Consider the following 115,343-nt stretch of genomic DNA (forward strand, 5'->3'; position numbering starts at 1 on the left):
AATGTGTTGAGCTGACCAGTACTAATCGGTCGAGGGCTTGACCTTAAAGCTTTTCTTAAATCGCTGTTCAGTTTTGAAGGAACAATTATGATGTAACAACAAACAATGTAGGGGCCGATTTATCGCGTCCACAAAGGAAACGTTGGTTGTTAGATTACACTGTTTTGCAATGTGCAGATGAATGTAAATTGAAAATAAGTTTTTCTGGTGGCTTTGCCGCAGAGGGTACACCCGTTCCCATACCGAACACGGAAGTTAAGCTCTGCAGGGCTGATGGTACTTGGGTTTATCCCTGGGAGAGTAGGTCGTCGCCAGAATTAATTTTTAAAAGCTAGTAAATACTAAGTTTACTAGCTTTTTTAGTGCGTTGTTATAAATGGCAGAAATACCTCAATATTTTAATAATTTAGAAGGAATTTTAAGTTATAATGAAGAACAAATAATACATAAACTAGCAATAATTTTAAATTTTTCTCCGAGCCTATTGACCTTACAGTTGTGGTTTATAGGCCGTTAGGGTATGTAGGGAAACCTATGTGCCTCCCGGTGTGGAAAGGAGAGTGATGGTGATTAATTAAGCCAAACTTGCTTTCACATAGCGGAGTTTGGTTTTTTGTTTTTAAACTACATATATTAACAACCGAGAGGGTAAAAAAATTATTGGAGGGTTTGTCATGAAAAAGATTTTTGCTTTATTTATTGCTATTATGATGGCAGTAATGCTAGTGGGTTGTGGTGGCCAAGCTGCCGAAAACAATGAAGAAAACGCACAACAGCAAAGTGAGCAACAAGAACCTGCAAAGAAAGACGTTATTTTAGCTACCACCACCAGTACCCAGGACAGCGGTTTGTTGGATGTTTTAGAGCCAATGTTTGAAGAACAAACCGGTTATAACTTGAAAATTGTGGCTGTAGGTACCGGTAAAGCACTATCAATGGGTCAAGAAGGGGAAGCAGACGTACTGTTAACTCACGCTCCTGAATCCGAGCAACCACTGGTAGATGCTGAAGAAGTTCTCAACTATCAATTGGTAATGCATAACGATTTTGTAGTGGTTGGTTCACCAGATGATCCAGCGGGCATTAAAGGTATCGCTAAGGCCACCGAGGCATTTGCCAAGATATCTGAAGCCCAAAGTGTATTTGTGTCTCGCGGTGATGATTCCGGTACTGATAAAAAGGAAAAGGGTATTTGGAAGGAAGCAGGAATTGAACCAGCAGGTGAATGGTATCAAGAAACCGGCAGTGGTATGGGTGACACATTAGTGGTTGCTAACCAAAAACAAGCCTATACTTTAACTGACCGTGCCACCTACTTGGCTCACCAGGATGACATGGATTTAGAAATTCTGGTGGAGGGCGCCGGTGAATTACTCAACATCTATCACGTGATGGAAGTTAACCCAGAAAAGTCAGATAAAATTAATAATGAGGGTGCTAAAGCCTTTGTAGAATTCATGGTTAGTGAAGAAACTCAAAATGTAATTAAAGAATTTGGTGTGGAGGAATATGGTCAGCCATTATTCTTCCCAGACGCTGGCAAAACAATGGAAGATATTGCAGCTTAGCAGACACAAACGGTTGGTTAAAATACCAACCGTTTATTTTTTTAACTACATTAAAGAGCGATAAAAGTTTATAATGACAGTAAGACTTTCCAGTTGGAGGTGTTTTTGTGATTTCAAAACAAGATGTCAGCCAGTTGGTGTTAGATGGTAATCACCAGCAGCTGATTATTTTGGCTAAATTAGATACTAAGCGCATTTTACGTTATTTGATGCGTTTAACCTATGCCACAGATGAACTATTGCGTTATCGGGCGATAGAGGCCTTAGGATTAGTGGCGGGGGTAATTGCGCAAAATGACCCGGATACCATTCTAGATTTAATCCGTAGGCTTATTTGGTCAATGAATGATGAATCCGGTGCTCAAAGTTGGAGTGCCCCTGAAACCATCGCTGAAATCATATATAATCAGCCGGATATGTATCATCAATTTGCTTCGGTGATGATAAGGGCATCAATTGATGAGGAGATTTTTCAACAGGGAATGCTTTGGGCTGTAGGTAGATTATCTGCCAAGGTGGACTATATTAGAAAGATATTGCCGGAAATGACTTCTTTTTTAGATCACCATAAAGCTAATTTAAGAGGTTATGCTGCTTGGGCGTTGGGGCAGGCAGGTGCCAGTGAAGCATTGGATAAATTGAGAAGGTTGGAAAGTGATAATCATACTGTCAGAATTTATATTGAAGGTCAGATGTATCAAAAAACGGTGGGCCAACTGGCCAGTGAAAGCATAGCAAAGATTAGCTAACCTGCCTTTATTTACATCGCAAACTCTTCTTCATTTTGGTTTATAATTAGATAGTTAATAAGTATAAGTAGGATTTAAGGAGGCATTATGAGGAAGAGTTTTACCAAAAGGAATATGATAAAAACATTAATCCTTACCACAGTGATTATGTTTTTTGCTATTCTGGCCGTAAGTTTGGACAAGCCTAATGAAAAACTAAATAACAATGATGTTTCAATTAGCCAGTTGAATAATGAAAGACAAGAATTACTTAATGAAAAAAGGCATGATCGGTCAGATCAGACGGTGATTTCTATTATTGAAGAAAAATCAAAAGAACAGTCTCAAAAAGAAAGTAAACAAAAAGAAGTAGCCTTAAATGAGGCATCAATTGCACAAGCTGAAAGAACTGTGACCACTAATGCTGCCAGTCGTGGGACAAGCAGAAAGAATGAAGAGATGTACTGGCTGGCTAGAATAATTGAAGCCGAGGCAGAAGGGGAATCATATATTGGAAAAGTAGCAGTTGGCAATGTAATTTTAAACCGCGTTAATTCCAGCCAATTCCCCAATACAATATACGGTGTAATTTTTGACAAGCAACAAGGCTACACACAATTTTCCCCTGTATTGGATGGTCGAATCTATAATACGCCAAGCAACGAAAGCATAAGCGCGGCCCAGGCTGCTTTAGGTGGCCAACGGCCAGTGGGAGATGCTTTGTATTTCCTTAATCCCAGTAAATCACAAAGTTTTTGGATTACCAAAAACAGACAATACATGGCCACCATTGGTGACCATCAATTCTACTATTAAATGCTAACTGGCCAACTTAAAAGGGGGTTGTTGCAAAACTTTGCAACAACCCCCTTTTTAACTTATTCGAAAATCACTGGTCATGTTATTTAGTTCTCCGGCCATTCTGTTTAGTTCATCTGCCAATGACGACAATTGTTGCATCGAAGATGTTTGCTCCTGAGATATCGATGTGACATTCTGTACAGCGGAAGATATTTCTTCAGCGGAACCAGCTACTGCTTGTACCTGATTAGCCAACACCTGTACCTTACCGATGATTTCACGGAAGTTACTACCTACTTCATCTATAACCTGCTTACTGTTAATTATTTCATGTGAACTATTTTTCATTATGTCAACTGCTTGTTCGCTTTCCTGCTTAATATTGTTAATCATCTGGTAGATTTGTTGCGCTGCTTTGGCCGAACTTTCAGCCAGCTTTCGCACTTCTTCTGCAACCACTGCAAAGCCCTTGCCCTGCTCGCCCGCCCTAGCAGCCTCAATGGTGGCATTTAAAGCGAGCAAATTGGTTTGTTCGGCGATTTCTGTAATCATATCAACTATCAGAGATATTTCTCTCGTGCGTTTATTTAGGTTACTTATGGCCTCAGCCACCTGACTGGACACTACATTGATACTGTCCATATGTTGTTGCACTTTATCTAAACCTTGGCTACCTTCAGAAGCTAATTTTGCAGTATCGTCTGCAGCGTTAGATACTGCCTTGGCATCTTGGGCCACATTTTCACTGGTGACAGCGATTTGATTCATTGTGGTGGCAATCACTTCGGTACCGGCACTTAACTGTTGTGAAGTATCTGCGACGATTTCGGAAGACTTCACAACACCTTTAGCGGTTGTGCTTATTCCTGCTACCATCTGTAACAGATTATCTTTCATTCGATTAAAATTATCCGTTAGAGTTCCAACTTCATCCTTGGTGGTTACCCTAATACTTTCTCCGGTTAAATCTCCTTGGGACAGTTTGCCCACTTGTTGCTCTAGCATTAAAATGGGCTTGGTAATTTTGTTGGCTTGCACTAATGTAATAAACAAACCGAAAAATATTGAGCAAATGGTGGCTATAGTCACCGTTTTACGCATCCCATCAACCTTTTGATTGTTATTTTGCAATTGCTTTGCCATAGCGTTGTCCTGCATATTCGCCAATTCCGTTGCAATGGTAATGATGCTGTTTATTGTTCCCTTCTTATTTAATGTAAAGTCTACCACTGCGTCTGGACCTGCTGCCATTACAGCTAACCCTTGATTAACATAGTCATTATATTGTTCTAGAGCTTGTTTTAGTTCGTTAACTTTTTGTTTGCCTTGATTATCACTAACCATTGATTGTAGCGATTTAAGGTTGCCTTCAGCATTTGCCAAAGCTTCTTGGTAACGGGTTTGATACTCCGGGTTACTGGTAAATAGATAGGAACGCATGTAGAGAGCACTATACTCAAAGTTTTTTACCAATTGGTTGGATACACTTTTAATTTTTTCTTGATTGTTTAACAGGTCGTTATATGATTGGTTAACATTTTGTATTTGTTGCATACAAAAGATACCTAGAGCCATCAAAAGAAATAAAATACTGGCACTGGATAACATTAACTTGGTTTTAAACTTCATCAACCTCACCTCAAATTAAAAGTATGTGTATGTTTTCACTAACCATATATATATCATAATAAGAAAATAATTGCCGCACTATTTTGTCACATTTAGCCGCAATTAAAAATATTTTTGTACCTTGACTTTATTGCACAATAATATGAAAGGGGCTGCTGCAAAACAAACTAATCAGTTTGTTTTTAGCAACAGCCCCTTTTTTCTACCGTTATTGAGTCTTAATTAGTCCTCCGCAATGGAAGGTTTAATGTCTATATCATTTTTTATCAGTTGTACACCCGGCATGGGTTTTCCGTCATCCCCTAGAATGATCAAATAAAAACCCTTTTCTTGGTAGTTTTTAATAAAATCTCGGTAGGAGTTTTTGTAAACACCACTGTACACCATAGTAGCCTGTTGACTAAAATATTTTCTACCATAGTTAAATTGGACAAAGGTGTCTGGCAAATGTTTTTGTGTCCTTTCAATATCCGCTTGATCTTTGACTTTATCTAATAATTCAGCTAATGTAGAGCGGCTTTCAACTTTAAGGGTAATCATCTTTTTAACCCTTTTGATTGACACTGCTAATTCAGTGTCCACACCGGTGACATCGGTTTGTTCGCCAAAAAAATGTGGGTGCTCTGAATTAAGTGGTGTTAAGGTTGGCTTGATCAACTCCATGATGGCTGCAGTTCGTAAAAGACTATCCAAATCTATATGGTCTAACATTAGAATGGCGTAGTCTTCACCGTTGATATTAGAAGTGCCGATGCCTATCTTAATAACATATTCTTTCATATGTTTCAACCTCCTCTGATTATAAACCTAATGATTGTGCACACCCTCTGATAGTATAACAAAAAACTACAAATAATTAAAAATAAACCGGAGGTTTACTCCGGTTATTTTTAATACAAACATTCTAATTATGTGATGATGATTTAAAGAAGGTACTAATTATTGCTATAATACCTGCTGGCAAAATCCATCCCAGCCCCTGTTCCTGCAATGGTAAATAGGTGAGCACCTTTTCCAAACCAAATACCGGAACATTAAAAGAGATAATTAAGTTTACTAGAGCGATTACCACCGTAGTTCCTACTGTACCAACATAAACAGCTCTACTACCGCCAAAAAGATTATGAAAGATGGACAGTAGAACTAACACAATAACCACTGGATAAACCGTTACCAAAAGTGGTACAGATACTTCTAAAATCTTTGCTAATCCCATATTGGCTAAAATAGCACTGACTAATGCTGTTAAAATACAAACAGTATTATAACTAACCTTATTATTGGTGAGTCTGCTAAAAAAGCTACCGCTAGTGGCTACTAATCCAATGGCTGTGGTTAAACAGGCCAATGTCATGCCAATAGCAATAATTACTTTCCCGGTGGAGCCAAGCAGTGCTTCGGTAACATATGATAGCATTTGACCGGGGTTATCTCCGGTAAAATTGGTCCCTGAGGTGGCGCCAATATATGCTAGCCCGATATAAACTGATCCTAGCCCAATGGCAGCAATAATGCCGGCGACAATAGTGACTTTAGTAATTTCATTATTGTCGGAAACTCCTTTAGCACGCACAGCATTGGCAATAACTAGCCCAAAAATAACAGCAGCTAGGGCGTCCATGGTATTGTAGCCTTCCAAGAAACCTTGGGTAAAGGGAGTGGTATAGCTTCCAGCACCTATGCTGCCTGTGGGAGCAATGACACCTTTAACGATAATAATAGCTAAAAACAAAATTAAAAATGGTGTTAACAATTTACCCACGTTATCTACAATTCTGGAAGGACGAAGCACAAAGGCCAAAGTAATGGCAAAAAATACAATGGTCACAATGGCTAAAGCCAGGGTAACATTTGTGGTGCTGGACAAAAATGGAGCAATTGCCACTTCAAAGGTGGTGGCTGCAGTCCGGGGAATGGCTAATAATGGGCCAATGGATAATACTACAATAGTAGTAATTATTTTGCCAAACAGAGGATGAACCCTCGCCCCCAAAAGTTCTAAGTCCCCACCGGCCTTGGCCACAGCAGCAACACCCAGCAACGGTAAACCTACACCGGTAACAATAAATCCCAATACCGCCCACCACAATTCATAACCGGCCTGTTGGCCCAGCTGAGGTGGGAATATTAGGTTACCAGCCCCTAGAAACATAGCCAAAAGGGCTAAACCAGTTATTATGATGTCCTTTCTTGAGAGCTTCATAATTGACGTCTCCTTTATATTAATTTGTCAATAAATATACAAAAACCTCGTCTCTGTGACGAGGCTATTTTACCTAATGATAATACTTTATAATGGTAACACTACTTAACATAAAGAGTCAACAATAATTATGTTTAAATAAATACACAAAATGTTTAAAAAATTAAAAAATGTCTAATGTATTACACACACTCAATCTGGTTACTGGGGGATAATATGTCGAAAATTAATATAAATATAAACAAGATGCAGAAATATGGCGCTGGCATAATAAAAAGAATGTTTGGCATTGCAGTGGGCAGCGTATTATTGGCGGTGTCATTAAATGCCTTAATTATACCCTATGGGCTGCTGTCAGGGGGTGTTGGTGGACTGGCCCTTATTGGGACGTATGCTTTCGAAATACCATATTATATTGGTGTTTTTGTTTTAAATATTCCTATTTTTATTTGGGGGCTAAAGGAGTTGGAGCGGGAGTTTATTATTTATAGTTTGGTTGGGACAGTGGTATTAATTATCACCCAACCGCTGTTAAAACCCTATGTCCCCTCACCAGAGCTTGATTTGTTCCTAGCTTCAATTTTCTCCGGTGTCACCTATGGTGCTGGTATTGGTATTGTAATAAAGTTTGGTTCCTCCACCGGTGGGTCTGATATTCTGTCCATAATTATGAAAAAGAGAAAAAATATCTCAGTAGGTGCCTTTAATTTTTATTTCAATATCATTGTATTGGCACTGTCACTATTTTTCTTTGAGTTGAAAATAATGCTGTACACTGTTATTAGCATGTGGGTGGCTGGCAAAATGATGGATGTTGTAATAGAAGGTTTTAATCGCCACAAAAATGTAACGATTATTTCAACCCAAAATCAGATTATTGCCGAGAGAATTATTAACGAACTAAAAAGGGGGGTTACGCTGCTAGAAGGTTATGGTGGATTCACTAAAAAACAAACGGATGTAATAAATTGTGTGGTTAACCACTATGAAATTGCTAAACTAAAACAAATCATTATTGAAACCGATCCCCATGCCTTTATGTTTATCACTGAAACCATAGAAGTGGCCGGTGAAGGATTCAACCAAAACTAACATTAGATTAATGATATGTTGTGGCTGGCAAGTAGGAAAAATCATAAAAATGTCGAAAGTAGTTCTAAAGTTTATTGAAAGTAGTTTAGTTTTCTGTGGGGGTAATACATATGGCTGGATACCAAACCAATGAACAACTTCTGGAACAACAATTGCAAAAACTACAATATAAAATAGCTGATCTAGAAACGATACTATATAATGAACGTAAAATACTAAAAAATGAAATTGAACGACGCAAAGAGAGAGAATTAGATTTAAAAAGAGACAGACAATTATTATACTCAATATTAGACGGATTACCAGCTTATGTTTATTTAATTGCGGCGGATTATTCTTTTTACTTTGTGAATCGTAAATTTTATGATATTTTTGGAGACCCTAGGGGTAAGAAGTGTTATCAAGTAATGGGCAATAAAGAGAGTGCCTGTGCAGTTTGTGAAACTATGGAGGTATTTAAAACAAACCAACCGTTAAACTGGGAATGGCAACACAGTGAAGAACAGGTTTATGAAATTAATGCTTACCCCTTTTCAGATGGCAGTGGTACCCCCTTGGTACTAACCTTGGCGGTGGACATTACTGAACGAAAAAGACAAGAAGAGAGATTGCGCTTATCGGAGGAACAACTAACTAAGATTATTAATGCTGCTCCAGTGTTAATATCCCGTCAACGTTTGTCCGATGACGTAATTGAAAGTGTAAATGAGTGTTTTGTTGAAACAACCGGTTATACCAGTGAAGAGGTGATGGGAAAAACGCCAACTGAATTGAACATGATTGATAGAGATCAAAGTGAATTAATTAAGCAACTGATTAACGAAAAGGGAAGTATCCGCAACTTAACAGTGCACATTCGCACTAAATCAGGAGAAATTAGAGAAGGTTTGCTATCATCGGAAGTACTTAATTTTAATGGTGAGCTACAACTTTTAAGCATTAATAATGATATAACTGAATTAAAGCGGATGGAGCAGGAAATGGCTAAGCTAGATCGATTGAACTTGGTGGCGGGAATGGCCGCCGGCATTGGCCATGAAATTAGAAATCCCATGACAACGGTGCGGGGTTTATTACAAATATTAAAAAACCGAGACACCAAGTGCAACCAAGAACAACAAAATTTTGACGTGATGATATCAGAATTGGATCGAGCCAATGAGATTATATCGGAGTATCTTTCTTTAGCCCGAAAGAAGCCCAGCGATTTAAAACTGCAGAATCTCAACAATATTATAAAAGCATTGTTTCCATTAATTGAAGCCAATGCTATTGTTACTGGCAAATGTGCAACGCTGAATTTGGGGGAAGTACCGGACTTATTACTGGATGGTAGTGAGATGCGTCAACTAATTATAAACTTAGCCAAAAATGGTTTAGAAGCCATGGAACCAGGCCAGAAACTCACCATTAGTACTTATAGAGAAGATGATGAGGTTACATTGGCTGTGCAAGATGAAGGGTCAGGAATTAAACCTGAATACCTGGAAAAGTTGGGAACCCCCTTTTTTACAACTAAAGATAACGGTACCGGCTTGGGTTTAGCGACCTGTTACAGCATTGCCGCCAGACACAATGCCACCCATAGTATAAAAACAGACTGTAATGGCACGATATTTTATATTCATTTTAAAATTTAGTAATAACACACAGGTAAAAACCGAGCATCATTAGCTCGGCTTTTATCAGTGTGTTATTGTTTTTTAAAGTTTTCTTCTAAAGCATCAAAATCATAGGTGGAACTGGGCTTGCCTTCTGCAATCCCTTGGTTTATGTCCCGTAGTCGCTCTATTGTGTCAGGGTCAGTGGTAATGTAAAGGGAATTAAGGTTAGGATTTTCGTTCCTTACTTTATCATCAACCATTTTCTTAACTTCGCTTTCATTAACATTCATATTACTATTTAAGTCCAGTCCAATATAAGCCGTACTTCCAGCAACCACCACCTGACTTTTCACTACTCCCGGTACATCATCCACAATGCTGGCAATTTTAATGGCCTGATCGTTCGAAGCAGGCTGGCTTTGATATTTATTGTTTTCTGGGTCTTCGTTTTGGTTGCGATTATCGATATCATCGGCCACCGGTTCTGGTGTTACCGGTTGTTGGGGCGCTGGCTTTTCTGCGGCAGTGCAACCACCAAATATTAAAGACACCAAAAAAATAAAACTTAACAGAATATAAGCTGATTTCTTAGCATACATCGGTACCTTCCTCCTTTTGCTTTAGCCTTATTTTGATGTATTATTGATAAAATAATACATTGTTAAATTGATAATTTTTGTAGGTTTGTTGTGCACTATATACACCGCTTAAACTGCTTGTGTTTTTGTTCTAGATAGGATATAATACAACAAGTGGCTCGAACAATGCTTGGATATACGGTAAAACTTTCTCTATTGCCAATGGCTGGGGGGTTATAAACTGTTATTTCCCTAGCACGGGCAATTATATAGGGGAGGTTTTTTTATTATGTATCAAGACAAAACTTTAACTTGCAAGGACTGTGGTGCTGAATTTGTATTTTCAGCTTCTGAACAAGAATTCTACGCTGAGAAGGGTTTTGCTAACGAGCCAGGTCGTTGTCCAGAATGCCGTGCTGCTCGTAAGGCCCAAAGAAATGGTAACGGTGGCTATGCCCGTAGAGAGCGTCAAATGTACGATGCGGTTTGTGCAGAGTGTGGCAAAGAAACTCAAGTTCCTTTCCAACCGCGGGGCGACAGACCAGTTTACTGCCGCGACTGCTACAGACCACGCAACAACTGGTAAGTTTTAAATTTTAGAAATTAGGGGGCTGTTGCCAAAACAAACCTTACGTTTGTTTTGTGCAACAGCCCCCTTTAAATCATCATATGGCCTTCTCACCTTGTTCGCCGGTTACTTCTTCATCCTCAGATACCCTCAAGTCTGTAAAGATTCGTGATGCACGTTGCTGTCGTACTTATAGCCGCCAAAGTCAATGAAGTTGGCCACTCTAGCCTTGGACGGTAACGTTACTCCCCTTAATACTTCATCCTTAAATGTGTTTAACCCGGTGCGGTCAACGATATAACCCACATGTTCTTTAGTTAGTGAACGATCGATATACTTATCGATGTACTGGTAAAGGTTGCCGCATACTTTTAATACTGTGTCCCGGTCTACCCATTCCAGAAAACTGCGGGCAATGCGGGGGTTTTTCTTGCCGGTTCTACCCATGATAACGATGCGATAATAGGTTTCGCCCCTGGTCCAGGCGGCGGTGGGGCATTTTAATGTGCATTCACCGCAACCAATACATCTTAATGGGTCCCGCTTAACTTTGTAATTTTCAAAGGTGAGGGCTCCGGTGGATACCTTTTTGCAGTTCTTTACACAGGCCTGGCAACCGATACAGCGGGAAGCGTCATAAATTGGTTCCACCTGTCCAATAATGCCAATGTCCTGCATGTGAGCCTTAATACAATCGTTGGGGCAGCCAGTGATGGCTATTTTTACATGTGGGTCGTGGGGATAAATAATTTTTTCCACATCAAAGGCCAGGGCAGTGGTGTCGAAGTTGGCATTAGGACAAACTCGATTGCCAATACAAGCTGAAACGTTACGGGTGCCGGCAGCGGGGTAACCTTTAGCGGGGTCGGCAATGGCTACACCCCGGTCAACTTCTAATTCTTTGATAATTGGCGCAATCATGGCATTTATTTGTGCCATCTTGTCAAAGGGAATGGCGGGGATTTCAAAGCCTTGTCTGGTGGTAATGTGCACAGTGCCATTGCCAAACTTAGTGGCGATTTCTTGGATTAATGGCAAAAATTTAACCGGCAGGTGCCCACCGGGAACCCTGACGCGCAGGCAGGTTAGATGACGATCTCTGGTAATTCGCCAAGCATTTTTAATTACCTTTTTTGTATTAATAGACATTTATTCACCTCCGGTTAATCTAAAAGTTTTTTAGACTTAGTGTAGTTAAACACTGGGCCCTCTAGACAGACATAGGTGTCATCTATTTTACAGTGGCCACATTTACCCAGGCCACAGCACATTTTACGTTCAAAGGACACCCAAATATTTTTTTCAGCAATGCCCCGTTTTAAAAATTCTAAAGCGGCAAATTTCATCATTACCGGCGGTCCCACAATCACCACCCGGGTATTTTCAATATACGCTAGGTCAATTTCCGGGATCAAGTTGGTAATTAACCCAACTCGACCTGACCAGCCGCTGTTTTCATCAGCATTATCCACCGTTACTTGGACATTAAACTGTTGTTTCCAATTGGCGATTGCATCGGTAAATAGCACATCATCAGGACTTTTAAAACCAGCCAATACATTAAAGTTCTTCAGCAGTTCTGGATTTCTATAAAAATGACTAATCATGCTTTTAACCGGCGCTAAGCCAGTGCCGCCGGCAGCAATAATTAAGTGTTTACCTTCAAAGGATGGTACGGGAAAATGATTGCCATAGGGGCCACGGATAAATAAATGATCAGTTTGATCCAACTGGTGAATAACTTTAGTCACCTTGCCCACACGGCGAATGGTCATCTCGATGTAACCTGGTCCAAAATCACTGACGGAAATGGGGCATTCTCCCACTCCGGGAATAGAAACTTCCACGAACTGTCCCCACTTGGGGTCAATATTGCATGCTAGACGATAAGTCCAGTCTGTCTCCGTTTGTTTAGTGATGTTAATTATCGGTGCCTTAAATGGCAAATATGGATTTTTAGTCATTATTGTTCACCTCCTGAACAGCCAGTGCCAGTTTATTAACACAGCGGGAGAAGGATATATATTCAGGACAAACGTCGTCGCAGCGGCCACAGCCTACGCACATGTGCACACCAAAGCGCTTTTTGTAATCATTAACCTTGTGCATCACTTTAAAACGCATGCGTTGGCTTTTTTCTCGGCGGAAACTGTGACCACCGGCCACATCGGTAAAACCGTCAACTTGGCAACTGGCCCATACTCGGCGCCTTTCGCCACAGTTGGGGTTATCTTGATAAAAAATATCCTGCATGGTAAAGCAACTACAGGTGGGGCAGGAGGTATTGCAACGGCCACAGGAAATACAGCGGGCGCCGTATTCCTGCCAAATTTCATGTTCTGCAACGATATCTAAATCTAGATTCTCTGGTAAATTCACTAAAATATTATTTTTTTCAACAAACTGCGGTTGCACTTCCATTGCCGTTCCTAAAGTCGAAAATAAGCCATCAATGTCTTCCTTTACGTTGCAAAGGTAAAAACCCTTTTCTACCCTAATGGAGGCACTGTAATTTTCGGTGTGGTTGGTGCCCATTGAGACACAAAAGCAATTATCAAAACTATTAATGCAATCCATCAAAATAAATTTAACTTTACTGCGCAATTGCTGATAGTAATAGTCCGGCTCTGAACCGTTTTTTAACATAATGTTGTCTAAACGATCCACTGCGTGGATGTCACAGGAACGCAAAAAGATGATGATATCCCTGGGATCTACCTTTGGTTCACTGTACTCGTCGGCGGTGAAATAGAAAAGAGTCTGATTGATTGGATAAAATATTTCTTTAGCAGAAAAATATGATTTGTGGCCAAAGACAATGTCTTCGATGGTGTTTGGTTCACCGTACCCAACAATATCAGAATTAGAAAAACGTCCTTTGCCTTTTAACAGTACTGGAGCGTAAACCCTATATTTTTGTTTTAACTCTGTTAAAAGTGCATTAAATTCCTTTGCTGAAAACCTGTAGCCCACCAGCATCCCTCGCTTTCAATAATATAATAGTAAATTAACACAGAATCAGCAATTTGCTTATGATGTATATCACATTGCTATAAATTAATGGAAATATTTATAGTTGGTTAGTCATTTTAAAATTACATGTTTTTTATAGAAATAAGGCCGATTTTAATATAAATTTTAGAAGTATATTGTATTATGACAAAGGCTTTGTGACATAGTGTCACTATCAAATAAAATTAAAATTATTTATAGATTTAAGGAAATTACCATTTTATTATAGTTGCTTCATATATATATTAAGATTATATTTAGTAGATGTAATAGGACTAGTAATTTTGTGAAGTAAGACAAAGTAACAATTTTAAAATTAAATAACTATCATAGCAGGAATTTTTTGGTTATAATGGAATACACAAAATAGCAAGAAAATTTATTCACTTATACCAATTGTGATATAAATCATGGATTGCTTTGGTGGCAAATTATATACTTGTGTTGGTGTCATTAATTATCTTAATCAAATGAAGGCTTAAAATTAAAAATTACTAGGAAAGGGGGATTTAACATGCCAGAAGGTGGAGCGATACTACTATTTCTCATGGTGGCTGTGGGGTTTACAGTGGTTACTCTTGTTCTTTCATCTTCAGTTTCACCACGACTTAAAAACAAGGTTAAAGAAGAGCCCTACGAATGTGGACCGCCAACCATAGGGCCAACATGGGTACGCTTTAAGGTACAATATTTTATTTATGCACTATTATTTGTAATTTTTGATGTGGAAACAGTATTTTTGTATCCCTGGGCGGTGGCATTCAATAAACTGGGATTGTTTGCCTTTATCGAAATGATTATCTTTATATGCATTCTGGTAGTTGGTTTGTGGTATGCCTGGAAGGAGGGTGCGTTGGAATGGAAATAAAACCGCAGCAATGTAGACATCCAATTGAAGACATGACCAACGACGTCGTTCTGCAGCAACAAGTGAAGCGTACCATTGCTTTGGCGCCACTGGAAAGTCTGTTAAATTTAGCCAGGGCCCATTCCCTTTGGCCAATGACCTTTGGTTTAGCCTGTTGTGCCATTGAAATGATGGCAGCCGCTGGTCCTAGATTTGATTTGGCTCGTTTTGGTTACGAGGTGTTTAGAGCATCGCCTCGGCATGCCGATGTGATGATTGTGGCCGGTACCATTACTAATAAAATGGCTCCTTATATCAGACGTATTTATGACCAAATGCCAGAACCTAAATGGGTAGTGGCCATGGGAAGTTGTGCCATATCCGGTGGCCCCTTTGTGGATTCCTATAGCGTGGTTGCCGGTGCCGATAAGATTGTACCGGTGGATGTATATGTACCCGGTTGCGCGCCGCGCCCAGATGCATTAATTCAGGGTCTGTTGATGCTTAAACATAAGATCCGGGACCCAAAGGTGGTGGATAAAGAGCCATGGAAAGCAATCAAGTAATTGATAAAGTAATCGCGAAATACCCACTGGTTGAGTTCGTTGACGATCATTTGCTGGTACCCATTGAAAACCTGACAGCGGTAATGAAAGAGTTAAGGGATGAATTTGGCTTTAATTTACTAACCAATGAAACTGCCGTTGACTATGTAGAGCACTTTGAAGTGATTTACAACCTCTGTCGCGTCCCGGAAGGTACAATGCTTAATGTAAAAACTAAAGTTGATCATGAGCAACCAGAGTTGCCCACGATGGTAGATATTTGGGCAGCGGCCAATTGGCAAGAACGGGAAATTTATGACTTGCTGGGAATTCGGTTTATTGGCCACCCAGATTTACGGCGCATTCTATTGGAAGATGATTTTCAAGGTTACCCACTGCGCAAAGATTTTAAATGGGTTGGCGGCCGGGATTAAAAGGGGGTGTAGTGATGATAAAAACTGAAGAATTTACTCTGAACATGGGCCCCCAGCATCCATCAACCCACGGTGTATTTCGTTTGATTACACACTTGGATGGTGAAACCGTTGTCAAGGCGGAACCGGTTATTGGTTATTTGCACCGGGGAATCGAAAAGTTAGCTGAGGCCAGAACCTATAGCCAATTTATCCCTTATACCGATCGTTTGGATTACCTATCTTCAATGTTGAACAACCTCGGCTATGTGCAAGCGGTGGAAAAACTGATGGGTGTAGAGGTGCCGGAAAGGGCGGAATATATTCGGGTAATTGTCTCGGAAATGTCCCGTTTATGTAGCCATTTGATTGCCACCGGAACGTTAATTATGGACTTGGGTGGTGTAACGGGTTTCTTTTACCCTTACAGAGAACGGGAAAAATTAATGGATATGCTAGAAATGATTAGTGGTTCCAGATTGACCTTTAGTTATATGCGTATTGGTGGTGTGGCCGGTGATATTCCAGCCGAAGTTTTGCCGATGATTAAAAAATTTACTGAGGAATTTCCGGCCTGTGTGGATGAGTACGAAGGACTTATAAATGGCAACGAAATATTTCAAGCCCGCATGAAAGGTATCTCTGTACTTGCTAGAGAGAAAGCACTGCAATACGGGGTCACTGGTCCAATTTTAAGAGCAGCGGGAGTGAACTATGATTTGCGCAAAGTACGCCCATATGGTATTTATGACCAGTTTGATTTTGAGGTGCCGTTGGGTGAAAACAGCGACTGTTTTGATCGATTTAACGTACGGGTGCAAGAAATGCGCCAGTCCAATCGCATTATTGAACAAGCGTTGGAACAGCTAATGGAACTACCTGAAGGACCGGTCATTGGCAAGGTGTCTAAAGTGATCAAACCGCCAAAGGGTGAAGTCTATCATGAGATTGAAGGCTCTAAGGGTGTTTTGGGATACCATGTCATCAGCGATGGCACCGTAAACCCCTATCGGGTGCATGTGCGTAGACCTTCTTTTATTAATCTAGCATTAATTGATGAGATGTGCCGTGGCTGGAAGGTGGCCGACGTAATAGCCATTTTGGGTAGCATTGATATTGTGTTGGGCGAAGTTGATTGTTAGAGCCAAATGACAATTAAGAAATTATGTCTGGGGGAATTGGCATGGAAAACTTGTTTGTAGATATAGCCGGTTCGCTTAGGGCCACACTGGAAAATGTTGGACTGTCTTCTTTTTTGACTGATACTGCGATGGTATTAATTAAAGTAGTGGCTATATTGGTGTTTATTTTACTAAATGCCATCTGGCTGATCTACATGGAACGAAAGGTCTGCGGCTATATCCAGTGCCGTCCTGGTCCGAATCGTGTTGGTCCGAAAGGTTTGTTTCAGAGCCTAGCAGATGCGCTGAAACTGTTTGGTAAAGAAATAATTACGCCAAGTGAAGTGGATAAAACACTGTATATCTTGGCACCCATCTTGATATTTGCACCGCCATTATTAATTTTTGCGGTGATCCCCTTTGGGGAGGGTATGGCGGCCATTGATATGAATATTGGAGTGTTTTACGCCCTGGCTGTGACTTCCCTTGCTACCGTTATTTTTTGGATGGCCGGTTGGTCTTCTAACAACAAATACTCGCTTTTGGGTGGTATGCGGGTGGTTGCCCAGATGGTTAGTTATGAACTGCCCCTGGTGTTGTCCCTACTGGGTGTGGTGATGATCACCGGTACCTTAAATATGAGTGAAATTGTGCGCAGCCAACAGCATATTTGGTTTATTTTCACCCAACCGCTGGCATTTTTAATTTATTTTATTGCTGCCCTGTCTGAGAGTAACCGCGCCCCCTTTGACTTGATAGAAGGGGAGCAAGAAATTATTGCCGGTCCCTTTACTGAGTATTCTGGTATGGCCTTTGCCATGTTCTACTTGACCGAATATGCCAATGTGCTACTGATTTCCTTTATGTGTGCCATCTTGTTTTTAGGGGGTTGGTTGGCACCCTTCGGTTGGACATTTATCCCCGGTTGGCTTTGGCTGTTTATCAAAGTTTACCTAATGATCTTTATCATTATGTGGATCCGCTGGACCTTTCCCCGTATCCGAGTTGACCAATTAATGGGCTTTGGTTGGAAAGTGCTGTTGCCGCTGTCCCTGGCCAACATCTTTGTTACCGGTTTGGGAATAAAGATCTTTGAAATGATGGGATGGTGATAAAATGTACGGTTCCGGTTTAATTAAAGGTTTATCAATTACTTTAAAAGAGTTTTTTACCAAAAAGGTAACTGTGGAGTATCCCGATGAAATCTACCCTTTGCCAGACCGTTTTCACGGTAGATTTACCTTTGATAAAGATGCTTGTATCAGTTGCGGTATGTGCGTACGGTCTTGCCCTAACAGGGTAATTACCTTGGAAACCGAAACAGTGGCCAAGAAAAAACGTATTTTAAAGTACGAAATGGATATTAAGTATTGTATGTTCTGTGGTATGTGTGTGGAAGCATGTCCTAAGGGTGCCCTGGGGTATGCAAAGGACTTTGAATTATGTCAGTATAAGTGGGGAAAATTGCCGATGGTATTTGTGGAGGAGCAACCGTTACCTCCGGAAGAACGAGCTAGACTGGAAGAAGCGGCTAAAAAAGAAGCTGAAGCCAAAAAGGCTGCTTTGGAAGCTGCTAAGGCCAAGGCTGCTGCCGCCAAAGATTCCTCGGGCAAGGAGGGATAATATGGAAAACTTAACGGCCATTGCTTTTTGGCTGCTGGCTTTAGTGGTACTGGGAACAGCGGTTATGGTGGTAATGTCTAAAAACATGGTGCACAGTGTGTTGTGGTTGACCGTTGTGTTTATTGGTCAGGCCGGCATATTTATTTTATTGGATGCTATGTTTTTGGCGGCCATTCAAATATTGGTTTATGCGGGTGCCGTCTGTATTATGGTGGTGTTCGGAGTTATGTTTACCCAAAGGGATGATATTAAAAAATCAAACCTGTTTAACAAACGATTATTGGCGGGCGGTTCAGTGGTAGGTCTGTTGCTGGTGACAGCATCAACCTTGGCCCTTAAAAGTAATGGCGTTGTTCCTTTGGCAAAGGGTTCAGTGCCAGAGGATACAGTGGCCAAAATTGGTGAGCTAATGCTATCTAAATATGTGGTGCCCTTTGAAGCGGTGGCGATACTGCTTTTAGTGGCACTGATTGGGGCAGTGTTCCTGTCCATGGAGGTGAAGACCGATGCTAACAACGATTAGCCCGATGCACTTTGTATTGCTGTCCGGGGCTTTGTTTGCCATTGGTTTATTTGGAGCGATAACTAAGAAAAACGCCATTTCGGTGTTGATTTGTATTGAGCTAATGCTAAATGCAGCCAACATCAACTTGGTGGCATTCAATAAGTTTTTTACCCCCGAGCTGTTAACCGGGCAGATGTTTGCAATCTTTGTCATTGCCATTGCAGCGGCTGAGGTGGGATTGGGATTGGCGATTATCATCGCAATTTTCCGCAACAAGCTGTCGGTGAACCTAGATGACTTTAACCTGATGAAGTGGTAGGAGTTCTATGAAGGTAGGTGTTTATAAATGGTAGAGTTTGCAATGCATCATACTTGGTTGGTACCTCTACTACCTGCCCTTGCCTTTTTAATCATTGTGTTTATTACTAGACCTTTGCAGCGATTGAGTTCAGCCGTAGCCATCGGTTTTATGCTCAGTTCATTTGTTATTGCCGCATCGGCTGCTTATGGGGTTTTTACTAATCCGCAATTTCAATATCAACCGCTGGTATACACAATGCGCTGGTTTGGCATGGAAGGGTTTAACGTTGATGTGGGAGTATTATTAGACCCGTCATCGGCGATGATGATTTTTATGGTGTCGCTAGTGGCGTCGCTAATTCAGATTTATTCCTTAGGATACATGAGGGGTGACCCTGGTTACTCAGTATTCTTTGCTTATTTGTCCCTATTTGCGGCATCGATGTTTGGTTTGGTGATCTCCAGCAGTTTACTGCAAATGTTTGTATTCTGGGAACTGGTGGGACTTTGCTCATATCTTTTAATTGGCTTCTATACCCACAGAGTGTCAGCCCGGGAGGCAGCTAAAAAGGCTTTTATCACCACCCGTATCGGGGATTTTGGTATGATGTTGGGGATGCTGTTATTGCAGATTATTTTTGGCACTTTAAATATTCATGAGTTGTCTGAAATAATTCCCAACTTTGAGAATTATACCACTGCCGGCATGATGACTTTAATTGCGGTACTGCTGTTCATCGGCCCCATTGGCAAATCAGGTCAATTCCCGTTGCACGTTTGGTTGCCTGACGCTATGGAAGGACCGACACCGGTATCGGCATTAATTCACGCTGCCACCATGGTTGTGGCCGGTGTTTACTTGGTTGGTAGATCAATGTTCCTCTTTGTTGAGGTACAGTCTGCCATGCAATTAATCGCCGTTGTGGGTGCTTTTACCGCCCTATTTGCCGCCACCATTGCCATTACCCAGCGGGAAATCAAACGCATTTTGGCGTACTCCACCGTTAGTCAGTTGGGTTACATGATGCTGGCGTTGGGTGTGGGTAGCTTGACGGCATCATTTTTCCATCTGTGGACCCACGCCTTTTTTAAAGCGCTAATGTTTCTCGGTGCTGGTTCGGTGTTGCATGCATTGCATGACCGGGCAGATGTTTGGAAAATGGGTGGCTTAATTAAGAAGATGCCCATCACCGGTTGGACCTTTGTTATTGGTGGCTTGGCCATTGCTGGTATTCCACCCTTTGCCGGTTTTTGGTCTAAGGACGAAATTTTATTAACTACCTATTTAGAAGGTCATTATATTTTGTTTCTAATGGCAGCCTTTACAGCATTTTTGACCGCATTTTACATTTGGCGCATGATATTCTTGGCCTTCTTTGGTGAAGAGAACCCAGAAAACCATCCCCATGAGTCGCCTTGGACAATGACTATGCCGTTAGTGGTGCTGGCCGTTATGGCCACCGTTGGCGGTTTAATTGGCACACCAATGGCCCCCCACTGGCAAGAATGGATTTTCTTTGGCCATCCACACCATGTGGAAACCAATATAGTGGTGATGGCAGTTTCTGTGGCACTGGCGGTGGCAGGTATTGGCTTAGCATATCAACTATACTATAAAGATCGCAATAAAGAGACCGTTAAAGCGATGGCAGTAAGGTACAAACCAATATATACGCTGCTTTATCACAAATACTATATTGATGAAATTTACCTCTGGTTTAACCACAAGATTGTTGACGGCAGTGCCAAGTTAATTTACCTATTTGATATTTATGTGGTGGATGGCATAGTCAATGGTTTAGCTGCCATTACCAGAGGTGTGCCCAGCGTTACACGGTATGCACAAACAGGTAAACTGCAGACTTATGTGTTGGTATTTTTCTTGGCCGTGCTGGTAATTACTGTGCTGTTGGCCTTTAATGACCCTGCCGCAACCACACTGGTGCTGGGAGGTGTAAAATAGATGAATTTTCCATTGCTTACGGCCTGCCTGTTGGCGCCACTGTTGGCAGCTTTAATCATCATATTTTTGCCTAAGGAAGAAAGCAAGTTACACAAATCGGTGGCTGCAATTGGTACCTTTATCTCGCTAGCCATTAGCTTGTATGTTTATTTTGCCTATGATATGGCCCAAGGCGGAGTACAGTTTGTGCATCGTATAGACTGGATTAAAGATTTAGGCGTAACTTTTTACATGGGTGTGGACGGTTTATCGCTACCCATGCTGTTGTTAACCAACTTGATTGGTTTTACCGCCATCTTTGCCTCTTGGAACATTAATGATCGCACTAAAGAATTCTTTGTGCTGTTGTTGGTGTTGATAGCGGGGGTTATGGGCACCTTTATCACCCAGGACCTGTTCATTTTCCTGTTGTTCTATGAAGTGGTGGTAATCCCCATTTACATTATGGTAATAATTTGGGGTAGTTCTAAACGGGTAACCAAAGAGTATGCCGGTATGAAACTGACCATTTACCTACTGATTGGGTCGGCATTTTTATTGACAGCGGTAATTGCTACCTTTACTAAGGCATTAGAACTAACCGGTACACCGGATATGAGCTTTGAGGCCTTAGCCCAAGTGGCATTCCCCGAACAGTTTCAAATTTGGATGTTCTTGTTAATGCTAATTGGCTTTGGTTCACTGCTATCAATGTTTCCGTTCCACAGTTGGTCTCCTGACGGTTATGCCGGGGCGCCAACGGCAGTGTCAATGATCCACGCCGGCGTATTGAAAAAGATTGGTGGTTACGGTTTAATCAGATTTGCCATTTACGTCATGCCTGCCGGCGCTGCTTACTGGTCACCATTGATTGCGGTGCTGGGTGTAGCCGGTGTTGCTTACGCCGCCATGGGTGCTTTGGCGCAAAAGGACTTAAAATATGTTGTTGGTTATTCATCGGTGAGCCATATGGGTTATGTGCTATTGGGTGTTGCTGCCCTAAGCGTCACTGGGGTAAACGGTGCGGTGGCTAACATGTTTGCCCACGGTGTCATGGCCGCTCTATTCTTCGCAATGATTGGCTTTATTTACGAAAAAACCCATACCCGTCATATTCCGGATTTGGGTGGTTTGGCCCGTCAAGTGCCTAAATTAGCTGCCGGTTTTATGCTAGCAGCCATGGCCTCGCTGGGTCTGCCAGGTTTAGTAAGCTTTATACCTGAGTTTACCATCTTTATTGGTTCCTTTGAACGTTTTGGTTTATTGGCAGTGGTGGCCATTGCCGGTATTATTATAACAGCACTGTATGTACTGCGGGCCGGTGCCAACACTTTGTTTGGCCCACCCCGTGAAGAGTATAATCACTTAAAGGATCTTAAAGGTCCAGAAATGGTGCCGTTGTTGGTATTGGGAGCAGTATTAGTAATTGGTGGTTTCATGCCATCACTGTTGTTTGATGTTGTTAACAGTGGTGTGACACCGATTCTGGCTCACATCAACGAATACCTACCCACTGCTGTACAGATTGGGGGGATAAACTAATGCCGTTTGATGTAAGCTTATTAACGATAGAAATAACACTGTCAGTGTTGGGATTAACCATCTTGGTGCTAGGTTTAATTGTTCCTCCTAATGCCAAGCGGGGTTTGGGAGCCATTACCACCATCGGGCTGTTGGGCACACTGGCTGTTGCGGTGGCGCTATGGGATATGCAAGGTTCATTGTTTGATGGCATGTTTATAGTGGATCAATATGCCACATTCTTTAAAATAATCTGTTTGACCGGTGCTCTATTGGTTACCATGGGTTGCACTAAATATGTAGAAAATATGGGCGCCAACGGTGAGTATTACTCAATTTTAGTATTTTCGATATTGGGTATGTGTGTGATGGCATCGGCGGGGGACTTCCTTACCCTTTACGTTGGCTTAGAATTAATGACCTTAGCTTTCATTGTATTGGTGGCTTTGAACAAACGGGATGCCAAATCTGCTGAGGCGGGAATAAAGTATATCATCCTGGCGGCAATTTCAGCAGCGGCGTTGTTGTATGGTTTATCGCTGGTTTACGGTTTAACTGGCACCATCATGATTGCTGAGATAGCACAACTTGTGGTGGCCGGTTCCCTTAGCCCATTGTTGATTTTTGGTTTGGTACTGCTAATAGCAGGGTTAGGTTTTAAGGTATCAGCGGTACCGTTCCATATGTGGTCACCGGATGTTTACGAAGGTGCACCCACACCGGTGACGGCTTTCTTGGCGGTGGGTTCTAAGGCGGCTTCCTTTGCCATCGTGATTAGACTGTTTGTTGCTGGATTTATTGGCACCGCTGGCACTTGGGTTATGGCCATAGCTATTTTGGCTGCCATCACTATGGTTGTTGGTAACCTGTTGGCGATTCCACAAACCAATATTAAAAGAATGTTGGCTTATTCCAGTATCTCTCAGGCGGGCTATATGTTAGTGGGCTTAGTGGCATTAACCGAAGCCGGGGTAAAAGGGATTATGTTTTACGCCTTTCTATATGTATTTGCCACGTTAGGTGCCTTTGTGGTGGTGGCCACTGTATATAACAAAGTTAAAAGCGATGAAATCGCCGATTATGCCGGCTTAGCCCGACGGGCACCGCTATTGGCTGCAGTGCTGACCATTAGCATGCTTTCCATGGCTGGAATTCCACCACTGGCTGGTTTTGTAGGTAAGTTTTATTTATTTACCACCATTGTTGGTGATTATTTTTGGCTGGCATTACTGGGTTTAATTATATCGATGATTTCAGTTTACTACTATCTGCGGGTGTGCTTGGTAATGTACCGGGATGAACCAAAGGATAACGCTCCGATAGAATATAGCGGCAGTGTAACGGTGGTATTGCTGGCAACGCTAGTAACCACTATAGTCCTGGGTGTTTACCCAGGCCCCATTTCCGAAGTGGTAAACACTGCAGCAGCTTCATTCTTTATACACTAGAAAATGAAAAACAAGGTGCTGATTTAGCACCTTGTTTTTGTTTGAGTAACGTTATAAGTGTTTTATATAGATACTTTTAAATTATGAATTACACTCATGACTGCATGCAAATGCTTTTTGTAGGGGTTCGATTTATCGATCCCGTAAAACGTAACATTTGCGCATGGTGGCAAAGTTGCACTCTAAAGACAAAGGTTGCTATGGTGGGCGCGATAACTGTTGTTTAAAGTTAAAACGCAAATACCTCCTGTAGTTCTTCTGAAGTGAAATCCCAAGTGGTGTTGTGAGGTGGGATTTCCTCGGTAAAGAATTCAGGTAGTTGATCATCCTTTTCAGTGATGCCAGCTTTTCTATTAAATTCCCGCTCAATTTTGAGGATACTTTTACCCATTTCAGTTAGGTCGTCCTCGGTTAAACTAAGATCACACTGAGCATTAACTAAATCTGCAATTGCATCATTGGCTTCGGGCTTATCCAGCGTGCTGAAGGCGACAAATAGGCAAAAACCTAAACTGTCCAGATTTACCGTGGCAATTTGTAGCGCTCTGGAAAGTTCTATATTGCCATCCTTGGCCAGTGGGCTAATATGTCCGCCCACTTTTAAAATATTACTGGCCACAGCGTAACCGGCGGTATGATCTGCACCCATTGGAGTGGTGGCATAAGTAACGCCAACACCTTTTACCGCCCGCGGGTCGTAGGCAGGGATTGCCTGTTTTTTAACCACTGCTACCCGAGTAACTCCATAGGCCTGGCCGGTAAAGGCGGCACCATTGCCAATTATTCTTCCCACTGGAGTACCATTTTTAATTTCTTCCAACAGCCGAAGCATTCCCTGTCCATCGCCAAAGGGAATGACACCTGCTTCCATGGCTGTGGAGATAGCCACTGCCGTTTCTATGGTATCTATACCAATATCATCACAAATGCGATCAGCTTGGGCGATAATATCTAAGTCGTCAACAAGGCAAACGGCACCAAAACCCCAAATGGTTTCGTATTCAAAGCCAGCAGTGATAAAATTACCATCTTTATCATTATAAACCTGTGAACAACTGATAACACAACCAGCATGACAATTATGGGTGGGTTTACCCTTACGGTTTACAATGGTGTCATACATCGATTCGCCGCTAATTTTAGTGGCACCCTCAAAACGGCCCATGCGGAAATTTTTAGTGGGTAAACCACCGGCTTCGTTTAAAATATTAACTAAGATGTTGGTGCCATAGGTCGGTAACCCTTGACCAGTTACTGGGTGTTCCTTTAGGGCTTTGACTAAGGCTTTAGCAGAGGCTTTAAACTTGTCTGGATGGGCAATGCTTACTCCAGCGGCCCCGCTATCATCAACAGTGATGTATTTTATTTTTTTGGAGGCCATCACTGCACCCATGCCACCGCGACCGTGACTGCGAATGTTGCCGTGATAATCCTTTACAGAAATATTGGCGGAGCACATTCTATATTCACCGGCTTGGCCAATCGCCATGACGCCGATTTTATTGCCGTGTCTTTGAGAAAGTTTGTCAATCACTTCGTAGTTGCCAAGACCAATAAACTCTGTTTCCTCTTGAATTTTAATACCATTATTATCTATATGTAGATTGTAATATTTGTCTTCTTTAGGTAGCCCTTCAATAATCACAGCCTTAATGCCCAATTTGCCAAATTTTTGGGCACATGAACCGCCGGCATTACTTTCTTTAATGCCACCGGTCAGCGGACTTTTGGCGCCAACAGACATGCGACCGGAGTTTGGGGCATTAGTTCCAGATAAAAGGCCTGGGGCAATCACTAATTTATTTTTTGCCCCCAACGCGTGACAACCTGGGTCCACTTCTTTGGCCACAATGGTAGAAATTAAAGCTCTACCACCTAAATGTTGCCACTCCTTTGGCACATCTTCACGTTTTACACTGAGATTCGTCATATTTACCCGGTATATTTTCATTTAACGCAATCCCCTTTGTTTCTAATTAAAGGTATTATTGCCAATGTAAAAAAAAATATGTTAAACACAGCGTTTATTATTGTGATCTAATTCATGTTTTATTAGTGTTATTTACGATATGCTATTATTGAGTTGAATTTATTAAAAAGGAGAGATTAGCCACCATGGGTAAACGGCCGAAAATAAGAATTACTGTGATTAATAAAATTGGTCCAGGGGTTTGTCATCGTGGTCATAAAATTGGAGATACGTTTGATTTTGATAGCGAAAGGGGAAAAATATGTCCAATGGCCATGCATGTATTATTTCCCGTTGTGGATATTTTAAGGTATGGTGGCAGTTTTCCTTGGGAAGAAGATGAGAATACCGGGGTGTTTTGCTGTCCCGATGTTAAAGTGATTAACGTTTTCAAAGTGGAGAAAATCACTGAGTAGTATTCTAAAAAAATACTTAAAGTGAACCTGTACCCATTAATTTAATAATGGGTACAGGTCTTTGTCTTCCGCCAGTATTCTTTTCTTTATGGTTTCAAAAATTTTATTGGAATCAGCTATAAATTGTTCTGGCTTTGCTTTAATATTGCTGGCAACCATATAAGTGGTTTTGTACTTAGTAAAAACCTCTGCGATGGTACCCATTTCCGACATGAACCTTTTGCTAATCAGTTGTATATTTTTGTTAGAATGCTGTGTTAAAGCGGGATATAAGTACTGGTCTTCTGATTTTAAGTGGATCAACAGTTTACCTGCCAACATTCCTATTTGGATAGCAATATCAAAACTTTTTTGCTCAACTGTTTGCGGTTGCAGCATCCTTTCTATTTTTTGAACAACCTCAATGATTTCTTTGTGTTGTCTTTTTAAACTGTCTATGTTCATAAAATAACCTCCCCTGTAAAGTTGTTAGTGAATATATAATAACAGGGGTTTTATTCCAGGGAAATGACACAAATCATATTGGTGACAAAATAAATTTTAAACATATCTAATTATTTGCATTATTAAATATATTTGTCGGCAGCTAGACACTACTAGTTTGTTATGTTAACATTAAATGTAGTTAATCAATAAACGCAATTTATACTTAGGCAATTTAAATATGGAGGGTTTAAAGTATGCAACGTATATGGGCACAAGATACCTCAAATTTAAACAAACATGAATTGATTAAGTTAAAAAAAGATGGTCTAGATATTTTAGACGATTTGAACAACTACTCACAACAGGGATTTAAAGCGATTAACGAAGAAGATCTGGATTTAATGAAATGGGCCGGTTTATATAGTCATAAGTCAGCGGATGGGCATTTTATGATGCGGGTGAAAATTCCTGGTGGTATTATGAGTTCCACTCAAGCCCGCACCTTAGCGGGCATTTCTCAAGATTTTGGTCGCGGGTTGGTTGATATCACCACCCGTCAAGCCATTCAGTTCCACTGGTTGACAGTGGAGAATACGCCGGAGATATACAAACGATTGACTGATGTAGGTCTCAGTTCGGTAGAAGCCTGCGGTGATTGTCCCAGGACTGTGGTGGGTAACCCGCTTCACGGTATAGACCCCAATGAGGTGCTGGATGCATCTCAATTGGTGCAACAAGTATATAACTTTTTTCAAAACAATCGTGAGTTTTCAAATTTGCCCCGTAAATATAAAATATCAATATCCGGTAACCAATTTAATGTTAACCATGCCGAAATCAATGACATTGCCTTTACACCGGCAGTTAAAGAGATAGCGGGTAACAAAGTTAAGGGATTTCATGTGAAGGTTGGTGGCGGGTTGTCCACCAAGCCGCACTTGGCACAGATATTAGACATTTTTGTCAGACCTGAAGAGGTGCTAAAGGTTGCGGTGGCCTCCACCACTATTTTTCGCGATCATGGTTATCGGGGACTGCGCAGCCATAACCGTTTGAAATTTTTAGTGGCCGATTGGGGTCCGGAAAAATTTAAAGAAGAGCTGCTAAAACTTGCCGGCCCCCTTGCCAATCGTGGGGAGGACCTCAGTAAGGGATGGAATGCTGGTTATTTTTATGGGGTACATCAACAAAAACAGCCGGGTCTGTGTTATGTTGGTTTATCGGTTCCACTGGGGCGGATGGATGCTGCCGAATTGGATGAACTGGCTAGATTGGCTGAAAAGTACGGTGATGGCTCCATCCGCACCTGCAACAGTCAAAACATAATTATAGCCAATGTGCCAAAGGCCCAGGTACCATCACTATTGGCTGAAAAACTGCTACAACGGTTAACTCCCTTTGCTAAGACATTTTTAGCCCATGCGGTTTCTTGCCCAGGTAATCAGTTCTGTAATAAAGCAGTGGTGGAAACCAAGGAGAGGTTGCGTTCTATAGCGGAGTATTTGGATCAACATATTGAAATTGACATTCCCATTAGAATTAACGCCAGTGGTTGCCCTAATTCCTGTGGCCAGCATCAAATAGCAGATATCGGCTTACAGGGTTCAGTGACTAAAATTGATGGTAAAAGAACCGACGCTTTTGAAATTCTCATCGGTGGTTGGTTAGGGAATACCCCTGGCTTTGCTACCAAGTTAATCGGTCGGATACCCGACGATAATATTGCCCCAGCCATAGCCCATTTGGTTAATTTTTATCTAAATAGCCGGGCAGAGGGCGAAGAATTTAATCAGTTTGTAAGGCGAGTGGGTATGGAAGCATTCCAAGAAAAACTAAACCAATTTCTTGGCACTGATAAATTGCAACAAATGGCATAACAATATTCAAGTGCAGGCGTTTTGCCTGCACTTGAATTATTTTATCCTTACTCTGATGCCTTTAAAATAGCCTCCCTGGCGTACCTGGTTGCTTCATTGGCATACTGAATGGATTGGCCAATCACTTTAGCACCCTCTTGGGGATTATGAAAACCCATGCTGTTGGCTGTACTGATCCAATCAAAATGCCAAAAGGCTTCGCGGTATCTATCCTGGGACTGTTTCAGCAATTCTTGGTCCACCCCCGGTGTCTTGAGAGCTTGGGAGATGGTATCAACCGCGGTAATCATTGCTTCGGCACCCACATCCATTAACTCATCGTGTTGGTCCTGGATGTTATAGACCCTTTCCCTGAGGTAATCTTCACCCTGGGTATGGCACTGGGTACATGATTCTTTTATAGTAATCAGCGGACTTACCCACCAGTGGGAGGTGATTTTGCTGTCCCCTTCTTTAACATAGGGCATATGACAGTCTGCACAGGATACGCCGGCCGAGTGGTGAGTACTGCCCAAGAAAAATTCATAGTCTGGGTGCCGCGCTTTAACTAAACCGGTTTGAACGATTGGATGCTCCCATTCAGAATAATTGAGTTTTTGATAATATTGATAGGCTTCATCTGCCTTGAAACCTTCATCCCAAGGGAAGGTGGTTTCCTTGGTGCCATCCTTGAAATAGTAGGTTACATGGCATTGGGCACAAACTAAGGTGCGCAGTTCCTGCCTGTTGGCTTCAGTAATGTCTTTGCCCTGTCTTTCCCAGGCGTTAATTAAAGCTGGCTGAACAACCTTCAATTCGTTAGTTTCTGGGTCGTGACAGTTGGCACAGCCGATGGGATTGTCAACATTTTTCGCCATTTCATCAAAGGGAGTGGTGTAGAATGCATCCCCGTATTGCTCAATTAAGCCTGGCACTTCCGGAGCTTTACAGGTTAAGCAGGCACCACCGGTTTTACGTCTGGATGCCGGTACGCTGGTGATGTCATCCAATGCGTATGGGTGGCCCCGGGGTTCCCAGAACTCCTCGGAGTAGCCCATACCAGCGTATAGCGTTTTAAGATAGGGAAATCTGTCCAGTTTTGATTCCTTGGTGTTACCACCCCATTTGGTTTGGGTATCACTTTGCAGCCCCTTTTGGTAACTTTCCCAATGCCGGGGGTAGTACTTACCCCAAACTTCATTGTCCACTGGGGTTTGTTGAATTTCTTCGGGGTTTGGTTTTAGGGCTATTTCATGCAGATCGCGATTATTGATGGTGAACACAGTATAAAGAACCCCGAGCACCAGTATGGCTACCACAACGCTTAAAGCAATTAATATGGTTTTATTTTTCAATTGGGCTGCCCTCCTTTCTGTAACCCTTGGCGATTATGTGGTAAATCACGGTGACAATCAAAACAATTTTTGTTGCGATCTGCCAACGGGTACCCCACCGTTGACATCACATCTTGATGGCAACTTAAGCAGTTATCGTTGACCACTTTGGCTCCGTGACCGCTGATGCGAATCCGGTCCGGTACATGTCCAATTAGCATATAGATGCCATCTCTAGTTCCAGTGAATGCCTTATAAAAGGCGCCGCTAACAACATTATGGGGGATGTGGCAGCCGCCACAGGTGGCCCATTCACTGTGGGAAGACTGGATGTAGGTGTCCACCCAAGGTTTCATCAGGTGACAACTGCCACAGAATTTTGGTCCGTCCAATTGATGTGAAATAAAGGGGATCTTAATGGCAAATATCGCTAACACTGCCAGTGTGGATAATATCAGCAGTGTTTTTAGAATTTTTCTTTTCATACCAGCACCTACTCTGTCAGGTTTAACTAAACAGTTTTTATAATTTCCTGTTCTTTGCTTAATATGCATTGATTTCTGATCTAGATCATTTATTATTAATTATGTTAGGTGTATTTTATAAATAAAAGGGAGGAGTGAAGATCATGTTTATGATTACCATTGATAACACCAACTGTGACGGCTGCGGAGCCTGTGTAGATCCATGTCCAGCAAGTTTGTTAGAATTGGTGGGTGAAAAGGCTGAAATCACTGGCGAACCAACTGACTGTATGGGTTGCGAAACCTGTGTGGCAATTTGTCCCAACGGCTGTTATACTGTTCAGGAACTATAAATAACCACCGTGTAAATATTAAAAGATGGAGGTAACCAAGTTACCTCCATCTTTTAATATTTTATCGAATTTTGAATTCTGAATGATGAATTTTGAATTATTAGTTTTCACCATTGTTATGAACAGAGTTTATGTTGGACTTGGTTTTCAACTCAAAACCAAAATTCAAAATTGCATTTATGGTTGTATTGTGGCTTCCCTTAGTTTGTCAGGCTGCAAAATTTTTAATTTGCGGCTTTTGAGGCTAATGATGTTTTCTTTACGAAACTCACTCAGTACCCGGGATGCGGTTTCTTGGGTGAGCCCACTCATAAAGGCCAGTGTTTGTACCGTAATGGGCAGGCTGATTTCACGGCCAGCGGCTCCGTTTTGGTACTCATCCGCTGCTAACCTATTTATAATGGAGGCCATTCTCTGTCGGGCACGTTTTAAGGCTAAATCTCTAATGGTTTTTCTGGATTTAGTTAACTGACCTTCCAGTACCGACAACAGTCGTAATGCTACCTGGGGCTTAGTTTGAATTAGTTCTTGATAGTATGTTAACGGAATACTACAGTATATTCCATCTTCATAGCCCTCAGCACTGACATCACATGTGCTGGCCTGGGCCAAGGATACGTTGCCAAAAACTCCACCAGGCTCAATGATATCGACAATTTGTTCCTTGCCATCAATACTTTCGTAATACAATTTAATTAGGCCGTGCATGACTATATAGAGGCCATTACATTCTTCGCCTTCAGAGTAGATCAATTGGCCGGCTTTGACATGATGTTTTTTGACGTTGGCCTGAAAATTCTGCAAATCTTCACCCTTTAAATCACACACAATGGTGAATTTACGCACCGGGCAACCTGCGCATTCCCATATAGGGGGGTGGTTCTCTTTCAGAAAAATCCCTCCCGCATCCAATTAATTATAGTAAAGATATTTGACTTTCAAATGATGAAGTCCTTCATTTTTATAAAATGTTAATAGTGGGAATAAAAAAATTGTTAATGTTGGATAATACTCACTGAAATTAAATAAGCTGCGGAGGGATATGTATGGGTAGAGAAGTGCCGCACCGCGTAGATGGACGCATAAGTATCCACGACTCGGTACAGGAAATGTATGAAAAAAGATTAGTGCCCGATGGTATGAGTAATGTTTTTGACCGTTATGATCCCCAGGAAAAAATTCGTTGTAACTTTTGTGTTGAGGGGGTGAGTTGTCAACTTTGCAGTAACGGACCCTGCAGAATTTCGCAAAAATCTGGGGCTGAACTGGGTACCTGCGGCATCAGTCCCGATGCCATGGCGATGCGGGATATGCTGTTAAGAAACGTAATGGGTACATCCACCTATGCCCACCATGCCTTTATGGCCTTTAGCACGCTAAAGTCCACCGCCCAAGGCAAAACACCCTTTAAAATTACCGATCAGGAAAAGCTGTATCAGATGTGCAAAGACTTGGGTGTTGATGCTTCCGGTACTGTGGAGCAGGCCGCTGAACGGCTGGCTGATTTCTTCATTGCAGAGATGTCTAATGATTACCGGGAACCAAGCAAAGTAATTCAAGTGTATGCACCCAAGAAAAGGCAAAAGGTGTGGCAAGACTTGGCAATTTACCCTGCGGGGGTGTTGCATGAAATTAAAGATGCCACTGCCAGCTGTTTAACCAACGTAGATGGCGACTACATATCGCTGGCCCGCAAAGCGATGCGCTTGGGCATTGCTGCGGTTTATGGTGCACAACTGCCGTTAGAAATGTGTCAGGATATTCTCTTTGGTACACCAAGCCCCCACGAAGTGGATATGGACTTAGGGGTAATGGATCCGGATTATGTAAATATTGTTTTCAACGGTCACGAGCCCTGGGTGGGGGTGGCCACAATTTATGAAGCCAAAAAACCCGAATGGCAGGAAAAGGCCAAGCAGGCTGGGGCCAAAGGCATCAGAGTGGTGGGCAGTATTGAAACCGGACAGGAACTGCTGCAAAGATTCCAAATGGATGAAGTGTTTGTTGGGCACATTGGTAACTGGCTGTCCATAGAACCACTTTTGGCCACCGGTACAGTGGACGTATTTGCTATGGATGAAAACTGTTCACCGCCGAATTTACATCCCTATGGGGAAAAATACAAAGTGACTTTGGTGTCGGTCAATGACCTGGTGAGAATACCAAAGGTTGACAAAAACTTAGATTACAAGCCACCGGAGGCAGTTAACATTGCCGGACAACTTTTGGACTGGGGCATTGCCAACTTCCGGGTGAGAAAAGAACAGGTAAAACCATATGTACCCCAAAAGAAAACCAAAGCGATAGCCGGTTTTTCCACTGAAGCTGTGGTTAAAGCACTGGGTGGAAAGTTAGACCCCCTGGTTGATGCTATTAAAGCTGGCAAGATTAAAGGGGCAGTGGCCATTGTTAACTGCAGTACCTTAAAGAACGGTCCTCAGGATTATGTAACGGTTAACCTGGCCAAAGAACTGGTTAAGCGGGATATTTTGGTGTTGGCCGGTGGTTGTGGTAACCACGGTTTAGAGGTGGCCGGCATGGCTAACATGGATGCGCTACAGTATGCCGGGACTGGCTTGAAAGAAATTTGCCAAGCTCTAGGTATACCACCGGTTCTGAGTTTTGGTACCTGTACCGATACTGGAAGAATTGCAACGGTAGTAACGGCTCTGGCAGATTATTTGGATGTGGATACATCTGATTTGCCGGTGGCAGTCAGTGCTCCAGAGTACATGGAGCAAAAGGCTACCATTGATGGTATATTTGCCATGGCTTATGGACTATACACTCACCTTTCCCCGGTGCCCCCTGTAACCGGTGGGCCGGAACTGGCTAAACTGCTGACCGAAGATGTGGAAAACATGGTGGGCGGTAAAATAGCACTGGGAGATGACCCCTTTAAAGCAGCCCAGGATATTGAAGCACATATTAATAAAAAACGGGCCGCCCTGGGCATTTAGTAAAATAACCCGTCTGCTTTATCGGCAGGCGGGTTGTTTATTTCGTATTAACAATAGATAATTTATCCTGCCCCACAGATAATGGGGCAATAATTGTTTGATGAATAGTTTTTTAGTTTACTATTGGTAAATTGAATAGTACAATTGGCAGGTAAGGGGAGAATAGGTGGAATTCAGAACAAATTTGAGAGGATTGTTAATATGGGTAAAACATTGGTGTTGGCCGAAAAACCTTCAGTGGCTAGGGATTTGGCCAGAGTGCTAAAATGCAAACAAAAGGGTAACGGTTATTTGGAAGGGGATAAGTATATTGTTACTTGGGCGTTAGGTCATTTAGTAACTTTGGCTGAGCCTGAGGTTTACCATGATAAATATAAAACTTGGAATTTAACGGATTTGCCCATACTGCCACAACAGCTTAAATTGGTGGTAATCAAGCAAACTGGTAAGCAATTCAACGCCGTTAAAAGCCAAATGCTGCGTAAAGAAGTATCACAAATTGTCATTGCCACCGATGCCGGTCGAGAGGGCGAGTTGGTGGCCCGGTGGATTATTGAAAAGGCGAAAGTAAAAAAACCAACTAAACGGTTGTGGATTTCCTCGGTTACCGATAAAGCAATTATTGATGGTTTTAAAAATTTGCGGGATGGCAAATTATATGAAAATCTTTACGCCTCTGCGGTGGCCAGGGCAGAAGCAGATTGGCTGGTGGGAATTAATGCCACCAGAGCGTTAACCACTAAGTTTAATGCCCAATTATCATGTGGTCGGGTGCAAACGCCTACATTGGCCATGATAGCTAAAAGAGAGTTGGAAATACAGAACTTTAAACCGCGACCATACTACGGATTGACAGCAGCGGCCAATGGATTGAAGTTAGTTTGGCAGGACCATAAAACCAAGGATATTAAAACCTTTGATGAAAATAAATGTGTCAATATCCTTAACACCATTGCCAATAAAAATGCAGAAATTGTAGAGGTGACTAAAACTTACAAAAAAGCGCTATCGCCTCAACTTTATGATTTAACTGAATTACAGAGGGACGCTAACAAAATTTTTAGCTACTCGGCAAAGGAAACGTTGGCCATTATGCAAAGGTTGTACGAGCAGCACAAGGTGTTAACCTATCCGCGAACCGATTCGCGGTACATCACCACAGATATTGTTGATACCCTCAAGGAACGCCTTAAAGCCTGTGCATCACCATATGACAAGATGGCTGCCAAAGTATTGAGAAACCCCATTAAGGCTAATAAAAACTTTGTGGACAACAGTAAAGTTACTGACCACCATGCCATTATTCCCACCGAGCAACCGGTTTACTTAGAGGCGTTGAGCCATAAAGAGCGGAATATATATGATCTGGTGGTGAAACGGTTTCTAGCTGTTTTGTATCCGCCCTTTGAATACCAACAAACCACCATTAAAGCTTTAATTGGCAATGAAACCTTTATTGCTAAAGGTAAGGTAGTTATTGCCCAAGGATGGAAAGAAGTCTATCAAAATACGGTGGATGAAGAAACCGATGAGGGTTTTGCCGAACAAATACTGCCGGATCTAACTAAAGGAGATATATTAAAGGTAACGTCGGTTATTCAAACTAAGGGAGAAACTAAGCCACCAGCACCCTTTAACGAGGGCAGTTTACTGTCAGCGATGGAGAATCCAGTGAAATATATGGCTGGGGAGAATAAAGAGTTAATTAAGACCATTGGCAAAACCGGTGGATTGGGTACAGTGGCCACCCGGGCTGATATTATTGAGAAATTGTTCAACAACTTTTTAATTGAGCAGCGGGGCAAAGATATTTATATTACCGCCAAGGGCAAACAATTGTTGGAATTGGTACCAGAAGATTTGAAATCTCCGGCATTAACTGCTTCTTGGGAACAAAAGCTAGAGGCTATTGCCAAAGGTCAACTGAATAAAAATGCCTTTGTTGGCGAAATGAAAAACTATGCCCAAGTTGTAGTTGATCAAATAAAAAACAGTGACAAAAGATTTAAACACGACAATATTACCGGCAGTAGATGTCCTCAGTGCGGCAAATTTTTGCTGGAGGTTAAAGGGAAGCGGGGCAAAATGTTGGTGTGCCAAGATCGGGAATGTGGCTATCGCAAAGGTTTAAGCAAGGTAACCAATGCCCGTTGTCCCAACTGCCATAAAAAAATGGAGTTGCACGGCGAGGGAGAGGGGCAAATTTTTGTTTGCCAGTGCGGGTATCGAGAAAAGCTGTCTGCTTTTAATGAACGCCGGAAAAACGAAAAGAATGGAAAAGTATCTAAAAAGGATATTTCTCAATACCTCAAGCAACAAAACAAAAAAGACGATTTTGCCAACCCGGCGTTGGCAGAAGCCTTGGCTAAGCTAAAGTTGAAATAGAGGTGTGGTTGTGGATCGAAAGACAAGGGTGAAGTTTGCTAAAGCCCAAAGAACTTCCCTGGCAATACTAAAAAAAATAATGGCCATCACAGTTGGTAGCGTCCTCATTGCGGTATCCTTTAATGCCTTAATTATACCCTACGGCATCCTTGCTGGGGGAACCAGTGGCTTGGCGCTGGTGGGTGACTATCTGCTGAATATTCCTATTAACTTAGGCATTTTAGCATTAAATGTTCCCATTTTTTTATGGGGCTTAAGGGAATTAAATCGGCAGTTTACATTATATAGCCTAATTGGTATGTTGGTGGTGGTGGTGGCACTGCCCCTGTCCAAGCCTTATATTCCAGTACCGGAGCTAGATATCTTTTTAGCTTCGGTGTTTTCTGGCATAATTAATGGTTTTGGGGTGGGCATTGTGATCAAAGCCGGTGCCTCCACCGGTGGTACCGACATTATTGCGGTTATTATAAAAAGGAAAAAGAATATTTCAGTGGGGGCCACCGCCTTTTACTTTAACATCTTCGTTCTAGCTCTATCGATATTTTTCTTTGATTTAAAAGTAATTTTATATACCGTTATTAATATGTGGGTTTCGGGGAGAGCCACCAACCTTGTGTTAGAAGGAATAAACCATAATAAGTCAGTGATGATTATTTCAAATAAAAACGATTTGATTGCTGACCGAATTTTAACAGAACTGCACCGGGGAGTAACATACTTAGATGGCTACGGTGCCTATTCGGGTCAAAAGAGACAGGTGATAAACTGTGTGGTAAACCATTTTGAAATTGCTAAACTAAAGGAAATTGTGGCAGAAACAGACAAGCGAGCCTTTATGTTTGTGACAGAAACTGTGGAGGTAACTGGTAAAGGGTTTGATTTAAAAAGAAACAAAGCTTAATTAGTCGGCTCGGGAGAGTTATTTCACGAGCCGATGTTTTATGCTGTGCATAATTCTGTGGAAAAGTTGAAATTTTGTGGATAACTAAGAAAACAATAGTTTTAAAAAGATATTTAAATATATATTAATTACACAGTTTATATTTTAATTTGACAAAATTTAAGGATAGATATCACTGTATGTCGAATTTATTCTTAAATATTGTTGTTAGAATATTTTATCTACTTATGTAGAATATTGTCAAATTAAATAATATATGTTAAACTATATTTACCTCAAGGTTAATATTTTAAGATATTTATTATCCCGCTTCCCGCCTTAATATTTTAAGGCGGATTTTTTTTATCTATTTTTGCTATTTATAGGACGTTGACATGATTAAGTTGTCAAAGGTGCTATAGCAGTTGTAAAATGTACGTGGATTATATTATAAGGAGAAATTTTATGGCTACTATAAAAAATCCCTGGAAAGGTGGCAAATTGACACCGGTACAAATTATGGTGCTCAGTTATTTGTTCTTTCTGCTGTTGGGCACAGTACTTTTAAGTTTGCCCGTTTCTTTACAACCAGGAGTAAAGTTGCCTCCCATAGACGCGTTATTTACCGCTGCCAGTGCCATCAGTGTTACCGGCTTGACTGTGGTTTCCACCCCTGAGACCTTCAGCAACTTTGGCTTAGCGATATTGCTGGTGTGGTTGCAGTTTGGTGGTATTGGTATTATGACTTTAGGCACACTGATGTATTTAGTGCTGGGTCGGCAGATTAGCTTGCGCAATCGCATGCTAATTAGAGCGGACCAAAACCAAACCACCATGGCTGGTATGGTAATATTGATGAAGTTCATTTTAAAGTTGGCGCTGGCGTTGGAGTCCATTGCAGCGATTATTTTAACTGCCCATTTTTATTTTAGCTATGATTATAATTTTCTTAGGGCAATAAAATATGGGGTGTTTCATGCCATCTCCAGCTTTACCAATGCTGGCTTTGATTTGTTTGGCAACAGTTTACGGGGACTTCCCCAAGACTATTTAATACATACTGTGATTGGACTAATGATTATTTGTGGTGCCATTGGTTTTCCGGTGTTGCTGGAAGTACGCAGTTGGATGATCACCGGGCGTCGGCGCTTTTCATTATTTACTAAGGTGACCAGCGTTACCTTTTTTGCTTTAGTGTTGCTGGGTTTTTTTGCGGTATTTTTTGGCGAGAGCAATGCTGCAATGGCAGGCTTACCTTGGCAGCAAAAAATTTCAGTGGCATTATTTCAATCCATATCTACCCGCAGTGGCGGTTTATCTACCTACGATATTACAGAATTCCGCACCGCCACAATATTATTTTTTTGTATGCTGATGTTTATTGGTGGCTCCCCCAGTAGTTGTGGCGGTGGCATTCGCACCACCACCTTTGCTGTAATTCTAATGAGTTTATATTCTTTTTCCTGGAAAGGTCGAGACAACGTTCAGGCCTTTGGCCGAGAACTCTACCATCACGACATTCAACGGGCTTTTTCGGTTTTTACTTTAGCGATAATCATAGTTTTTTTTGCCACCGTGGCTATTTTAGAGTTGGAGCAGAATTTTTCTGCCACCCAAGTGCTATTTGAGGTATGTTCGGCCTTTGGTACCACCGGGTTATCTTTGGAAATCACTTCAGAGTTAACCGATTTTAGTAAATTAATTATTATTGCATTAATGTTTATTGGACGTATCGGTTTGGTGGCGCTGTTATTACTGCCCCAAAGGCCAAAGAGAAAACAAAAATACCATTATGTTAAAGAAAAAATTATTATTGGCTAAGTTAGACATGAAATTACTAACAAAAGCCAATATAAATATAAATATTTTAAAGGGGTAGATGAATATCTTGAAACTAGCCGACAAAATGTATACCTTGGGTACCGAAACAGCCTTTGAAGTATTGGCAGAGGTGGAAAAGCTAAAGGCCCAGGGTAGAGATATTATTAACTTTGCCATTGGGGAACCGGACTTTAATACACCCGAAAATATTAAAGCTGTTGGCATCGAAGCGATTAGTAACAATTATACCCATTACTCTCCCTCTGCGGGATTAATGGCTGTACGCCAAACCTTTGCAGATTATATTAGCAAAACTAGGGGCATAGAGGTTAAACCAACAGAGGTGGTGGTGACACCGGGAGCGAAGCCAATTATTTTTTTTGGATTAATGGCCACCATTAATCCCGGTGATGAAGTGATTTACCCTAACCCCGGTTTTCCAATTTATGAATCAGTAATTAAGTATGTTGGTGGAGTGCCAGTTCCGTTGGCCCTTAGGGAGGAGCGGGAATTCTCCTTTGTACCAGAGGAATTAGAGCAAAAAATCACTGATAAGACAAAGATGATTATTATAAACTCCCCCCATAATCCCACCGGTGGCATTTTTAGCACTGCTGATTTAAAACTTATTGCCGATATTGCGGTGGCCAAGAATTTGTGGCTGATGTCTGATGAAGTATACTCGCGCATCATTTATGACCATCAGTTTGAGAGCATTGTGTCGTTACCGGGCATGAAGGAAAGAACCATTTTGATAGAAGGCCTGTCTAAAACCTATGCCATGACCGGCTGGCGCATTGGTTACGGTGTGGCGCCGGAGTTAGTTGCCAATGCCATTGCTCGGTTGAGCACCAACAGTGTCTCTTGCACTGCCACCTTTACTCAGCTGGCCGCCCAAGAGGCGATAACTGGTCAGCAAGAAGCCACAGCACAAATGGTGCAGGAGTTCAGGGAAAGAAGAGACCTCATATTGAACGGCTTAAATGATATTGAAGGTATAAGTTGCTTAAAACCCAAAGGAGCTTTTTACGTGTATCCCAATGTTACCGCTGCTTGCCAAAGGTTAGGCTTTAGTACAGGCAAAGAACTGCAGCAGTATCTTTTATACCAAGCAAATGTAGCAGTGCTACCCCAAACTTCCTTTGGACAACGCAATGAAGGCGAAACCCATGAATATATCCGCCTGTCCTTTGCCACCTCAAAGGAAAATATTCTAGCTGGTTTAGCTAGAATTAAACAGGCTATAGAAATTTAAGTGGTTGCTTGTAAGGGGCTGTTGCAAAACTTTGCAACAGCCCCTTATGTATCGTTAATAACGAAATCCAGGTGTCTTTTGCCTTTGTTTTTTAGATAAAAGGTTAATTGAAAAACCCAGCACCTGCTGCAGTTAGCGAACGACATATAGTGGCGCAGCGAACCGAAGTTAGCGAAGGAGGTTGTCGGAGGCAGGGTGGCGCATAGGACGTGCGCCACCGGCTGTCTTATTTGTTTTTTGCAACGCCCCTTGTGCTGTTATTCCGGTTATTGTTCATCTAAAACAATTACCCAGGTGCGGTAGGGGCCATGGACACCAATGCTTAGGTCCATTTCGATATCTGAAGTGCGGCTGGGGCCGGTAATAAAATTAATGGTCGCAGGCAAGTGACCTTGGCCCCTTAAATCAACCAAATGTTTAATTACGCTGGTCATGGTGGGCACTATTTGTGAACGTTTGCAGATGCCAATATGGGTTGGCGGTAATAAACTGACACTTCTGCCTGTTCTAGCACCACTCAGCACTGCCATGGAGCCGGTATAGGCGATGCCAAAATTAATCCAAGTAATGCCTACATCTGCCCGGGCGGCGACATCAATCAGCTCTTTGCTACTGTGGCCATCATTCCAAAGTTGCACATTAACCCCCAGGGTTTCGGGTTGCAGTAACTCTTTTAAATCCCCGTGGTCCCAACAGATAACATTTTTTGCTTCTAATTCTGTCAACCAAGTTTTTACTTGTTGTTGTACCTCTGCTGCTGATTGGGCTATTACCACTCTACCGCTTAGCCCTTCTAAGTTTTTCTTAAATAGTTCTAGAGAGTGTTTTCTAATTTCTTCGTCTTCTTGCCAAAAATCCGGTGGCCCCACTATATCCCGCTGCGGGGCATGTTTAAGTGGTTCGGATCTGCCCAATGCCCGAGCCACAGTGTTAATAAAATCTTGTTCTGGAATGCCTAACTGTTCCATAGTTGTACCCCCTAATGATGCTGTTGTTGCCACTGTTCACGGAAGGTTTTTTCCGCTGCTTTGGGGAAATATCTGGAGTTGGTCCAAGCAGACAGAGGTGGCGGTCCTTTAATGATATAACCATTATTTACCAAAGGACTTTGTGCCTTTTGGGCCATCTTGATGGCTAAGCGATAAGTCTTGGGATTTTGAAAAGTGGTGCGCCATAATTTGAAAACAGTTCTTTCTGCTGCTGGCGTGTATTTATGGGTTACATAACGATGTCGCAATTTTAGTAATAGATCATGTAGCGGTATTTTAACAGCACATACGGTACTGCAAGCGGCACATAAAGTGGAAGCATAAGCTAGACCTCCGTATCTTTCCATATCATTGGTTAAAAAGGCAGATATTACTGAACCGATGGGACCGCCGTAAACACTGCCGTAACTATGGCCTCCCACCTGTCGGTACACTGGACAAACATTAAAGCAAGCACCACAGCGAATGCAATGTAGTGACTGACGGAACTCTGTGTCAGCCAATATTCTGCTACGGCCGTTGTCTAAGATCACTAGGTAAAAATAATCTGGCCCATCTAAATCTTCTGGTTTTTTAGGTCCGTTGGTAATGCTAATGTAACTGGTTAACTTTTGCCCGGTGGCACTGCGGGGCAACAGCGTCAATAGTACTTCTAAATCGGCAAAGGAGGGTACCAGCCTTTCCATGCCCATTACCGCTATATGTACCTTGGGCAATGAGTTGGTCAATCTGGCGTTACCTTCGTTGGTGACTAAAGAAATGGCTCCCGTGTCGGCAATGGCGAAATTACAACCGGTGATACCGATGTCCGCTTGCAAGAATTTTTCCCGTAACACTTTGCGGGAAAAGGCTGTTAAACTGGGCGTATCGTTAGGTATTTTTTCTCTGGCCACATTGGAGAAAAGCTCGGCAATTTGATCACGGCTTTTATGGATTGAAGGCACCACAATATGGGACGGTGGTTCATCGGCCAACTGTAAAATGTATTCTGCCAAATCGGTCTCCACTACGTCTAAACCTTCTTTAATTAAAGCCTTATTTAAATGAATTTCCTCGGTGACCATGGATTTAGATTTAACAATATGCTTACCGCCATGCTTTTTAATAATTTCTAAAATGATTTGTCGGGCATCCTTTGCCTCTGGGGCGAAATATACCGTACCGCCGTTATTTCTGACGTTGGCTGCCAGTTGAGACAAATAGTAGTCAAGATTTTCCACTGCGTGTTCCCGAATGCGTTTGCCCTGTTCTCGCCACTGATCCCAGTTGCCTAAGGCGTCCGTTGCTTCTTCTTTTCGGGTTTCTAAAGTATCCACAGCTTTGCGCACCGCTTGGCGCATAAAATCGTCCTTTAGTGCTTCCCGGGCCCGTTCTCTGAAGGTTTTGCCTTGGTGGATTTTGTTCATAATCTCATCCCTTCATCTAGGAGTTGAGTTATATGTAGCGCTCTAATTTTGGAACCCTCTTTTTTTAACCGACCTTCAATGTTCATTAAACAGCCCATATCCACTGCGGTAACCACATCAGCCCCAGTTTCTTTGATATGAAACACCTTTTCATCCACCATCGCTTCAGAAACCTCTGGTTGTTTTACTGAAAAAGTACCGCCAAAGCCACAACAGTTTTCAGCATGGGTTAGCGGAATCAGTTCAATATCCTTAATGTTGGACAAAAGCTGGTGAACATAAGGGCTTACTCCCAGTAACCGGGTGGCATGACAGGAGGCGTGGTATGTGACTTTATAGGGAAATCTAGCACCCAGATCGGTTATTTTGACCACTTGATGCATAAACTGTGTAAATTCATATGCTTTACTCACCAATTCTCTGGCCAACAGCAAGTATTCTGGGTCGTGTTCAAAAATTATTGGGTAATATTCTTTAATGGCAGTGATGCAGGAACCGGAAGGGGCCACCACATGTTCACTGTCCTTAAAGGCCCGGAGTAGAGTTTTAGCCACCTCTCGGGTGTCATCCCAATAACCGGTGTTTAACGCCGGTTGACCACAACATACCTGCTCTGTTGGAAAGTCACATTCCACCCCGCATTTTTCCAGGATGTTAACCATGGCGTTGCCCACTTGGGGATAGAAATTGTCACAAATACATGTAATAAAAATGGATGCTTTCATACCATTGCCTCCCAAATAAATTAAACTGTTTCCTATTATGTACAAACTGGTATAAAAAATACATATTTTTAGGCGGTTTAGGACAATTTAAACAGTGACTAAAGCTTTAATGGGATGGAGGTTAAACAAATGATTAATATTAAAGATAATATTTACTGGCTAGGTATTAGGGACTGGGAGACCAGGACGTTTCATGGCACTGAGTACTCCACTCACCGGGGTACTTCCTTTAATTCATATTTAATTAAGGATGAAAAGGTTGTTTTGGTGGATACCGTTTTTACCCCGTTTCACAAACAGTTTATAGATCTGTTGGAAGAAAAAGTGGGGCTTGATAAAATTGATTTACTGGTTGTCAATCATACTGAACCAGATCATTCTGGTGCCATGCCCTATTTGCTTGACAAGAGACCAGACCTACCAATATATTGCAGTAAAAATGGGGCCATGATTATTAAAAAGCACTATCACAAAGATTGGAATTTTCAAGTGGTCAAAACCGGTGACACGGTGGATTTGGGCAAAAACAAACTGATATTTGTGGAAATGCCAATGCTACACTGGCCCGATTCAATGGCCACCTATGTGTCTGGAGCCAACGTGCTATTATCAAACGATGCCTTTGGCCAACATTACGCCGCTCCCCAATTGTATAATGACCTGGTGGATCAATGTGAGTTATCCCAAGAGTCGCTGAAGTATTATGCCAACATTTTGGCTCCCTTTAATAAGTTGGTAAAGGCCAAAATTAAAGAGATTGTTAATTTAAACCTGCCGATAGAAATGATTGCCCCCAGCCATGGAGTGATTTGGCGAGACAATCCGATGCAAATTGTGGAGAAGTACAATGAATGGGCTGATAATTATCATGAGGGTATCGTTACCATACTGTATGACACCATGTATGGTGCCACCAAGAAAATGGCTTTGGCCATCGCTGATGGCTTAGAGAGCAACGGGGTAACTACAAAGGTGTTCAATGTGGGCAAATGGGATAAAAATGATGTCATTGCCGAGGTCTACAAATCCAAGGGGATTATTGTTGGCAGTTCCACCATTAACAGAGGGATATTGAGTGCAGTGGCAGCAATTTTGGAGATAATTGAAGGTTTGAAGTTACAGGGTAAAATTGGTGCTAGCTTTGGTGCTTCTGGTTGGAGTGCCGAATCACCTAAAATAATCGAGGAAAGGTTGCGGTCAGCAGGCATAGAAATTGTCAGTGAATCCATAGGGGTGCAATATAATCCTGCCCCGGAGGACTTGCAGAAATGTGTTGCCTATGGGGCAGCCTTTGCAGAAAGGGTTAAGAATTAGTACAAAAATTGTGACGGGCAGGATATTAACTGCCCGTCACAATTTTATCAATTGTAGCCGTTAAGTTTTTGCTTTAAACGCGGGTGCAAGATGTTGTTTTCTAAATGAATATGTTCAAATAAGTCCGATTCCAATTCCTGCATGATTTTGTAGGTGCGTTCGTAGGTGCCGCAGGCATCCTGCGGTAGTTGAAAATTGTTGGTAATGCTTCTCAATTCTTTTAAGATATCCCCGGCCCCTTCATGCTCATTCTCCAACTCTTCAATGCTATCCACCGCCGCTTGCAGATTTTTTATGTTGCCGTCCTTTTCATATTCCTGTATTTTTGGAAAAACTTCTTGTTCTTCTTTAATTAAATGCTGTTCTAAATCTAGTTTTAACAGGTTAAAAAGCTTATGCACCCGGGCCAGTTCTTTATGATTGGTACCGTGTGCCCTTAGGACGGTGGTGGTCAAGGCGCTTAGGGCAGGCAGGTTATTGTGCAAGTAGGCATGATGTTTATTGACAATGTAGTCCACCAGCTCACTAAAGGGAGCAGTTCGCCAGTCTATTTGCGTATCATGAATTTTTTGACTTTCTTGATAGGCTTTATTAAGTTCCGTTAGCAATTCTGATTCATTTATATTTTGCTCATTGATGGCTTGGCCCAGGGGTCTGTCCCCGCCGCAGCAGAAATCCACATGGTATTTTTTAAAGATAGCACTGGCTTTGGGAAACTGAGCCACAATATCACCAATTTTATTTGCTGCTGAAAAAGTTTGCATAGTTCATTCCTCCCTTAGGTTAGATGTATTTCTTTAACAAATAGCCTTAACAATTTATTGTTTTAATATTAAGGTTGTTTGCATTATAAAATATAAATATGGTTAAATAAATGATCTGAATCAAAAAACCAAGACATCGGTGTGGCCGATGTCTTGGTTAAAGGCAGCGAATAAGTTCTTGATTAGTGATAATGCCGTCAATTTTTATATCATCTTCGGTGGCAGGAATGTTATCCACAACCTGAAAATGATAGGCTAAAGCTATTTTATTTATGGGCTGTTTTAGTTCCGTTAAAAAGCGATCGTAAAAGCCACCACCATAGCCGAGGCGGTCACCGGCTCTATTAAAAGCCAAACCGGGCATTAAAATTAAATCTATTTCCTCGGGGTTTATTTGTTGACAGCCTGTCACCGGTTCCAGAATTTTAAAATAGCCCACATCTAGGTCGTGAAAGCCGTTAATGCGCAACACTTGCATACCGGTTTTTTTAGAGGCTATTTTAGGTACGCAAATGGTTTTGTTGTTGTCTAGGGCAAATTTTATTAAGCGATGGGTATCCACCTCACTGCCAAAACTAACAAAGGTAAAAATAGTGTGGGCATGCTGATAATAATCACTGCTTACCAGTGTGTTAAAAATCTGTTTATCCCAGGCAGCTTTGGTGTCGAGATCTATGGCATCCCTCTGTTCTATAATAGATTGTCGCAGTTTCTTTTTTGCTGCAAAAACCATGGTTAACACCTCCCTGTGCTATTATATACTAATTATTATTTGTTATAGCGTTATATAATAAATAAGCCGCCCTACATATAGTAGAGCGGCATTACTTTTCCACGGGTGATGCAATAGGTTATTGATTCTAAACTGGCAGAAAGATCAACGTTTTGTATATTCACATCCGGTGGTAAATTTAAAGAAGTGGGGGCAAAGTTTAATATGCCTTTAATGTTATTAGCCACAACCATATCTGCGGCCTGTTGGCCATATTGGGGCGGTACAGCGATAATGGCTATTTGAACATCGTAGCGCTCAATAATTTCAGGCATTTGTTCCACAGCCATTACTTCAAGGTCGACTATTTTTTTACCAATCTTGGTTAAGTCGTTATCAAATACCGCTACGATATTAAATCCTCTTTCTTTAAACTCACCATAGGTGACCAGTGCTGAGCCCACCTTACCGGCACCAATAAGTATCACATTCCAAGGGTGAGTCAGGCCTAAGATGTTGGAGATGTAATGCACCAAATCTTGAACTTTGTAGCCAACCCCACGGGTACCAAATTCGCCAAAACTGGAAAGATCTTTGCGCACTTGGGCTGGTTTTACACCTACACCCTGGGCAATATCCCCAGAAGAGACACTATCAATTCCTTTTTTCTCTAATCTCTTCAAATATTTAGAATAGGCTGATAATCTTGCAATGGTAACCTCAGGTATTTTTAGTCCTACCATTCTTTACACCTAGCCTTTTTAGAATTATCTTTATAGATATATCTATTATCAAAATATTGAGGTTTCACTGCAAGGGTTTTAATAAAAAGTGACTATTTTGGGTCAATATTTAGCCAATTTAATGCAACCTTGCAAATCCTCTTACAAAGGCTATTATACCCAAAATACCCAACCAAGCAAAGTAACATAGATTTAAAATTGAGTTTTAACGGCCTGAATTATTGAGAACATGCTAAAAAATAAATAAAAAGGAAATAATTAATATTATCAAGAAAAAGAATAATAGAAAAATAGGAATTAACCAAAACCAATCGAAGCCGCGACTCATAATTGATCCCCCCAATTAGTTTTATTTATTAAAATAAGTTTTTTGTTATAAGGTATGACTACTTATGGCTGGATGTTACATATTTTACCAATTGATTAGTGTTTAAAAATAATTGGCATTCTGCAAAGCAATATTTTAGTTTATAAGGGGAGATTCTTCTTTTTCTTTTTCTTGATCATCTTCGTTCCAGTTGATTAAACCAATACCAATAATATTGTCTACGAAAATGCCAGTGTTGTTTTCTTCGCTACCGAGGACAATCAAGTAGTGGTCTTTGTCATTACCTATTAATTGGTTGTTGGCCACTGGATATACCACTGGCACTGACATGGTATTTATATGAATAACACCATTGGTGAGTATTTTGTTAAAGTGCTCCGATGAAATGGTGATTAAATCCACAATGTTTAAAATAGTTTTGATGGTATATATTGCGCCAGCCAGCTCAATAAATAACACCTTTAATTCTGCCATCTATATCCCTCCATATTCTACTTTATGCAATAGTTTCCATTATGTCACTGACAACGGTAAAGAAAACTTTCAATAAAATAAGTTAATAAGTGTAAAGGAGTGAACAGCATGATTATAAATACCGATGATCAAGGCAGCCAGTTGCCAATTAACAGGGTGCACCGACACTTCAAAGGTAAGTACTACTATGTATTTGCTTTGGCCAAACATACCGAAACGGAGGAGTTAATGGTGGTTTACCAAGCTTTGTATGGAAGTCATCAAATTTTTGTTAGACCCTATAATATGTTTATTGAAGAGGTGCCCGAAGGAAAAGAAAACCCCACTGGACAAAGGTATCGTTTTGAACCTTGTCAGTTGTAATGTTTAATACCAGTTGTTAATTTTTACCTTTGATGTTATAATTGATTTGAAATTAATACTGAGAAACAGGTATTTTAGCATGTAACAAGCTAAAGTTTAAAAGGGAAGCCGGTGTAAGTCCGGCGCGGTCCCGCCACTGTAATGGTGAGGTCTACCACATTAACCACTGGGGTAATACTCTGGGAAGGTGCGGTATACCAATGAACCTAAGCCAGGAGACCTGCCTTGTTTCTACTGCCAAGACCTACGCGGATAGGGAGGAGTGGTACTTATTATGGACTGTCGCCATGATGGTGTAGATATAAAATCCTCTGCTTAGGCTAGAGGATTTTAATTTTTAATTAACAAGAGCTCAAATTTTGATGGTTATTTTTACATAAGTTAAGGAAGTGAATAATAATGATAAAAAATCGGTTGTTAACCTTAGCGCTGGTACTAACCTTGGTGCTAAACATATTTATAGCGTTGCCTGCAGAGGCGGAAACATTAGATGATGCGTTACAATCACTGGTCAATTACTATCAGCAAAACAAACCGCAACCGGATTATTGGGAAGAGGTTGTGGGGTTAAAGCAGGCTGAGCAGGCTGGTAAAGTTGGTAACTTTGATTTTACCAGCTGGTCAGTTGCCATTAATAAAAATACTGATGCGGTAGAGTATGCCTCAGCTATATTGGCGTTGGTGGCCATTGATGCAGATCCGGAAGCCTATGTAGATCAGATTGGTACAGAAATTAACCTTGTACAATGCTTAATTGACAAACAGCAGGCCAATGGTAGTTTCGGTGGCTCTGTCAACAACACTATTTTTGCCATAACTGCCTTGGATCAGGTTAACACTGACAACTATGAATATGATAAAGTAAAGGCTATTAATTATCTAATTGGTCAACAAAAAGCCGATGGTGGTTTTGCTCTATCTGGCAATGTCGGCGATTCTGATGTGACCGGCATGGCGTTGGTGGCTTTGTCCACTGACCAACATGCTGCTGATGATGCCATAGCAAAGGCCATCAACTTTTTGCGTATGGCACAAAATGATTCGGGAGGTTTTGCCTCCTTTGGTTTGGAAAATGCCGAAAGTACAGCCAGTGTGATCCGCGGATTGCTGGCTTGCAACCAAGATATCACAAGCTGGACTAAAAATGATAATAACATCATTAACGCGCTCTTTGCTTTTAGGCTAGCCAATGGTTCCTTCAGTCATTTACACGATGGTAGCAGCAGTGATATGGCTACTCGGCAAGTATTGATGGCGGTGGCTGCCCTAGCTAATCATGGCTATGGTAATTTTCAGTTGGCTGGCCGTGATGACGGTGGTGAACAGGTTGGCACTTCCCAAGTGGAGGTGAGGGTAGAAGGTAAAAACCATACATTAAAGCAAGGTAGCGTTACAGTAAACGGTACTGCATTGGATGCCTTAAAACAGCTGGTAGGGGAGAATAACGTTAAACTCAATCAATGGGGGATGATAGACAATATCCTGGATGAAAGCGGTCAAACATCGGTAATATCGGGCGTTGATACTGCTTGGAAATATTACGTCATTAGGGATGACCAGATAGAAACCACCGCCTTCTCCGTTGGCCCTGATAGCTATAATTTGCAAAGTGGCGATCAAGTTATCTTTTATATCGGTGCCTATGACAATACCACCTGGGTAGATAAGACCTATTTTCCGCTGGTAAAGTTTACAAGGGATGGACAGACGTTAACAGTATCGGTACAAGGTCAGTATTTTGATTGGAACATTAATGATTTGGCAACGGTGCCTGTGGAGGGGGCCACAGTAATATTAAATGACCAGCCGTACACTGCTGAAAAGGGTCAAGTAAAAGTCCCTCTAGCGAACGAAAGGTCTGTTCTTTACCAAGTATATAAAGAACATGCTGCCGGTTATCCTGAGCTTGTCAGAACCTATGGCCAAGTCACCATAACCAGCGATGGTGGTGACATTATTGAAAACAACACCATCTCAGTATATATACAGGTACTGGGTAAAAGTAAAGAAACACTGTTTTCAGGCACTGTAAAAATGCCCAAAGAAAAAGCAAACCCTATCCAGGCTTTAAAAGAAACGGGCCTTTCCTATGATACCAGGTATGGTGGCGCCTATGTTTACAAAATTGAAGGTTTGGCTGAAGACCGTTCCAGTACTGCCGGCTGGAAATTTCAAGTTAACGGGTTGATTCCTAGTGTTTCAGCAATTGATCAGGTGTTGCGTGATGGGGACGACGTGGTATGGTTTTGGGCAGTTGATGCCAATGATGGAGAATTGGTACCAGTAATAGAGTTTCCCGCAGCTCCGGAATTAACTGAAGAACGCAAACAAGACATTGAGCGATCACGGGAAGTGGTTAGAAATGCACTAAAGAATATTGCAGAACAAATAAATTCTGCGCCGCCAGAACATGAACTTTATCACATAGTAGAGCTGGATAACAGTCAAGCGGTTGTCATTAAAACAGACAGTCTAATGTCCGACAAAGAATGGGAACAGTGGCGCGCAATATTATCAGCTAACCAAGTGGTTGTTGAACAACAAGTTAAAGCTGGTGTTGAAGCCACAATAAGTGATAATGCGGAAGAGGTTAGCTTATATATTGGTAATGGTGCGCTGGCCAAAGACACGGCAATTTCTATAAAGGAAAAAAACACCACTGATAATGTTGAACCCTCAACCCACAGCTTAGTCAGTTCGGTGTATAGTTTTACACCAAACGACACCACCTTTGGTAAACCTGTCATTATAAAAATAAAGCTAGCCGATGGCGTGCAGGCACCGGAGGACCTGGTTTTAGCCTGGTACAATGTAAAAACCCAAAGTTGGGTACCAGTGCCCACAGTGGTCAATGTCACCGCTGGGGAGGTAAGCGGATTGATTAACCACTTCACTGATTTTGCGGTGCTGCAACGGAATAAGCAACCATCAACATTTAGCGATGTGAACAGCGACTCCTTTGGCTGGGCAGAGAAACCCATTCAATATTTGTCTATCAAAGGAGTAGTATCCGGTGGCGGTGACAATTTATTTCACCCCGAACAGGTGGTGACCAGGGCTGAGTTTGTATCTATGCTGGCCCGGGCATTGCAATTGCAAACTGATACCGTGACCACTAAATTCTCCGATGTTGATCCAAACCATTGGTGTGCTGCAGAGATTAGTGCTGCGGTGGAGGCTGGTTTAATCAGTGGATACCATGACGGCACCTTTAGACCAGATAATCCTGTCACCAGAGAACAACTGGCAGTGTTTCTTAATCGGGTTTTGGGTTTAAAACCACTGAACCAGCAACTGGATTTTGCTGACCAGGCGGATATCGCCCCCTGGGCTTGGGATTCCGTTTGGGTAGCGGCAAACAACCAGTTGGTTATGGGATACGCAGATGGCACCTTTAAGCCCAAAGATACTGCCAACCGAGCGGAAACAGCAGTGTTTATTTACCGCCTACTAAAACTAAAACCATTGGCCTCCTAGGAGGATAGAGATGAGAAATTTTAAACTACTATTACTGTCAATGCTTGTACTGTTGCTACTGGTAGGTTGTAGCAGTACAACAACGGAAGAAATAATTACAGAAAAGCCAACGGCTAACCCCCCAGTGGTGGTTACCCAAAAGCAATCGCAACCCCAAGCTGCTAGTGAAGAGAAGCCAGCCACTGCTGAAAAGGCGGCCTCATCAGAGGCCGCTGACAAAGCAACTGCTGATTCCCAACCACAACCCAGCGAACAAAAGCCAGCGGCCACAGTTAAACCATCAACCACTCCCACAGCTACCCTTTGGGTTACCAGAGATTTTGGCGCCCAAACCATTGCCGCCAGCCAAGTGGCGGTGGGCGATGGTGGTACAGTAATGGATATCTTAAAGGGTCATACCAAACTAGAAACCCAGTACGGTGGTGGCTTTGTCAGTGCCATTAACGGTTTGGCATCGGGCTATACCGGGCCTGACAAAATTAAGCGGGATTGGTTTTACTACATGAATGGCATTATGACTTCGGTGGGGGCAGCGGATTACCTGCCCACCCCTGGGGAGGTTATCTGGTGGGATTACCATGACTGGGGAAACACCCTTTTTACACCGGCAGTGATCGGTGCTTATCCCCAACCCTTTGTGGGCGGCTACCAAGGCAAGTATGCTGGTACGTTGATATTAACCACTGCGGGATGTGAACAACAGGGACAACAGTTGGCCCAGTACCTGCGCAGTATCGGGGTAAAAAATGTTGAGCAAAAACCCTATAACGAACAATTGCTACTGGCGGATAACAAAATCACCGTGGTGGTTGGATTGTGGCAGCAATTGGCTGCGGATAGTTATTGGCAGGGACTGCAACAGCAACGCAAAAAAACTGGTTTGTTTGCAGAACTAACTGCGGATTATTTTGCTGCTCTCAATATCCAGGGGCAACAGCATCAGCGGTATCAAAACAACACCGGTGCCATAGTGGCCACTGGCAGTGGCATGGGTGATGCCACCCCCCTTTGGCTGGTAACCGGTGTAGATGATGCTGGACTAGCAGGTGCCATTAATGTGTTGACCAACAACCCAGGAACAATTAAGCAGTGCTTAGGGGCGCTGGTGGTGGACGGTAAAGTTGTGCCCTTGCCGGTGGCTAGGTAAGGGTGGCTAAGCATGGATGAGCAGAATAACCATTTATTTCTCCAAACATTACACCCGGCAGCGGTGTTGGCGTACACAGGCTCGATATTTTTACTGGCATTGATGCTAAACCACCCACTGTATTTTGCACTGTTGCTGTTTATTTTGTGGTGGCAGGTGCAGTTGCTAGATGGCTGGGCAGCTTATAAAGTGGTGCTGTTATTTTCACTGACTATGTTTGTCATGGTGGCGTTAATTAACCTACTGTTTAATAAATCTGGCAGTACAGTGTTTTTTGATGGTCCCACCATACCCATTGTGGGTCACATTGCTTTCACGGTGGAAGCGGCAGTTTACAGCATACTGATGAGTATGCGCCTGTTGTTGATAATGACAGTGTTTTATTTATACAACCGCATGGTTAATCCAGACCGGGCCTTTGCCTTCTTTGCCCGTTTTGCCCCTCGGTCTGCGATGTTAATTTCTTTATCCACTCGGTTAATTCCCTATTTGGCAGGCCAGTTAAAACATATTAAGGAAGTGCAACAAACCCGTGGAGTGGTATTCAAGAACAATGGCATTGTGGCCAAGGTTAAGAGCCATTACCCCCTTTTAAAGGTGTTATTGTTGTCGGCGTTGGACAACGCCTTTAACCTTGCCGAAGCCATTCATAGCAGAGGATACGGCTGTGGATCTCGGACCTGTTATAACAGTGAAAAGTACCTCCCCCGGGATGTGCTGGTGCTGGTGACCAGTGTTGCTTGTCTTTTGGCTGGGATGTTATTGTTGGTTAAGGGCTGGGCGGAATTGCAAATTTACCCGGTTATTGGGCTGTTGATTGTTGCTCCAGAACAGGTGTTTTTAATGGCCATCATTAGTTTATTACTGCTGACACCTAGCCTATTGAATTGGGGGTGGCAACACTGGCCTTATTTGAAGTGGCGAATTTAACCTATTATTATGGCGACACCAAGCAACCTATTTTGAACGATATTAACTTACAGATACAACCGGGTGAATTTGTTCTGTTGTTGGGTAAGTCTGGCAGCGGCAAAACCACCCTGCTACGGGCGCTGGCCGGCCTGGTGCCAGAATTTTACGGCGGGTTCATTGGCGGCAACGTATGCTATGGTGGCAAAAATCTTCAGCAGTGGGAAAAGGCTAAGTTGGCAGGAGAAGTGGGTTTTATTTTTCAAGATCCCGAACAACAACTGGTGATGTACAACGTAGAGCGAGAAGTGGTGTTTGGCCTGGAAAACATTGGGGTGCCAGCTGCCCATATAAAACGGCGGGTAATGGAAGTAATGCAATTCTTAAATATCGCTCACCTGAGAAACCGAAATACTAATGAACTTTCCGGCGGCCAGAAACAGTTGGTGGTACTGGCCTCAATTTTGGCCATGCAGCCTAAAGTACTGCTGTTGGATGAACCCACCTCGCAGCTGGACCCAATGGCGGCGGAAGATTTCTTTAATCACCTAAAAAGAATAAATCAGGATTTGGGCATCACAGTGATAATGGCCGAACAACGATTGGAAAGGTGCCTACATTTGGCTGATCGGGTGGTGGTGATTGATCAGGGGAAGTTGACTAACAATGCTCCTCCCAAAGATACCTTAAAGCAACTGAAAGACACTTGCCTTTTGCCAGCCATGAACAGGTTTTTTAATTTGGTCGGCAGTGATGATATGCCGCTGACCATTAACGAAGGGAGAAAACAACTGCAGGCACTGTGCCCGGTTAACAATGGCAGTTGTCTAACCGATCAAGCAATTACCGGCATAAGCACAACCCCATTGCTGACCATTAAAGACATTAGTTATGGGTACAACCAGCAAAGCCAGTTAGCTATTAGAAATCTCAACCTGACGGTGACTGCAGGAGAGTTTGTGGCCGTTGTCGGCGCCAATGGCAGTGGCAAAAGCACACTTTTAAAAAGCATTTGCGGTTTGTTGTATCCGTTACAGGGTAATATTGGTCTTAATGGTGAGGTTGGTTATTTATCCCAAAACCCCAACGACTATTTGTTCAACGACACTGTTTATGATGAAGTGGCCTTTGCTTTTAAGGTGCGGGGTGTTAGGCCCACCCAAGCAGTGGACCAAATGTTAGAGCGACTGGGGTTAAGTGCCGTTAAGGATGTAAATCCTAGGGATTTAAGCAGTGGTCAACGGCAACGGGTAGCTTTGGCCGCAGTAATGGTGCTAGAGCCAAAACTATTGCTTTTAGATGAGCCCACCCGGGGCTTAGATATCATCACAAAAAGGCACCTGGCTGATTATTTGTGTAGTTTGACGAAGCAGGGGACTGCTGTGATCATGGTCACCCATGATATTGAATTCATTGCAGAATACGCCAGCCGAGTGGTGGTGATGTTTGCCGGAGAAATTATTGCAGACGGTAACAAACGGCAGGTACTGGATAATTCCTTATATTATGCACCGCAGCTAAACAAATTATTTTCTAATCTGTGCGGCGGTGTAATTACGTTACAAGATGCAATTGATGTTTTTAAAGGGTGGCAGAACGGGGTGGGCCAAACATGGATTTAAACTGGCCGCTGCTGACGCTAGCCATGGCGGTGTTAGTTTTAGTTAGCTTCTTCTGGCGCCTTGAAAAAAGCAGGCCCTCGGCTAAAGAAATTGCGGTATTGGCCACGCTGGCGGCACTGGCAGCGTTAGGTCGAGTCCCCTTTGCGGCCATTCCCAATGTGCAACCCACCACCTTTTTAGTACTGATATCAGGCTATGTATTTGGTTCTAGGGCAGGTTTTACAGTGGGTGTGCTGGCGGCCCTAACCTCCAACTTTTTCTTAGGGTTAGGGCCTTGGGCACCTTGGCAGATGTTGGCTTGGGGTTTGGCTGGCTTGACCGCCGGTTGGTGGGGGCGTTTGCAGAGTAGCGCCAATATTGGTTTTTTAGTAATCTTTGCTGTTGCTTGGGGCTACCTTTATGGTGCCATCATGAACCTGTGGCACTGGCTAACCTTTATTTATCCCCTTAACTGGCAGACCTTTGCCGCCACCTATGCAACCGCCATTTGGTTTGACACGTTACACGGGTTGGGTAATGGAGTATTTATGTGGTTAATGGGGAAGGAATTTATTAAAATATTACAGCGCTATAAAAAGCGGATGGTAGTAAAAACAATAGTAAGGAGAGGAGAAAGATAGGTATGAAACAGGCCACTAACAGAATAGCGGTTGCGCTAATTTGTCTGCTATTAATGCTAGTTTTTAGTGTTAATGGTGCTTTAGCCGCCACCGTCAGTAAGGTTGATTTAACAAAGGTAGAGACCGAAAAGGCCATCAGCGGCAGCGTTACCTATTTGCAAAAGCAATTGCAGAATAGTGCTTATCGGGGTCTATTGTCCTGGCCGTTGTTGGGGCTATATGCCGCTGGGCAACCAGAAACTAACCAACAGGAATTAATTACCGGATTATCAAACACTGATTATCAACGCGGCATTATTGGGGCACTGGCCAGCCAAAGGGACCCCAATAATTATGATGGTAAGCAATTGGTGACCGCTGTTAAAGCTTCACAAATGGCCAACGGTAAGTTTGCCGATACCATAACCGGTGAAGGGGAGCAATTGATTAACGCCCATGTATGGGCCATTATTTCTCTTTATACCGCTGGTGAAGCTATTCCCAACCCAGAAAAGGCTTTGGCGTGGTTAACGGCCCAGCAAAATTTTGATGGTGGTTTTAGTATTGACACTACGTTGACGGAATCTGACATTGATATGACCGCCATGGCGGTTATGGCCATGGCTTGTTTGGGACAGGATAGCAGTTATCCAGCAATTGAAAAGGCACTGGCTTACTTAAAGGCGCAACAAAACAGCGACGGTAGTTTCGGCCTTTGGGGTAGCGCCACCACTGAAGCGGCAGCCCAGGTGGTGCAGGCATTGATAATGTTAGGCATAGATCCCACTGGGGAAGAATGGACTAAAGGCGGCGGCAATCCAATTACCAGTATGCTAAAATTCCGGCTGCCCAATGGGGCCTTTTCCCATGGCAGCGAGATGTTGCCAAACGATATGGCCACTGCCCAAGCCCTGATAGCGCTAATAGATTACAGCACCGGCCAGTCTATTTATCAGAAACTCCACTTACAAAACAGTCCACTGAATCAACAACCACTTAAAAAAGTGGATACTATTTGATCAGTGCTTTCATCCGGTGGGTGTTTTAATAGTAGCACTGCCGCTGCCGTTGCATAATTTAAACTAACTTTTTGATTGTGGCGTGCAGTTTGGTGGTCAAATAGCGCCAAGGACATTTCAGTTACATTAAGCCCCAAGGAATCTAAGCTGTATCTCATTTCCTGGGGCTTTTTACAATAAGATTGCGACTTGCTTTTTCGTGTACAGGGTTTACATAACCCACAACTGTTGTTTGCGATTAATCTGCCGGCATAGTTTTTTTCCAACTGGCGCATAAGTTTATTTAATCTTGATCTAAGGATTGTATTGGCAATCCTTTTTTTCATTGCCAGAGTTTTTACATAGGTAATTTGATCCAAATGGCAATAGAATAAGGCCACCAAAGCGCAAGGATAGCCCTTGGCGTATTGAGAAAAGGTAAGGTTGTGTGGCGGGCAACTCCATTTATTATTATAGTTGTGACAGCTGGGTTGGCAAAAATGCTGTTTTTCAAATTTAATTAATCTTTTAGTGCTGGTTAGCACGGTTTTTACATTGATCAATAGCTTGGCGCTGGGTGTTTGAGTGGTAAAGGTGAATTCAGACAATTACTGGCCCCCTCCGTTAAATTAAAATAGTATTTTTCTATATAATAACTCTAAAATAGCGCAATCTTACAAATTTTTAATATTAAGGTTAAAAATTTTGTGTAAATCATCCAAAAAATGTTGAAGAAGTACTATACAAAAATTAGTTTGTGCTATATAATACAAACAAGGAAAGACGAATGATCAATAAGCTAATCAGTTGATAAGTTAAATAATTTAATACTAGAGGGGTGATGAAATGGAGAAGCCATCCAATATTCATCCAAAGTTAAAATTACTTATATCAGTGGCGGAAGGCATTGTGCAAACCTTTGGCAAAAACTGTGAAGTGGCCATACATGATTTACTTAGACCAGAATCCTCCTTAATTTATGTGACCGGCACTGTTACCAACCGTAAAATTGGTGCTCCGGCAACAAATATTGTGCTAGAGAATTTGCGTAAACATGGTCATGATTGTGAAGATTTAATTGGTTATAAAAATGTAACCAAAGATGGCCGAGTGCTTAAATCATCTACTATTTATGTCAGAGATGATGATGGTAAAATTATTGGTTGTCTCTGCATAAACTACGATATTTCCGAGTTGATTGTTCATAAAAACTATATGGAACAATTTATGGCCTTTGGTGAAAAGTTTCAAAACGAAACCAGCGAATTTTTTGCTTCAGATATTACTGAAGTGCTGGATAACATGATTGAACAGGTAATTGCTAAAACCGCACTTCCGGTGGCAATGATGCAAAAAGAAGATAAAATAAGTGTTGTTTTAGAACTGGATGACAAAGGAGTGTTCATGATTAAAGGGGCGGTTGACAAAGTAGCTGCCATGTTGGGGGTGTCCAGGTACACCATCTACAATTACTTAGAGGAAGGCCGGTCAATCCGGACTAACCATAAATTAATTTAACAACTTTGGAGGCGAAAACAAATGGACAAGGTTATCATTAAAACAGACAAAGCACCAGCAGCAATTGGTCCCTATTCTCAAGCAGTAAAAGTTGGTGACTTTTTGTTTATCTCTGGTCAAATCCCCATTGATCCCGCCACTGGCAATATTGTGGATGGCGATGTGCAGGTACAAACTAAACAGTGCATTAACAATTTAAAAGCAATTTGTGAAGCCGCTGGTGCATCTTTAAAGGATGTTGTGAAAACATCAGTATTTGTTAAAGACATGAATGAATTTGCTAAAGTAAATGAAACTTACGGCGAATTTTTTCAAGAGGATGCTCCCGCCCGGGCTTGTGTTGAGGTGGCTTGTTTACCCAAAAATGTAGCGGTGGAAATAGAGGCAATTGTATTAATTAAATAATAATTAATTATATAAAGGAGTGACTGACAACATGAGTTATGTAACCCACTTAGAATGTGCAAAATGCGGCAAACACTACAACAGTGAAGAAGTACATCAATTATGTGAATGTGGTGGCCCACTGGTAGTGCAATACGACTTGGAAAGTATTAGGAAGAATTTTCACAAAGAGGATCTAAAAGATCGCGAACCATCATTGTGGCGCTACTGGGAGTTGCTACCTGTAAAGGATAAAAAGAACATGGTTTCATTGGGTGAAGGTATGACTCCAATGATTAAAATGGAAAAAGCCGGCCCTGATATTGGTTTAAACAACTTATATTTAAAGGACGAAGGTATTATTCCTTCCGGTACCTTTAAGTCAAGAGGTGCCACTGTAGGGGTTTCTAGAGCCAAAGAACTGGGTATTAAAACACTGGCTATGCCCACCAATGGTAACGCTGGGGCTGCTTGGTCTACCTATGGAGCCAGAGCTGGCATTAAGTCTGTGATTGTAATGCCTGAGGATGCGCCAGAAATTACCCGTAACGAATGTGCCATCACCGGTGCCGATCTGTACCTGGTTAACGGGCTAATCAGCGATGCTGGTAAAATTGTAGCTCGGGCAGTGAAAAAATACGGTTGGTTTGATGTATCCACATTAAAAGAGCCTTACCGTATCGAAGGTAAAAAGACCATGGGTTTAGAAATTGCCGAGCAATTTAACTGGCAAGTGCCCGATGTAATTCTGTACCCCACTGGTGGCGGTGTAGGCATCATCGGTATTTATAAAGCACTGAAAGAGCTACAAGCCATTGGTTGGATCGGAGAAAAAATGCCACGTTTAGTTGCAGTACAAGCCACCGGTTGTGCGCCAATCGTTAAAGCATGGCAAGAGAAGAAAGCCGAATCCGAATTCTGGAACAATGCTTCAACCTGCGCCTTTGGTATTACTGTTCCTAAAGCGTTAGGTGACTTCATGGTGCTGGATGCCATTTACAAAACCGATGGTTGCGCCATTGCCATCAGTGATGAAGATCTCTTGCAAGCCCAAGCAGAACTGGCCGCCAAAGAAGGTGCATTTGTTTGCCCCGAAGGTGCATCACTATATGCTGCAGCTAAGCAATTAAAGGCAGATGGCTGGTTAAAGGCCGACGAAAAAGTGGTGCTGTTAAACACTGGTACTGGTTTAAAATACCCAGAAACAGTAAATGTAGAAGTGCCAGTACTACAACCAGACCAAGATATTCCAGAAGCCTAGCATTTAATTAACATTTAAATAAAAAACCCCCCCGGTAAGTATAGCCATACTTACCGGGACCAAAAAATAAGAAAGTTAACTAATATATAATATATTAAACTGGCGAAATGAGCAATAGCATGTTATATGATTCCCCCAACTAATTATAAATTGATAAAGAGTGGAGGAAGTAAAATGGGAGAAAAAAAGAAAATGGGACTGCCGGCCAAAATGGGTATTGGTATGGCCGCTGGTATTGTTGCCGGCGTAATTATTCAGAGTGCTGGCTGGAGTGTAGATTTTATTAAACCCTTTGGTGATTTATTTATACGCCTAATTCGCATGGTAGTTCTTCCGCTGGTATTTGCTTCGCTGGTTGCCGGTGCTGCCAGCATGGGTGATGCCCGCAAACTGGGCAGTGTGGCCACTAAGAGCTTGAGTTGGTACTTTGCCACCACCGGTGTGGCGGTAGCTCTGGGGCTATTATTTGCTAATATCTTTAAACCTGGTGTTGGTCTAAATATGTCCACCGAGGGATTAACAGCCAATGAAATTGCCCCCCCCAGTGTAGTAGACACTTTGTTAAACATCGTTCCTATCAACCCAATACAAGCCTTTGCTGAAGGCAACCTTCTGCAAGTTATTTTCTTTGCCATTTTCTTTGGATTTGCTCTCAATGCTTTGGGCGAAAAGGGCAAACCATTGTTAAACTTATTTGAATTAGTGACAGAAACTATGATTAAACTAACTAACACAGTTATGGGCTATGCCCCCATTGGTGTATTTGCTTTAATTGCTTACACTGTGGCGCAAAATGGTCTTTCAGTGTTAATGCCTTTAATGAAGTTGGTTGTGCTGATGTATGCTGTTGCTATAATCCATGCATTACTGGTTTACATTTTACCGTATAAGTTATTTACTGGAAAGTCCATTAAAGATTATTTTAAAGCCGCTTCGGAGCCACTTTTGGTTGCCTTTACAACTTGCTCCAGTGCAGCTGCTTTGGCTTTGAATTTAAAGTCATCACGTAAACTAGGAGCTTCCAAAAACGTATCTAGTTTTACCATTCCATTGGGTAACACTGTAAATATGGATGGGGCGGCTATTTACCTTGGTATTGCGGCAGTGTTTGCTTCCCAAATTTATGGCATGTCGTTAAGTGGAACAGAACAATTAACTATCCTGTTAATGGCGGTGCTGGCTTCGATAGGTTCTGTTGGCGTACCTTCAATGGCATTGGTGGTTATGACCATGGTATTTACCTCCGTTGGTATACCATTGGAGGCCATTGCTTTGGTGGCAGGGGTAGACAGAGTGCTGGATATGGCCCGTACTTGCTTAAATGTAATGGGTGACAACGTTGCAGCGGTATTAGTTTCCAAGTGGGAAGGCGAATTGGCAGAAACTGATTTTACAGTTGGAGAAGATACTGCAAACGCATAAGGATATTATTTACAATCGCTAATGCAAGAACCCCTTGTGCCAATACAAGGGGTTCTTTAATCTGTTAACTATTATTTTTCATAGCCGCCGTAGTAGCCGCCGTATCCGGGCATTCCCATTAATAAGAGGATCAAAACCAGGAACACGATAAAGGAATTATTTTGGCCATAACCACCGTAGTAACCCATACAAGCATCTTCCTCCTTTTTCAAAGTTAATGTATTGTATGGCAGTTGCACCAATAGTGTTACAATCTAAAAAATTGTTTTTGCATGAAAGAATACTTTGTATACATAATAATTATTGTAATACCATTGACATTTTAATGAAATAGATTAAACTAAAACGTAGGTTAGTAATAGTCTCTTAAAATCTGCATATAGGAAGGAAGAATTAATTTTGACAATGAAAAAAGCACTGACAATTGCGGGTTCAGATAGTAGTGGTGGCGCTGGAATACAAGCGGATTTAAAGACCTTCCAAGAGCGCGGGGTTTATGGCATGACCGCCGTTACCACCATAGTGGCTATGGACCCAGCTGATTGGAGTCACAAAGTTTTTCCCCAACCAGTGGAGGTGGTAACTGAACAACTTAAAACCATTATTGCCATTGGTGTAGACGCTTTGAAAACAGGTATGTTGGGATCGCCAGCATTAATTGAATTGGCGGCCCAAACAATAGAAGACAACAAGTTGCAAAATGTAGTTATCGACCCAGTGATGGTTTGTAAAGGGGTAGATGAAGTACTGCAGCCAGAAAACACCGTCAGCCTAAGGGATGTTCTGGTGCCAAAGGCCACCATTGTTACCCCTAACCTATTTGAAGCCGCCCAATTGGCCGGGCAAGGGCCAATTAAAACCTTAGATGAGATGAAAGTAGCGGCCGAAAAAATTCGTGCCTTAGGAGCAAAATATGTATTGATTAAAGGTGGGTCTAGGCTGGAAGGAACGGGAGCTATTGATTTATTGTTCGACGGTGAAACCTTTGAAATTTTAGAGAGCGAAAAAATCAGTACCACCTTTACCCATGGGGCCGGTTGTACCTATTCAGCGGCCATTACTGCTGAATTAGCCAAAGGCAAATCAGTCCGTGAAGCCGTAAAAACGGCTAAAGCCTTCATTACTGAGGCCATCAGACACTCATTTAAATTAAATGAGTTTGCTGGCCCCACCAATCATGCTGCATATCGAAAAATTGAAGAGCGAAAGTAAAAATTATAATAAGCTCGCGTTGGCGAGCTTTATTTTTAAATGAGGTGTTATAACATTTGTCAAAAAACACGCCGATAATTAATGCGTTGAAGAAGTATATTGATGAAGCTGTCATTCGTTTTCATATGCCTGGTCATAAAGGCACCGCCTTTAGCACGCAAGCATTGGTGGAGCTGTTGGGTAGCAGGGTTTTTCAGGTCGATGTTACCAACGTTCCCGGTATGGATGATTTACACCAGGTACACGGTATTATTAAGGAAAGTCAACAACTGGCAGCCCAGACCTACGGCGCGGATAATACATATTTTTTAGTCAACGGTAGTTCCAGTGGACTGCAAGCGTTAATTATGGCCACCTGCAATCCAGGTGATAAAATTTTAGTGCCGAGAAACATGCACCGCTCAATTTTAAGTGGCATCATTTTAAGTGGAGCAATTCCGGTATTTTATTTGCCAGAATACAATAATGACTACAAGCTGTTATTGGGTACACCGCCAGAGACCATTAAACATTACCTGAACCAGGTCCCAGATATTAAGGCAATAATGCTAGTTAATCCCACCTATTATGGCATCACTTCGGATATTGGTGCCATTGCTGAAATTGCCCATACCTACAATGTTCCACTGTTAATTGATGAAGCCCATGGGCCGCACCTGGCCTTTCATCAAGAGTTGCCCGGTAGCTCGTTGACCTATGGTGCCGATGCCACCGTCCATGGCTCCCACAAAATCTTGCCTGCCTTTACCCAAGCGTCGATGCTACATTTAAAAGGGCAACGGGTGAACCATGAACGGGTGGAGGCAGCCTTGAGGATATTGCAGAGCACCAGTACATCCTACCTGCTGTTGGCATCTTTGGAGGGAGCCAGGGCCTTTATGGAAGAACTGGGCCAAGCAGTGTTGCAGGATGCCTTGGACAAGGCAAGCTATGTACGCCAAGCCGTTAACAAGATTGACGGTTACACCTCCTTTGGTCAAGAGATAATTGGTAAGCCCAGCGTCTTTGGTTTAGATTTGACCAAGGTAACCATTAATGTTACTAATCTAGGCATTTCCGGCACTTGGGCCGAAAGTTTTTTAAGAAAAGAACACAATATCCAGGTGGAAATGTCCGACCTGTATAACCTGCTGTTAATCGTTGGGGCGGCCAATACATACCAGCAATTGGACCATTTTATCAATGCTTTAAAAGATATGGCTAACCATCGGCCTGACTATAGTAAAACTATTGCTCTGATAAACAGCATTAATGCTGTTTGTAATCTCCCAGAACTGGTTATATCACCCCGAGAGGCCTTTGCGGCCCCCAAGGTAGCTATACCTTTGGAGCAATCTGCCGGCAGGATAAGTTCAGAAATTGTTGCCTGTTATCCCCCGGGTATTCCCATCATTTGCCCAGGGGAAGAAATTACTGATGAAATAATAAACTACCTGGTGGCCATGCGAGAAGTGGGGGTGCATTTCCAAGGCTGTAACGACCCAAGTTTGCAAACCATAGGTGTAATTAGCATGGCTGTTTAAAATAATAAACCACCTCAAGGGGTGGTTCATGTGTTTATATATTGGTATAGCGATTATTCTTATGTAATATATTACTAGTGGAGTGGTTATTTAAATGGATTTGCAAATTAAAAACCCCTTTGGTGCTAGAATACTTAAAAGTGGATTGGCAGTAGGTTTGGCCCTCTATGTGGCTACCCTTATTCAGGCTGAGCCTAAAATGTTTGCAGCAGTCAGCGCCTTAATGAATATTAAACCATCCATATATCGTTCATTTTTAAATGCTAAAGAGCAAATTTTATCGCACCTGGTTGCAGTAGCCTTGGCGATAGTATTTGGCTACCTGGTGGGTAACGGCCCCATTCAAATGGCTGCCGCCACAGTGCTGGTAATTGCCATTAACCGCAGGCTTGGCTTTAACCAAACCATCAGCATGGCTGTGGTGGCAGCAATTTTTGTGCTGGATGCTCCGCAAAATAAGTTTGTTTTACATGCCGTTGATCGTTCTTATATCATCTTTATTGGCTTAATTGCCGCACTAATTGTTAATATTATTGTGGCTCCGCCCAAATATAATAATAAATTAATAGAAACCTTAAAAACCCTCAATGATCAAACTGCATTATTTTTTAATCAATCGATATTAAATTTTATTAACCTAAAGGTAAACCCCGATGAATTTAATGCGCAAAGAACGTTGGTGAAGAGTTTATTAAGGGAAAGCCGCTTCTACTTAGAACTTTATAAAGAACAGCTGGGCAGTGCTGCTGAAACAGATAAAAGTGTAAAAATTTATGAAAGATACATAGATTACAATGCTAATATTTACCACAGCAGTCGGGACACCTATGTTGCTACAGAGCAAAGAATTTCCTGGCGGGCAGAATCCGGTAACCCACCAATAACCGCTGAGTTTAAAGATATCTTAAAAATTTTGGAACGTGGTTTGAGTTCCTTTGAAAACTTAAATACTCAGTTACAGAAGGCAGTGTTGGAAAATGAAAAACCAAAAGTATTGGCCATTAGTGACAAACTTTGGGAAGAAATGAGCATACACATTGATAAGTGGCATACCCAAATAACTGGGGCCCATTTTCTGCATGCCCTGATGAATGTTTCAGCCGTTGCCTATGACATTAAATTAGCCTGCCGAGGAATAAAAGAGTTTTTAGCTGATATTAGATAAGTAAAGCAGGGACGGTTAAAATTAAACCGTCCCTGTTTCTAATTGGGGTATAAAGATAGATTTAACAGTTTTTCGCTGTTTTTTCGAGGTTAGAATGTACAAAATATCGTTTTCTGCAAGGGTAGTGGAGCCACTGGGAGTAATAATTTTATCGTCCCGAATCACCGCTGTAATTAAAGTGCCATCGGGTAGTACTAACTCTTGAATTTCCTTATTTATGGTGTTAGAACCTTTTTTGATTATAATCTCAATAATTTCTGAGTTTGTCTTACCCATGGAAACCAGTTCAAAGCTATAGGGTGAGGTTACTTTTTCACCTTGGGTTAAACCCAGCTTGTCAGCTAAAGTGGAAATGGTTGTTCCCTGTACAACGCAAGAAATTAAAACAACGAAGAAAACAATGTTAAAAATCAATTGACTGTTTTCTACTCCAGCAACCATTGGGTAAGTTGCCAGTACAATGGGAACAGCACCCTTTAGCCCAGACCAAGAGATAAATATTTTTTCTTTTAACGTAAAGCCCATTTTAATCGTACATAAAAAGACACCAATTGGCCGGGCCACGAATATTAGCATAACAGCGATAGCTACTCCTTGCCAAGCAATGGCACTTAACTGCTCAGGGAACACCAACAGACCCAGCAGGATGAACATTAATATCTGCATCATCCAAGCAAAGCCCTCATTAAATCGGAAAATGGAATGACGGAAGGTTAAATCAGAATTTCCTACATAAACACCCATTATATAAACTGCAAGGATACCACTGCCCTTTAATAAAGCGGTGATGCCAAAAGTTAAAATGGCAAGCCCCATTGCCAGTACTGGGTATAACCCTGATGAATCGAGGTTGATTTTGTTTATAACCCACACTGCCAATTTTCCCATGGCTAATCCGAAAATTACTCCTAATCCCATCTGTAAAACAAAGGATAGGATGGCCCCCCAAATGCTTGTTTGTGGGTCCTGAATCAAGCTAATACAAGTTAAGGTGAGGATAATGGCCATGGGGTCGTTGCTTCCGGATTCAGCCTCTAAAGTAGTAGAAATTCTGGGCTTGACATTTTGACTTCCCATCACTGCGAATACAGCGGCAGCATCTGTAGAACCTACGATGGAGCCAAATAATAATGCTTCTAACCAACCAACATCTAGAATGAACTTGGCAAAAAAGCCAACTACTAACGTTGTCAATATTACGCCAAAGGTGGCCAACGTTAAGGATGGGGCGAGGACGGGTTTGACATGATTCCACTTGGTTTGCATACCACCGTCAAACAAGATCACAATCAGGGCTAAGGTGCCAAACAATTGAGCTAAAACAGCATTATCAAAGTAAATAAATTCGCTGAGAACCATACCGACGGCAAGATAAAGAACTAGCGAAGGGACTCCTAGTCTGGAAGAGAATTTGGTGGTTAGAACACCAACTACAAGTAGGACGGATAATAAAAGGATAGAACTTTCAATAGCTATAGTAACTTCTCCTCTCTCGATTATATTTGCCGTACATAATTATAACATAAAAAGCAAGTCAGGTGAACTGATATTTAAACAGAAAGATTATTAATTGACAAAAATATTTCAAGACTATATAATTAAATAAAATAATATTTTTAGGGAGTATTAATAATATGGTTGATAAAAGACAGGTTGTTATTGAATTAGGAAACCTAATGAATCAGGTGGCTAAGGAAAGCAACTGTCAGCTGAAGAAGTTGTTGGGACAGCTAGAAAGTAGCATTACACCTAGTCAGTATATCATATTGAAGGTTATTGAGAGCAATAGTAATTGCAAAGCTGCAGACATTGCCCAAATGTTGGATATATCCCCTGCGGCTACCACTAATGTTTTAGATCGATTATGTCACGGTGGTTGGATAGAAAGAATCAGAAGCGACAAGGATCGACGGGTAGTATGGTTAAAACTGACAGCTGTTGGTCAACAACGATTAAAGGCCATTGATGAAAAGAAAGTTGATTTGATGATGGAACAATTTAAAAACATTACCGAAGAAGAAACAGTGTTCGTAAAGAAAATTTTTGAGAAGTTATTGCAAAAACAAGGGGGAAGCTAATGGAGACATTAAGTATTTTTTTACAAATAGTATTTTTTTATTTGATTATTAATACAATAATTCGTATGTTTATGCAATTTAAGATGGCTAAAAAGGTGAAAGAGCAGGCCTTGAACGAAGAGTTAAATAGAGTGGCTGAACCAGTAAAAATAGTGGAAGAAATGGTGCACGATAAAATATGTGGGGTCAACCTACCTAGATCTAAATCATATATAATAGTAAAAAATGATCATGAACACTACTTTTGTAGTTGGGAATGTAGACAAAAGTTTTTAGACAGCGTAACTTTAGAAGGGGCCGGAAACGTAAATTAACAGAATAATGCATTTAAAGGATAATTAACGGCGGCCGTCAATTTAATGTTAGCGTAGCGGCAATATGGCGACACAGAAACACCAATCTTAAAGGTTGGTGTTTTTTTAATCCCTTTTAATGGTGCCGAATAAAACCATGTTTGAAATAGCAACCTCTGACGACAAAAATGAAGAAATCTGTAATGAACAAAATAACAATCTACATCCCTGTCATTGGTTTTGCCAGTGCAGTTGAACTTAGCTATAAATCTGCTACTCCTGGTAATAATAAAGCTAACTATGAAATTGTATTTAGAATGTATAACTTTTCTATCCTGGAAGGGGAATTAATATTGAAACCAAAATGGGGCTTTTTTCTAACTTTAATCATTGGTTTTAGCATAATACTATCCGGCTGTATGGCTGATAAGAAAATTATTGAAAATGCTTCATATATAGGTTCAGATGCCTGTATTAGTTGCCACCAAAATATTGCCGGTCACTACGCTATGACAACTCACGCCAAAATTTTTAATAGCGTAGATAAATATCCTGTAAACTGGGATCAAAATGTCACTATATGGGCCAGTGCCGAGGGGGAAGATCTGCAAAGCACAGAATTAAATTTGAAAAACTCCCTAGGAGTAATGCTAGATCACTATGTGGTCAGTGAAATAGATGGAATTCCAGGTTTTCACAGAGTAGCTGCTTTAGAAAAAACCGATGCTGGTTATGAGCTAAAACCCATAGACCTAAAGGATGGCAATGAAACGGATTGGGTTGCCAAAAGTTATTCTCATTGCGTAGATTGCCATAGTCCTGGATTAAATGTTGAAGGAGTAAAATTAGCAAACTTTGAACCAGGTCTAAGTTGCGAAACCTGCCACGGACCTGGATCTGTCCATGCCCAAACAAAAAAACCAGAAACTATTATTACTAATCAGGATGCCTGTATTAAATGTCATACCCTTGGAGAGCCAGCGCAAGCCGAAAATGGAGATTTTTTAATTGCTGATACCCATTATGGGGTTCGGAATTGGCTTGCTTCTGACCATTACATTAGCGGCTATTTAGATTGTTTAAGTTGTCATATTCCCCACAGCACTAATAAGCAAGGGCGCATGTTAAAACAAGACTCCTTTAAGGAAAACTGTGCCAGTTGCCATGGACGAAGGAAATTTACTCAAGATGAAATAATGTGGAAAAACCCTACCGATCTTCGCGGTCATTTTACCCGGGACCATAGTTTTGGCAAGCTCCTATATGAAGATTTAGGGGATGATCCAGAGACTAAAGAAATTGAAATAACCAATCCCGAAGCCATTGAAATAATTAAGAACTCATCCAAAGGGGGGGAGTAAAATGATTACACTAAACAATTTTTATATCAATTATATTGGGATATTAATATTAATTGCAACTGCCGGGGTACTTATCTTGGCGGTAGCCCATTATATTATAATTGGCCCCAATGTAAAAAGGTTAGGTGAATTAGAGCCGGAAGTACAAAGACTTAACTTGCTAGAAATATCTTCTCATTTAGTAAGAATGGTGAGCACCATCATTCTAGCCACTACCGGCATAGCCTTTGCTGTTTACAATACCCTTGGTGTAAGTTATCAATTTCTTTTACATATCCACCTATTTTTTGCGGTACTATTTGCCATTTCATCGGTAGTATCAATCCTAATCTGGATTAAAGATAATACCTTTAAAAAGTATGATTGGGAATGGTTTAAGGTAATGGGAGGATATCTAACTAAAAACGAAACCCATGTACCCGCTGGCAAATTTAACGCCGGACAAAAACTTTTTTACTGGGTTACCACTATTTTAAGCGTTTTTATCATATATTCCGGTTATTTATTAGCCTATCCTGGTCAATTTTCAGTCCCTGCGGTATTGTGGGCAGCCATTGTTCATGGTGTTTCAGCAGTTATGCTAATAGCTGTAGTTATAGGCCATGCTTACTTAGGTAGCTTTGCTAATCCAGGAACATTTGGGGCCATTACCCATGGCAGGGTAGCCAAAGAGTGGGTTGAAATTCATCATCCTAAGTGGGGCAATTAATATATATTACTAACACAGAGCATACAAAAGGGCTGTTGCAAAGTTTTGCAACAGCCCAATCTCTTTGTTAGCAATTTTTTCAAATTTCAAGTGGTTTCACTTTTAAATCCTTGATAAAATAAAATTGGTGCCGAAGGCGGGAGTCGAACCCGCACGGTTGTTGAGACCGCCGGATTTTGAGTCCGGTGCGTCTGCCAGTTCCGCCACTTCGGCACGGCTGATTTTTAACTAACAGGTTGTTTGCCTGTCAGCAGAGTTAATATTACCATACTACAAATTTAAAGTCAACAAAGTTTTGTAAAGAAAATTAATTCCTATGGACAAATGGCTATCTAATCGGCATAATATTAGGGAGAATATCTTATACAAATTAGTTTTAAGTGCAAACATTTACCTTAACTGCTAGGATTTTAACAAAGGACAAGAAGCATTTCTGTCGAATAGTTTTTATTAGGTAAAATATTTCTAACTCAGTTAAAAAATTAGTTAAATAGTTTCTAAATTAATGTTTGGTTTGATTTTTGGGTTTACGAAGGGGGATTTATTCTTGTCTATTACTGACAAGGAACTTATCGAAAAAAGTTTATCCGGTGATTACATAGCTTTTGAAGAACTAATACATAAGTATGAAAATAAGGTATATACCGTAGCTTATCGCTTTATGGGCAACCATGCCGATGCCTGTGATTTGGCTCAAGAGGCCTTTATAAAAATGTATCAGGCGTTGCCGAAGTTTAGAGGCGATTCTAGTTTTATGACTTGGATATATCATATTACTGCTAATGTATGTCGGGATGAGTTGCGCCGGCGGCAAAAAAAGCAAACTTTGTCATTGGATGATGATAGTGATGATAATGTAGCACCCAAGTTTACCATTGCCAGTGATGAACCAGGACCAGAGGAAATAATAGAGAGTTTAGAATTAAGCACCCAGGTACAACAGTGCTTAAATATGCTGAGCGAAGATTACCGCTTGATTTTAATTATGCGAGAAATCCAAGGCTTGTCTTATGATGAAATTGCTGAGACTATGAATATCTCTTTAGGCACTGTGAAATCAAGATTGAGCAGAGCTCGTTCAGTTTTCAAGGAAAAAATTACTCCAATTCTGGAACAATCTACAACCCGTCCTCGTCAAACTAATAGGGAGAGGATGATACTATGAAGTGTCAGGATGTGTGTGAAAATTTATCGGCTTACCTAGATGGTGAACTTGACAAAGGCGAAGCCAGCAGTATAGCCGCCCACTTGATGGCATGTCGTAATTGTAGGAATGAGTGGGAACAATTAAATACAGCCAGTGCTTTGCTCCGCGAATTGCCGGAAATTGAGCCACCACCTGAATTCATGCTTGGTTTAAGTGAAAGATTAGCTGCTTTGCCAATGACGGTAGCAGATGAAGAAAAAACTTCACTTTCGCATCGGATACAACGGATGGTGAAAAAGCCTTGGTACAAAGTTGCCGCAGCGGCAGCGATGTTCGGTTTAGCTTTTGGGATTACTCAACTGTGGGATAACGGCAATAGTAACATTATTAACCATCCGGAAATTAATCCAATGGTAATCACTGAAACGCAGCCCAAGGGCAGTGATAACGGATCTATGCCGGTAGTTAACAGAATTAATGATGAACAACAGTTGCCAAATGACGATACAACTGTAAAAACAGAGCCACAAAATACTGAACCGGGGGCACAGGCATCTACAAATAAGGATAAAGTTGATAAGACACCTAAGGAGGAGTCCCCTAAAGCGCCCGCGGCCTATACTGAAGCTGTTGATGATCCAACTATGACAGCTAGCACCCTTGCGGCTAACATTTATACCATGTCCATTCAAATAGCGGTAACAGAAGATGATATCGCCGTTGCTGAACAAGCGGTGCGTGACATCAGTGCTAAGTACAATGGTAAGCTGCAACAAACGGGCAGTGAATTTAATATTAAATTCCCACGGCAAGGCACAGACATATCATTATTGTTACCAGAATTCAAGGCTGTTGGTGAAGTTAGCACCGTTCCCATGAAGGATGTGATCGGGGAATATCGAGAGCAAATTAATAAGCTGGAACAAACAAAGGCAGATTTAGCTAAACAATTAGAAAATAGCAAAACAAAAAATGCTGATAAACTGCAGCAACAAATTAATCAAGTGCAAAATGAAATTAATCAAAAACTTGCTGAAGTTAAAGAACTATCAAATTACATCAACATTAATGTTAAACTGGTGGCCTAGGTAAACTTGTCCAGTAAGTAGTTTATACTACTTACTGGTTTTTTGTTTTTATTGACTAATTAATACCAGAGCAGGTACAATATGAGAGATGTTAAATAGACAACTTATGAAAGGGGGTATAGTCAATGAAGGAAAGAGTGGAAGAGGCATTAGCTAAAGTACGTCCATTTCTCCAACGGGATGGTGGAGATGTTCAACTGGTGGAAGTAACCGAGGACAATGTAGTAAAAGTAAAATTAAAAGGTGCTTGCCATGGCTGACCTGGCGCAGCCCAGACCCTAAAACTGGGGATTGAGCGGGTGCTCAAGGAAGCTATACCTGAAATTAAAGAAGTTGTAAATGTTCAATAAAAAATGACCCATTGGGTCATTTTTTTAATGGATTAATTGTCTCCTTTTTTGGTTAGTCTATTTTAAAAGGAAGGAGGGACATAATTTTAATGAAAGAAAAAGTACAAGCAGCGCTTGAGAAGCTTCGCCCGTTTTTGCAACGGGATGGTGGTGACGTGGAACTGGTGGAAGTATCTGATGATGGTATAGTTAAAGTAAAATTGCAAGGTGCCTGTCAAGGCTGACCTGGTGCCACACAGACCCTAAAAAATGGGATTGAGCGGGTGCTCAAACAAGAGGTGCCAGAAGTGAAGGAAGTAGTACAAGCTTAGAAGTAAAAAGACAGTAGCAAAAAGATGTCGGTGTCTAGTACCGACATCTTCTTTAATCCTTATCAATTTGTGGTAAGGTGTAGGCATCACTGTTGGCAAATTCCAAAAAGGCTTGGACAACTCGGTTTTGATAGCGCTTTTTTGGATAGCAAAGATATAGGTTCCTTTCCATATTCAAATCATTTATTTCTAAAACGGCAATTTCCCCCATAGATTTTTCCTTATAAATTGCCCATTTAGAAACGATGGAAACGCCTAACCCGGCTTGTACTGCGGTAACAATGGCTCCGGTGCTACCCAACTCCATTACAATGTTTAGTTCTTCCAGCGATAGACGTAGCTGAGCTAGCTTTTCCTCCAACATTTTTCTGGTGCCAGAGCCGATGGATCGCCAGATAAGTTTTTCTTTGGTTAACTCTGATAACGAAATACTTTTTTTGCCCGCCAGTGGGTGGTCTTTAGGTGTTATAACCACCAGCTCATCAGGATAAAAATTTTTTGTTTCTAGCTTCTTATTATCAGGTTTAGTGCCCACTGCTCCCAACTGTGCCGTTTCATCCAACAAATGATGAATAACGTCGTTGGAATCTGAAATTTGTAAGGATATATGGACTTCTGGATATTGTTTTTTAAATTCGCCTATTATATAGGGAAGAATATAGTGTCCCGGGATAGAACTGGCCCAAATCACCAGTTTGCCCTTTACGGTGGCACTTAAATCTCTAATTTCCCGTTCGGCTTTGTTAAGTAATCCTAAAACTTCGTTGGCGTAATGGTAAAGAATGGTGCCTGCCGGAGTTAGGGTTACTCCACGACCTCGTCTTTCAATTAGGCCTACACCAAAATACTCCTCTAAAGTGTTGATATGTTTGCTGACTGCTGGTTGGGTAATATGTATTTCTTGGGCAGCCAGTGAAAGACTTTGTTTATTGACCACCGTTACAAATGTTCTTAAAAGTGTAGTGTTCAAGCTTGTCACCTCGTGTTATATTATACGGCTAGAAGTATATCATTTCAAAGATATAAAACCAACTTTTTCTTAAAATTGTTGAAAAAGTTGGTTGTAATATCTATATCACAAAAGGCTAAGGCCTTAACAATATCGTCAGCATTTACTGTATTGTCCGCGGTAGTATGTTTTGCCCCACTTTAGTCAGGTGAGAAGTGGTTTCTAACCACACCTGTTGTAGCCGTTGATAGTCGCTGGGGGTAATGGTGGCATCCAACTGTTGTTCATAATCACGCATCGCCTTTTCCACCGCCACCACCCGGTAATGTTTTTTGCCATTGGCCAGGTAGGTATGTACCCAAGTGGGTACATAATCTACTTTAGTTATAGTTGTAATGTTGGTTGCAGGATGTTTTTCTAACTGAATGTTGACAATAACACCACTGTCAGAATACTGCCAACGCTGATTTGAGATAAAGTTGCCAAGGGAATAAATTACAAATACCTCTTTGTCTTGGCCTGCAAAATTAATACTACGTTTTTCCATTGGTTGAATAACATGGACGTGGTCGCCAAAAATGATGTCTATACCCATGGCAAACAACTGGTCAACCAATTGTTTTTGTTGTTCATTGGGGTAGCGTTGATATTCAATGCCAAAATGCAAGTACATAATTATCACATCAGACCCGGCGCTTTTCAACTGTTGAATGTCATTATTGATTTTTTCTAGATCCACCATATTAATAGCATATTCTTTGCCCGCTGGGATTGGTATGCCGTTGACGCTATCGGTGTAATTTAAAATGCCGATTTTAATTCCCTTTACATCTATTATTAACGGCACCTTTCGTTCTTCCATCGTCCGATAATTTCCCACCGGTTTTAGCCCTGCAGCCTCCAGATTATCCAATGTGGTTAATAAACCGCTAAAACCCCGGTCTAAACTGTGGTTGTTGGCGGTGGTAACCACATCTATCCCCACTGCCTTTAAATCATAGGCCAACTGTTCGGGACAGTTAAAGACCGGGTAACCGGAGTAACCGCCATTGTTTTGGCCAGCCAGACGGGTTTCTAAATTGGCTATGGTTAAATCAGGCTTTGCCAAGAGGCTTTTAACGGGATTTAACTGACTGGCAAAGTCGTATTTGCCAATATTATTATCCCAAGCCGCGTTAATAACTGGCATGTGCATTAAAAAGTCTCCTACGGCAGCCACTTCTACCACAATTGATTCGGGTTCTGGATTGACCGGGGGAGCCTCTAGAATTGGCCCTTGGCTGGGCTTAGTACAGCCGCACACAACGCTGATTAATATAGAAAAAACAATAGTTAATGTAATTAGTGTACTTCTATCTTTATTTAACATTACATTTATCCTTCCAATGTTGCTTATAAAACACACTATTCTTGTTTTTTAATTTAATTTCCTGCTCCTTTTAAATTTTAATAAACTATATAGGGATGAGACATTATATAAGCAGCTAAATGTGGTTCATATTTATACAGCCCGTTTCATTTTAGAACAATATGCTGTACTAAAAAGTTACGTTATATACGTTATAAATGTCACAAGCATTTGAAAAGTATATATTTACTGAAAATTCAAAGTTGGCACAGTAATTGCAATATTATATTGGCAAATAATTGAGGAGCAAAGCTCCTAAATAATAAAATGGTAGAAAAGGGAGGAGTTTTAAAATGGCTGTAAGCGCATATTTTATTCCCACTGTAAACTTAATGGGAGCCGGTTGTGTTAACGAAGTAGGTGACAGACTTAAGAGTTTAGGAGCTACCAAAGCCCTAATCGTTACCGATGCTGGTATTGTTAAAATGGGGATGGCTGATAAAATTAAAGGTATTATTGAGGGTGCTGGTGTTCAGGCAGTGGTCTTTGGCGGAGCTGAACCCAACCCAACTGATAATAACGTAGATGCTGGTTTTAAAGTATGGCAAGATGAAAAATGCGATGCCATTGTGTCTCTGGGCGGCGGATCTTCCCATGACTGTGCCAAAGGTGTAGGCCTATTAGCTGCTAACGGTGGTAAAATCCATGATTACGAAGGTGTAGATAAGTCAACCAATCCGATGGTTCCGCTGTTGGCTATAAATACCACTGCTGGTACTGCTTCTGAAATGACTCGTTTCTGTATCATTACCGATACCAGTCGTAAAGTAAAAATGGCCATTGTGGACTGGCGTGTAACCCCTGCCATTTCCTTCAACGACCCAGAATTAATGGCCGGTATGCCTCCTGCATTGACCGCTGCCACTGGTATGGATGCTTTAACCCACGCCATTGAAGCATATGTTTCTACTGCTGCCACTCCTTTAACTGATTCTGCTGCTCTAATGGCTATTGAATTAATTGCTAAGTGGTTACCAGCCGCTGTGGCTAATGGAACCAACATGGTAGCCCGCGAAAAAATGGCCTTTGCCCAGTTCTTAGGTGGTATGGCATTCAACAATGCTAGTCTGGGGTATGTACACGCTATGGCGCACCAATTGGGTGGTTTCTACAACCTACCACACGGTGTTTGTAACGCCATCTTGTTGCCACACGTTGAGCAGTTCAACCTGATTGCTTGCCCAGAGCGGTTCCGGGATATTGCCATCGCTTTGGGTGAAAATGTGGAGGGCTTATCGGTAAATGATGCTGCTCAAGTGGCCATTGATTCCATCAAGAGGCTGTCTGCATCAGTGGGTATCCCAGCTGGATTAGCTGAACTGGGTGTTAAGGAAGAGGATTTAGAAATTATGGCTACCAACGCTAAGAAAGATGCTTGTCAAGCCACCAACCCACGTTTGGCCACTTTACAAGAAGTTATTCAAATCTTTAAGAATGCAATGTAAGTTCCATAAATTCCAACATGGGGTGAAGGTTAATAGCCTTCACCCCATTTTTTGCCCATTTTAGTATAAAATTCACCTTGAATATCAAGAGCGAAAAAAAGGATACGCCATTTGTGTTGTAGAATATTTGCATAATTGAATTAATTTTCAGGCAGGGGGTTCCGACCCGTGAAGAACAAACTGTTAGAGATAAGCAAATTTGTAGCGCCAGAAATCATCTTTGGTTTAGGAGCTGTGGCCCAAGCAGGGGAAAGTGCTCTGCGATTGGGGGCTAAGAAAATATTTTTGGTTTCAGACGATAATGTATTGGCGGCAGGTTGGGTGGAACAGGTATTAATTCACATCAAGCAGGCTAGATTGGATTACGAAATTTGGTGTTGTCATACCTGTAATCCTAAGGATTATGAAGTGGCGGCCGGAGCCAAGGCCTATTTAGAATCGTCATGTGATGCCATCATGGCAGTGGGCGGGGGCAGTTCCATTGATGCAGCCAAAGCGATCGCTGTATTGGCCAGTAACGGTGGTAGTCTAAAGGATTTTGAAGGTGTAAACAAAATTACTAAACCGCTGCCTCCAATGATTATGATCCCGTCCACCGGTGGTTCGGGGTCGGAGGTAACGCAGTTTGCCATTATTGTGGACAGTGCCAGAAAAATAAAAATGACAATTATATCAAAATCCTTAGTGCCGGATATTGCCATTGTTGACCCGTACTTATTAAATACTTTGGATAGACATTACACCGCTTCCACTGGTATTGATGCTTTGTGTCATGGCATAGAATCTTATGTTTCGCTGGCGGCAACGCCACTTACCGATGTCCATGCTCTCTATGCCATTCAGCTGGTGTCCAATAATTTACGGGAGTCGGTGGCCTGTCGTTCAAATTTAGAAGCGAAGACAGCTATGGCTATGGCTAGTTTGCAAGCCGGTTTGGCATTTTCTAACGCTATTTTAGGTGCCACCCATGCCATGACACACCAGGTTGATGGTTTGCTAGACCAAAGTCATGGTGCAACCATTGGCATTATTATGCCCTATGTAATGAGCTATAATTTAATTGCCTGTGCCGAGAGATACGCCAAAGTGGCCGAGGCATTAGGGGTAAAAACAGAGGGGATGTCCATATGGAAGGCGGCAGAAAAGGCAATCCATTGGATTAAAAAACTGCGCCATGACATTGAGTTGCCCACTAAATTATCAGACATTGGTCTCGAAGAGCAAGTCATTCCTAAGTTAGCAGAAAATGCCTTGAAGGATGTTTGCCTGGTTACCAATCCCCGGGATACAGATCAACAGGATTTAGCTCAGTTATTTAAACGCGCATTATAAGAGGTGTTGATGTTGATAGATGAAAAACGTATAATCATAGAAAATTTAACCGGAGTAAATTCATCAAAACTTAATTACTATCTGGAATTAAAGAAACGCAATGAAGAAATTATCAAACAAAACAACCGGTTGGAAATTATTCACCAAATTATTAAAGATATCAATATTGACATGTCAATTTCTGACATTATCCATAGGACATACAGTAAATTGCCTTTGGTGTTGCCATGTGATTTTTTGGGACTGGCTCTGTTAGAAGATAAGGACTTGTTTATGAAGGCAATGGTTCCTGATAGTGCCTGTTTAAATCAACGGTTAACAGCTGACTCTTTACTTTGGCAATGTGTGCAGGAACGTAAATATAAACTTTATAATTTTTCTGACCAAAGTGTGACCATGTGTCAGCAAATATGTGGTTGCAGTGGTGGTGAAAGCAGTGACATTAATTGTTTGGTGACAATACCGCTCTTTGTCCGGCAAAAGGTGATTGGCGTATTGTCCGTTGGTTCTAAACAGTATGGTGCTTATACAGATAGTGAGTTGCGCTTCTGTCAACATTTGGCTGATCAGTTGGCTATCTGCATAGAAAATGCTCGCTTATACGACCAAGTGTTGCAAGGCAAACGGGAATGGGAAGAAACCTTTACAGCAATTAAAGACCCAATTTATTTAATAGATTTAGACCTAAATGTAATGCGCAGCAACAACAGGCTGTTACCCTTTATTAATGGCGATAAACAAGGGGACTGTGGACATAAATGTTATCAATTATTGTGGGGCATAAACCGTAAATGTGATAAGTGCTTGCTGGAAGAAGTAATAAGTACTGGCAAACCAGCTCACAGCAGAAAAAGCGTCAGCGGTTATGTACTTGATGTTTATTACTATCCAGTATTTAACGAGCAAAACGAGATCTACGCGGTGATTCATCATATTCAAGATGTAACCGAAAAAGTTAAAATGGAATCTCAGCTAATTCAGTCTGACAAGTTGGCTGCCATTGGTGAGATGGCAGCAGGGGTGGCTCACGAGCTCAATAACCCCATGACAGTAATAATTGGTACGGCACAATTATTATTGAGGGAAATGGAAAAGGAGCAACCCCACGCCAGTTATTTGAAGGATATTATTAATGGTGGTTTGCGCTGCAAACGCATTATACAAAACCTGCTTACCTTTTCGCGCCAGGAACAACAACCGATGGAACCGATAGCGGTTAATGAGCAGGTGGAAAATGTTTTGAGTCTTAGCAAATATCAAATTAACCGCAATAAAATTAGTATTGAGACAGACTTGGCTGAAAATTTGCCTCTAGTTACCGCCAATGCTCAACAATTGCAACAAGTGTTGCTTAATTTTTTGCTAAATGCCCGAGATGCATTGGATAAAATTGATAGAGAAAAATATATTAGAATTAGTACCGGGTTAAATACCACAGACCAAGGGGAGCAACAGGTTTGGCTGGCGGTGGAAGACAATGGTGAAGGAATTGCGGCAGAAAATATGAACAAAATTTTTAATCCCTTTTACACCAGCAAAGAGGTTTCCAGGGGTACTGGCTTAGGTTTGTCAGTAAGTCTGGGCATTGCCCAAGCCCATGGTGGCACCATTAAAGTTATCAGTGTTGTGGGTGAAGGTAGTACTTTTAAATTAGAGTTACCTATTGACTAAAATGCCTGACAAGGGGGAAGAACATGGAAAAGAAGCCGGGAATTTTGATTATAGATGACGAAATTGAGATAGGTGTGTTTTTTCGCCGCCTGCTGGAAAGTAAAGGTTATCAAGTGGGAGTAGCCACCACTGGGGACGAAGCCGAAACCCTATGGGAAAACCACAACTATCAAGTGGCGCTAATCGATTTGAAACTCCCGGATACAGATGGTTTGACACTTCTCAGAAATTTGAAAGCTGTCCAACCAGACTGTGAAGTAATTATTATGACTGGTTACGCTACCACCAAAACAGCAGTTAAAGCCATCCAGTTAGGGGCTTTTGATTATATAGAAAAACCCTTTGAAGATATTGCTGAGATTGAAGAATTGATAAAAAAGGTTTTGGATTATAAGAACCCCATTGGTGATAGTGAACACCGCCCCAGTTGGGCCGATACTGCCAATAGCGTGGGTCTTTGCTATGGGGAAAATGAGGAAATGCACCACTTATTAAACATCGCTGACAGAATTGCCAATAAAGATATTAACGTACTAATTAATGGTGAAACCGGTACCGGAAAAGAAGTGTTGGCGCGATTTATTCATGCTGCCAGTCGCCGGGTGGACCAAAGCTTTGTGGCGGTTAACTGCGGTGCTATGCCGGAAAATATTTTAGAAAGTCATTTGTTTGGTCACGAAAAGGGCTCCTTTACCGGTGCTAACAATTTGCATCGGGGTATTTTTGAACTGGCAAACAACGGTACATTGTTTTTGGATGAAATTGGGGAAGCCAGCTTAACGATCCAAGTTAAATTATTGCGGGTTTTAGAAACCGGTGAGTTTTATCGAGTGGGTGGAGAGAAACCTATTCGTACTAACGTAAGGTTAATCGCCGCCACCAATGTGGATCTGGAGCAGGCTGTCAAAGATAAAGTATTTAGAGAAGATTTGTTTTATCGTTTAGACGTGGTGCGTTTAGTTTTACCGCCCCTGAGGGACAGGGCAGAGGACATTCCTCATTTAGTAAACTATTATTTACAGCGGTTAGGCACTGCCGGAGAAACACAAATTTCAGCAGAGGCCATGAAATGGCTAATGGAATACCCATGGCCGGGTAACCTGCGAGAACTATTCAATACCATCAGTCAGGCGGTAGTTTTATGTGATGATCAAGTTATTTTACCTGAGCACTTGCCGCAAAAGATTATGCGCAATGGTAAAGGAGTATCAGATAACAAAGACACCGCTGCAACCACCGATATCGACACTGTTCACAGTATTAAAGAAGTGGTTAATAAATTTAGCGCCGGTGACAAGCTATCCTCCCAACAATTGCTAGATGCTTACCAACTGGTGAATCAACTAAAAAATGGCATTAAAGAGAACCTTATTAAAAGGGGGATTTCCCCAGAAACACCTGTGTCACTAAGGGACATTGAAGCCCAAGCAATAGAAGAAACCTTAGCATATTACAGAGGTAATATTAGTGCCGCTGCTAAAGCACTGGGGGTAGGCCGTAATACACTTTATCGCAAAGTAAAAGAATATAATATCGGGCAAAAATAAGGGCGCTGGGCGCCCTTGTTTTTGGGCCTATTCCCTATTTTCTTTACTATAAAATCCCAGATGGACCCGGTAAATACTGGGTATGCCTTGGGGTACAAAGGCCACTCTGTCACCTGGCTTAATAGCGTGCTTAAGGCCGAAAGCCACTCCGTTTACAAACATCGCCTCAATGTTGTCAGCTGGAATGTCCAATTGTTTAATTAAATCAGAACCAGTGATACCATTTTCTGGAATAGCAACTGTTTTGGGTATACTCCAACCTCTTTCTTTAAAAAGTTGCTGCATTTCTGCAAAGGCTCGTAACTCAATTGTAGCCACTTATGAAATCCCCCCTTGAATATGTACTTATATTCTGAATATATCATATTGCAATTTTTTCTCCAATATATATTGGCGTTTATGTCAATATTCAATTACCAGCTATGTTTCAAAATATGACAGGCGTTCCAAAACAGAGCCTAATCCCGTCCTGTTTTAGTACAAATGTTAATTATTGCTACTAATAGGATTGTTTTTTGTTGGCATGTTTTTTGCAACTTATAATTAGTAAAAATAGTTTTAATTTTGCGACAGGGGGGGGTATTTAGATTTTTTCTAATTTGTCTAAATATTACTAGCTATTGGGAGCAGGATTTGGATGAATCGTGTAGAATTTTATTACCTATAGAATAGAGAAAAAATTAAGAAGATTAGATTAAACAATTAAGGAGGGTTTAAATTGTTAAAGTTTATCAGAATTGACATGACTGCTAAAAAAGTAACCGTTGAAGAAACACCAGAGAAGTACCTAGCACTGGGTGGCCGCGCATTAACCTCTCAATTTATTTTGGATGAAGTGCCTGCCGAATGCCATCCACTGGGAGCTAAAAACAAATTAATCATTACTCCTGGATTATTGTCCGGCACCAATGCACCATCATCCGGACGGCTTTCCATTGGCGGTAAAAGCCCATTAACCGGTGGTATTAAAGAAGCCAATGCCGGTGGTATTACTTCTCAAAAAATTGCTAACTTAGGTATTAAAGCAATTGTTATTGAAGGTATGGCTGATTCGGGTACCTATATTGCCCGGGTAACTGCAGATAATGTCGAATTAATTCCTGCTGACGATTTAGCAGGTAAAGGCACTTACGAATTAACTTCTATTTTACTAGAACGCTATAATCCAAAGGCCGGTATAATTTGCATTGGCCCTGCTGGCGAAATGAAAATGCTGTCCGCCGGTATTACAAACAATGACATGGAAGGTAACTCCAGTCGTTATGCTGGTCGCGGTGGTTTAGGCGCTGTGATGGGTTCCAAAGGTTTAAAAGCTATTGTGGTTGAAGCAGACAAGACCTTTGATGCACCTGTAAAAGATAAAGAACGCTTTAAGGCTGCTGCCAAGAAGTTTGCTCAAATTCTGATTCAACACCCAGTTAGTGGAGATGGCTTACCAAAGTATGGCACCAACGTTTTGATGAATATCATTAACGAAGCTGGTGGATTACCCACTCGCAACTTCAGCACCGGTCGTTTTGACGCTGCCAACGAAGTGGGCGGTGAGAAGTTGGCTGAAGTGGCCACTGCCCGCGGCGGTAAAGCTACCCACGCTTGCCACCCTGGTTGTGTAATCCGTTGCTCTAACGTTTATCCTATGCCGGATGGTAAGGTTTGTTCTCCAATTGAATACGAAACCGCTTGGGGCTTTGGTCCTAACTTAGATATTAGTGATTTAGATGTAGTGGCTAAGCTAAACTATATTTGTAACGATGTGGGTCTGGACACCATTGAAGTTGCAGGTACTCTAGGCGTACTGATGGAAGCAGGTGCATTGCAATTTGGGGATGGCCAAGGTGCTATAACTGCTTTAGAGGAAGTCGCTAAGGGCACTCCGCTGGGTCGGATTATTGGTGCTGGCGCGGCTGTTGCTGGTAAAGTTTATGGTGTTACCAGAGTACCCACCGTTAAAGGGCAAAGCATACCTGCTTACGACCCCCGTTCGGTCCGCGGTAATGGGGTAACCTATGCCACCACCACTATGGGTGCCGACCACACTGCAGGTTATGCTGTAACCGCTAACATTCTTAAGGTCGGTGGCTTTGTAGATCCAACTAAAGATGGTGGCCAAATTGAATTGTCTCGCAATTTACAAATTGCCACCGCTGCTGTTGACGCCACTGGGCTTTGCCTATTTGTAGCCTTTGCAGTGCTAGATAACCCAGAAGGTTTGCCTACCATCGTAGAAATGCTGAACGCTCAATATGGCACTGAGCTGACAGTTGACGATGTGACAGCTTTAGGTCAACAAATTCTGAAGAATGAGCGGGAGTTTAACGCCAAGGCTGGCTTTACTAAAGCTGATGACCGGCTGCCAGAATTCTTCTACGAAGAGGAATTGGCACCACACAACACCAAGTTTGATTTAAAAGAAAAGCTGGACGAAGTGTTTAACTTCTAATTAACTAATAAATGTTATTTGCAGCATAGCTAAAAATGTTGTAAAATAAAAAGTACCAATCCGCTAGGAGGGTGAACTGTTTGCTTCTGGAAGTTAGATTGTATAGTGGATTAGAAAAATTTGTTGCAGGTGCTACTTACGGAAAGCCACTGGCGGTGGAGCTGCCGGATGGAGCCAATGTTAAAGAACTGTTAGCTAAACTAAACATTCCGGAAGTTGAGGTTTTCTCCATTCTGGCCAATGGTATTCACCGTCATTTAGAAGATGTGTTAAATGATGGCGATCGAGTAGCTTTATTCCCACCGGTTGGCGGAGGTTAAGTCAAGCAAATAATACAAGCGGGTCAAGGCACCCGCTTGTATTTTCATGTCGTTATGCATAAATAAACATAAGGGATCGACGGTTGGTGAAATAAAATGGATTGGATTTTGCAAGGAATTAAGGAAGCAATTTTATTGCTATTACATGGTGATAAAGAAGTTATCGGTATTACTTTACTAACCCTAAGGGTGTCCTGTACGGCCACTTTGATTAGCGTGTTAATTGGAGTGCCCATCGGTTACCTGTTGGCCTTTTATAATTTTCCGGGACGCAAATTTTTTGTTAGTATGGTTAACTTAGGCATGGGCTTTCCTCCAACTGTGGTTGGCTTGTGGGTATTTATTCTACTATCCAGAAATGGTCCCCTGGGGGATTGGGAGCTACTATACTCGCCGGTGGCGATTATCATCGCCCAAGCCATTATTGCTTCACCAATAGTGATGGGATTTTCGGTGGCGGCTTTTCAGCAATTAAATCCTAAAATAAGGGTGCAAATTCTTTCACTGGGCGCATCGCAGTTACAGTTAATGTTTTTATTGGTCAGAGAGGCTTGGCTGGGCTTAATGGCTGCAGTGATGGCTGGCTTCGGTGGAGTTATTTCCGAAGTGGGCGCCTCGATGATGGTGGGTGGCAATATTAGAGGAGAAACTCGTACTTTAACCACCGCCATGGTGATGGAAGTTTCCAAGGGCCAAGAAGATTTGGCCATTGCATTGAGCTTAATTCTTTTGTGTTTGGCTTATCTTGTGGTGGTGGTGTTAACAATGAACCAGCAGCGGGGGCGAACCATTCAATGAGTAAAGCAATTTTAGTAGCCAAAGAAATTACAGTGATCAGAGATAGCCGAGTAATTTTAGATGCACCAGCGGTAGAATTAAAGCAGGGCGAAGTGTTGGCCCTGATGGGACATAATGGTGCCGGCAAAAGTACGTTATTACAAGTGCTGGCATTAGTGCTAAAACCTAATCAAGGGAGATTATACTTTGATGGTGAACTGGTACAACGTAGTAATACGCTAAAAATCCGTCGAAAAATGGCGGCTGTAATGCAGCAACCATTGCTTTTAGATACTACTGTTTACAAGAACGCTGCTGTAGGTATGCAACTAAGAAAAGTACCGAAAAAGGATATTGAAAAACGAGTGCTGCCGTGGTTGGAGCGTTTGGGTGTGGCCCATTTGGCCCATCAATCGGTTCGCAACTTATCTGGTGGTGAGGCTCAGCGGGTGAGTTTAGCCAGAGCGTTGGTACTGGAACCCCAAGTGCTATTTTTGGATGAACCCTTTTCTGCATTGGACACGCCGACCAGAGAAGCATTACTGACTGATTTAAGCGCTATATTAAAAGAGAATAATATGACAGCGGTATTTGTCACCCATGATTATCGGGAAATACCCAAGTTGGCCGATAGAGTGGTGGAGTTGGAACAAGGCAAGATAATTGACAGCTTTGCCAGCAATGAAATGAAAACAAAAGTGGTTTAATTGTTAGAATTGTTAGTTAGTTGGGAGAATTATACTAAAAATATAGAAGGTGAAAATATGCTGGACGGTTACAAGCGCAACATTAGTTATTTAAGAATATCTGTCACCGATCGCTGCAACCTGCGTTGTGTTTACTGTATGCCTCCCGATGGTGTAGAGCAAATGTCTCACGATGAGGTACTAACCTTGGAGGAAACATTTCAGTTGGTTAAAGCTGCTACTTTACTTGGTATTCGCAAGGTGCGTTTAACAGGTGGAGAGCCGCTTGTCCGTCTAGGGATAGTGGATTTGGTGGAAAAAATCAACTCTTTGCCCGAGATAGATGATATTTCCATGACTACCAATGGTATTTTGTTAAAAAAGATGGGCAAAGATTTAAAAAAGGCAGGCTTAAAGCGAGTTAACATTAGCTTAGACAGTCTGCAGGCTGATACTTTTCAAGAAATTACCCGTAACGGTGATTTAAAGCAAGTTATAGCTGGTATTGAAGAAGCTTTAAGTTTGGGGCTGGAGCCAGTGAAACTGAACACAGTGGTGGTGAGGGGTGTTAATTTAGGCGAGGTGGTGGACTTTGCCCGCTGGACTAAAGAAACCCCCATACATGTGCGTTTTATAGAATTAATGCCCATTGGCACCTCTAGCCCATGGGCCGGTGAGTGCTTTGTGCCCGCCCAGGAAATTAAAGAGATAATTGAAGGCCAGTTGGGTAAAATGGATGATGAATACAAATTAACCGGCAGTGGCCCAGCCAAATACTATCGGTTGAGCAATGCTGCTGGAACCATTGGCTTTATAACAGCCATGAGCAATCATTTTTGTGCCAATTGCAATCGGTTGCGTTTGACTGCCAATGGCCAATTACGACCATGCCTATTTGATAAACGGGAAATAGATGTCAAGTCTGCTCTGCGGGCTGGTAGCAGTGATATGGAACTGGCTAAAATAATTGCCCAGGCGGTATCATTAAAACCAGATCGACACCACATGCAGCAAGGTTGGAATGATCTTAGGGTAATGTCACAAATTGGAGGTTAGCTATGTCTGAATTGACCCATTTTGATGCCAGGGGTAGGGCCCGCATGGTGGAGGTGGGCACTAAAGCTGAATCAATGCGAGAAGCGGTGGCCCGGGGCGAAGTAGTAATGAAGCCTGAAACCTTAACCATGATTGAAACAGGTGGTATGGCTAAAGGTGATGTGCTGGGGGTGGCCAGGGTTGCAGGTATTATGGCAGCCAAAGAAACACCACACTTGATACCGATGGCTCACCCCATATCAATTACCGGGGCCAATGTTAATTTTCAGTTTAAATATCCTGACACAGTGGAAATAGAGGCTAGCGTGCGGATTACCGGTAAAACCGGTGTGGAAATGGAGGCACTGACGGCTGTTAGTGTGGCGGCTTTGACTATTTATGATATGTGCAAAGCAGTGGATAAAGGAATGCTAATTGATAATATCAGGCTGGTGAAAAAGACCGGTGGTAAAAGTGGAGAATTTAACAGGGAGGGCGAACAACCATGGGAAAAATAGTGGCAGTATGTACTAGCCCTGAAAAAGGGATGCGCAAGAAAAATGTGGGCAGTGGTAATTTGGTAATAGATTTCGGCTTAGAAGGTGATGCCCATGGTGGTAAGTGGCATCGGCAGGTAAGTCTGTTGGCCATTGAAAGTATTGAAAAGATGCAGAAAATGGGCCTGGACGTCGGGCCCGGTGATTTTGCTGAAAATCTAACCACCGAGGGAATTGATTTGGTTTCACTGCCCATTGGCACCAAGGTTAAAATTGGGGATCAGGCCATTGGCGAGGTAACCCAAATTGGTAAAGAATGTCATCATGGTTGTGCCATTAGGCAACAAGCCGGTGATTGTGTTATGCCCAGAGAAGGGATCTTTATTAAAGTGCTGCAGGAAGGCAAAGTTAAAGTAGGAGATAAAATTGAACAAATAGCCGAGGATAAAAATTAGCATGTCGGTGCCAGTGGTTTCAGTTGTTGGTTGGGCCAATAGCGGCAAAACCACTTTTTTGGAAAAGCTAATTGCTGAGCTAAAAAGCCGGGGCTACAATGTTGGTATCATTAAACACCATCATGATAATGTAGAACTGGACAGGCCGGGAAAAGATACCTATCGCCATGCCCAGGCAGGGGCCGATGCGGTAATTATTGCCAGTCCCCAAAAAATTGGTGTGGTGCGAAAAACATCTGACGAATGGCCGCTAGAAAAATTGGTAGAATTATTAACTGATATGGATATCGTTATTACCGAAGGATATAAAAGAGCAGCTACTGCTAAACTAGAAATTTATCGCCAGGGTGTTTCTCCTGGCCCCGCTGCAGATGACAAACATTTGCTGGCAGTGATTAGTGATGGTGATTTAAACAGAGATGTGCCGGTATATAATTGGAATGACGCCAGAGGAGTAGCCGATTTGTTGGAAACGAAGTTGCTGAGGTGTTAACATGTCAGAGTTAAATGCAACCCAATTAGAACGCTATAAGCGCAATATTTTGTTGGCCGGTGTGGGAGAATCTGGACAGCAACAACTGTTAAAGGCCAAAGTTCTCATTGTGGGCGCTGGGGGCTTGGGATCGCCAGTGGCCTTTTATTTAGCTGCCGCCGGTGTGGGCACTTTAGGCATCATCGATGCGGACACAGTGGATAACTCTAACTTACAACGGCAAATTATTCATAATGAAAACGACTTGGGCAAAGCTAAAGTGGTGTCGGCAAAGGAAAAGCTACAGGCTTTAAACAAAGATGTGCAGGTAATTACTTATCAAGAGCGGTTGACCGAAAGTAATGCCGATGAGCGCATAACTGCTTATCAATTGGTAATAGATGCAACAGATAATTTTGCTGCTAGACAAATAATTAATAGAGCCTGCCAGCGGCAGCGGATACCTTTTATCTATGGTGGTGTACTGGCCATGCAGGGGCAAGCTATGACCTTTATACCCGGTGAAGGGCCTTGTTTTAGTTGTGTTTTTCGCCATCAACCACTGGCTAACGCCCCCACTACATCAACCGTTGGCATATTAGGTGCGGTGCCGGGAGTTATTGGTTCTCTGCAGGCCGCTGAAGCAATTAAGTTATTGTTAAATCTTGGCAAGCCAATGGTGGGCAGGCTGTTTACCATTAACCTGCTTGACATGGTCAGTGATGTGATTGAAATACTGCCTGATCCTAAATGCCCGGTATGTGGTCAAAGCCACTAATATATTTAAAAAATATCAATTTTGGCTGACAAATAATATTGTCATAAATAAATATAAGGACTATAATATTTATGATGGATAGATAAAAATATGCATTGCCCGCATGCTTTTAGCGGGTGTTTTTTGATTACCACAGGAAAGGTGGCGGTGGTGGAATAAATTAATTAATAATCATCTATTAGACGTATGACAACTAAATATTTTTTATATTCTGAGGAGGTACTAGGCATGCCAGAACAATATTATGCCACATTTGCAATAGTAGTTTTCTTAATTGTTTATGCATTAATTATGTCCGAAAAAATTCACCGGACAATCGTAGCGCTGGCGGGCGCTATTTTAGTTGTGATTGTTGGGGCAATAGACTATGAGCAAGCCATTCATCACATCGACTGGAATACCATCGGCTTATTAATTGGTATGATGATAATTGTGGGTATTACTAAAAAATCAGGGGTTTTTGAATTTTTAGCTATTTGGTCAGCCAAAAAAGCCAAGGGTGAGCCAATGGCCATTTTGGTTGCTTTGTGTACCATTACCGCTTTTGCATCAGCGTTTTTGGACAATGTTACCACGGTATTATTGATTGTGCCAGTGACATTTTCTATTACCAGAGAGTTAAAAATTAGCCCGATGCCGTTTTTAATTAGTGAAATTTTAGCTGCCAATATTGGTGGTACTGCTACGTTAATTGGTGATCCCCCTAACATTATGATTAGTGGTCCAGCGGGACTAAGTTTTATGGATTTTATTATCAATTTAGCTCCAGTGGTAATAGTGATTTATATCGCTACTATTTTGATATTGCGGGTGATTTACCGCAAAGATTTACATGCTAAAGAAGAATTAAAACAAAGAATTATGCAATTTGATGCTGCTAAGGAATTGAAAGACCGAGTGCTGATGAAAAAAGCGTTATTAGTTTTAGCCCTTACAGTTGTCGGTTTTATGCTTCATAATGTACTCCACATAGAAAACTCAGTCATTGCCTTGGCTGGTGCCACTCTGCTTTTATTAATTAGCAGAGAAGAACCGGAAGAGGCATTGCTGGCAGTGGAATGGCCATCAATTTTCTTCTTTGTGGGACTGTTTATATTAGTAGGCTCACTGCAAGAAAATGGGGTTATTGCTAAAATAGCTGAGTATGCCATTGAGGTTACCGGTGGTGACCTGCTGAAAACCGGTATGTTAATTCTTTGGTTATCGGCCATTGCATCGGCCTTTGTAGACAATATTCCCTTTGTGGCCACAATGATTCCAATGATTATTGAAATGGGACCCCAGGGTATGAACGTTATTGGTGACCTAAACCCACTGTGGTGGTCATTGGCTCTGGGTGCTTGCTTAGGTGGTAACGGCACTTTAATTGGAGCCTCTGCCAACGTTATTGTTTCCGGTATGGCAGCTAAAGAAGGTCACCCCATGAGTTTTCTGGGCTATATGAAAATAGCTTTTCCTTTAATGATTATGTCTATTGTTATCAGTACTATTTATCTATACCTATTCTACCTGAGCTAGAATTTAAATAGTAAATGGCGGGCAGCAAAACTTGTTGTCCGTTATTTCTATATTTATAGTGAAAAAAATATTGTCACCATAAGTTTGTCAGAGGTATAATAAATACTATAAGCACCTTCGTCAATTTTTTTTAGTAAGGATTGTGACTGTTGGCACATTCGTGAAATTATTGGGGGGTGATAATTGGCTAGCTATTGTTAATGGAAAAAACAATTTTGTATAAGCACATTTAAGTGGATCATCAACTGGGTATTAGCGAAGCACATTACTCTTTCATATAATTGGTCAAAATGCAAATTATAAGTTATTTTAAGCGCCTTAACTACAAGATGAAAATTCGACCCTAAAGGGGGATTGAAAATGAAAACAGTTAAGAAAAAGCATGCACGGACAATAGAAAGCCACCTAAAAAACTATAAAGCTTATAAGGTTGCAATGAAAAATTTGCAACAATCTCTAGATGAAATATTACCCAATATCACCACCAATTACACTTGGCGAGAGGGGTATAGCGGCATCTTTAAAATTGTATCCACGACTGAAAATGCAGTGTTAGACAGAGTCGCGGGATCTAAAGCTGTGTATTTAAGAGAACAGCTAAATATTTACCAGACAATTGTTAAATCAATTGATGGGGCAATGGAAGTACTAGACGATGATGAAGTTAAATTTGTTAAATGCCGTTATTTTGAAGGTTGGTCTGTGGAAAAGACCGCTCAATATTTAGGGTACAGTTCCCAAAACTGTTTTAAAATTCGCAATCAAGTAATGGATAAATTACTAATCAGCTTAAAGAATTTAAACAGTCTGGCAGTGGATTTTTAACATCATCACTGTGAGGTATGGTAGAGTTTTAGTAGAGTTTTGGTGGAGAACAATCAAGGTAAAAAGGTTTAATATGATACCATGGAAAAAGAAAAGCTCCCCGGGGGGTTTTTCTTTTTTCCTTGATAATAGTTAGTAGAGTTTTAGTAGAGTTTTGGTGGAGAACAATCAAGGTAAAAAGGTTTAATATTATATCATAGCTTAGCGTTAGAAATTTAAGCCTACATACCTCTCTTAAAACAGGAGAGGATTTTTTTAACCGCAACCTTGTGATATAAGTCGCAAATCTTACTTTATATTTCGGGAGGTAAGACGCGTGAATAAAAAAGAGCAAATCCGCCTGATTGAAGTACATCTAAGAAATTACAAAACATATTTGGTAGGCAAAAAAAATATCCAGCAATCATTGGACGAAATTCTCCCCAACATTACCACTAACTATTCTTGGCCTGAAGGTACTAATGGTTCATTTAACATCAATAGTTCAACCGAAGACGTGGTTTTAGACCGTATAACTGGCTCTCGGGCCATTTATTTGCGCGAAATGCTTAATACCTATAACACTATTATTAATTCCATAAATGATGCGGTAGATGCTCTTGATGATGATGAAAAGGACTTTATTAAATACCGGTATTTTGAAGGTTGGTCAATAGAAAAAACCGCCCAACAGTTGGGTTACAGTGAACAAAACTGTTTTAAAATTAGAATTCAAGCTTTAGATAAATTGCTAATTAGCCTTACTAACTTATTAAAAATGACAGATGAAATTTAATAGCCTTACACTCTTCATCAACTGAAGAGTGTTTTTATTTCACTATCAAGAAAGGGGGGGAGAAAAGCTTTAGCACTAATATTACTGCTAATTTTTATTTGATAGATTTTAAGCACCTTTGCCAATAGTAAAAAGCTTTGAAATTAAGGGGGAATTAAAAATGAGAAGGCTATACACAGCCCTCATGGCGGCTTCCCGATCCTATGCTAAATGGGATTACGAAAACTCCATGAGTATTATTCGTGATAGAAAAAGACTTCTATTACTGTTATTAATGGCTTTGCCAATATTACTACCAGCTTTGGCCCATGCCGCGTCGGCGTTGCCAGAAGCCCTTGGTGGTAAAACAGCTTATGCACCTTCTTTCTTTTCTGCAAAGGTTTTCTATGCTTCCATTGGTATTGGCTTATGTGCCGGTTTAATTACAGGGTGCATTGGGGCTGGTGGCGGTTTCATTATTACCCCAGCGTTAATGAGTGTAGGTGTTAAAGGGATTCTAGCAGTTGGTACTGACCAGTTCCACATCTTTGCTAAATCAATTATGGGAACTGCAGTGCACAGAAAGTTGGGTAACGTGCATGTTGGTTTAGCCCTGGCGTTTCTGTGTGGTTCCTGTATTGGGGTTACCGCTGGCGGTACGTTAAACCGGGCCCTTTATGAGTATAATCCGATACTCAGTGACTTTGCCATCAGTTTAGTTTACGTTGTGATGTTAGGTTTTCTGTCTGCATATGCCTTGGCAGACTACTTCAAGAACAAGAATGCTGAAGATGCCCATGGTGGTGGCGAACAACTTACTGGTTTGGCCAAAGGCCTACAAAAGGCTAATTTACCGCCGATGATTAAATTTGATGAGCATGTTGTTCCCGGTGGTAGAAAAATCTCTGGATGGTTCGTGGCACTTTGTGGTTCAGTGGTGGGTTTAGCTGCCTCTATCATGGGGGTAGGCGGTGGCTTTTTAACCTTCCCCATGTTTGTTTATGGCTTAGGCGTGAGCACTGGTACCACTGTTGGTACTGACATTTTACAAATTATCTTCACCGCTGGTTACAGCGCTATTTCTCAATATGCTATCTATGGCTATGTTTTTTATACCTTGGCCATGGGGATGCTGGTGGGTTCACTGGTTGGCGTTCAACTTGGTGCCCTAACAACTAAAGTGGTTTCTGGCGGTCAAATTAAAGCTTTCTACGCCGTTACTATCCTAGCAGCCTTTATTAACCGGGTTTTTGCTTTGCCTGACAAGTTGGTAAAAATGGAGTACATTAGCCTGAGTAGTAAAGTATCTAGCATGTTAAATACTGTTGGTACGGTAGTATTCTTTGGGATTATCATTTTCTTTGCGGTATGGGTGATAAGTAAATTTGTGGCCAATATCGGTAAACTGAAGGCAGCAGCTGCTAACGGTGTAGGTGGCGGCGGTGGGAAAGGAGTGAGCCAATAATGATTGTTCATAAAAAAGAATTTACTATTGGCTTAATCTTACTAGCGATCTTTGTAGCCATTTTTGCCTATATGTGGTCACCATCCTTTGATGGCAATAATGCCTTTGTATACTCAGATGATATTTTTAACGCCATTTCCAAGGACTCTAGTTATCAGATACCTGCTCTGTTAGAAAAGGCAGAAGGTCAGGTCGGTACTAAATTAGATGTAACTTTTGAAGCTGATGACGTCGAAATGGCAGATAAAATGGCTATACTGTTTCAAAAAGCCGGTGCCGATGTGACCGTTAATGGCGCTGAAGTTAATGTATCCGGTGATTTAGGGGCCATTGCTAAATCAGCCATCAATGATGCGGATGAAATGTACAAAAATAATAATATAGCCTTAGAACAAGCATATGGTTACGATGCCAAAGAAGCAATGTATTACTGGTGGAAATCCTTTGATAAAATGAACGGTTCATTGCAAAATGCAGGTGAATTTGCCACTGCTAGTTATATAACAGATGTAAAAATGAGAGCGGTGGAACCAGGATATAACTTTTTTGGTATTGAAGGCATGAGCGCTAAGGACAACGTAGGATTGATTTCATTCTTGCTAGGCTTCTATTTAGTTTACACAGTGCTATACGGATTTGCTATCTATTACCTCTTTGAAGGTGTTGGCATAATGATGACAAGCAAACACTAGTTGTGGAGAGAGGTTAGGGTGGTTTAACAGCCACCCTAACCCCAAATGGGGGTATTAATATGATGATGCCGGATATAACTGCCAAAGACATTATCCAACCATTAGATAGTTATCCTTCAATATATATTGATGACAATATTAAAAGAGCTTTGTCTAAATTGCAATTTTCACTGTGCAACAGCCATTTAAAACGGCGTAGCTTATTGGTACTGAACAGAGATGATAAAATGGTTGGTTGGATAAACCTATGGGATATTTTAGCGCTCATTCAACCCCGCAAGATAAACGACGCTGAAATAATTGATTTAGAATATATTAAAGGCTGGAACCTAGCTGGATATTCTAAATCGTCTTCCCATTATATTCGACATTTGGTTTGGTGGGTTTCTGACGATGTGTGGCCGTCTTTGGAAAAGCACTGTGAGAGAATTGCGGACATGAAAATTACCAATTTGGTGAGGCCCATTGAAGCATATGCTGTTCAATATGACACCTGCCTAAAAGAAGTGGTGGCAGTAATGTATGAAAAAAACTTATTTACATTGCCAGTGGTAGAAAAGGAAGAATTAATCGGTTTCATTAGGGCAGAGGATATTATATTAGAAACCGCTCGCATAATGATGAACCTGCCGGTTATTAAGAATGAAAAATATGCTGTTTCAGTAAAACCCCCCGTCCATTGCCCCTAAAATTGTAAGGAGTAAGGAAATGGTTAGGGGAAAAGGTAAGCACAACCTTGTAAATAATGTTAGTTTAGTGCTAAAAGAACTGGTAAGAACCTCCGGGCGGGGTGGTTCAACATTGGAAGAGTTAGCTGATTTGTGCGGTGTAAGTACTAGAAATGTTTATAGATACCTCAGGGAAATAGAAACTATGGGTTTTCAACTGCTTAGACCATCCCAAGTAAACAGCAAAAATAAAGGTAAGGGACGGTATCGGTTGAGTGCCCAAGTGCTTCAGATATGCCAAACCGATATGGAGTTGGTGATGTTAATTAATTTTTATTCCCATATGGAAAAACAGTACCGTGAGCACCTTAACCTGATAAATGAAGTGTTTATAAGATATTTAGCGGGAAAAAATGGTTTGATATTGCCCATAAATTGGAAATAATAAAAAATTTAAGACAGGGTTTTAACCCTGTCTTAAATACTTATCTGTCTTCGTCTAGCAAATATAATCTATTATCCTCCAGCTGGTACATTAAGGGCGCCACTAATATTTTAGGATATCTATCGCGCAACCTTTTGGTTTCAGTTTGTAAAAAATCTAGTTCGTTGCAAATTTCGTAATGGGGTGCAAAATGTTTATAGTGATCTACTGCTGCTTGGTATTCCCAACCAGCCGCCACCAGTCCATTGACAAATTTTTCTTCCTTGGCAGCCAAATTAACCATGCCACAGTAGTTGTGACCTATTAAGGCAATGGCCTTTACCCCACCGACGGCCACCGCATATGAAACGCAAAATTCTAAGTTGCGCAGGTTGCCGCCACCACTTCTGAGAACATAGGCAAAGTTTTCGGGGATGCGTAAGCTTTTACGGTTATCCATACACATTCCAACAACAATTTTGGCATGATCTACTTTTTCAAAAGGTTTGTTAAGGTTCTGGTATTCTAATAATTCAGCTATAGGCGTATTTTGATATTTACTGTAAATATCTGACTTGTTATTAACACTAATAAGTGTTGTCATTTCAGCATCCGCCTTTCGTTATTTAGTAAGCTAGGGCGTTATCTCTATCTTAGCTGTAAAGGCCCTTTGGTATACCTGAATTAAGGTAGTAGGGCCGGGATACCCAATAACGGCCAGATTGTTAGGGCAAATAACCCAATCATCGCCACCGCAATAATGGTAAATGGAATACCCGTAGTAAAGAATTCTCCAGTGGTGAACTGCTTAGATTGATAAGCAATGGCGTTTGGCGCTGCTCCCACCAGCAACATGTATGGCAGAGCTGCTGCGGCTAAAGAAGCGTATAAAATCAGGTATGGGTTAACCCCTAGATATCCAGCCACAACCAGTGCCACTGGCAAGGTAATGGAAATGGCAGCCACGTTCATAATAAAGTTGGTAAGCACAATGATTAAGCAGGCAATTCCCAGTAGAAATACTAACCAATGGGTATCGTTAAACATAGCTAACCAGTGAACGGCCATCCATTGGGCAGCCCCGGTTTCCCAAAGGCAGAGACCAATACTCATGGCACCACCAAATAACAGTACAATGTTCCAAGGCACACCTTTCTCGAGATCTTCTACTGTAAATGTCTTAGTTAAGAAGAGCAGGATAATGGCAATGAGAATGGGCACAGTTCTGCCAATAGCTGCTAACGCAGGGATAAAACTCTGTAAAGCTAGGACAACGACCACTGTTAACGCTAAAATTGCAACAAAGATTTCCTGTTTAGATAAAGGACCCATTTGAGAATAAACTTCTTTTGCCTTTTCCTTCAATCCAGGAATATTTTTCTTTTCTGGTTTACAAAAAATAAATGCCAGCAATAACCAGGTGATTAGAGTCATGACGATACCAAAAGGACCCATAGCTATTGTCACTTCCAAGAAAGAGACGTAGTTACCGGTAAACTCTTGGAAGAAACCAGCAGCCACTGCGGTGCGGGCGGCCCCTAACATGGTAATCATACTACCGGCACCAGCAGCATAGGCCATACCAATAAACATTGCTCTACCAAATTTACTTGGTTTTTCGTCCTCATCATACATTTTGAGGATAACCATCATTAACGGGAACATGGTGGCTGCCACCGCAGTGTGAGCCATGATTAAAGTTAGCCCGATGGTGACTAGGAATACACCAAGTAAAATCTTTCTAGAATCTTCGCCAACAACCGTTAGCATTTTAAAAGCCATGCGGTTGGTTAAGCCAACTTTAGTAAAGGCTAGGCCCAGCATTAATGAACCCAAAATAAAGAGTACCGATGTATCTGCAAAGTTACCGAAGGCCTGTTCCGCCGGACGAATTAAAAAAACAGCCTGGGCGACACCGATTAAAAGACTGGTGACACCAATTGGTATTACTTCAAAAACCCACCAAATACCAGCCAATAAAAACAGTCCAATGGCTAACTGTCCTTCCCTGGATAATTCAAAGCTGTTACCCATGGGGTCCACTGCTGGCGTTAGTGATGGCATAAAGTAAAATAATGCAAATGCTCCTAAACCAGCTAATATTGCGGCTATTCTAGTGATGTTAATTTTCTTTTTAGGGTTAACATTGGTGGCAACATCAACTGTTGCCTGAGCAGCATTACTCATACTCATTTAAGATCCCTCTTTTCCCATTAATTGGTAAAGTTTTAAAGGTACGAGGCTAATCAGTTAATTATTAAGTATGTAGCAAATTTGATTGTTCCAAAAGGTGCAAGTTATGACAGTGTGACAGGTTAAATGTGTTTAGACATCCCTCCTTGATCTCGGTAGGATCGGTTGTTATTTTAATAACAATATTATACATCCATGCAGCGTAGCTGACAATGGTTTTGTCATTACTGGGTGTTCCAAATTTGCATTAGTTTTTTAAGCAAGTACAATCAAGGGGAGAAATCCCCTTGATTGTTAAAAGTTTAATTAATTAAGGCAGTATGGCCGGGATACCCAGTAACGGCCAGATTGTTAGGGCAAATAACCCAATCATCGCCACCGCAATAATGGTAAATGGAATACCAGTGGTAAAGAATTGTCCAGTGGTAAATTGCTTAGATTGATAAGCAATGGCGTTTGGCGCTGCTCCCACCAGCAACATGTAAGGTAGGCCAGCCGCGGCCAAAGAGGCATACAAAATTAGGTATGGGTTAACCCCTAGGTATCCAGCCACAACCAGTGCCACTGGCAAGGTAATGGAAATGGCAGCCACGTTCATAATAAAGTTGGTAAGCACAATGATTAAGCAGGCAATTCCCAGTAGAAATACTAACCAATGGGCATCATTAAACATAGCCAACCAGTGAACGGCCATCCATTGGGCAGCCCCGGTTTCCCAAAGGCAGAGACCAATACTCATGGCACCACCGAATAACAGTACGATGTTCCAAGGCACACCTTTCTCGAGATCTTCTACTGTAAATGTCTTAGTTAAGAAGAGCAGGATAATGGCAATGAGAATGGGCACAGTTCTGCCAATAGCTGCTAACGCAGGGATAAAACTCTGTAAAGCTAGGACAACGACCACTGTTAACGCTAAAATTGCAACAAAGATTTCCTGTTTAGATAAAGGACCCATTTGAGAATAAACTTCTTTTGCCTTATCCCTCAGTCCTGGGATGCTTTTCTTTTCTGGTCTACAGAAAACAAATGACAACAATAACCAGGTGATCAGAGCCATGGAGAGACCAAAGGGTCCCATTGCTATTGTCACTTCCAAGAAAGAGACGTAGTTACCGGTGAACTCCTGAAAGAAACCAGCAGCCACTGCGGTGCGGGCGGCTCCTAACATAGTGATCAAACTACCGGCACCAGCACAGTAGGCTAAACCAATAAACATTGCTTTACCGAAGTTACTTGGTTTTTCGTCCTCATCATACATTTTGAGGATAACCATCATTAACGGGAACATGGTGGCTGCCACCGCAGTGTGAGCCATGATTAAAGTTAGACCGATGGTAATCATAAAAACACCAAGTAAAATCTTTCTAGAATCTTCGCCAACAACCGTTAGCATTTTAAAGGCCATGCGGTTGGTTAAACCGACCTTACTAAAGGCTAGACCCAGCATTAATGAACCCAGAATAAAGAGCACCGATGAATCTGCAAAGTTACCGAAGGCCTGTTCCGCCGGACGAATTAAAAAAACAGCCTGGGCGACACCGATTAAAAGACTGGTGACACCAATTGGTATTACTTCAAAAACCCACCAAATACCAGCCAATAAAAACAGTCCAATGGCTAACTGTCCTTCCCTGGATAATTCAAAGCTGTTACCCATGGGGTCCACTGCTGGCGTTAGTGATGGCATAAAGTAAAATAATGCAAATGCTCCTAAACCAGCTAATATTGCGGCTATTCTAGTGATGTTAATTTTCTTTTTAGGATTAACATTGGTGGCAACATCGGCTGTTACTTGAGAAGCGCTGTTCATAAGAACACCTCTTTCCATTCAAATATCGTCTGTACATCTTAAGGTGCTTTGCAATTATATTTTGTTGAGTTATAAATATTTACTTGTACTAAAAGGTGCTTGTTATGCCAAATTAAAAGTAGTAATACCACCTTCTTCCTGTTGATATGACCATGGATTATATTTCACAATCCATGGCTTAAAAATATAAAACTTAATCAGTTTTTGTGCTGGATGGTTCAATAATACTGTTTTGCATATTCTTATCAGGTTTTAGTTTTTCAGCGTGATATATTTCATTACTGATGACAAACTTCTCCAATAACAAAAAAATAATAGTGACAACGGCAGGTGGTAATAAAGCAGCTACTATTAGCAGTTTAGCAAACTTTACCCATCCAATCATTAATAGCACCAATGCTAAAGAAGTTTTAGCTCCTGACATAATCAACAGAGTTTCTTTAGTTTGGGTTGAAAATTTATGTTTAGGAATTGTTTTGGACGCTGCATAACCCAATTGGGAACCAACCACAACGCCAATCAGCAACAAAACTGTAATTATTATCGAGATAAAGCTGGACGATGACCACAACTTTATGCCGATGATTGATGTTGTCAATACTGTAATAAAGCTTGAGGTCAAGGCCATTGGAACAGGCAGACCGAGAAAGTATGTTAGTAAAGGAATTTGCACCATCAGCGACCCGCCACCAATTAATCCGGTTAATAAACCGAACACAGTGCCAAGTAAGACTGGAATCCATAGAGTAACTTTGATTACCGGGTTTAACTCAATAATAGGCGGTATTTTTACAGTACTGATTTTGGGTAGCAATTGTAAATTATTACTGACAACACTTTGGCGAATTAGAATTACTACCCCAGAAATTATTAATAGTGCTATATATAGGCTACGAATAACGGTATCGGCGATATGATACTGTTCTAAAAATACTATCAAGTTATAGCTAAGGTAGATACCAATTGCACCGCTAATACTTAGAATTGCAGTTAATTGCCAGTTAAAAAATTTGTTGTGGCGGCTACTAAACAATGTTTTTCCGCAAACATGTGCTAAATCAGAACCAATGGCAAACACCATGGGCACACCAAAAATGTTCATTGCAGGAACGGTAAGAAACATTGAAGCCGATCCAAAATAAGCTCCTAGAATACCGATACTAAAACCAATAAGTAAAATAATGTAGGGGTTAATGAAAATTACGGCGCTGTCATAGTTTAAGTACATAATGTCAGCCCCTTAACTGCTATAGCAGTGACAATGTTATTATCACTACTCTAAAATATGTGAATTAAATTGTACAGTGCTAAAATAAGCTGTTTATTAATATTATGTTTGTGATTGTTAAGCACATAAAGATTTACTTTGAATTTCTAAGTATGAAATTATTTTTGTCATGTAACATTTTAAGTGAACTATCATACAAGTTTTGCACAAAAATAAACACCGTGATTTTTAATAATCACGGTGTTAGCTTTAATTAAAACTTAGCTAATTTCTGTAGCATGCAGATAAGATAATTTTCGCGATAGGTACTTGCTGCGGTGGGCTTTAATGACTGAGTTACAATATTCTTTCATTTTGAGCCGTAGCCTTTTTGGTTCCACTATTTCCGCTTCTCCACTCCATTGAAATACCCAAGGTAATATTTCTTTGCAAGTATTAAGTTTAAGGGTGATTAGTATTGAACCATCAGATAACACTTCTTCTAAAACTAACTCTGAAGGCACCGACTCCCGTTTATAACTTTCCGCTGCAGTTGGACTGATGATAATCTTAGCAGTTTCCACCAGTTCCTTATTATTTTTATTGCAATGTATATTTTGTAATACAGCCTGCGTAGAGGTTGTTTGTTTGCAAGTTTGTAATGCAGAGCTTTGTTTTTCTTCGTTTTCTTCAGGTAATTTCCAGTCTGCAGGCAAGCTCAAACAATATTTCGCCGCCAAATATCTGATAAAAAATTCATTAATGATTTTCAAATGCTCACGATATTGTAATTCCCTTTGCGCATTTAGTCCCATAATCATCATTAAATTAGTATCTACTGAAGTTTCTGGCAAAGTTTTTCTGCGTAACCGGTACTTGCCGTGACCAATTTGCCCAGGCTTTGACTGCAATGGCCGAACAAGTTCAAAGCCCATTTCTTCTATTTCGTTAAGATACCTGTATATGTTTCTTTTACAAACCCCGCAGAGTTCGCATAATTCCTTCAGCGTTAAACCTCCATCACGAGATGTTTTTCTTAACTCATTTAATATTAGATTAAGATTCGCCGCATGATTATGTTTTTTATGGGCTCTACCCATAATTATCCTCTCCTCAATTTTACTTTAAATGCCCCTCATGAACTTGTTGAAGGAATCGTTAGCTTGCCCTTTTCTGTATGTGGCACATTCATAACAACCTTAGCCATTTCTAATACTATATCTTCTGCACGAATAAAGCCAACCAATTTACCCTGTTCTACCACTGGTAAAGTAGAAATATTATTTTCTGACATAATGGTTGCCGCTGTGTGAAGTGATGTATTGGCATGCACTGCCCCTGATTCTAATGGCCTGATTATATCAGTTATTATTTTGTCTGCTAGATTTTCACACAATTCAGTGAGTGTTTTTTGCCAATAATTACTATCAATACTGTTGTAAAATTCACGGGCAAAATAGGTGGCAGGCCCGTTATAATCAGCTAAGTTCCAACCCTGAATGTAGCTCTTAAGGGTGCTTATGGGTTGAATTACTGATAAAATATCTCTTAAAGTTACCCAACCAATGGGTTTATCCTCTTGGTCCAACACTAATAGATTGCGTCTCTTGTTTTGATAAGAGCACAAAGAAAACTGAAACTTAGATAATGCTCTCTTAACAGTATCATTTTCGTAGATTATTGGGTAACTGTCAACAGGTAACATAATATCCTTTGCTGTGGAATTTTCAGGTGGTAACACAATTTTTACCTCCTAATTATATTAAGGTTAAGGCGACTCCAAACTGAGTCGCCCTAAATTTTATGCCTTATTAATGACCGGCAGAACCGAGGATGCCAGAGGCAGCAACCACCAGAACGATAACTTCAGTGATTGCGATAGTGAAGAATGCAATATCTTTTTGCTTTAGGTAAGCTGGTACTAAAAATATTAGATAAGCAATTATTGTTAAACCACCAAGCCAGGCAACCCCCAGCAAACTTAAAAAGTTACCATAATTTAGCATACCTAACCACTCCCAACCTGTAGGAGATCCAGTCACCTCAAGATATTCATGGGCGCTTAAATGCCAGTTTTGAGCAATTTCACTGGGGTGAACCATTCCGGGCACCATTCCGGTGACATATAGTAAGAATGTTACAACCAGCACAGCTAAGCCCAACCATTGTCCGTAGTTAATCATTTTCGCATAAGCCACCTGTTCAGCGGGAACATTCATTAGAGGTTGATTGGTGACTGCTGTATTTACTTGTTGTTTAGCTAATTGGCTATTTGCCATATTATTTACCTCCTTAAAAAACTACATTACTCCCAGACCCTTTAGAATTGAGTTAATACCGGCAAAGATGAGCATGGCAATCACTAGATACCTCACAGTTTTAGGCTTGGATTTTGATAACAATTTAACACCCACTTGTGAGCCTAGCATAATACCTATTACTGAGGGAACTGCTATAATCGGCAGCACTGCCCCTTGGTTGAGATAAATCCATGCAGCCGATGTATCTGTGATGGAGAGCAAAAATTTACTGGAACCAACGGCCAGTTTAAGTGGTGCGCCCATCAGTAAATTTAGCACTGGCACGTTTGCCCAACCGGCGCCAAGACCGAACATACCGGCAATCAGGCCGATGAAAATAAACGTTAGGTAACCTTGAGCGGTACGCCATATAGTCCAATTAATTTGTTTGCCGGAGGTTTCTTCAACATAAGTACCACATATTTTTAATTTTTTAGCTAAGCCATCTCCGCCCTCCGGAACGTTGGGCACGTCACTGTTTTTTGAGAAAATAAATAACATAGCAATGGCACTGATTGTTACCCCTAAAGCAATCTGCAAAATATCCTGTGGCAGTGCCAAACCGATAAAAGCACCGATAATACTAAAGGTGGAGGCGATTAAAGCCACTGGTAGCGCTAACCTTAAATTAGCAAACCCTTTTTTTAATAATCCGGGACCGGCGGCCAATGCACCTGATAGAGCAACTATTAAACCAGCTCCGCGGACAAAATCTAAGTTAAACGGGAAGAAACTACCGACAATTGGTACAAACAATACACCGCCACCTACACCGGCCAATACCGCCACGATACCTAGCACAAATGATGTTACTAGTAATAATGCGGGCCAAATCCACCATGGGGTACCAGGGTTGCCGGCAGCGGTTGCTACTGAATTGGCAATATCGGGCATGGCGGTTGATACAGCCAATGTTATAGAACTAATTTTCTCAACAATTATTTCTAACATTTTAAATCCCCCGTTGAAATGAATTTTAACTAACTTTAGTAAAAATATAATGTCATAAATCATTGCATGACTTCTAGCAAACTCTAATGATCTAAAATGAACAATCCCTCCCTTCAGGTGTTGGTAACATGTTGGCGGTTTGAGCATTATTTATCTGTTTTCAAGAACATGATTTATGTTATAATTTGTGTAGTGTCTTATTTTTTTTCAGTCTTCTTTGCTTGATATTAATTTCCCAAAACTTCTAATAACCGCCCTCATCGTAGGTAATAAGCAATAACGATGCCAACATAAACAAAAACAAACAAACCCTTGGCATGTGAGGGTTTGTTAACACACAGCGAATTATATTCTTGTACATAACTGTACAAAAACAATCAGCAGTTAAAAAATAATTGTCACCAGGGCAAAAAAAGTCTTATAATTAAGGTAAAATCAAATGTTTTTAAGCTTGAATGTTAACGTACAACAACTGTCCATATTCAGACACTATTTTTTTCTGCCATATAAAATTTAGAAATTTGGTTAATTAGTTGGTTGATGATGGGGGATATTAATATGCAGTTATTTTCTCGTCGGAGCTTGCGGTTTCAAGTGATTGTGATTACCTTAATAATACTGGTCATCCCAGCATTGGTAATTTTATACGACAATCACTATGCCGGCAAAAAAGAAGAAATAACCTTTATGGCCAAAGAAGAAAGACTGGGAACTATTGTTCAGACTGTTTCACAGGACTTGAACGCCCAAATGTTTGCTAATAAAAAACTTATGTCGCAAATGAACACTAAAGAGCTACATGCTTACTTAGGAGAACTATTTTCTGAGGTGGCAACACCGAAGGTGGAAATAAATCCTGGTGTCAGGCTAAGTCTTTATATTCCTGAAAGCAATGAATTGGTAGTAAAGGGCTTTTTGCACAACTACCGTAAATTATCCGCAGATGAACAAGTGGAACGGGAAAAGGAAATATTTAAAAGTTCTTATGCTGGTATTCAAAGTGTAATTGCCAGCGGACATCCTTTGGCTACCATTTCCGGGGAGCCTGACGATAGATTTTTTCAAAACTTTGTGCCTATAAGATATAACGATGAGATTGTTGCTGTGCTTTGGGCAGATGAGCGATTGCACCCAATTTTTGATCAAGCTCGTCAGTTTCGGACGATGAGTAGATCTTTTTCCTTACTGGCGATAGTAATTGGTGGATTGGGTGCTTTTGTGGTGATTAACAACTTAACATTAAATGTGCGTAGAATTAAAAAAGGATTAGAGAATCTAGAAAAGGATATAAACAATTTGCTGCCAGAAATGCCCGGCGAAATGGGCCAAATTGTTGGAGCCATTAATAAAATGGCCTGTTCATTGGCTGAAAAGGAACGATTGGAAGAAGAAATGAGGCGTCAAGAGCGCTTAGCCTCTTTAGGACAAGTGGTGACCGGGGTTGCCCATGAATTGCGCAATCCGTTAGGCATTATTAAAACCACTGTGCAATTGATGGAAGGGGAGGTAAATGAACCGTCAGTACAAGAGTATTGTCATGTAATTAAAAATCAAGTGGATCGTCAGAACAAAGTAATAACAGAGTTATTGGCCTATGGTAGACCCAGTAAACCATTAAAGGAATTGCTACAACTAAACAAATTGTTAGATGCTGTGTTAACCTTTACCAGTGCGCAACTGCGCCAAAACAAAGTTAAATTAAAGACTATTTATGATCAGAATTTACCGCATGTTTATGCTGACGCTGATCGCATAAAACAGGTATTTGTCAACTTGATTCTTAACTCGGTACAGGCAATGCCTCATGGTGGACGGTTAGTTATTAGCACCAGCTATAACTTAGATCAGGTGATGGTAAAATTTAAAGATAGCGGTATAGGAATTCAGGAAGGTGATATTAAAAAAGTATTTGAGCCATTTTTCACAACCAAAGATACAGGTACTGGTTTGGGGTTAACGATTTGCCGACAAATAGTAATGATGCACAAAGGAGACATCAAAGTCGAGAACAACGAAGAAGGCGGTGTAACTTTTATAGTTATACTACCCATTGTCGAGCAGGGGGTGGATAATTAATGATTCCTAAGATTTTGATTATTGATGATGAGGAGTATATGTGTTGGGCATTAAAAAGGGCAATGGAGCAAGAAGGTTATCACGCTGTTACCGCCACCTCTGGTAACCAGGGAATTAACTTATTAAAAGAAAAGGGCCCATCCTTAATTTTATTGGACCTAAAAATGCCTGAGATGGATGGCTTGGAAGTGTTAAGCATTATCCGAGAAATTCACCCTAACGTACCAGTAATTATGATTACCGCCCATGGCACCATTCAAACTGCCATTGAAGCAATGAAGTTAGGGGCGGTGGATTATATTACCAAACCCTTTGATTTAGATGAATTAAAAATGGTGGTTAAACAGGCACTGAAGTACAGCAAACTGGTTTCTGAGGTATCGTTTTTGCGATCTGAGCTTAGCAAGAAATATGGCACCATTATAGGTGAAAGTCAGGCCATGAAAGAAGTAATGATGCTGATTGATCGGGTAGCCACCACTAATGCCACCGTGATGATAACCGGTGAGAGTGGCACCGGAAAAGAAGTGACTGCCCGGGCCATTCACCAAGCCAGTGAACGGCGTGATAATCCATTCGTGCCGGTAAACTGTGCTGCCCTGCCGGAGCAGTTGTTGGAAAGTGAGCTGTTTGGTCACGAAAAAGGTGCCTTTACCGGGGCGGTGGCTTTGAGAACGGGGCGCTTTGAGCTGGCGGACAAAGGGACTATTTTTTTAGACGAAATAGCAGAAATGCCTTTATCAATGCAGGCTAAATTACTGCGGGTTATACAAGAACGAACCTTTGAACGGGTAGGTGGTACAGAAACTTTAAAAGTTGATGTGCGGATAGTTGCAGCCACCAATAAAGATATAAAAAAATCAGTGGAAAAAGGTGAATTTAGGGAGGACTTATACTATCGATTGAATGTTATACACATTCAATTACCGCCCCTAAGAGACCGCAAAGAAGATATTCCATTATTGGCAAACAACTTTTTGTTTAAGTATATGATGGGTACCCATCCGGTAAAAAATATATCTAAAGAAGCTATGGATTTGTTATTAAGCTATAATTGGCCAGGTAACATCCGGGAACTGCAAAATGTTATCGAGCGAGCTGTGATTATCTGTCAGGGGGATACGGTATTACCTGAGCATTTACCAAAAGAGTTGCAGCAGAACGGTCACGAAGATGTGGAAAGCATCATTAATTTTCCCGATACAGGTATTTCACTGGAACAGGTGGAAAAGGAATTGATTTTAAAGGCTTTGACGAAAAGCAGTGGCAATCAAACTAAAGCAGCTCAATTATTGGGGATCACCCGTTCGGCCTTGATTTACCGTAGCCAAAAGTATAATATTAACTTAGGTTAAAATTGGAAGCTCGTGGGTAAAATAACCCTACGAGCTTTTCTTAAGGTGGCGATAGATATTGGGTAACTTTATACCAGCTTACAAAACAATAAAGCTAGAAGAATTAAAAGAGAGAGCTCAACAGGCGGTGCAGCTATTGGCGGATTGTACCGTTTGTGCCCAACATTGTCATGTTAACCGCCTGCAAGGCGAAAAAGGTTTTTGCCGAGTGGGCAGAGAGGCTGTGGTCGCTAGCTTTGGCAGACATTTTGGGGAAGAAGATGTGTTGGTGGGACAAAACGGCTCCGGTACAATATTCTTCAGTTATTGCAATCTAGCTTGTCAGTTCTGTCAAAATTGTGAGGTCAGTCACAATGGAGAAGGCAGAGAAGTAAGTGCAGATGAGTTGGCGGAAATAATGCTTGACCTGCAACGGATAGGTTGTCACAATATAAATTTAGTATCTCCCAGCCATATTGTGCCCCAAATTTTAGAGGCTTTAGTAATAGCCGCTGAAAAGGGCTTAAATATTCCCTTGGTATACAACACTGGTAGTTATGATGAAATAAAAACCATAGAATTACTGGATGGTATAGTGGACATCTATCTGCCAGACATCAAGTTTTCCATTGATAAGCAAGGAGAAAAATATGCAGCAGCCCCGAATTATTTTACAGTGGCGAGAAAAGTCATTAAAGAAATGCATAGGCAAGTGGGAGACCTGCAAAAAAATAATCAAAACATAGCCACTCGGGGTATACTGGTAAGGCACCTAGTAATGCCCAATGATGTTTCTGGCAGTGAAATGGTGCTACAGTACCTAGCAAATGAAATTTCACCCCATACATATATCAACATTATGGATCAATATTACCCGGCCCATAATGCTAGCAAATTTCCAGAAATCAGCCGCCCCACCAGTGGTCGTGAGCACCGTTGGGTGCTACAAAAGGCTAGAGAGTTGGGTTTGGATAGGGTTGTTTAAAACTAAGCCCCTGCATGGTGCAGGGGTTTTATTTATGTGATATCATGGACAATAATAGTCTTTAATTAGAGGCGGTGCTAGTTTGAATAATGAGGTAACAATTAATATAACCGGCTTAACGCACCAGGGGGAAGGGGTGGGACGCCTTCCCGATGGATTAGCGGTGTTTGTTCCTGGGGTGGTGCCGGGCGAAATGGCACAAGTGAAGATAATTCAACGCAAGAAAAACTTTGCTAGGGCAAAGCTGCTGCATATTTTGCAAGCCACAGCAGACCGTTGCCAACCGGAGTGTAGTGTTTTCAGTGAATGTGGTGGTTGCACGCTACAGCACGTTAACTATCAAGCTCAGCTTACCTATAAAAGGCAGCAGGTGGTAGATAATTTAACCCGCATTGGTAAATTATCAGAGGTAAATGTTGAAAGTACTTTAGGTATGGACAACCCTTGGCATTACCGCAATAAAGTGCATTTTCAGGTGCAACAGATTAATGGTGGTATCCGCTTAGGTTATTTTGAACAGGGCAGTCACCATTTTTTGCCCCTGACCCCACACTACTGCCAATTGGTGGATGAAGATTTAAACGACACTGCTAAGCAAGTAGAAATGATATTAAACAAACATAAAGTATCAGTGTATAATTGGCGGACTAAGAGTGGTTTGTTGCGCCATGTGCTTTTGCGTAAAGCGGTGGCTACAGACCAAATCATGGTGGTGTTGGTGACCGGCAGGGGCAGTTGGTACAACCAAAAACTTATTGCCGCTGACATCCAAAAATTGCAACCCAAAGTGGTATCGGTGATCCGCAATATCAATAAGGCCAGCAACCGAGTGGTGTTAGGGGATGAAAACATCACCTTGGCTGGCCAAGCCACCATTACAGATAAATTGGCCAATCTATACTTTGAAATTTCCCCCAACTCTTTCTATCAGGTAAACCCAGTTCAAACCCAACTGCTATATCAAAAGGCATTAGAATATGCGGAGCTAAACGGTAACGAAAAAGTATTGGACGCCTATTGTGGTATTGGCACCATCGCCCTTTTCATGGCTGGCCATGCTAAAGAGGTGATGGGGTTAGAAGTGGTACCCCAAGCAGTGGAAAATGCCAAAGAAAATGCAGCGAGAAATGGTGTCAGCAATGCTGAGTTTTACCAAGGGGAAGTTGAAAGAATGTTGCCATTAATGTATAAAGAGGGCTATCGCCCAGGTGTAGTGGTGCTGGATCCGCCACGCAAAGGCTGTGAACCAGAGGTGCTCCAAACCATTACCCAAATGCAAGTGCCAAGGATTGTCTACGTATCTTGCGACTCCAGCACCATGTCCAGAGATATAGCCTATTTACATGAAAATGGTTACCAGGCAAGAAAAGTACAACCGGTGGACATGTTTCCGCATACGGCTCACGTTGAGACGGTTGTATTGATGTCTAGAAAGTGATGTCCGGAAAGCCTTGAGAATACTGAGTTTTATAAAATGAAAGTAAATCTGTCTACTCGACTTAAGCCCTCGATATGTGTACGTGGAAACATATCGAGGGTGTTTTTTTGTGGTAAAAATGAGTCTGAAATTAGGTAGGGGTGAGTGGACAGAATAGATAAATTAGTAGGGTTGAGGAGACAGGATGGATGTAACATTCTATACACCTGAGATTATAGCATAGAATTTAGAAGGATTTGGAGTAAGAATTATTGAATACAAATCAAAAATCATGCGAACGTAAAGAAAATGTTTGCAATATGATGATGCTAATGATATTATGTAATTATACATACATAGAGGTGATTATGATGGCAATTAGTTATAAAAAACTTTGGAAGCTTCTTATTGATAGAGATATGAAAAAGAAAGACTTACAGAAACTTGCAGGCATTAGTTCTGCTACGATCACAAAGCTTGGTAAAAACGAAAATGTTAGTACAGAAATAATACAAAAAATCTGTATAGCGTTGGAATGTGACGTCTGTGATATCATGGAAATGGATACCAAACGGAATTAGTATTTATTATTGTGAAATATCAATCAAATGGAGGCTTGTTTAATGATAAATATAAGAAAATTAGAATCAGAATTATGGGAATCAGCAGATCTCTTACGTCAAGGTTCTAAATTAAGTTCTCAAGAATATTGCATGCCGGTTCTTGGTTTAATCTTTTTGCGTTATGCATATAGTCGGTTTAAATACGTGGAAGCTGAAATTCTAAAAGACCGTCCTGTACGTAATGGTCGCGTACTTCCTGTTGAGTCAAGTGATTTTAAGCAGAAAAGTGCTATCTTTTTACCTGAGAAGGCACGATATGATTATCTGCTCAATTTGCCAGACGATGCTGATTGTGGGAAGGCAGTCAATGAGGCTATGGAGTTAATTGAGGCAGAGAGTACTCAATTGAAAGGAATACTACCCAAAACATATACTTCTTTCAGAAATGATTTGTTGAAAGAATTGTTGCGTATTTTTAACAATAGTGCATTGAACGAAATCAACGATGATATCCTAGGTCGCATTTATGAGTATTTCTTAAATAAGTTTGCTTCAGCTATCGCATCGGATGATGGAGTTTTCTTTACACCTAAATCTCTAGTAAAGATGATTGTGAATATAATTGAGCCAACTCAAGGGATAGTGTTAGATCCTGCCTGTGGCAGTGGTGGAATGTTTGTTTCCTCCAGCGACTTTGTCAATTCTGAAGGAATCAATGCTAATTCTGCCATGACATTTTATGGACAAGAAAAAGTAGAGTTTAATGCGAAGTTATGTATCATGAATATGGCTGTACACGGATTAAATGCAAAAATCAAATCTGGTGATGAGGCTAACAGCTTCTATCATGATGCTCATAATCTGGAAGGGCGCTGCGATTATGTAATGGCTAATCCTCCATTTAATGTAGATAAAGTAAAAGCAGAATCTACTCAGAATGCAGGACGCTTACCTTTTGGGTTGCCGGGAGTAAATCAAAAAAAGGAAGTCTCTAATGCCAATTATCTTTGGATTTCATATTTCTATGCGTATTTAAATGATACTGGACGCGCTGGTTTTGTTATGGCTGCTTCTGCTACGGATAGTGGCAATAAGGATCGAGAAATCAGAAAACAGCTTATTCAGACAGGACATGTAGACTGTTTAATGTCAGTGGCTAATAACTTCTTTTACAAGGTTTCATTGCCTTGCTCCCTGTGGTTCTTTGATAAGGGAAAGAAAGAAGAATTAAAGGATAAAGTGCTTTTCATAGATTCGCGTAATTACTATACTGTAGTGGATCGAACACTCAATGAGTGGAGTGAATGGCAGATGAAAAACCTCAATGCCATTGTCTGGCTCTACCGTGGAGAGAAAGAAAAGTACACAAAATTATTACAGGATTATTGGACTCAAATTATCAATGATTACAAAGAATTTGATGCTGCATTTGAAAGTGTGTCGGTACTGTTGAATGGCTATGGTGAGAAACTTAAACCATTGAGAGTTCAGATTTCAGATATCGTTAAAAACTCAGAGGATATTAACCAGCTGTTACCGCTGAATGATTTGTTGAAAAAGTATAGTACAGAACTTAATGCTTCGTTAAAAGCTCTTTGTGAGTACGGTGATGGATTGGAGAAGGATGAAGCTAAGGTGTTTGCTAAATCCATCGATGAATCCGCAACAACTTGGGATCGCTTCAAAAAGTCTGTTTCTACTCGCATTGTGGAAGTAGTATCTCAAATCAAGGCCTGCCGTACAGTGATAAAAGAAGCAAAATGGCTCACTGAGAAATTCGGAGACGGCACATATACCGATGTTCTGGGACTTTGTAAAGTTGCAACTATAGATGAAATAGAAGAAAAGAACTGGAGCCTTACTCCTGGTGTATATGTGGGTGTTGCTCCTGTAGAAGAAGATGATGAAAACTTCGAAGAAAGAATGACCGAAATTCACAAGGAACTCTTAACATTACAGTCAGAGGCAAACAAGTTAATGGATACTATTTCGGCGAACTTTGAGGTGTTGGGTATATGAATAGAAAAGTACAATTAGGGGATTTATGCGATTTTATAAATGGTGGTGCTTGGAGTGATAAAGAGTATGTAAGTACAGGAATTCCTGTTCTTAAAGTATCAAATTTTAAACCATCTGGGTTTTTGTTAGAAGATGTTAGTAGATTACCGAATAGTAGTTTGGAAAAGTATAAGAAGCATCTTCTGCAAAAGGGAGATATGGTTATTGCTACAGTGGGGTCTCATCCTAATCTTGTAAATTCAGCTGCGGGTAGGAGTTGCGTAATAACCGACGAGGTTACAGGATACTTGCTTAACCAGAATGCTGTCTGTGTGAGAACTCTTGATTCGGAAGTTTTAGACCAGAAATACTTAACTTACCTTGGTAAATCTTTTTATTTTCAACATTATATTCAATCCCGTGGTAAAGGCGCAGCAAATCAAATGCGTATAGCGATAAGTGCAATTAAGGAATACGAATTAGAGCCTCCAGATATTGGCACACAACGACGCATTGCAGAAATTCTCTCAGCTTATGATGATTTAATAGAAAATAACCAAAAGCAGATTAAGTTGCTAGAAGAAGCTGCCATGAGGTTGTATAAAGAATGGTTTGTAAATCTTCGATTCCCTGGATATGAAAACAGTAAGATAGTTGATGGTGTGCCGGAGGGGTGGAGATTGGGTAGAGTTTCAGAGTTGGCTGAGTTTAAACGTGGAAAAACAATCACCAAAAAAAATGCTAAAGATGGCAATGTACCTGTAGTTGCTGGTGGTTTAGAACCTGCTTATTTTCACAATGTTGCTAATACTGTAGCTCCAGTTATTACTATAAGTGCTTCAGGAGCCAATGCAGGGTATACAAGATTGTATAATACTGATATCTGGGCATCAGACTGCTCATATATTGATGCGTCTTATGGAGATAAGCTCTACTTCATTTATACATTTTTGAAAAATAATAAAGAAGTAATTGATAATTTACAACGTGGAGCTGCGCAACCACACGTATATGCAAAAGATATTAATGCATTATCTACTTATATACCAGAATCTACTATTATGGAACCGTTTTGTAATTTAGTTGCTCCTTTATTCAAAAAAATAGCAGTTCAAGAACGATTAATTTCAGAATTAAAACAAGCGCGCGATAAACTACTTCCTAAACTTATGAGTGGTGAGATTGAGGTGTAATTATGGTTCAAATACCTTTAGAATTTATCCAGATGGTTGAAAATGATATAGAACTTATAAATAAACTAATTGATAGTGAGGCTGATGAAGAGACTTTGAAAAGCCTCCATATGGAGCTTGATGGTAAATATCAAGCATGCATAAAGAACTGGGATAATAGTATGTATGGTTGGGTTAAAAATTTTGGTTTTTCATATGAATTCTTAGGAGTATCAAGCTTACTATGCAATCTGAAAATAATGAAAGCAAAACTGACGTCCTATAAATATCAAGTTAACGCTATACCGAATATGGTTCCAGACACAACAGTTAATGTAAGCATTGATAATAATATTGATATTAAGATTTCTTTTGAAACTGTTCGATCTCAGATTGACAATAATACGTCTCTCACTACTGAACAGACAATTGAAGCTAAACAAAAGATTGATGAAATAGAAGAAATTATAAAATCAAAAGATAGCAAGAAAAATAAATGGCAAAAAGCAAAACCTATTCTAGTTTGGTTAGCTGATAAGAGTGTTGATGTAGGTACAGCTATATTGCCACTATTATTAAAGATCCACTAAGGAGGGGTACATATGAGCTGGGAGTATTCTGAAAATATATTAGTGCAAAATAGTGCAGGAAACCTGCTTCAAGATGAATTGGGGTGGGATGTTCAGTTTGCTTATAATAAGGAAGTCCTTGGTAAGAATGGTACCTTTGGGCGTAAAAGCTATAAAGAAATTGTTCTTATCCGTTACCTTCGGAAAGCTCTGTTTGATAATAACGACTGGCTAACAGAAGAATACTGTGATTCCGCAATAAAGACACTCCTTGCTTATACGTCCTCTAGTAGCTTAATGCAGATTAATCGCGAAAAATATGGAATGCTTCGAGATGGCATTCCTATAAAAGTTAGGAAAGCTGACGGAGAGCAGGAGGATAGGCTGATCCGGGTATTTAATTTCTCTGAGCCTGAAAAGAACCATTTTCTTGCTATAAAGGAGATGAAGATTCATGGTGATTTATATCGTCGCAGAACCGATATTGTTGGCTTTGTGAATGGCATTCCACTGCTTTTTATAGAGTTGAAAAAGCAAAATGTAGATGTACAGGATGCCTACACCTGCAATTACACTGACTATTTAGATACCATTCCCCAGCTATTTCATTTCAATGCCTTTGTTATGTTGTCCAATGGCTTGGAATCCAAAGTAGGTACTTTGGGTAGTAAATACGAATTTTTTAATGATTGGAAACGTCTACATGAAGATGATAGCGGCTCTGTGGAGCTGGCAACCATGCTGAGAGGTATTTGTAATAAGAAAAACTTTATGGATTTATTTGAAAACTTTATACTTTTTGATACTTCTGGTGGTACAACGGCAAAAATCATGGCAAGAAACCATCAGTTCCTTGGTGTTAACGAAGCTGTTGAATCTTATAAGAATCGAAAACTGAACAATGGTAAGCTGGGTGTTTTCTGGCATACTCAGGGTAGTGGAAAAAGTTATTCCATGGTATTTCTTGCACAGAAAATCCGTCGAAAATTTGCAGGCTCCCCAACCTTTGTTATTCTGACAGATCGAGAAGAGTTGAATAAGCAAATTAGTGATACCTTTGAAGCTTGCGGCTTACTTGGTACCACTAAAGCAAAACAGTTTATTGCTACTAGTGGTGAAGATTTAATTCAGAAATTAAAAGGAAATCCAAGCTTTATCTTTACATTGATACATAAGTTTAATAAACCAGATGAACCACCAATTATTCCCAACCATGACATCATTGTCTTATCAGATGAAGCCCATCGTACACAGAATGGTATATTTGCTGATAATATGTGTACATTGCTTCCTACAGCTTCCCGTATTGGATTTACAGGTACACCGCTGTTCGCTTATGACAATATTACCGAAAGAACATTTGGCGGCTATGTTTCCATTTATGATTTCAAGCGTGCTGTAGATGATGGAGCGACGGTTCCTCTTTATTATGAGAATAGAGCCGATCTACTGGAAATAGACAATCCTGAAATTAATGATGAACTACTAGATGCAATAGAACAGGCTGATCTGGATGTTAATCAGCAGGCTAAACTAGAACAGGAACTAGCTAAGGACATACATGTCCTTACCAGTGAAAAACGTTTGGATACCATTGCAAAGGATTTTGTAGAGCATTACTCTGAGTTGTGGACAACGGGTAAAGCCATGTTTGTTTGTATCAATAAAGTAACTGCAGTTCGAATGTTTAATTTAGCTCAGAAATATTGGGAGCTAAAAATAAAAGAAATTGAATCTTCGCTATCTGGAGCCACACAGCAGGAATACATGGAAATCAGCCGTAGGCTAGAGTGGATGAAAAACACAGAAATGGCGGTTATTATCAGTCAGGAACAAAATGAAGTAGCTACTTTTGAAAAATGGGGACTGGATATTAAACCCCATCGCAGCAAAATGGAAAAACGAGAAATGGACAAGGAATTTAAGGATCCTGATAATCCATTTCGGATCGTATTTGTTTGCGCTATGTGGTTGACAGGGTTTGATGTGAAATGCCTTTCTACAATCTATTTGGATAAGCCATTAAAGGCACATACCTTAATGCAAAC

At 41.2% G+C, this 115,343-nt stretch carries 109 protein-coding genes, 1 tRNA gene, 1 rRNA gene and 2 riboswitches (1 of these 113 running past the window's edge); of the genes, 78 read left to right on the forward strand and 33 right to left on the reverse strand.

From position 1 onward, the window contains the following. Positions 1–203: 203 nt before the first annotated feature. From rrf to V6C27_10145, 4 genes are all read left to right on the forward strand, one after another. Positions 204–317 (forward strand): 5S ribosomal RNA (gene rrf / locus V6C27_10130). A gap of 144 nt (positions 318–461) precedes the next feature. Continuing rightward, a riboswitch (molybdenum cofactor riboswitch) is annotated at positions 462–575 on the forward strand. A 99-nt stretch (positions 576–674) separates the two neighbouring features. Further along, positions 675–1,568, forward strand: coding sequence for a substrate-binding domain-containing protein (locus tag V6C27_10135; GenBank protein ID MEG6616772.1), 894 nt, complete (start codon positions 675–677; stop codon positions 1,566–1,568). A 107-nt stretch (positions 1,569–1,675) separates the two neighbouring features. Beyond that, positions 1,676–2,317 carry a HEAT repeat domain-containing protein gene (locus tag V6C27_10140; GenBank protein MEG6616773.1) on the forward strand — a complete coding sequence of 214 codons (642 nt, stop codon included), beginning with the start codon at positions 1,676–1,678 and terminating at the stop codon, positions 2,315–2,317. A gap of 114 nt (positions 2,318–2,431) precedes the next feature. Next, positions 2,432–3,112 (forward strand): cell wall hydrolase, encoded by a 681-nt coding sequence (locus V6C27_10145; GenBank protein ID MEG6616774.1) that lies wholly within the window; start codon positions 2,432–2,434, stop codon positions 3,110–3,112. A gap of 57 nt (positions 3,113–3,169) precedes the next feature. Here V6C27_10145 and V6C27_10150 read toward each other — a convergent pair whose 3' ends face one another. The 3 genes from V6C27_10150 to brnQ form a co-directional block, all read right to left on the reverse strand. Next, positions 3,170–4,726, reverse strand: coding sequence for a methyl-accepting chemotaxis protein (locus V6C27_10150; GenBank protein MEG6616775.1), 1,557 nt, complete (start codon positions 4,724–4,726; stop codon positions 3,170–3,172). 222 nt (positions 4,727–4,948) lie between these two features. After that, the gene (locus V6C27_10155) at positions 4,949–5,506 is read right to left on the reverse strand and encodes a hypothetical protein (GenBank protein ID MEG6616776.1); all 558 of its coding nucleotides are present in this window, start codon (positions 5,504–5,506) and stop codon (positions 4,949–4,951) included. A gap of 124 nt (positions 5,507–5,630) precedes the next feature. Beyond that, the gene (gene brnQ / locus V6C27_10160) at positions 5,631–6,929 is read right to left on the reverse strand and encodes a branched-chain amino acid transport system II carrier protein (GenBank protein MEG6616777.1); all 1,299 of its coding nucleotides are present in this window, start codon (positions 6,927–6,929) and stop codon (positions 5,631–5,633) included. Positions 6,930–7,145: 216 nt separating this feature from the next. Here brnQ and V6C27_10165 point away from each other — a divergent pair, with 216 nt between their 5' ends. Together V6C27_10165 and V6C27_10170 are read left to right on the forward strand one after the other, a co-directional pair. Further along, on the forward strand, positions 7,146–8,021 hold the full coding sequence (locus V6C27_10165; GenBank protein MEG6616778.1) for a YitT family protein: 876 nt from the start codon (positions 7,146–7,148) through the stop codon (positions 8,019–8,021). Between the two features lie 110 nt (positions 8,022–8,131). Further along, positions 8,132–9,661: a PAS domain S-box protein gene (locus V6C27_10170; GenBank protein ID MEG6616779.1), complete on the forward strand. Its 1,530-nt coding sequence runs from the start codon at positions 8,132–8,134 to the stop codon at positions 9,659–9,661. Positions 9,662–9,714: 53 nt separating this feature from the next. Here V6C27_10170 and V6C27_10175 read toward each other — a convergent pair whose 3' ends face one another. Beyond that, positions 9,715–10,224 (reverse strand): YhcN/YlaJ family sporulation lipoprotein, encoded by a 510-nt coding sequence (locus tag V6C27_10175; GenBank protein ID MEG6616780.1) that lies wholly within the window; start codon positions 10,222–10,224, stop codon positions 9,715–9,717. Positions 10,225–10,492: 268 nt separating this feature from the next. On the opposite strand from V6C27_10175, the gene V6C27_10180 reads away from it, so the two are divergent. Next, a complete protein-coding gene (locus V6C27_10180; GenBank protein ID MEG6616781.1) occupies positions 10,493–10,789 on the forward strand; it encodes a zinc-ribbon domain containing protein in 297 nt (98 codons plus the stop codon). Positions 10,790–10,921: 132 nt separating this feature from the next. Here V6C27_10180 and asrC read toward each other — a convergent pair whose 3' ends face one another. From asrC to asrA, 3 genes are read right to left on the reverse strand one after another with little or no spacing between them, the layout of a single operon-like run. Further along, positions 10,922–11,920, reverse strand: a complete 999-nt coding sequence (gene asrC, locus V6C27_10185; GenBank protein MEG6616782.1) for a sulfite reductase subunit C — start codon at positions 11,918–11,920, stop codon at positions 10,922–10,924. 14 nt (positions 11,921–11,934) lie between these two features. Continuing rightward, a complete protein-coding gene (asrB, locus tag V6C27_10190) occupies positions 11,935–12,735 on the reverse strand; it encodes an anaerobic sulfite reductase subunit AsrB (protein MEG6616783.1) in 801 nt (266 codons plus the stop codon). Next, positions 12,728–13,750, reverse strand: coding sequence for an anaerobic sulfite reductase subunit AsrA (gene asrA, locus V6C27_10195; GenBank protein MEG6616784.1), 1,023 nt, complete (start codon positions 13,748–13,750; stop codon positions 12,728–12,730). Before asrA ends, asrB begins: the two co-directional genes overlap by 8 nt. Before the next feature lie 547 nt (positions 13,751–14,297). On the opposite strand from asrA, the gene V6C27_10200 reads away from it, so the two are divergent. From V6C27_10200 to V6C27_10250, 11 genes are read left to right on the forward strand one after another with little or no spacing between them, the layout of a single operon-like run. Next, entirely contained in the window at positions 14,298–14,651 is a 354-nt protein-coding gene (locus V6C27_10200) for an NADH-quinone oxidoreductase subunit A (protein MEG6616785.1), read from the forward strand. A 32-nt stretch (positions 14,652–14,683) separates the two neighbouring features. After that, positions 14,684–15,196: an NADH-quinone oxidoreductase subunit B family protein gene (locus tag V6C27_10205; protein ID MEG6616786.1), complete on the forward strand. Its 513-nt coding sequence runs from the start codon at positions 14,684–14,686 to the stop codon at positions 15,194–15,196. Continuing rightward, entirely contained in the window at positions 15,178–15,609 is a 432-nt protein-coding gene (locus V6C27_10210; protein MEG6616787.1) for an NADH-quinone oxidoreductase subunit C, read from the forward strand. The genes V6C27_10205 and V6C27_10210 overlap by 19 nt, the downstream gene beginning before the upstream one ends. Before the next feature lie 14 nt (positions 15,610–15,623). Further along, a complete protein-coding gene (locus V6C27_10215) occupies positions 15,624–16,730 on the forward strand; it encodes an NADH-quinone oxidoreductase subunit D (protein MEG6616788.1) in 1,107 nt (368 codons plus the stop codon). A 41-nt stretch (positions 16,731–16,771) separates the two neighbouring features. Next, on the forward strand, positions 16,772–17,821 hold the full coding sequence (gene nuoH, locus V6C27_10220) for an NADH-quinone oxidoreductase subunit NuoH (protein ID MEG6616789.1): 1,050 nt from the start codon (positions 16,772–16,774) through the stop codon (positions 17,819–17,821). 4 nt (positions 17,822–17,825) lie between these two features. After that, positions 17,826–18,332 (forward strand): NADH-quinone oxidoreductase subunit I, encoded by a 507-nt coding sequence (locus V6C27_10225; GenBank protein ID MEG6616790.1) that lies wholly within the window; start codon positions 17,826–17,828, stop codon positions 18,330–18,332. A gap of 1 nt (position 18,333) precedes the next feature. Then, entirely contained in the window at positions 18,334–18,855 is a 522-nt protein-coding gene (locus tag V6C27_10230) for an NADH-quinone oxidoreductase subunit J (GenBank protein MEG6616791.1), read from the forward strand. Continuing rightward, the gene (gene nuoK / locus V6C27_10235) at positions 18,839–19,156 is read left to right on the forward strand and encodes an NADH-quinone oxidoreductase subunit NuoK (protein MEG6616792.1); all 318 of its coding nucleotides are present in this window, start codon (positions 18,839–18,841) and stop codon (positions 19,154–19,156) included. The genes V6C27_10230 and nuoK overlap by 17 nt, the downstream gene beginning before the upstream one ends. 27 nt (positions 19,157–19,183) lie before the next feature. Continuing rightward, on the forward strand, positions 19,184–21,100 hold the full coding sequence (nuoL, locus tag V6C27_10240; protein ID MEG6616793.1) for an NADH-quinone oxidoreductase subunit L: 1,917 nt from the start codon (positions 19,184–19,186) through the stop codon (positions 21,098–21,100). Next, positions 21,101–22,621, forward strand: a complete 1,521-nt coding sequence (locus tag V6C27_10245; GenBank protein MEG6616794.1) for an NADH-quinone oxidoreductase subunit M — start codon at positions 21,101–21,103, stop codon at positions 22,619–22,621. Next, complete coding sequence (locus V6C27_10250) at positions 22,621–24,048, forward strand: NADH-quinone oxidoreductase subunit N (protein ID MEG6616795.1); 1,428 nt, start codon at positions 22,621–22,623, stop codon at positions 24,046–24,048. Before V6C27_10245 ends, V6C27_10250 begins: the two co-directional genes overlap by 1 nt. Positions 24,049–24,277: 229 nt before the next feature. On the opposite strand, the gene V6C27_10255 is transcribed toward V6C27_10250, so the two are convergent. Then, positions 24,278–25,999, reverse strand: a complete 1,722-nt coding sequence (locus tag V6C27_10255) for an aldehyde ferredoxin oxidoreductase C-terminal domain-containing protein (protein ID MEG6616796.1) — start codon at positions 25,997–25,999, stop codon at positions 24,278–24,280. 164 nt (positions 26,000–26,163) lie between these two features. Here V6C27_10255 and V6C27_10260 point away from each other — a divergent pair, with 164 nt between their 5' ends. After that, complete coding sequence (locus tag V6C27_10260; protein ID MEG6616797.1) at positions 26,164–26,433, forward strand: TIGR04076 family protein; 270 nt, start codon at positions 26,164–26,166, stop codon at positions 26,431–26,433. Positions 26,434–26,469: 36 nt separating this feature from the next. Here the strand turns inward: V6C27_10260 and V6C27_10265 are convergent, their stop codons facing one another. Continuing rightward, positions 26,470–26,877, reverse strand: coding sequence for a hemerythrin domain-containing protein (locus V6C27_10265; GenBank protein ID MEG6616798.1), 408 nt, complete (start codon positions 26,875–26,877; stop codon positions 26,470–26,472). A 236-nt stretch (positions 26,878–27,113) separates the two neighbouring features. On the opposite strand from V6C27_10265, the gene V6C27_10270 reads away from it, so the two are divergent. Then, positions 27,114–28,736, forward strand: coding sequence for a nitrite/sulfite reductase (locus tag V6C27_10270; protein ID MEG6616799.1), 1,623 nt, complete (start codon positions 27,114–27,116; stop codon positions 28,734–28,736). Between the two features lie 47 nt (positions 28,737–28,783). Here the strand turns inward: V6C27_10270 and V6C27_10275 are convergent, their stop codons facing one another. Next, positions 28,784–30,070 (reverse strand): ammonia-forming cytochrome c nitrite reductase subunit c552, encoded by a 1,287-nt coding sequence (locus tag V6C27_10275; GenBank protein MEG6616800.1) that lies wholly within the window; start codon positions 30,068–30,070, stop codon positions 28,784–28,786. Further along, a complete protein-coding gene (locus tag V6C27_10280) occupies positions 30,067–30,534 on the reverse strand; it encodes a NapC/NirT family cytochrome c (GenBank protein ID MEG6616801.1) in 468 nt (155 codons plus the stop codon). The genes V6C27_10275 and V6C27_10280 overlap by 4 nt, the downstream gene beginning before the upstream one ends. A 143-nt stretch (positions 30,535–30,677) precedes the next feature. Here V6C27_10280 and V6C27_10285 point away from each other — a divergent pair, with 143 nt between their 5' ends. After that, positions 30,678–30,866 (forward strand): 4Fe-4S binding protein, encoded by a 189-nt coding sequence (locus V6C27_10285; GenBank protein MEG6616802.1) that lies wholly within the window; start codon positions 30,678–30,680, stop codon positions 30,864–30,866. 177 nt (positions 30,867–31,043) lie between these two features. Here V6C27_10285 and V6C27_10290 read toward each other — a convergent pair whose 3' ends face one another. Continuing rightward, a complete protein-coding gene (locus tag V6C27_10290; GenBank protein MEG6616803.1) occupies positions 31,044–31,712 on the reverse strand; it encodes a Crp/Fnr family transcriptional regulator in 669 nt (222 codons plus the stop codon). 200 nt (positions 31,713–31,912) lie between these two features. On the opposite strand from V6C27_10290, the gene cooS reads away from it, so the two are divergent. The 5 genes from cooS to V6C27_10315 all read left to right on the forward strand — a co-directional run bounded on the left by cooS (position 31,913) and on the right by V6C27_10315 (position 40,167). Beyond that, positions 31,913–33,826 carry an anaerobic carbon-monoxide dehydrogenase catalytic subunit gene (gene cooS, locus V6C27_10295; protein ID MEG6616804.1) on the forward strand — a complete coding sequence of 638 codons (1,914 nt, stop codon included), beginning with the start codon at positions 31,913–31,915 and terminating at the stop codon, positions 33,824–33,826. A gap of 201 nt (positions 33,827–34,027) precedes the next feature. After that, positions 34,028–36,211 carry a DNA topoisomerase III gene (locus V6C27_10300; GenBank protein MEG6616805.1) on the forward strand — a complete coding sequence of 728 codons (2,184 nt, stop codon included), beginning with the start codon at positions 34,028–34,030 and terminating at the stop codon, positions 36,209–36,211. A gap of 10 nt (positions 36,212–36,221) precedes the next feature. Beyond that, complete coding sequence (locus V6C27_10305) at positions 36,222–37,112, forward strand: YitT family protein (protein MEG6616806.1); 891 nt, start codon at positions 36,222–36,224, stop codon at positions 37,110–37,112. Between the two features lie 444 nt (positions 37,113–37,556). Further along, a complete protein-coding gene (locus V6C27_10310) occupies positions 37,557–38,912 on the forward strand; it encodes a potassium transporter TrkG (GenBank protein ID MEG6616807.1) in 1,356 nt (451 codons plus the stop codon). Positions 38,913–38,970: 58 nt separating this feature from the next. After that, on the forward strand, positions 38,971–40,167 hold the full coding sequence (locus tag V6C27_10315) for a pyridoxal phosphate-dependent aminotransferase (GenBank protein ID MEG6616808.1): 1,197 nt from the start codon (positions 38,971–38,973) through the stop codon (positions 40,165–40,167). A 266-nt stretch (positions 40,168–40,433) separates the two neighbouring features. Here the strand turns inward: V6C27_10315 and V6C27_10320 are convergent, their stop codons facing one another. The 3 genes from V6C27_10320 to V6C27_10330 are packed head-to-tail and all read right to left on the reverse strand — an operon-like array spanning position 40,434 to position 43,287. Beyond that, positions 40,434–41,135 (reverse strand): lactate utilization protein, encoded by a 702-nt coding sequence (locus tag V6C27_10320; GenBank protein MEG6616809.1) that lies wholly within the window; start codon positions 41,133–41,135, stop codon positions 40,434–40,436. An 11-nt stretch (positions 41,136–41,146) separates the two neighbouring features. Beyond that, on the reverse strand, positions 41,147–42,562 hold the full coding sequence (locus tag V6C27_10325) for a LutB/LldF family L-lactate oxidation iron-sulfur protein (protein ID MEG6616810.1): 1,416 nt from the start codon (positions 42,560–42,562) through the stop codon (positions 41,147–41,149). After that, a complete protein-coding gene (locus tag V6C27_10330) occupies positions 42,559–43,287 on the reverse strand; it encodes a (Fe-S)-binding protein (protein ID MEG6616811.1) in 729 nt (242 codons plus the stop codon). Before V6C27_10330 ends, V6C27_10325 begins: the two co-directional genes overlap by 4 nt. Positions 43,288–43,416: 129 nt before the next feature. Between V6C27_10330 and V6C27_10335 the strand changes: the two genes are divergently transcribed. After that, a complete protein-coding gene (locus tag V6C27_10335) occupies positions 43,417–44,601 on the forward strand; it encodes an anaerobic nitric oxide reductase flavorubredoxin (GenBank protein MEG6616812.1) in 1,185 nt (394 codons plus the stop codon). Positions 44,602–44,648: 47 nt separating this feature from the next. Here V6C27_10335 and ric read toward each other — a convergent pair whose 3' ends face one another. The 4 genes from ric to V6C27_10355 form a co-directional block, all read right to left on the reverse strand. Beyond that, complete coding sequence (ric, locus tag V6C27_10340; GenBank protein ID MEG6616813.1) at positions 44,649–45,365, reverse strand: iron-sulfur cluster repair di-iron protein; 717 nt, start codon at positions 45,363–45,365, stop codon at positions 44,649–44,651. A gap of 157 nt (positions 45,366–45,522) precedes the next feature. Then, on the reverse strand, positions 45,523–46,098 hold the full coding sequence (locus V6C27_10345) for a 5-formyltetrahydrofolate cyclo-ligase (GenBank protein MEG6616814.1): 576 nt from the start codon (positions 46,096–46,098) through the stop codon (positions 45,523–45,525). A 71-nt stretch (positions 46,099–46,169) separates the two neighbouring features. Beyond that, positions 46,170–46,820 (reverse strand): redox-sensing transcriptional repressor Rex, encoded by a 651-nt coding sequence (locus V6C27_10350; protein ID MEG6616815.1) that lies wholly within the window; start codon positions 46,818–46,820, stop codon positions 46,170–46,172. A gap of 463 nt (positions 46,821–47,283) precedes the next feature. Further along, positions 47,284–47,622: a hypothetical protein gene (locus tag V6C27_10355; GenBank protein ID MEG6616816.1), complete on the reverse strand. Its 339-nt coding sequence runs from the start codon at positions 47,620–47,622 to the stop codon at positions 47,284–47,286. A gap of 108 nt (positions 47,623–47,730) precedes the next feature. On the opposite strand from V6C27_10355, the gene V6C27_10360 reads away from it, so the two are divergent. From V6C27_10360 to V6C27_10390, 7 genes are all read left to right on the forward strand, one after another. Next, complete coding sequence (locus V6C27_10360) at positions 47,731–47,985, forward strand: DUF1653 domain-containing protein (GenBank protein MEG6616817.1); 255 nt, start codon at positions 47,731–47,733, stop codon at positions 47,983–47,985. A 50-nt stretch (positions 47,986–48,035) separates the two neighbouring features. Continuing rightward, positions 48,036–48,228, forward strand: a riboswitch (cobalamin riboswitch). A 156-nt stretch (positions 48,229–48,384) separates the two neighbouring features. After that, positions 48,385–51,462 carry an S-layer homology domain-containing protein gene (locus V6C27_10365; protein ID MEG6616818.1) on the forward strand — a complete coding sequence of 1,026 codons (3,078 nt, stop codon included), beginning with the start codon at positions 48,385–48,387 and terminating at the stop codon, positions 51,460–51,462. Positions 51,463–51,472: 10 nt separating this feature from the next. After that, positions 51,473–52,609, forward strand: coding sequence for a DUF4430 domain-containing protein (locus V6C27_10370; GenBank protein ID MEG6616819.1), 1,137 nt, complete (start codon positions 51,473–51,475; stop codon positions 52,607–52,609). A gap of 12 nt (positions 52,610–52,621) precedes the next feature. After that, on the forward strand, positions 52,622–53,539 hold the full coding sequence (locus V6C27_10375) for an energy-coupling factor transporter transmembrane component T (protein ID MEG6616820.1): 918 nt from the start codon (positions 52,622–52,624) through the stop codon (positions 53,537–53,539). Further along, positions 53,527–55,140: an energy-coupling factor transporter ATPase gene (locus V6C27_10380; GenBank protein MEG6616821.1), complete on the forward strand. Its 1,614-nt coding sequence runs from the start codon at positions 53,527–53,529 to the stop codon at positions 55,138–55,140. Before V6C27_10375 ends, V6C27_10380 begins: the two co-directional genes overlap by 13 nt. After that, the gene (locus V6C27_10385; protein MEG6616822.1) at positions 55,131–55,760 is read left to right on the forward strand and encodes an ECF transporter S component; all 630 of its coding nucleotides are present in this window, start codon (positions 55,131–55,133) and stop codon (positions 55,758–55,760) included. The genes V6C27_10380 and V6C27_10385 overlap by 10 nt, the downstream gene beginning before the upstream one ends. Positions 55,761–55,762: 2 nt before the next feature. Beyond that, the gene (locus tag V6C27_10390) at positions 55,763–56,758 is read left to right on the forward strand and encodes a prenyltransferase/squalene oxidase repeat-containing protein (GenBank protein ID MEG6616823.1); all 996 of its coding nucleotides are present in this window, start codon (positions 55,763–55,765) and stop codon (positions 56,756–56,758) included. Here the strand turns inward: V6C27_10390 and V6C27_10395 are convergent. Further along, positions 56,725–57,345 (reverse strand): DUF2284 domain-containing protein, encoded by a 621-nt coding sequence (locus tag V6C27_10395; GenBank protein ID MEG6616824.1) that lies wholly within the window; start codon positions 57,343–57,345, stop codon positions 56,725–56,727. The two genes, V6C27_10390 and V6C27_10395, sit on opposite strands and share 34 nt — an antisense overlap. Positions 57,346–57,583: 238 nt before the next feature. Here V6C27_10395 and V6C27_10400 point away from each other — a divergent pair, with 238 nt between their 5' ends. The 7 genes from V6C27_10400 (at position 57,584) to V6C27_10430 (ending at position 65,222) form a co-directional block, all read left to right on the forward strand. Continuing rightward, the gene (locus tag V6C27_10400; GenBank protein ID MEG6616825.1) at positions 57,584–58,255 is read left to right on the forward strand and encodes a PAS domain-containing protein; all 672 of its coding nucleotides are present in this window, start codon (positions 57,584–57,586) and stop codon (positions 58,253–58,255) included. Between the two features lie 21 nt (positions 58,256–58,276). Beyond that, positions 58,277–58,660 carry a RidA family protein gene (locus tag V6C27_10405; GenBank protein MEG6616826.1) on the forward strand — a complete coding sequence of 128 codons (384 nt, stop codon included), beginning with the start codon at positions 58,277–58,279 and terminating at the stop codon, positions 58,658–58,660. 31 nt (positions 58,661–58,691) lie between these two features. Further along, entirely contained in the window at positions 58,692–59,900 is a 1,209-nt protein-coding gene (locus tag V6C27_10410) for a threonine synthase (GenBank protein ID MEG6616827.1), read from the forward strand. Between the two features lie 174 nt (positions 59,901–60,074). Next, positions 60,075–61,322: a dicarboxylate/amino acid:cation symporter gene (locus tag V6C27_10415; GenBank protein MEG6616828.1), complete on the forward strand. Its 1,248-nt coding sequence runs from the start codon at positions 60,075–60,077 to the stop codon at positions 61,320–61,322. 396 nt (positions 61,323–61,718) lie between these two features. Next, positions 61,719–62,534: a pyridoxine/pyridoxal/pyridoxamine kinase gene (pdxK, locus tag V6C27_10420; protein ID MEG6616829.1), complete on the forward strand. Its 816-nt coding sequence runs from the start codon at positions 61,719–61,721 to the stop codon at positions 62,532–62,534. A gap of 56 nt (positions 62,535–62,590) precedes the next feature. Then, positions 62,591–64,057, forward strand: coding sequence for an aminotransferase class I/II-fold pyridoxal phosphate-dependent enzyme (locus tag V6C27_10425; protein ID MEG6616830.1), 1,467 nt, complete (start codon positions 62,591–62,593; stop codon positions 64,055–64,057). 94 nt (positions 64,058–64,151) lie between these two features. Then, positions 64,152–65,222, forward strand: coding sequence for an aromatic acid exporter family protein (locus V6C27_10430; GenBank protein ID MEG6616831.1), 1,071 nt, complete (start codon positions 64,152–64,154; stop codon positions 65,220–65,222). Positions 65,223–65,243: 21 nt separating this feature from the next. Here the strand turns inward: V6C27_10430 and V6C27_10435 are convergent, their stop codons facing one another. Continuing rightward, a complete protein-coding gene (locus V6C27_10435) occupies positions 65,244–66,722 on the reverse strand; it encodes a potassium/proton antiporter (GenBank protein ID MEG6616832.1) in 1,479 nt (492 codons plus the stop codon). Positions 66,723–66,856: 134 nt separating this feature from the next. Between V6C27_10435 and V6C27_10440 the strand changes: the two genes are divergently transcribed. The 4 genes from V6C27_10440 to V6C27_10455 all read left to right on the forward strand — a co-directional run bounded on the left by V6C27_10440 (position 66,857) and on the right by V6C27_10455 (position 69,663). Beyond that, positions 66,857–67,300: a MarR family transcriptional regulator gene (locus V6C27_10440; protein MEG6616833.1), complete on the forward strand. Its 444-nt coding sequence runs from the start codon at positions 66,857–66,859 to the stop codon at positions 67,298–67,300. Continuing rightward, a complete protein-coding gene (locus V6C27_10445; protein MEG6616834.1) occupies positions 67,300–67,614 on the forward strand; it encodes a transcriptional regulator in 315 nt (104 codons plus the stop codon). Before V6C27_10440 ends, V6C27_10445 begins: the two co-directional genes overlap by 1 nt. Positions 67,615–67,796: 182 nt before the next feature. Beyond that, on the forward strand, positions 67,797–68,954 hold the full coding sequence (locus tag V6C27_10450) for a multiheme c-type cytochrome (protein ID MEG6616835.1): 1,158 nt from the start codon (positions 67,797–67,799) through the stop codon (positions 68,952–68,954). 1 nt (position 68,955) lies between these two features. Next, a complete protein-coding gene (locus tag V6C27_10455) occupies positions 68,956–69,663 on the forward strand; it encodes a formate dehydrogenase subunit gamma (GenBank protein ID MEG6616836.1) in 708 nt (235 codons plus the stop codon). 125 nt (positions 69,664–69,788) lie between these two features. Here the strand turns inward: V6C27_10455 and V6C27_10460 are convergent. Beyond that, a tRNA-Leu gene (locus V6C27_10460) sits at positions 69,789–69,876 on the reverse strand. Positions 69,877–70,210: 334 nt separating this feature from the next. On the opposite strand from V6C27_10460, the gene V6C27_10465 reads away from it, so the two are divergent. The 4 genes from V6C27_10465 (at position 70,211) to V6C27_10480 (ending at position 72,559) form a co-directional block, all read left to right on the forward strand. Then, positions 70,211–70,828, forward strand: a complete 618-nt coding sequence (locus V6C27_10465) for a sigma-70 family RNA polymerase sigma factor (protein MEG6616837.1) — start codon at positions 70,211–70,213, stop codon at positions 70,826–70,828. Next, a complete protein-coding gene (locus tag V6C27_10470; GenBank protein MEG6616838.1) occupies positions 70,825–71,898 on the forward strand; it encodes a zf-HC2 domain-containing protein in 1,074 nt (357 codons plus the stop codon). The genes V6C27_10465 and V6C27_10470 overlap by 4 nt, the downstream gene beginning before the upstream one ends. Positions 71,899–72,023: 125 nt before the next feature. Continuing rightward, complete coding sequence (locus V6C27_10475; protein ID MEG6616839.1) at positions 72,024–72,248, forward strand: NifU family protein; 225 nt, start codon at positions 72,024–72,026, stop codon at positions 72,246–72,248. 89 nt (positions 72,249–72,337) lie between these two features. After that, the gene (locus V6C27_10480; GenBank protein ID MEG6616840.1) at positions 72,338–72,559 is read left to right on the forward strand and encodes a NifU family protein; all 222 of its coding nucleotides are present in this window, start codon (positions 72,338–72,340) and stop codon (positions 72,557–72,559) included. A 52-nt stretch (positions 72,560–72,611) separates the two neighbouring features. Here the strand turns inward: V6C27_10480 and V6C27_10485 are convergent, their stop codons facing one another. Further along, entirely contained in the window at positions 72,612–73,529 is a 918-nt protein-coding gene (locus V6C27_10485) for a selenium metabolism-associated LysR family transcriptional regulator (GenBank protein ID MEG6616841.1), read from the reverse strand. A 142-nt stretch (positions 73,530–73,671) separates the two neighbouring features. Continuing rightward, entirely contained in the window at positions 73,672–74,877 is a 1,206-nt protein-coding gene (locus tag V6C27_10490) for a CapA family protein (GenBank protein ID MEG6616842.1), read from the reverse strand. Between the two features lie 332 nt (positions 74,878–75,209). On the opposite strand from V6C27_10490, the gene V6C27_10495 reads away from it, so the two are divergent. The 4 genes from V6C27_10495 to V6C27_10510 all read left to right on the forward strand — a co-directional run bounded on the left by V6C27_10495 (position 75,210) and on the right by V6C27_10510 (position 80,911). Beyond that, positions 75,210–76,361 carry an iron-containing alcohol dehydrogenase gene (locus V6C27_10495; protein MEG6616843.1) on the forward strand — a complete coding sequence of 384 codons (1,152 nt, stop codon included), beginning with the start codon at positions 75,210–75,212 and terminating at the stop codon, positions 76,359–76,361. Positions 76,362–76,529: 168 nt separating this feature from the next. Then, a complete protein-coding gene (locus tag V6C27_10500) occupies positions 76,530–77,693 on the forward strand; it encodes an iron-containing alcohol dehydrogenase (GenBank protein ID MEG6616844.1) in 1,164 nt (387 codons plus the stop codon). A 9-nt stretch (positions 77,694–77,702) separates the two neighbouring features. Further along, on the forward strand, positions 77,703–79,364 hold the full coding sequence (locus V6C27_10505) for an ATP-binding protein (protein MEG6616845.1): 1,662 nt from the start codon (positions 77,703–77,705) through the stop codon (positions 79,362–79,364). Positions 79,365–79,387: 23 nt separating this feature from the next. Continuing rightward, positions 79,388–80,911: a sigma-54 dependent transcriptional regulator gene (locus tag V6C27_10510; protein ID MEG6616846.1), complete on the forward strand. Its 1,524-nt coding sequence runs from the start codon at positions 79,388–79,390 to the stop codon at positions 80,909–80,911. Positions 80,912–80,938: 27 nt separating this feature from the next. On the opposite strand, the gene V6C27_10515 is transcribed toward V6C27_10510, so the two are convergent. Beyond that, a complete protein-coding gene (locus tag V6C27_10515) occupies positions 80,939–81,229 on the reverse strand; it encodes a MoaD/ThiS family protein (protein MEG6616847.1) in 291 nt (96 codons plus the stop codon). Between the two features lie 400 nt (positions 81,230–81,629). Here V6C27_10515 and V6C27_10520 point away from each other — a divergent pair, with 400 nt between their 5' ends. The 16 genes from V6C27_10520 (at position 81,630) to V6C27_10595 (ending at position 94,738) form a co-directional block, all read left to right on the forward strand. After that, on the forward strand, positions 81,630–83,351 hold the full coding sequence (locus V6C27_10520; GenBank protein ID MEG6616848.1) for an aldehyde ferredoxin oxidoreductase C-terminal domain-containing protein: 1,722 nt from the start codon (positions 81,630–81,632) through the stop codon (positions 83,349–83,351). 71 nt (positions 83,352–83,422) lie between these two features. Continuing rightward, entirely contained in the window at positions 83,423–83,671 is a 249-nt protein-coding gene (locus V6C27_10525; GenBank protein MEG6616849.1) for a MoaD/ThiS family protein, read from the forward strand. Between the two features lie 96 nt (positions 83,672–83,767). Next, entirely contained in the window at positions 83,768–84,469 is a 702-nt protein-coding gene (locus V6C27_10530; GenBank protein ID MEG6616850.1) for an ABC transporter permease, read from the forward strand. Next, positions 84,466–85,155, forward strand: coding sequence for an ATP-binding cassette domain-containing protein (locus V6C27_10535; protein MEG6616851.1), 690 nt, complete (start codon positions 84,466–84,468; stop codon positions 85,153–85,155). The genes V6C27_10530 and V6C27_10535 overlap by 4 nt, the downstream gene beginning before the upstream one ends. A gap of 57 nt (positions 85,156–85,212) precedes the next feature. Continuing rightward, on the forward strand, positions 85,213–86,190 hold the full coding sequence (gene moaA, locus V6C27_10540) for a GTP 3',8-cyclase MoaA (protein ID MEG6616852.1): 978 nt from the start codon (positions 85,213–85,215) through the stop codon (positions 86,188–86,190). 2 nt (positions 86,191–86,192) lie between these two features. After that, positions 86,193–86,687 (forward strand): cyclic pyranopterin monophosphate synthase MoaC, encoded by a 495-nt coding sequence (moaC, locus tag V6C27_10545; GenBank protein ID MEG6616853.1) that lies wholly within the window; start codon positions 86,193–86,195, stop codon positions 86,685–86,687. Beyond that, the gene (locus V6C27_10550) at positions 86,675–87,121 is read left to right on the forward strand and encodes an MOSC domain-containing protein (protein ID MEG6616854.1); all 447 of its coding nucleotides are present in this window, start codon (positions 86,675–86,677) and stop codon (positions 87,119–87,121) included. Before moaC ends, V6C27_10550 begins: the two co-directional genes overlap by 13 nt. 1 nt (position 87,122) lies before the next feature. After that, positions 87,123–87,614 (forward strand): molybdopterin-guanine dinucleotide biosynthesis protein B, encoded by a 492-nt coding sequence (gene mobB, locus V6C27_10555; protein ID MEG6616855.1) that lies wholly within the window; start codon positions 87,123–87,125, stop codon positions 87,612–87,614. A gap of 1 nt (position 87,615) precedes the next feature. After that, positions 87,616–88,371, forward strand: coding sequence for a HesA/MoeB/ThiF family protein (locus tag V6C27_10560; GenBank protein ID MEG6616856.1), 756 nt, complete (start codon positions 87,616–87,618; stop codon positions 88,369–88,371). 228 nt (positions 88,372–88,599) lie between these two features. Further along, positions 88,600–89,889 carry an ArsB/NhaD family transporter gene (locus tag V6C27_10565; GenBank protein MEG6616857.1) on the forward strand — a complete coding sequence of 430 codons (1,290 nt, stop codon included), beginning with the start codon at positions 88,600–88,602 and terminating at the stop codon, positions 89,887–89,889. A gap of 360 nt (positions 89,890–90,249) precedes the next feature. After that, positions 90,250–90,714: a hypothetical protein gene (locus tag V6C27_10570; GenBank protein MEG6616858.1), complete on the forward strand. Its 465-nt coding sequence runs from the start codon at positions 90,250–90,252 to the stop codon at positions 90,712–90,714. Between the two features lie 316 nt (positions 90,715–91,030). Beyond that, positions 91,031–91,489 (forward strand): sigma factor-like helix-turn-helix DNA-binding protein, encoded by a 459-nt coding sequence (locus V6C27_10575; protein ID MEG6616859.1) that lies wholly within the window; start codon positions 91,031–91,033, stop codon positions 91,487–91,489. A gap of 160 nt (positions 91,490–91,649) precedes the next feature. Beyond that, positions 91,650–92,933: a sulfite exporter TauE/SafE family protein gene (locus V6C27_10580; protein ID MEG6616860.1), complete on the forward strand. Its 1,284-nt coding sequence runs from the start codon at positions 91,650–91,652 to the stop codon at positions 92,931–92,933. After that, positions 92,933–93,625, forward strand: a complete 693-nt coding sequence (locus V6C27_10585; protein MEG6616861.1) for a hypothetical protein — start codon at positions 92,933–92,935, stop codon at positions 93,623–93,625. Before V6C27_10580 ends, V6C27_10585 begins: the two co-directional genes overlap by 1 nt. Positions 93,626–93,684: 59 nt before the next feature. After that, positions 93,685–94,314 (forward strand): CBS domain-containing protein, encoded by a 630-nt coding sequence (locus tag V6C27_10590; GenBank protein MEG6616862.1) that lies wholly within the window; start codon positions 93,685–93,687, stop codon positions 94,312–94,314. Positions 94,315–94,333: 19 nt separating this feature from the next. Beyond that, positions 94,334–94,738 (forward strand): hypothetical protein, encoded by a 405-nt coding sequence (locus V6C27_10595; GenBank protein MEG6616863.1) that lies wholly within the window; start codon positions 94,334–94,336, stop codon positions 94,736–94,738. Between the two features lie 40 nt (positions 94,739–94,778). Here V6C27_10595 and V6C27_10600 read toward each other — a convergent pair whose 3' ends face one another. The 8 genes from V6C27_10600 to V6C27_10635 all read right to left on the reverse strand — a co-directional run bounded on the left by V6C27_10600 (position 94,779) and on the right by V6C27_10635 (position 103,181). Further along, a complete protein-coding gene (locus V6C27_10600) occupies positions 94,779–95,321 on the reverse strand; it encodes a carbonic anhydrase (GenBank protein MEG6616864.1) in 543 nt (180 codons plus the stop codon). Positions 95,322–95,401: 80 nt separating this feature from the next. Beyond that, complete coding sequence (locus V6C27_10605) at positions 95,402–96,904, reverse strand: SLC13 family permease (protein MEG6616865.1); 1,503 nt, start codon at positions 96,902–96,904, stop codon at positions 95,402–95,404. 316 nt (positions 96,905–97,220) lie between these two features. Beyond that, complete coding sequence (locus V6C27_10610) at positions 97,221–98,723, reverse strand: SLC13 family permease (GenBank protein ID MEG6616866.1); 1,503 nt, start codon at positions 98,721–98,723, stop codon at positions 97,221–97,223. A 193-nt stretch (positions 98,724–98,916) separates the two neighbouring features. Then, positions 98,917–99,951: a sulfite exporter TauE/SafE family protein gene (locus V6C27_10615; GenBank protein MEG6616867.1), complete on the reverse strand. Its 1,035-nt coding sequence runs from the start codon at positions 99,949–99,951 to the stop codon at positions 98,917–98,919. Between the two features lie 260 nt (positions 99,952–100,211). Further along, complete coding sequence (locus tag V6C27_10620; GenBank protein ID MEG6616868.1) at positions 100,212–101,030, reverse strand: WYL domain-containing protein; 819 nt, start codon at positions 101,028–101,030, stop codon at positions 100,212–100,214. A 35-nt stretch (positions 101,031–101,065) separates the two neighbouring features. Then, entirely contained in the window at positions 101,066–101,671 is a 606-nt protein-coding gene (locus V6C27_10625) for a CBS domain-containing protein (GenBank protein MEG6616869.1), read from the reverse strand. A gap of 70 nt (positions 101,672–101,741) precedes the next feature. Continuing rightward, a complete protein-coding gene (locus tag V6C27_10630) occupies positions 101,742–102,209 on the reverse strand; it encodes a DUF1634 domain-containing protein (protein MEG6616870.1) in 468 nt (155 codons plus the stop codon). A gap of 21 nt (positions 102,210–102,230) precedes the next feature. Then, positions 102,231–103,181: a sulfite exporter TauE/SafE family protein gene (locus tag V6C27_10635; GenBank protein MEG6616871.1), complete on the reverse strand. Its 951-nt coding sequence runs from the start codon at positions 103,179–103,181 to the stop codon at positions 102,231–102,233. A 558-nt stretch (positions 103,182–103,739) separates the two neighbouring features. Between V6C27_10635 and V6C27_10640 the strand changes: the two genes are divergently transcribed. The 9 genes from V6C27_10640 to V6C27_10680 all read left to right on the forward strand — a co-directional run. Further along, positions 103,740–105,257: an ATP-binding protein gene (locus V6C27_10640; protein MEG6616872.1), complete on the forward strand. Its 1,518-nt coding sequence runs from the start codon at positions 103,740–103,742 to the stop codon at positions 105,255–105,257. Next, entirely contained in the window at positions 105,257–106,612 is a 1,356-nt protein-coding gene (locus tag V6C27_10645) for a sigma-54 dependent transcriptional regulator (GenBank protein ID MEG6616873.1), read from the forward strand. Before V6C27_10640 ends, V6C27_10645 begins: the two co-directional genes overlap by 1 nt. A gap of 58 nt (positions 106,613–106,670) precedes the next feature. After that, a complete protein-coding gene (locus V6C27_10650; GenBank protein MEG6616874.1) occupies positions 106,671–107,576 on the forward strand; it encodes a radical SAM protein in 906 nt (301 codons plus the stop codon). A gap of 82 nt (positions 107,577–107,658) precedes the next feature. Further along, complete coding sequence (rlmD, locus tag V6C27_10655; GenBank protein ID MEG6616875.1) at positions 107,659–109,014, forward strand: 23S rRNA (uracil(1939)-C(5))-methyltransferase RlmD; 1,356 nt, start codon at positions 107,659–107,661, stop codon at positions 109,012–109,014. A gap of 350 nt (positions 109,015–109,364) precedes the next feature. Next, positions 109,365–109,574 (forward strand): helix-turn-helix transcriptional regulator, encoded by a 210-nt coding sequence (locus V6C27_10660; protein ID MEG6616876.1) that lies wholly within the window; start codon positions 109,365–109,367, stop codon positions 109,572–109,574. A 42-nt stretch (positions 109,575–109,616) separates the two neighbouring features. Further along, a complete protein-coding gene (locus V6C27_10665) occupies positions 109,617–111,575 on the forward strand; it encodes a class I SAM-dependent DNA methyltransferase (GenBank protein ID MEG6616877.1) in 1,959 nt (652 codons plus the stop codon). Beyond that, the gene (locus V6C27_10670; GenBank protein ID MEG6616878.1) at positions 111,572–112,747 is read left to right on the forward strand and encodes a restriction endonuclease subunit S; all 1,176 of its coding nucleotides are present in this window, start codon (positions 111,572–111,574) and stop codon (positions 112,745–112,747) included. Before V6C27_10665 ends, V6C27_10670 begins: the two co-directional genes overlap by 4 nt. A 2-nt stretch (positions 112,748–112,749) precedes the next feature. Continuing rightward, on the forward strand, positions 112,750–113,316 hold the full coding sequence (locus V6C27_10675; protein ID MEG6616879.1) for a hypothetical protein: 567 nt from the start codon (positions 112,750–112,752) through the stop codon (positions 113,314–113,316). Between the two features lie 12 nt (positions 113,317–113,328). Next, positions 113,329–115,343, forward strand: the 5' portion of a protein-coding gene (locus tag V6C27_10680) for a type I restriction endonuclease subunit R (GenBank protein ID MEG6616880.1). The gene runs 1,141 nt beyond the window's last position; only the first 2,015 of its 3,156 coding nucleotides appear in the window; the start codon lies at positions 113,329–113,331; its stop codon lies beyond the right edge, outside the window.

It is taken from the genome of Peptococcaceae bacterium 1198_IL3148, assembly GCA_036763105.1.
Classification (GTDB): Bacteria; Bacillota; Desulfotomaculia; order Desulfotomaculales; family Desulfohalotomaculaceae; genus JBAIYS01.

Excerpts from the sequence above, each read along its gene's own strand:
- V6C27_10135 (MEG6616772.1), top strand. The coding sequence starts at position 675 with ATGAAAAAGATTTTTGCTTTATTTATTGCTATTATGATGGCAGTAATG.
- V6C27_10145 (MEG6616774.1), top strand. The coding sequence starts at position 2,432 with ATGATAAAAACATTAATCCTTACCACAGTGATTATGTTTTTTGCTATT.
- V6C27_10150 (MEG6616775.1), bottom strand. The coding sequence starts at position 4,726 with ATGAAGTTTAAAACCAAGTTAATGTTATCCAGTGCCAGTATTTTATTT.
- V6C27_10155 (MEG6616776.1), bottom strand. The coding sequence starts at position 5,506 with ATGAAAGAATATGTTATTAAGATAGGCATCGGCACTTCTAATATCAAC.
- brnQ (MEG6616777.1), bottom strand. The coding sequence starts at position 6,929 with ATGAAGCTCTCAAGAAAGGACATCATAATAACTGGTTTAGCCCTTTTG.
- V6C27_10165 (MEG6616778.1), top strand. The coding sequence starts at position 7,146 with ATGTCGAAAATTAATATAAATATAAACAAGATGCAGAAATATGGCGCT.
- V6C27_10170 (MEG6616779.1), top strand. The coding sequence starts at position 8,132 with ATGGCTGGATACCAAACCAATGAACAACTTCTGGAACAACAATTGCAA.
- V6C27_10175 (MEG6616780.1), bottom strand. The coding sequence starts at position 10,224 with ATGTATGCTAAGAAATCAGCTTATATTCTGTTAAGTTTTATTTTTTTG.
- V6C27_10180 (MEG6616781.1), top strand. The coding sequence starts at position 10,493 with ATGTATCAAGACAAAACTTTAACTTGCAAGGACTGTGGTGCTGAATTT.
- asrC (MEG6616782.1), bottom strand. The coding sequence starts at position 11,920 with ATGTCTATTAATACAAAAAAGGTAATTAAAAATGCTTGGCGAATTACC.
- asrB (MEG6616783.1), bottom strand. The coding sequence starts at position 12,735 with ATGACTAAAAATCCATATTTGCCATTTAAGGCACCGATAATTAACATC.
- asrA (MEG6616784.1), bottom strand. The coding sequence starts at position 13,750 with ATGCTGGTGGGCTACAGGTTTTCAGCAAAGGAATTTAATGCACTTTTA.
- V6C27_10200 (MEG6616785.1), top strand. The coding sequence starts at position 14,298 with ATGCCAGAAGGTGGAGCGATACTACTATTTCTCATGGTGGCTGTGGGG.
- V6C27_10205 (MEG6616786.1), top strand. The coding sequence starts at position 14,684 with ATGACCAACGACGTCGTTCTGCAGCAACAAGTGAAGCGTACCATTGCT.
- V6C27_10210 (MEG6616787.1), top strand. The coding sequence starts at position 15,178 with ATGGAAAGCAATCAAGTAATTGATAAAGTAATCGCGAAATACCCACTG.
- V6C27_10215 (MEG6616788.1), top strand. The coding sequence starts at position 15,624 with ATGATAAAAACTGAAGAATTTACTCTGAACATGGGCCCCCAGCATCCA.
- nuoH (MEG6616789.1), top strand. The coding sequence starts at position 16,772 with ATGGAAAACTTGTTTGTAGATATAGCCGGTTCGCTTAGGGCCACACTG.
- V6C27_10225 (MEG6616790.1), top strand. The coding sequence starts at position 17,826 with ATGTACGGTTCCGGTTTAATTAAAGGTTTATCAATTACTTTAAAAGAG.
- V6C27_10230 (MEG6616791.1), top strand. The coding sequence starts at position 18,334 with ATGGAAAACTTAACGGCCATTGCTTTTTGGCTGCTGGCTTTAGTGGTA.
- nuoK (MEG6616792.1), top strand. The coding sequence starts at position 18,839 with ATGCTAACAACGATTAGCCCGATGCACTTTGTATTGCTGTCCGGGGCT.
- nuoL (MEG6616793.1), top strand. The coding sequence starts at position 19,184 with ATGGTAGAGTTTGCAATGCATCATACTTGGTTGGTACCTCTACTACCT.
- V6C27_10245 (MEG6616794.1), top strand. The coding sequence starts at position 21,101 with ATGAATTTTCCATTGCTTACGGCCTGCCTGTTGGCGCCACTGTTGGCA.
- V6C27_10250 (MEG6616795.1), top strand. The coding sequence starts at position 22,621 with ATGCCGTTTGATGTAAGCTTATTAACGATAGAAATAACACTGTCAGTG.
- V6C27_10255 (MEG6616796.1), bottom strand. The coding sequence starts at position 25,999 with ATGAAAATATACCGGGTAAATATGACGAATCTCAGTGTAAAACGTGAA.
- V6C27_10260 (MEG6616797.1), top strand. The coding sequence starts at position 26,164 with ATGGGTAAACGGCCGAAAATAAGAATTACTGTGATTAATAAAATTGGT.
- V6C27_10265 (MEG6616798.1), bottom strand. The coding sequence starts at position 26,877 with ATGAACATAGACAGTTTAAAAAGACAACACAAAGAAATCATTGAGGTT.
- V6C27_10270 (MEG6616799.1), top strand. The coding sequence starts at position 27,114 with ATGCAACGTATATGGGCACAAGATACCTCAAATTTAAACAAACATGAA.
- V6C27_10280 (MEG6616801.1), bottom strand. The coding sequence starts at position 30,534 with ATGAAAAGAAAAATTCTAAAAACACTGCTGATATTATCCACACTGGCA.
- V6C27_10285 (MEG6616802.1), top strand. The coding sequence starts at position 30,678 with ATGTTTATGATTACCATTGATAACACCAACTGTGACGGCTGCGGAGCC.
- cooS (MEG6616804.1), top strand. The coding sequence starts at position 31,913 with ATGGGTAGAGAAGTGCCGCACCGCGTAGATGGACGCATAAGTATCCAC.
- V6C27_10300 (MEG6616805.1), top strand. The coding sequence starts at position 34,028 with ATGGGTAAAACATTGGTGTTGGCCGAAAAACCTTCAGTGGCTAGGGAT.
- V6C27_10310 (MEG6616807.1), top strand. The coding sequence starts at position 37,557 with ATGGCTACTATAAAAAATCCCTGGAAAGGTGGCAAATTGACACCGGTA.
- V6C27_10315 (MEG6616808.1), top strand. The coding sequence starts at position 38,971 with ATGAATATCTTGAAACTAGCCGACAAAATGTATACCTTGGGTACCGAA.
- V6C27_10320 (MEG6616809.1), bottom strand. The coding sequence starts at position 41,135 with ATGGAACAGTTAGGCATTCCAGAACAAGATTTTATTAACACTGTGGCT.
- V6C27_10325 (MEG6616810.1), bottom strand. The coding sequence starts at position 42,562 with ATGAACAAAATCCACCAAGGCAAAACCTTCAGAGAACGGGCCCGGGAA.
- V6C27_10330 (MEG6616811.1), bottom strand. The coding sequence starts at position 43,287 with ATGAAAGCATCCATTTTTATTACATGTATTTGTGACAATTTCTATCCC.
- V6C27_10335 (MEG6616812.1), top strand. The coding sequence starts at position 43,417 with ATGATTAATATTAAAGATAATATTTACTGGCTAGGTATTAGGGACTGG.
- ric (MEG6616813.1), bottom strand. The coding sequence starts at position 45,365 with ATGCAAACTTTTTCAGCAGCAAATAAAATTGGTGATATTGTGGCTCAG.
- V6C27_10345 (MEG6616814.1), bottom strand. The coding sequence starts at position 46,098 with ATGGTTTTTGCAGCAAAAAAGAAACTGCGACAATCTATTATAGAACAG.
- V6C27_10350 (MEG6616815.1), bottom strand. The coding sequence starts at position 46,820 with ATGGTAGGACTAAAAATACCTGAGGTTACCATTGCAAGATTATCAGCC.
- V6C27_10355 (MEG6616816.1), bottom strand. The coding sequence starts at position 47,622 with ATGGCAGAATTAAAGGTGTTATTTATTGAGCTGGCTGGCGCAATATAT.
- V6C27_10360 (MEG6616817.1), top strand. The coding sequence starts at position 47,731 with ATGATTATAAATACCGATGATCAAGGCAGCCAGTTGCCAATTAACAGG.
- V6C27_10365 (MEG6616818.1), top strand. The coding sequence starts at position 48,385 with ATGATAAAAAATCGGTTGTTAACCTTAGCGCTGGTACTAACCTTGGTG.
- V6C27_10370 (MEG6616819.1), top strand. The coding sequence starts at position 51,473 with ATGAGAAATTTTAAACTACTATTACTGTCAATGCTTGTACTGTTGCTA.
- V6C27_10375 (MEG6616820.1), top strand. The coding sequence starts at position 52,622 with ATGGATGAGCAGAATAACCATTTATTTCTCCAAACATTACACCCGGCA.
- V6C27_10385 (MEG6616822.1), top strand. The coding sequence starts at position 55,131 with ATGGATTTAAACTGGCCGCTGCTGACGCTAGCCATGGCGGTGTTAGTT.
- V6C27_10390 (MEG6616823.1), top strand. The coding sequence starts at position 55,763 with ATGAAACAGGCCACTAACAGAATAGCGGTTGCGCTAATTTGTCTGCTA.
- V6C27_10400 (MEG6616825.1), top strand. The coding sequence starts at position 57,584 with ATGGAGAAGCCATCCAATATTCATCCAAAGTTAAAATTACTTATATCA.
- V6C27_10405 (MEG6616826.1), top strand. The coding sequence starts at position 58,277 with ATGGACAAGGTTATCATTAAAACAGACAAAGCACCAGCAGCAATTGGT.
- V6C27_10410 (MEG6616827.1), top strand. The coding sequence starts at position 58,692 with ATGAGTTATGTAACCCACTTAGAATGTGCAAAATGCGGCAAACACTAC.
- V6C27_10415 (MEG6616828.1), top strand. The coding sequence starts at position 60,075 with ATGGGAGAAAAAAAGAAAATGGGACTGCCGGCCAAAATGGGTATTGGT.
- V6C27_10430 (MEG6616831.1), top strand. The coding sequence starts at position 64,152 with ATGGATTTGCAAATTAAAAACCCCTTTGGTGCTAGAATACTTAAAAGT.
- V6C27_10440 (MEG6616833.1), top strand. The coding sequence starts at position 66,857 with ATGGTTGATAAAAGACAGGTTGTTATTGAATTAGGAAACCTAATGAAT.
- V6C27_10445 (MEG6616834.1), top strand. The coding sequence starts at position 67,300 with ATGGAGACATTAAGTATTTTTTTACAAATAGTATTTTTTTATTTGATT.
- V6C27_10450 (MEG6616835.1), top strand. The coding sequence starts at position 67,797 with ATGAACAAAATAACAATCTACATCCCTGTCATTGGTTTTGCCAGTGCA.
- V6C27_10455 (MEG6616836.1), top strand. The coding sequence starts at position 68,956 with ATGATTACACTAAACAATTTTTATATCAATTATATTGGGATATTAATA.
- V6C27_10470 (MEG6616838.1), top strand. The coding sequence starts at position 70,825 with ATGAAGTGTCAGGATGTGTGTGAAAATTTATCGGCTTACCTAGATGGT.
- V6C27_10490 (MEG6616842.1), bottom strand. The coding sequence starts at position 74,877 with ATGTTAAATAAAGATAGAAGTACACTAATTACATTAACTATTGTTTTT.
- V6C27_10495 (MEG6616843.1), top strand. The coding sequence starts at position 75,210 with ATGGCTGTAAGCGCATATTTTATTCCCACTGTAAACTTAATGGGAGCC.
- V6C27_10505 (MEG6616845.1), top strand. The coding sequence starts at position 77,703 with ATGTTGATAGATGAAAAACGTATAATCATAGAAAATTTAACCGGAGTA.
- V6C27_10510 (MEG6616846.1), top strand. The coding sequence starts at position 79,388 with ATGGAAAAGAAGCCGGGAATTTTGATTATAGATGACGAAATTGAGATA.
- V6C27_10530 (MEG6616850.1), top strand. The coding sequence starts at position 83,768 with ATGGATTGGATTTTGCAAGGAATTAAGGAAGCAATTTTATTGCTATTA.
- V6C27_10535 (MEG6616851.1), top strand. The coding sequence starts at position 84,466 with ATGAGTAAAGCAATTTTAGTAGCCAAAGAAATTACAGTGATCAGAGAT.
- moaA (MEG6616852.1), top strand. The coding sequence starts at position 85,213 with ATGCTGGACGGTTACAAGCGCAACATTAGTTATTTAAGAATATCTGTC.
- moaC (MEG6616853.1), top strand. The coding sequence starts at position 86,193 with ATGTCTGAATTGACCCATTTTGATGCCAGGGGTAGGGCCCGCATGGTG.
- V6C27_10550 (MEG6616854.1), top strand. The coding sequence starts at position 86,675 with ATGGGAAAAATAGTGGCAGTATGTACTAGCCCTGAAAAAGGGATGCGC.
- mobB (MEG6616855.1), top strand. The coding sequence starts at position 87,123 with ATGTCGGTGCCAGTGGTTTCAGTTGTTGGTTGGGCCAATAGCGGCAAA.
- V6C27_10560 (MEG6616856.1), top strand. The coding sequence starts at position 87,616 with ATGTCAGAGTTAAATGCAACCCAATTAGAACGCTATAAGCGCAATATT.
- V6C27_10565 (MEG6616857.1), top strand. The coding sequence starts at position 88,600 with ATGCCAGAACAATATTATGCCACATTTGCAATAGTAGTTTTCTTAATT.
- V6C27_10570 (MEG6616858.1), top strand. The coding sequence starts at position 90,250 with ATGAAAACAGTTAAGAAAAAGCATGCACGGACAATAGAAAGCCACCTA.
- V6C27_10580 (MEG6616860.1), top strand. The coding sequence starts at position 91,650 with ATGAGAAGGCTATACACAGCCCTCATGGCGGCTTCCCGATCCTATGCT.
- V6C27_10585 (MEG6616861.1), top strand. The coding sequence starts at position 92,933 with ATGATTGTTCATAAAAAAGAATTTACTATTGGCTTAATCTTACTAGCG.
- V6C27_10590 (MEG6616862.1), top strand. The coding sequence starts at position 93,685 with ATGATGATGCCGGATATAACTGCCAAAGACATTATCCAACCATTAGAT.
- V6C27_10595 (MEG6616863.1), top strand. The coding sequence starts at position 94,334 with ATGGTTAGGGGAAAAGGTAAGCACAACCTTGTAAATAATGTTAGTTTA.
- V6C27_10600 (MEG6616864.1), bottom strand. The coding sequence starts at position 95,321 with ATGACAACACTTATTAGTGTTAATAACAAGTCAGATATTTACAGTAAA.
- V6C27_10605 (MEG6616865.1), bottom strand. The coding sequence starts at position 96,904 with ATGAGTAATGCTGCTCAGGCAACAGTTGATGTTGCCACCAATGTTAAC.
- V6C27_10610 (MEG6616866.1), bottom strand. The coding sequence starts at position 98,723 with ATGAACAGCGCTTCTCAAGTAACAGCCGATGTTGCCACCAATGTTAAT.
- V6C27_10615 (MEG6616867.1), bottom strand. The coding sequence starts at position 99,951 with ATGTACTTAAACTATGACAGCGCCGTAATTTTCATTAACCCCTACATT.
- V6C27_10620 (MEG6616868.1), bottom strand. The coding sequence starts at position 101,030 with ATGGGTAGAGCCCATAAAAAACATAATCATGCGGCGAATCTTAATCTA.
- V6C27_10630 (MEG6616870.1), bottom strand. The coding sequence starts at position 102,209 with ATGGCAAATAGCCAATTAGCTAAACAACAAGTAAATACAGCAGTCACC.
- V6C27_10635 (MEG6616871.1), bottom strand. The coding sequence starts at position 103,181 with ATGTTAGAAATAATTGTTGAGAAAATTAGTTCTATAACATTGGCTGTA.
- V6C27_10640 (MEG6616872.1), top strand. The coding sequence starts at position 103,740 with ATGCAGTTATTTTCTCGTCGGAGCTTGCGGTTTCAAGTGATTGTGATT.
- V6C27_10645 (MEG6616873.1), top strand. The coding sequence starts at position 105,257 with ATGATTCCTAAGATTTTGATTATTGATGATGAGGAGTATATGTGTTGG.
- V6C27_10660 (MEG6616876.1), top strand. The coding sequence starts at position 109,365 with ATGGCAATTAGTTATAAAAAACTTTGGAAGCTTCTTATTGATAGAGAT.
- V6C27_10665 (MEG6616877.1), top strand. The coding sequence starts at position 109,617 with ATGATAAATATAAGAAAATTAGAATCAGAATTATGGGAATCAGCAGAT.
- V6C27_10670 (MEG6616878.1), top strand. The coding sequence starts at position 111,572 with ATGAATAGAAAAGTACAATTAGGGGATTTATGCGATTTTATAAATGGT.
- V6C27_10675 (MEG6616879.1), top strand. The coding sequence starts at position 112,750 with ATGGTTCAAATACCTTTAGAATTTATCCAGATGGTTGAAAATGATATA.